This window comes from Streptomyces sp. Z26, assembly GCF_003665095.1.
Taxonomy (GTDB): domain Bacteria; phylum Actinomycetota; class Actinomycetes; order Streptomycetales; family Streptomycetaceae; genus Streptomyces; species Streptomyces phytohabitans.
Genome location: NZ_RCHV01000002.1, coordinates 685,151 through 798,441 on the forward strand (window position 1 = coordinate 685,151; position 113,291 = coordinate 798,441).

The 113,291-nt window shown below is 72.3% G+C and carries 106 protein-coding genes and 4 pseudogenes (1 of these 110 cut by a window edge); 46 read left to right on the top strand and 64 right to left on the bottom strand.

The genetic code is table 11. The annotated features are described in order from the left end of the window. Positions 1-38: 38 nt before the first annotated feature. Positions 39-1,868 carry an MFS transporter gene (locus D7M15_RS02980; protein WP_240649105.1) on the top strand — a complete coding sequence of 610 codons (1,830 nt, stop codon included), beginning with the start codon at positions 39-41 and terminating at the stop codon, positions 1,866-1,868. A gap of 44 nt (positions 1,869-1,912) precedes the next feature. On the opposite strand, the gene D7M15_RS02985 is transcribed toward D7M15_RS02980, so the two are convergent. The 4 genes from D7M15_RS02985 to D7M15_RS03000 form a co-directional block, all read right to left on the bottom strand. Continuing rightward, positions 1,913-3,169 (bottom strand): DUF6596 domain-containing protein, encoded by a 1,257-nt coding sequence (locus D7M15_RS02985; RefSeq protein WP_121516053.1) that lies wholly within the window; start codon positions 3,167-3,169, stop codon positions 1,913-1,915. Between the two features lie 90 nt (positions 3,170-3,259). Beyond that, positions 3,260-3,667, bottom strand: a complete 408-nt coding sequence (locus tag D7M15_RS02990; protein WP_121516054.1) for a YciI family protein — start codon at positions 3,665-3,667, stop codon at positions 3,260-3,262. A 202-nt stretch (positions 3,668-3,869) separates the two neighbouring features. After that, on the bottom strand, positions 3,870-4,217 hold the full coding sequence (locus tag D7M15_RS02995) for a VOC family protein (RefSeq protein ID WP_121516055.1): 348 nt from the start codon (positions 4,215-4,217) through the stop codon (positions 3,870-3,872). Positions 4,218-4,391: 174 nt separating this feature from the next. Next, positions 4,392-5,687 carry a hydrolase gene (locus D7M15_RS03000; protein ID WP_206337312.1) on the bottom strand — a complete coding sequence of 432 codons (1,296 nt, stop codon included), beginning with the start codon at positions 5,685-5,687 and terminating at the stop codon, positions 4,392-4,394. Between the two features lie 406 nt (positions 5,688-6,093). Here D7M15_RS03000 and D7M15_RS03005 point away from each other — a divergent pair, with 406 nt between their 5' ends. From D7M15_RS03005 to D7M15_RS28865, 3 genes and pseudogenes are all read left to right on the top strand, one after another. Then, positions 6,094-6,510 carry a hypothetical protein gene (locus D7M15_RS03005; protein WP_240649106.1) on the top strand — a complete coding sequence of 139 codons (417 nt, stop codon included), beginning with the start codon at positions 6,094-6,096 and terminating at the stop codon, positions 6,508-6,510. A gap of 827 nt (positions 6,511-7,337) precedes the next feature. After that, positions 7,338-9,878: pseudogene (locus tag D7M15_RS28860) on the top strand (DUF6531 domain-containing protein); the annotation flags it as partial. Next, positions 9,824-10,840 (top strand): RHS repeat-associated core domain-containing protein, encoded by a 1,017-nt coding sequence (locus D7M15_RS28865; RefSeq protein ID WP_240649562.1) that lies wholly within the window; start codon positions 9,824-9,826, stop codon positions 10,838-10,840. The pseudogene D7M15_RS28860 and the gene D7M15_RS28865, both read left to right, overlap by 55 nt. 652 nt (positions 10,841-11,492) lie before the next feature. On the opposite strand, the pseudogene D7M15_RS03015 reads toward D7M15_RS28865, so the two are convergent. After that, a pseudogene (locus D7M15_RS03015) lies at positions 11,493-11,756 on the bottom strand (crosslink repair DNA glycosylase YcaQ family protein); the annotation flags it as partial. 386 nt (positions 11,757-12,142) lie between these two features. On the opposite strand from D7M15_RS03015, the gene D7M15_RS28145 reads away from it, so the two are divergent. The 10 genes from D7M15_RS28145 (at position 12,143) to D7M15_RS28150 (ending at position 21,773) form a co-directional block, all read left to right on the top strand. Continuing rightward, positions 12,143-12,895, top strand: coding sequence for a hypothetical protein (locus tag D7M15_RS28145; protein WP_127201706.1), 753 nt, complete (start codon positions 12,143-12,145; stop codon positions 12,893-12,895). A 143-nt stretch (positions 12,896-13,038) separates the two neighbouring features. After that, a complete protein-coding gene (gene yhfZ / locus D7M15_RS03020; protein ID WP_121516059.1) occupies positions 13,039-13,986 on the top strand; it encodes a GntR family transcriptional regulator YhfZ in 948 nt (315 codons plus the stop codon). Positions 13,987-14,103: 117 nt separating this feature from the next. Further along, entirely contained in the window at positions 14,104-14,490 is a 387-nt protein-coding gene (locus D7M15_RS03025) for a transcriptional antiterminator (protein ID WP_121516060.1), read from the top strand. A 101-nt stretch (positions 14,491-14,591) separates the two neighbouring features. After that, positions 14,592-14,948: a DUF2620 domain-containing protein gene (locus D7M15_RS03030; RefSeq protein WP_121516061.1), complete on the top strand. Its 357-nt coding sequence runs from the start codon at positions 14,592-14,594 to the stop codon at positions 14,946-14,948. A gap of 62 nt (positions 14,949-15,010) precedes the next feature. Further along, positions 15,011-16,345 carry a YhfT family protein gene (locus tag D7M15_RS03035; RefSeq protein ID WP_121516062.1) on the top strand — a complete coding sequence of 445 codons (1,335 nt, stop codon included), beginning with the start codon at positions 15,011-15,013 and terminating at the stop codon, positions 16,343-16,345. 55 nt (positions 16,346-16,400) lie between these two features. Then, positions 16,401-17,390 (top strand): phosphotriesterase, encoded by a 990-nt coding sequence (locus D7M15_RS03040; protein ID WP_121516063.1) that lies wholly within the window; start codon positions 16,401-16,403, stop codon positions 17,388-17,390. Between the two features lies 1 nt (position 17,391). Next, positions 17,392-18,531: an aminotransferase class V-fold PLP-dependent enzyme gene (locus D7M15_RS03045; protein ID WP_121516064.1), complete on the top strand. Its 1,140-nt coding sequence runs from the start codon at positions 17,392-17,394 to the stop codon at positions 18,529-18,531. A 2-nt stretch (positions 18,532-18,533) separates the two neighbouring features. Further along, on the top strand, positions 18,534-19,697 hold the full coding sequence (locus D7M15_RS03050; RefSeq protein ID WP_121516065.1) for an alanine racemase: 1,164 nt from the start codon (positions 18,534-18,536) through the stop codon (positions 19,695-19,697). Between the two features lie 10 nt (positions 19,698-19,707). After that, positions 19,708-20,961, top strand: a complete 1,254-nt coding sequence (locus D7M15_RS03055) for a phosphopentomutase (RefSeq protein WP_121516066.1) — start codon at positions 19,708-19,710, stop codon at positions 20,959-20,961. A 290-nt stretch (positions 20,962-21,251) separates the two neighbouring features. Continuing rightward, a complete protein-coding gene (locus tag D7M15_RS28150; protein WP_127201707.1) occupies positions 21,252-21,773 on the top strand; it encodes a hypothetical protein in 522 nt (173 codons plus the stop codon). A gap of 25 nt (positions 21,774-21,798) precedes the next feature. Here the strand turns inward: D7M15_RS28150 and D7M15_RS03060 are convergent, their stop codons facing one another. The 5 genes from D7M15_RS03060 to D7M15_RS03080 all read right to left on the bottom strand — a co-directional run bounded on the left by D7M15_RS03060 (position 21,799) and on the right by D7M15_RS03080 (position 25,049). Next, entirely contained in the window at positions 21,799-22,923 is a 1,125-nt protein-coding gene (locus D7M15_RS03060; protein ID WP_121516067.1) for a winged helix DNA-binding domain-containing protein, read from the bottom strand. A gap of 54 nt (positions 22,924-22,977) precedes the next feature. Further along, entirely contained in the window at positions 22,978-23,400 is a 423-nt protein-coding gene (locus tag D7M15_RS03065) for a VOC family protein (protein WP_121516068.1), read from the bottom strand. 178 nt (positions 23,401-23,578) lie between these two features. Beyond that, positions 23,579-23,914 (bottom strand): DUF397 domain-containing protein, encoded by a 336-nt coding sequence (locus tag D7M15_RS03070; RefSeq protein WP_121520133.1) that lies wholly within the window; start codon positions 23,912-23,914, stop codon positions 23,579-23,581. A gap of 83 nt (positions 23,915-23,997) precedes the next feature. Beyond that, positions 23,998-24,204: a DUF397 domain-containing protein gene (locus D7M15_RS03075; protein WP_121516069.1), complete on the bottom strand. Its 207-nt coding sequence runs from the start codon at positions 24,202-24,204 to the stop codon at positions 23,998-24,000. Then, positions 24,201-25,049: a helix-turn-helix transcriptional regulator gene (locus tag D7M15_RS03080; RefSeq protein ID WP_121520134.1), complete on the bottom strand. Its 849-nt coding sequence runs from the start codon at positions 25,047-25,049 to the stop codon at positions 24,201-24,203. The genes D7M15_RS03075 and D7M15_RS03080 overlap by 4 nt, the downstream gene beginning before the upstream one ends. Positions 25,050-25,258: 209 nt before the next feature. On the opposite strand from D7M15_RS03080, the gene D7M15_RS03085 reads away from it, so the two are divergent. Both D7M15_RS03085 and D7M15_RS03090 read left to right on the top strand, forming a co-directional pair. Then, on the top strand, positions 25,259-25,651 hold the full coding sequence (locus D7M15_RS03085) for an ATP-binding protein (protein WP_121520135.1): 393 nt from the start codon (positions 25,259-25,261) through the stop codon (positions 25,649-25,651). A 167-nt stretch (positions 25,652-25,818) separates the two neighbouring features. Continuing rightward, complete coding sequence (locus tag D7M15_RS03090; protein WP_127201708.1) at positions 25,819-26,175, top strand: hypothetical protein; 357 nt, start codon at positions 25,819-25,821, stop codon at positions 26,173-26,175. Between the two features lie 28 nt (positions 26,176-26,203). Here the strand turns inward: D7M15_RS03090 and D7M15_RS03095 are convergent, their stop codons facing one another. The 6 genes from D7M15_RS03095 to D7M15_RS03120 form a co-directional block, all read right to left on the bottom strand. Then, on the bottom strand, positions 26,204-27,277 hold the full coding sequence (locus D7M15_RS03095; protein WP_121516071.1) for a winged helix-turn-helix domain-containing protein: 1,074 nt from the start codon (positions 27,275-27,277) through the stop codon (positions 26,204-26,206). A gap of 167 nt (positions 27,278-27,444) precedes the next feature. Next, positions 27,445-28,608 (bottom strand): PQQ-dependent sugar dehydrogenase, encoded by a 1,164-nt coding sequence (locus D7M15_RS03100; RefSeq protein WP_121516072.1) that lies wholly within the window; start codon positions 28,606-28,608, stop codon positions 27,445-27,447. Positions 28,609-28,806: 198 nt separating this feature from the next. Then, positions 28,807-29,628 carry a carbohydrate ABC transporter permease gene (locus D7M15_RS03105; RefSeq protein ID WP_121516073.1) on the bottom strand — a complete coding sequence of 274 codons (822 nt, stop codon included), beginning with the start codon at positions 29,626-29,628 and terminating at the stop codon, positions 28,807-28,809. Continuing rightward, on the bottom strand, positions 29,625-30,467 hold the full coding sequence (locus D7M15_RS03110; protein ID WP_240649564.1) for a sugar ABC transporter permease: 843 nt from the start codon (positions 30,465-30,467) through the stop codon (positions 29,625-29,627). The genes D7M15_RS03105 and D7M15_RS03110 overlap by 4 nt, the downstream gene beginning before the upstream one ends. 107 nt (positions 30,468-30,574) lie before the next feature. Then, a complete protein-coding gene (locus D7M15_RS03115; RefSeq protein WP_121516075.1) occupies positions 30,575-32,095 on the bottom strand; it encodes an extracellular solute-binding protein in 1,521 nt (506 codons plus the stop codon). 25 nt (positions 32,096-32,120) lie between these two features. Further along, entirely contained in the window at positions 32,121-33,185 is a 1,065-nt protein-coding gene (locus D7M15_RS03120) for a PfkB family carbohydrate kinase (protein WP_121520136.1), read from the bottom strand. Between the two features lie 449 nt (positions 33,186-33,634). Between D7M15_RS03120 and D7M15_RS03125 the strand changes: the two genes are divergently transcribed. The 4 genes from D7M15_RS03125 (at position 33,635) to D7M15_RS03140 (ending at position 38,175) form a co-directional block, all read left to right on the top strand. Continuing rightward, positions 33,635-34,387 (top strand): DeoR/GlpR family DNA-binding transcription regulator, encoded by a 753-nt coding sequence (locus D7M15_RS03125; RefSeq protein WP_121516076.1) that lies wholly within the window; start codon positions 33,635-33,637, stop codon positions 34,385-34,387. Then, complete coding sequence (locus tag D7M15_RS03130) at positions 34,384-35,775, top strand: 6-phospho-beta-glucosidase (RefSeq protein WP_121516077.1); 1,392 nt, start codon at positions 34,384-34,386, stop codon at positions 35,773-35,775. Before D7M15_RS03125 ends, D7M15_RS03130 begins: the two co-directional genes overlap by 4 nt. A gap of 111 nt (positions 35,776-35,886) precedes the next feature. Further along, positions 35,887-36,249 (top strand): hypothetical protein, encoded by a 363-nt coding sequence (locus tag D7M15_RS03135; protein ID WP_121516078.1) that lies wholly within the window; start codon positions 35,887-35,889, stop codon positions 36,247-36,249. A 114-nt stretch (positions 36,250-36,363) separates the two neighbouring features. After that, positions 36,364-38,175: a thiamine pyrophosphate-requiring protein gene (locus D7M15_RS03140; protein ID WP_121516079.1), complete on the top strand. Its 1,812-nt coding sequence runs from the start codon at positions 36,364-36,366 to the stop codon at positions 38,173-38,175. A gap of 73 nt (positions 38,176-38,248) precedes the next feature. On the opposite strand, the gene D7M15_RS03145 is transcribed toward D7M15_RS03140, so the two are convergent. The 14 genes from D7M15_RS03145 to D7M15_RS03210 all read right to left on the bottom strand — a co-directional run bounded on the left by D7M15_RS03145 (position 38,249) and on the right by D7M15_RS03210 (position 49,011). Beyond that, positions 38,249-38,983, bottom strand: coding sequence for a GAF and ANTAR domain-containing protein (locus D7M15_RS03145; RefSeq protein ID WP_165906189.1), 735 nt, complete (start codon positions 38,981-38,983; stop codon positions 38,249-38,251). A gap of 144 nt (positions 38,984-39,127) precedes the next feature. Further along, positions 39,128-39,334, bottom strand: coding sequence for a hypothetical protein (locus tag D7M15_RS03150; protein ID WP_121516081.1), 207 nt, complete (start codon positions 39,332-39,334; stop codon positions 39,128-39,130). 71 nt (positions 39,335-39,405) lie between these two features. Beyond that, positions 39,406-41,889, bottom strand: a complete 2,484-nt coding sequence (locus D7M15_RS03155) for a phosphoketolase family protein (RefSeq protein WP_121516082.1) — start codon at positions 41,887-41,889, stop codon at positions 39,406-39,408. 193 nt (positions 41,890-42,082) lie between these two features. Next, a complete protein-coding gene (locus D7M15_RS03160) occupies positions 42,083-42,481 on the bottom strand; it encodes a gas vesicle protein K (RefSeq protein ID WP_121520137.1) in 399 nt (132 codons plus the stop codon). A gap of 107 nt (positions 42,482-42,588) precedes the next feature. Beyond that, positions 42,589-42,837, bottom strand: a complete 249-nt coding sequence (locus D7M15_RS03165) for a gas vesicle protein (RefSeq protein ID WP_346428779.1) — start codon at positions 42,835-42,837, stop codon at positions 42,589-42,591. Continuing rightward, entirely contained in the window at positions 42,827-43,768 is a 942-nt protein-coding gene (locus D7M15_RS03170) for a GvpL/GvpF family gas vesicle protein (RefSeq protein ID WP_121516083.1), read from the bottom strand. Before D7M15_RS03170 ends, D7M15_RS03165 begins: the two co-directional genes overlap by 11 nt. Then, positions 43,765-44,157: a gas vesicle protein gene (locus D7M15_RS03175; RefSeq protein WP_121516084.1), complete on the bottom strand. Its 393-nt coding sequence runs from the start codon at positions 44,155-44,157 to the stop codon at positions 43,765-43,767. Before D7M15_RS03175 ends, D7M15_RS03170 begins: the two co-directional genes overlap by 4 nt. A 93-nt stretch (positions 44,158-44,250) precedes the next feature. After that, the gene (locus D7M15_RS03180) at positions 44,251-45,423 is read right to left on the bottom strand and encodes an SRPBCC family protein (RefSeq protein WP_240649107.1); all 1,173 of its coding nucleotides are present in this window, start codon (positions 45,421-45,423) and stop codon (positions 44,251-44,253) included. Then, positions 45,420-46,058 carry a hypothetical protein gene (locus D7M15_RS03185; protein ID WP_121520139.1) on the bottom strand — a complete coding sequence of 213 codons (639 nt, stop codon included), beginning with the start codon at positions 46,056-46,058 and terminating at the stop codon, positions 45,420-45,422. The genes D7M15_RS03180 and D7M15_RS03185 overlap by 4 nt, the downstream gene beginning before the upstream one ends. A 48-nt stretch (positions 46,059-46,106) precedes the next feature. Beyond that, positions 46,107-46,364, bottom strand: a complete 258-nt coding sequence (locus tag D7M15_RS03190; RefSeq protein WP_121516086.1) for a gas vesicle protein GvpG — start codon at positions 46,362-46,364, stop codon at positions 46,107-46,109. A 15-nt stretch (positions 46,365-46,379) separates the two neighbouring features. Further along, positions 46,380-47,093: a GvpL/GvpF family gas vesicle protein gene (locus tag D7M15_RS03195; protein WP_121516087.1), complete on the bottom strand. Its 714-nt coding sequence runs from the start codon at positions 47,091-47,093 to the stop codon at positions 46,380-46,382. A gap of 3 nt (positions 47,094-47,096) precedes the next feature. Beyond that, a complete protein-coding gene (locus tag D7M15_RS03200; protein WP_121516088.1) occupies positions 47,097-47,564 on the bottom strand; it encodes a gas vesicle structural protein GvpA in 468 nt (155 codons plus the stop codon). 181 nt (positions 47,565-47,745) lie between these two features. Beyond that, positions 47,746-48,045 (bottom strand): gas vesicle protein, encoded by a 300-nt coding sequence (locus D7M15_RS03205; protein WP_121516089.1) that lies wholly within the window; start codon positions 48,043-48,045, stop codon positions 47,746-47,748. Between the two features lie 207 nt (positions 48,046-48,252). Further along, complete coding sequence (locus D7M15_RS03210) at positions 48,253-49,011, bottom strand: SDR family oxidoreductase (protein WP_121516090.1); 759 nt, start codon at positions 49,009-49,011, stop codon at positions 48,253-48,255. 150 nt (positions 49,012-49,161) lie between these two features. Between D7M15_RS03210 and D7M15_RS03215 the strand changes: the two genes are divergently transcribed. Continuing rightward, positions 49,162-49,797 (top strand): TetR/AcrR family transcriptional regulator, encoded by a 636-nt coding sequence (locus tag D7M15_RS03215; RefSeq protein ID WP_121516091.1) that lies wholly within the window; start codon positions 49,162-49,164, stop codon positions 49,795-49,797. Between the two features lie 52 nt (positions 49,798-49,849). On the opposite strand, the gene D7M15_RS03220 is transcribed toward D7M15_RS03215, so the two are convergent. The 5 genes from D7M15_RS03220 to D7M15_RS03240 form a co-directional block, all read right to left on the bottom strand. Further along, positions 49,850-50,791 carry an ABC transporter permease gene (locus tag D7M15_RS03220; protein WP_240649565.1) on the bottom strand — a complete coding sequence of 314 codons (942 nt, stop codon included), beginning with the start codon at positions 50,789-50,791 and terminating at the stop codon, positions 49,850-49,852. Positions 50,792-50,931: 140 nt separating this feature from the next. Then, positions 50,932-51,897 (bottom strand): ABC transporter permease, encoded by a 966-nt coding sequence (locus D7M15_RS03225; protein ID WP_121516093.1) that lies wholly within the window; start codon positions 51,895-51,897, stop codon positions 50,932-50,934. Continuing rightward, positions 51,890-53,521, bottom strand: a complete 1,632-nt coding sequence (locus D7M15_RS03230; RefSeq protein ID WP_121520140.1) for a sugar ABC transporter ATP-binding protein — start codon at positions 53,519-53,521, stop codon at positions 51,890-51,892. Before D7M15_RS03230 ends, D7M15_RS03225 begins: the two co-directional genes overlap by 8 nt. A 14-nt stretch (positions 53,522-53,535) precedes the next feature. After that, entirely contained in the window at positions 53,536-54,630 is a 1,095-nt protein-coding gene (locus tag D7M15_RS03235; RefSeq protein ID WP_121516094.1) for an ABC transporter substrate-binding protein, read from the bottom strand. Positions 54,631-54,740: 110 nt separating this feature from the next. Continuing rightward, the gene (locus D7M15_RS03240; RefSeq protein ID WP_121520141.1) at positions 54,741-55,811 is read right to left on the bottom strand and encodes a LacI family DNA-binding transcriptional regulator; all 1,071 of its coding nucleotides are present in this window, start codon (positions 55,809-55,811) and stop codon (positions 54,741-54,743) included. 215 nt (positions 55,812-56,026) lie between these two features. On the opposite strand from D7M15_RS03240, the gene D7M15_RS03245 reads away from it, so the two are divergent. The 3 genes from D7M15_RS03245 to D7M15_RS03255 all read left to right on the top strand — a co-directional run bounded on the left by D7M15_RS03245 (position 56,027) and on the right by D7M15_RS03255 (position 63,129). Further along, positions 56,027-58,573, top strand: coding sequence for a PA14 domain-containing protein (locus tag D7M15_RS03245; protein WP_240649108.1), 2,547 nt, complete (start codon positions 56,027-56,029; stop codon positions 58,571-58,573). A gap of 171 nt (positions 58,574-58,744) precedes the next feature. Continuing rightward, entirely contained in the window at positions 58,745-61,195 is a 2,451-nt protein-coding gene (locus tag D7M15_RS03250; protein ID WP_121516096.1) for an RICIN domain-containing protein, read from the top strand. Positions 61,196-61,329: 134 nt separating this feature from the next. After that, complete coding sequence (locus tag D7M15_RS03255; protein WP_121516097.1) at positions 61,330-63,129, top strand: acyl-CoA dehydrogenase; 1,800 nt, start codon at positions 61,330-61,332, stop codon at positions 63,127-63,129. Positions 63,130-63,219: 90 nt separating this feature from the next. Here the strand turns inward: D7M15_RS03255 and D7M15_RS03260 are convergent, their stop codons facing one another. Then, entirely contained in the window at positions 63,220-64,899 is a 1,680-nt protein-coding gene (locus tag D7M15_RS03260) for an FAD-binding dehydrogenase (RefSeq protein WP_121516098.1), read from the bottom strand. Positions 64,900-65,024: 125 nt separating this feature from the next. Here D7M15_RS03260 and D7M15_RS03265 point away from each other — a divergent pair, with 125 nt between their 5' ends. Beyond that, entirely contained in the window at positions 65,025-65,423 is a 399-nt protein-coding gene (locus tag D7M15_RS03265; protein ID WP_121516099.1) for a DUF202 domain-containing protein, read from the top strand. Further along, positions 65,420-65,752 carry a DUF202 domain-containing protein gene (locus tag D7M15_RS03270; protein ID WP_121516100.1) on the top strand — a complete coding sequence of 111 codons (333 nt, stop codon included), beginning with the start codon at positions 65,420-65,422 and terminating at the stop codon, positions 65,750-65,752. Before D7M15_RS03265 ends, D7M15_RS03270 begins: the two co-directional genes overlap by 4 nt. Positions 65,753-65,818: 66 nt before the next feature. On the opposite strand, the gene D7M15_RS03275 is transcribed toward D7M15_RS03270, so the two are convergent. Then, on the bottom strand, positions 65,819-67,165 hold the full coding sequence (locus tag D7M15_RS03275; RefSeq protein ID WP_121516101.1) for an enolase C-terminal domain-like protein: 1,347 nt from the start codon (positions 67,163-67,165) through the stop codon (positions 65,819-65,821). A 185-nt stretch (positions 67,166-67,350) separates the two neighbouring features. On the opposite strand from D7M15_RS03275, the gene D7M15_RS03280 reads away from it, so the two are divergent. The 3 genes from D7M15_RS03280 (at position 67,351) to D7M15_RS03290 (ending at position 71,328) form a co-directional block, all read left to right on the top strand. Continuing rightward, the gene (locus D7M15_RS03280) at positions 67,351-68,373 is read left to right on the top strand and encodes a phosphotransferase family protein (protein WP_121516102.1); all 1,023 of its coding nucleotides are present in this window, start codon (positions 67,351-67,353) and stop codon (positions 68,371-68,373) included. A 6-nt stretch (positions 68,374-68,379) separates the two neighbouring features. Further along, positions 68,380-69,594 (top strand): acyl-CoA dehydrogenase family protein, encoded by a 1,215-nt coding sequence (locus tag D7M15_RS03285; RefSeq protein ID WP_121516103.1) that lies wholly within the window; start codon positions 68,380-68,382, stop codon positions 69,592-69,594. Between the two features lie 108 nt (positions 69,595-69,702). Next, complete coding sequence (locus tag D7M15_RS03290) at positions 69,703-71,328, top strand: glycoside hydrolase family 43 protein (protein ID WP_121516104.1); 1,626 nt, start codon at positions 69,703-69,705, stop codon at positions 71,326-71,328. Between the two features lie 76 nt (positions 71,329-71,404). Here the strand turns inward: D7M15_RS03290 and D7M15_RS03295 are convergent, their stop codons facing one another. Continuing rightward, positions 71,405-71,569 (bottom strand): hydrophobic protein, encoded by a 165-nt coding sequence (locus D7M15_RS03295; RefSeq protein WP_121516105.1) that lies wholly within the window; start codon positions 71,567-71,569, stop codon positions 71,405-71,407. Positions 71,570-71,859: 290 nt separating this feature from the next. Here D7M15_RS03295 and D7M15_RS03300 point away from each other — a divergent pair, with 290 nt between their 5' ends. From D7M15_RS03300 to D7M15_RS03320, 5 genes are read left to right on the top strand one after another with little or no spacing between them, the layout of a single operon-like run. Continuing rightward, the gene (locus tag D7M15_RS03300; protein WP_121516106.1) at positions 71,860-72,732 is read left to right on the top strand and encodes an STAS domain-containing protein; all 873 of its coding nucleotides are present in this window, start codon (positions 71,860-71,862) and stop codon (positions 72,730-72,732) included. Beyond that, positions 72,729-73,145 (top strand): STAS domain-containing protein, encoded by a 417-nt coding sequence (locus tag D7M15_RS03305; protein ID WP_121516107.1) that lies wholly within the window; start codon positions 72,729-72,731, stop codon positions 73,143-73,145. Before D7M15_RS03300 ends, D7M15_RS03305 begins: the two co-directional genes overlap by 4 nt. A gap of 56 nt (positions 73,146-73,201) precedes the next feature. Next, positions 73,202-73,615, top strand: coding sequence for an ATP-binding protein (locus D7M15_RS03310; RefSeq protein WP_206337450.1), 414 nt, complete (start codon positions 73,202-73,204; stop codon positions 73,613-73,615). Then, the gene (locus D7M15_RS03315; protein ID WP_240649109.1) at positions 73,612-74,763 is read left to right on the top strand and encodes a SpoIIE family protein phosphatase; all 1,152 of its coding nucleotides are present in this window, start codon (positions 73,612-73,614) and stop codon (positions 74,761-74,763) included. Before D7M15_RS03310 ends, D7M15_RS03315 begins: the two co-directional genes overlap by 4 nt. Then, positions 74,760-76,061 (top strand): PP2C family protein-serine/threonine phosphatase, encoded by a 1,302-nt coding sequence (locus D7M15_RS03320; protein WP_121516109.1) that lies wholly within the window; start codon positions 74,760-74,762, stop codon positions 76,059-76,061. The genes D7M15_RS03315 and D7M15_RS03320 overlap by 4 nt, the downstream gene beginning before the upstream one ends. 133 nt (positions 76,062-76,194) lie before the next feature. On the opposite strand, the gene D7M15_RS03325 is transcribed toward D7M15_RS03320, so the two are convergent. The 4 genes from D7M15_RS03325 to D7M15_RS03340 all read right to left on the bottom strand — a co-directional run bounded on the left by D7M15_RS03325 (position 76,195) and on the right by D7M15_RS03340 (position 79,589). Further along, the gene (locus D7M15_RS03325; protein WP_121516110.1) at positions 76,195-76,938 is read right to left on the bottom strand and encodes a hypothetical protein; all 744 of its coding nucleotides are present in this window, start codon (positions 76,936-76,938) and stop codon (positions 76,195-76,197) included. 125 nt (positions 76,939-77,063) lie between these two features. Continuing rightward, complete coding sequence (locus D7M15_RS03330) at positions 77,064-78,062, bottom strand: NADPH:quinone oxidoreductase family protein (protein WP_121516111.1); 999 nt, start codon at positions 78,060-78,062, stop codon at positions 77,064-77,066. An 88-nt stretch (positions 78,063-78,150) separates the two neighbouring features. Continuing rightward, complete coding sequence (locus tag D7M15_RS03335; RefSeq protein ID WP_121520143.1) at positions 78,151-78,696, bottom strand: TetR/AcrR family transcriptional regulator; 546 nt, start codon at positions 78,694-78,696, stop codon at positions 78,151-78,153. Between the two features lie 92 nt (positions 78,697-78,788). Continuing rightward, positions 78,789-79,589 (bottom strand): SDR family oxidoreductase, encoded by an 801-nt coding sequence (locus D7M15_RS03340; protein WP_121520144.1) that lies wholly within the window; start codon positions 79,587-79,589, stop codon positions 78,789-78,791. Between the two features lie 333 nt (positions 79,590-79,922). On the opposite strand from D7M15_RS03340, the pseudogene D7M15_RS03345 reads away from it, so the two are divergent. After that, positions 79,923-80,342 (top strand): annotated as a pseudogene (locus D7M15_RS03345) (hypothetical protein); the annotation flags it as partial. 274 nt (positions 80,343-80,616) lie between these two features. Beyond that, on the top strand, positions 80,617-81,078 hold the full coding sequence (locus D7M15_RS03350; RefSeq protein WP_121516112.1) for a MaoC family dehydratase: 462 nt from the start codon (positions 80,617-80,619) through the stop codon (positions 81,076-81,078). Between the two features lie 33 nt (positions 81,079-81,111). Here D7M15_RS03350 and D7M15_RS03355 read toward each other — a convergent pair whose 3' ends face one another. After that, positions 81,112-81,747: a TetR/AcrR family transcriptional regulator gene (locus D7M15_RS03355; protein ID WP_240649110.1), complete on the bottom strand. Its 636-nt coding sequence runs from the start codon at positions 81,745-81,747 to the stop codon at positions 81,112-81,114. Between the two features lie 364 nt (positions 81,748-82,111). On the opposite strand from D7M15_RS03355, the gene D7M15_RS03360 reads away from it, so the two are divergent. Next, a complete protein-coding gene (locus D7M15_RS03360; RefSeq protein WP_121516113.1) occupies positions 82,112-82,789 on the top strand; it encodes a TetR/AcrR family transcriptional regulator C-terminal domain-containing protein in 678 nt (225 codons plus the stop codon). A 31-nt stretch (positions 82,790-82,820) separates the two neighbouring features. Here the strand turns inward: D7M15_RS03360 and D7M15_RS03365 are convergent, their stop codons facing one another. The 11 genes from D7M15_RS03365 to D7M15_RS03410 all read right to left on the bottom strand — a co-directional run bounded on the left by D7M15_RS03365 (position 82,821) and on the right by D7M15_RS03410 (position 95,110). Next, positions 82,821-83,912 carry a zinc-binding dehydrogenase gene (locus D7M15_RS03365; protein ID WP_121516114.1) on the bottom strand — a complete coding sequence of 364 codons (1,092 nt, stop codon included), beginning with the start codon at positions 83,910-83,912 and terminating at the stop codon, positions 82,821-82,823. Positions 83,913-84,014: 102 nt separating this feature from the next. Then, on the bottom strand, positions 84,015-85,433 hold the full coding sequence (locus tag D7M15_RS03370; RefSeq protein ID WP_121516115.1) for an aldehyde dehydrogenase family protein: 1,419 nt from the start codon (positions 85,431-85,433) through the stop codon (positions 84,015-84,017). Between the two features lie 287 nt (positions 85,434-85,720). Then, positions 85,721-86,503, bottom strand: a complete 783-nt coding sequence (locus D7M15_RS28155; protein WP_127201709.1) for a hypothetical protein — start codon at positions 86,501-86,503, stop codon at positions 85,721-85,723. 139 nt (positions 86,504-86,642) lie between these two features. Next, entirely contained in the window at positions 86,643-87,014 is a 372-nt protein-coding gene (locus tag D7M15_RS03380; protein ID WP_240649111.1) for a hypothetical protein, read from the bottom strand. A 9-nt stretch (positions 87,015-87,023) separates the two neighbouring features. Then, positions 87,024-87,197: a hypothetical protein gene (locus tag D7M15_RS28870; protein ID WP_240649112.1), complete on the bottom strand. Its 174-nt coding sequence runs from the start codon at positions 87,195-87,197 to the stop codon at positions 87,024-87,026. Between the two features lie 23 nt (positions 87,198-87,220). Further along, the gene (locus D7M15_RS03385; RefSeq protein ID WP_121520146.1) at positions 87,221-87,730 is read right to left on the bottom strand and encodes a hypothetical protein; all 510 of its coding nucleotides are present in this window, start codon (positions 87,728-87,730) and stop codon (positions 87,221-87,223) included. A 56-nt stretch (positions 87,731-87,786) separates the two neighbouring features. Next, the gene (locus tag D7M15_RS03390) at positions 87,787-88,296 is read right to left on the bottom strand and encodes a hypothetical protein (RefSeq protein ID WP_121520147.1); all 510 of its coding nucleotides are present in this window, start codon (positions 88,294-88,296) and stop codon (positions 87,787-87,789) included. A 5-nt stretch (positions 88,297-88,301) separates the two neighbouring features. Next, positions 88,302-93,041 (bottom strand): putative T7SS-secreted protein, encoded by a 4,740-nt coding sequence (locus D7M15_RS03395; RefSeq protein WP_121516117.1) that lies wholly within the window; start codon positions 93,039-93,041, stop codon positions 88,302-88,304. After that, on the bottom strand, positions 93,041-93,688 hold the full coding sequence (locus D7M15_RS03400; RefSeq protein WP_121516118.1) for a hypothetical protein: 648 nt from the start codon (positions 93,686-93,688) through the stop codon (positions 93,041-93,043). Before D7M15_RS03400 ends, D7M15_RS03395 begins: the two co-directional genes overlap by 1 nt. Further along, positions 93,685-94,107: an SseB family protein gene (locus D7M15_RS03405; RefSeq protein WP_121520148.1), complete on the bottom strand. Its 423-nt coding sequence runs from the start codon at positions 94,105-94,107 to the stop codon at positions 93,685-93,687. The genes D7M15_RS03400 and D7M15_RS03405 overlap by 4 nt, the downstream gene beginning before the upstream one ends. Before the next feature lie 172 nt (positions 94,108-94,279). Then, a complete protein-coding gene (locus D7M15_RS03410) occupies positions 94,280-95,110 on the bottom strand; it encodes an aminoglycoside phosphotransferase family protein (RefSeq protein ID WP_121516119.1) in 831 nt (276 codons plus the stop codon). Between the two features lie 268 nt (positions 95,111-95,378). Here D7M15_RS03410 and hmgA point away from each other — a divergent pair, with 268 nt between their 5' ends. Together hmgA and D7M15_RS03420 are read left to right on the top strand one after the other, a co-directional pair. Beyond that, positions 95,379-96,731 (top strand): homogentisate 1,2-dioxygenase, encoded by a 1,353-nt coding sequence (hmgA, locus tag D7M15_RS03415; RefSeq protein ID WP_121516120.1) that lies wholly within the window; start codon positions 95,379-95,381, stop codon positions 96,729-96,731. 41 nt (positions 96,732-96,772) lie between these two features. Continuing rightward, on the top strand, positions 96,773-97,531 hold the full coding sequence (locus D7M15_RS03420; protein ID WP_121516121.1) for a GntR family transcriptional regulator: 759 nt from the start codon (positions 96,773-96,775) through the stop codon (positions 97,529-97,531). A 200-nt stretch (positions 97,532-97,731) separates the two neighbouring features. Here the strand turns inward: D7M15_RS03420 and D7M15_RS03425 are convergent, their stop codons facing one another. After that, the gene (locus D7M15_RS03425) at positions 97,732-97,998 is read right to left on the bottom strand and encodes a hypothetical protein (protein ID WP_121520149.1); all 267 of its coding nucleotides are present in this window, start codon (positions 97,996-97,998) and stop codon (positions 97,732-97,734) included. Positions 97,999-98,168: 170 nt separating this feature from the next. On the opposite strand from D7M15_RS03425, the gene D7M15_RS03430 reads away from it, so the two are divergent. Both D7M15_RS03430 and D7M15_RS03435 read left to right on the top strand, forming a co-directional pair. Further along, on the top strand, positions 98,169-99,320 hold the full coding sequence (locus D7M15_RS03430; RefSeq protein WP_206337313.1) for a DUF5925 domain-containing protein: 1,152 nt from the start codon (positions 98,169-98,171) through the stop codon (positions 99,318-99,320). A gap of 178 nt (positions 99,321-99,498) precedes the next feature. Next, entirely contained in the window at positions 99,499-100,128 is a 630-nt protein-coding gene (locus D7M15_RS03435) for a hypothetical protein (RefSeq protein WP_121516123.1), read from the top strand. A gap of 57 nt (positions 100,129-100,185) precedes the next feature. Here the strand turns inward: D7M15_RS03435 and D7M15_RS03440 are convergent, their stop codons facing one another. Together D7M15_RS03440 and D7M15_RS03445 are read right to left on the bottom strand one after the other, a co-directional pair. Continuing rightward, a complete protein-coding gene (locus D7M15_RS03440) occupies positions 100,186-100,563 on the bottom strand; it encodes a GntR family transcriptional regulator (protein ID WP_121516124.1) in 378 nt (125 codons plus the stop codon). 138 nt (positions 100,564-100,701) lie between these two features. Beyond that, complete coding sequence (locus D7M15_RS03445; protein ID WP_121516125.1) at positions 100,702-101,157, bottom strand: MarR family transcriptional regulator; 456 nt, start codon at positions 101,155-101,157, stop codon at positions 100,702-100,704. Positions 101,158-101,260: 103 nt separating this feature from the next. Between D7M15_RS03445 and D7M15_RS03450 the strand changes: the two genes are divergently transcribed. Both D7M15_RS03450 and D7M15_RS03455 read left to right on the top strand, forming a co-directional pair. Then, positions 101,261-101,812 carry a DoxX family protein gene (locus D7M15_RS03450; RefSeq protein WP_121516126.1) on the top strand — a complete coding sequence of 184 codons (552 nt, stop codon included), beginning with the start codon at positions 101,261-101,263 and terminating at the stop codon, positions 101,810-101,812. A gap of 83 nt (positions 101,813-101,895) precedes the next feature. Then, positions 101,896-102,705: a class III extradiol ring-cleavage dioxygenase gene (locus tag D7M15_RS03455; protein ID WP_121516127.1), complete on the top strand. Its 810-nt coding sequence runs from the start codon at positions 101,896-101,898 to the stop codon at positions 102,703-102,705. Between the two features lie 63 nt (positions 102,706-102,768). Here the strand turns inward: D7M15_RS03455 and D7M15_RS03460 are convergent, their stop codons facing one another. The 7 genes and pseudogenes from D7M15_RS03460 to D7M15_RS03490 all read right to left on the bottom strand — a co-directional run bounded on the left by D7M15_RS03460 (position 102,769) and on the right by D7M15_RS03490 (position 110,593). Further along, the gene (locus D7M15_RS03460; RefSeq protein WP_121516128.1) at positions 102,769-104,073 is read right to left on the bottom strand and encodes an FAD-dependent monooxygenase; all 1,305 of its coding nucleotides are present in this window, start codon (positions 104,071-104,073) and stop codon (positions 102,769-102,771) included. Positions 104,074-104,220: 147 nt separating this feature from the next. Continuing rightward, positions 104,221-104,676, bottom strand: a complete 456-nt coding sequence (locus tag D7M15_RS03465) for a TIGR03618 family F420-dependent PPOX class oxidoreductase (protein WP_121516129.1) — start codon at positions 104,674-104,676, stop codon at positions 104,221-104,223. Positions 104,677-104,793: 117 nt separating this feature from the next. After that, entirely contained in the window at positions 104,794-105,564 is a 771-nt protein-coding gene (locus tag D7M15_RS03470; protein WP_121516130.1) for an isocitrate lyase/phosphoenolpyruvate mutase family protein, read from the bottom strand. Between the two features lie 62 nt (positions 105,565-105,626). Further along, complete coding sequence (locus tag D7M15_RS03475; protein ID WP_121516131.1) at positions 105,627-107,198, bottom strand: tripartite tricarboxylate transporter permease; 1,572 nt, start codon at positions 107,196-107,198, stop codon at positions 105,627-105,629. Positions 107,199-107,203: 5 nt separating this feature from the next. Next, positions 107,204-107,686, bottom strand: a pseudogene (locus tag D7M15_RS29485) (tripartite tricarboxylate transporter TctB family protein); the annotation flags it as partial. A 281-nt stretch (positions 107,687-107,967) separates the two neighbouring features. After that, the gene (locus D7M15_RS03485) at positions 107,968-108,951 is read right to left on the bottom strand and encodes a tripartite tricarboxylate transporter substrate binding protein (protein WP_121516132.1); all 984 of its coding nucleotides are present in this window, start codon (positions 108,949-108,951) and stop codon (positions 107,968-107,970) included. A 505-nt stretch (positions 108,952-109,456) separates the two neighbouring features. After that, on the bottom strand, positions 109,457-110,593 hold the full coding sequence (locus D7M15_RS03490) for a phospholipase D-like domain-containing protein (protein ID WP_206337314.1): 1,137 nt from the start codon (positions 110,591-110,593) through the stop codon (positions 109,457-109,459). A 415-nt stretch (positions 110,594-111,008) separates the two neighbouring features. Between D7M15_RS03490 and D7M15_RS03495 the strand changes: the two genes are divergently transcribed. The 3 genes from D7M15_RS03495 to D7M15_RS03505 all read left to right on the top strand — a co-directional run. Continuing rightward, the gene (locus D7M15_RS03495) at positions 111,009-111,248 is read left to right on the top strand and encodes a DUF6411 family protein (RefSeq protein ID WP_121516134.1); all 240 of its coding nucleotides are present in this window, start codon (positions 111,009-111,011) and stop codon (positions 111,246-111,248) included. Between the two features lie 395 nt (positions 111,249-111,643). Beyond that, a complete protein-coding gene (locus D7M15_RS03500; RefSeq protein WP_121516135.1) occupies positions 111,644-112,660 on the top strand; it encodes a lytic polysaccharide monooxygenase in 1,017 nt (338 codons plus the stop codon). A gap of 504 nt (positions 112,661-113,164) precedes the next feature. Further along, positions 113,165-113,291 carry the beginning of a pyridoxamine 5'-phosphate oxidase family protein gene (locus D7M15_RS03505; protein ID WP_240649114.1) on the top strand. The gene runs 500 nt beyond the window's last position, so 127 of the gene's 627 nt are visible here — the first part of the coding sequence; its start codon is at positions 113,165-113,167; the stop codon falls past the right edge of the window.

The window sequence follows — 113,291 nt, forward strand, 5'->3', positions numbered from 1 at the left end:
AGCCGGGGCACGGCCCCGGCCCCCGCCGAGAGGAACCCATGAGCACGAACCCGCCCCCGAGACAGTCGGCCGGGGAGGACACCGCCGCCACGCCGACCGGCTCGGACGAGGCCGCCGCCCCGGACTCCCCACCCGTACCGGACGCGCGTCAGCTCCGTACGATCCTGATCGCCGTCTGCGTCGCGTTGATGGCCGTCATCTCGTCGGTCTCCGGGCTCAACGTCGCACAACCGGACATGGCCGTCGCCTTCGACGCGTCCCAGAGCACCGTGCTCTGGATCATCAACGTCTACGCCCTCGCCCTCGCCGCCCTTCTGCTGCCGCTCGGCGCCCTCGGTGACCGCCTCGGCCGGAAATCCACGCTGGTCGGCGGGCTGGTGGTGTTCGGCGCCGCCAGCGCCTTGGCGGGGCTCGCCCCGTCGGCGGAGGTGATGGTCGTCGCCCGGCTGGTCAGCGGTGTCGGAGCGGCGATGATCATGCCCGTGACACTGGCGGTCATCACCTCCACCTTCCCCGCCGCGGAACGGGGACGGGCGATCGGCGTGTGGACGGGGGTCGCGGGTGGCGGTGGCGTGCTGGGCATGTTCCTGTCGGCCGCTCTGGTCGATGTCGCCACCTGGCGCTGGCTGTTCGTGCTCCCCGTCGCCCTGGTCCTGGTCGCACTCGTCATGGCGCTGCGCTCGGTGCCCGACTCCCGTGATTCTCCCGGGAGTTCCTTCGACACCATCGGCGCGCTGACCTCGTTCGTCGGCGTCGTCGGGCTCATCTTCGCCCTCCAGGAAGGCCCGGAACGCGGCTGGACCGCACCCGCGACCCTGACCGCCCTCGCCGTCGGCGTGCTCGCCGCCGTCTGCTTCGTGGCCTGGGAACTGCGGCGCGGTGACACCGCCCTGCTGGACGTACGCCTCTTCGGCGGACGCGGGCTCGCGGGCGGCTCCGTCACCCTGCTCGTGGTCTTCGGCGTGCAAGCGGGTGTCTTCGTGGTGCTGTTCCCGTTCTTCCAGGCGGTGCTCGGCTGGTCGGGGCTGCTGTCGACGCTCGCCCTGATGCCGACGGCCGTGCTGATGATGGCCGCCTCCGGGCTGGCCCCGAAGCTCTCCGCGCGGGTGGGGGCCCGCGCGACCATGGCGACCGGCGTCCTGTTGGCGGGAACCGGGCTCGCGCTCATGGCGGGCATCGTGTCCGTGGACGGCGGCTACGTCTCCGTCCTCCCCGGCATGCTCGCGATGGGGCTCGGCATGGGGCTGTCGATGACGCCGTCCACGGAAGCGATCACCGGGGCGCTGCCGCGCGAGCGGCAGGGTGTGGCCTCGGCCCTGAACGACGTCACGCGCGAGTTCGGCACCGCCCTCGGCGTCGCCCTGCTGGGCGCGCTCCTGTCGGCCGGTTACCGCGGTGCCGTGGACGACAGGCTCGCCGGGATACCCGTGGACTCCGCCGATGCCGCCCGCGAGGGTGTCGCCAACGCGGTGGAGGCCGCGAACGGCGCGGGCTCCCGCGGCCCCGAACTGGTCGACGCCGCCCGGCAGTCCTTCGTGGACGGCTGGCAGCAGGCCATGTGGGCCGGGGTCGCCGTGATGGGCGCACTGTTCCTGTACGTCCTCCTGCGCGGCCCGGACTCGCCCGCCCCGGAGACCGTTGGTTCGGGGACCGCCGGTGAGCCGGAGACCGCTGTGCGGGAGTCCGTACAGCGGCAGACCGGCGTCCCGGAGGGTCCGGCGACGGACAAGCTCGCACAGACCGCCCGTACGCGGAACGGCGGCGTACCGAGCACACCGGCGGACGGCGAGCAGCACGACGGCGTACGCGAGAGCGACGAGCAACGGGACGACGCCCCGGAGTCCGCCAGGACCACCGCCACGTCGTGAGGTCCGGTCCGGAGCGGCGGCACGGGTCCGTCGGGTGGGTGCCGTCATGCGGTACCTCCCGCGCCGGGGCCGGAGTCGGTCCCGCTGCCCGTGCCAGGTTCGGTTGCCCCGGACACGGCCCCCGCTTCGGCTTCGGCTTCGGCGGAGGCGGCGGAGGCGGTGCCACGTTCGGCGTTCAGGCGTGCCGCCTGGCGCGTCAGGTGGTCACGTTCCGCAAGGTTGGGCGCCTTACGGGCGGCTTCCGCGTACAGCCGTGCGGCCGTCGCCGGGGCTCCGTCCCGCTCGTGGAGGTACGCCGCCACGGCGTCGTAGCGGGGGACGGACGCCTCCACTTCGGCGAGCGCCGCCAGTCCGGCGCGTGGGCCGTCGGCCTCACCGACGGCCACGGCGCGGTTGAGTCGGACGACCGGGCTGTCCGTGAGGAGTGCCAACTCGTCGTACCACTCGACGATCTGCACCCAGTCCGTCTCCTCGGCGGCGGGGGCGTCGGCGTGCAGCGCCGCGATCGCGGCCTGTGCCTGGAACTCGCCCAGCCGGTCGCGGGCGAGCGCCGCCTGGAGGATGTCGATGCCCTCTGCGATGGCCACGGTGTCCCACCGTGTACGGTCCTGCTCCGCGAGCGGTACGAGGCTCCCGTCCGACGCCGTACGGGCAGCGCGCCGGGCGTGGTGGAGCAGCATCAGCGCCAGCAGCCCCGCCACCTCGGGGTGGTCGAAACCGGCGGCCAGTTGCCGGGTCAGTCGGATCGCCTCGGCGGCGAGGTCGACGTCGCCGGAGTAGCCCTCGTTGAAGACGAGGTAGAGGACGCGCAGCACCGTGGCGACGTCTCCCGGCTGCTCGAACCGCGCGCCGGAGACGGTGCGCTTCGCGCGGCTGACGCGCTGCGCCATGGTGGCCTCGGGGACCATGTAGGCGTCGGCGATCTGGCGGGTGGTGAGCCCGCCGACGGCGCGCAGGGTGAGCGCGACCGCCGACGACGGCGTCAACGACGGGTGAGCGCACAGGAAGTAGAGCTGGAGCGTGTCGTCCCCCGCCGGTACGGGGCCCTGCCCCGGCTCGTCCTCGACGCGGTCCTCACGACGGCGCCGAGCGGTGTCGGCCCGCGCCGCGTCGAGGAACCGGCGCCAGGCCACGGTCACCAGCCACCCCTTCGGGTCGCGTGGCATGTCGGACGGCCAGACGCGTACGGCCTCGACCAGCGCGTCCTGTACGGCGTCCTCCGCCGCGGCGAAGTCGGCCCCGCGGCGGACGAGGACACCGAGCACGCTCGGCGTGAGGGTACGGAGCTGGAACTCGTCCACCGTGCCTGTCCCCTTCCCCTCGGTCTGCCCCTTCGCCCCACAGAAGTCCGTCCTCCGGTCCGCCGCGTTCGCCTCTCCCACCTCGGGCCGTCACTCCGTGATGGTGGGCGGCTCGGTGAGGAAGGGGCGCAGCTCCAGCCACTCGTGGATCGGCTTCCCGCCCGCACCGGGAGCGGCCGACAGCTCCCCGGCCAGTTCGACGGCGCGCTCGTAGCTGTCGACATCGATGATCATCCAGCCCGCGATGAGGTCCTTCGTCTCAGCGAACGGGCCGTCGGTGACAGGCGGGCGGCCCTCGCCGTCGTACTTGACGAAGGTGCCCTCGGGGGACAGCGCCTGGGCGTCGACGAACTCGCCGGTCTGCTCCAGCCGGGCCGCGAAGTCGCTCATGTACGTCATGTGGGCCGAGATCTCCTCCGGCGTCCACTTGTCCATGGGCACGTCGTTCACCGGCGCCGGGGCTCCGCGGTAGTGCTTCAGCATCAGGTACTTGGCCATGGTGTTCTCCTCGGTCCGGGGCGGTCCATTCTGGCCGCCTTCACCACGGGGACGGAGCTGGCAGCGGGTTCTCGACATCGCTGCCGAACTTTTCCGCGACTTTCTCGGAGCGGCGCCCGCCCGCCTCTCCCCCGTACTCCCGCAATCGCACGTACCCGCAGGTCAACGACTGCGTACGCGGCCACCACCAAAGCCGCCGTGTTCACGTCACCGGGTCCTCCAGCAGCGTGATGCGGTTGCCGTCGGGGTCGTCCAGCGACGCGAACCGCGTCCGTGTGCCGCCGGGCCGCACCGGGCCCGCGATCAGTCCGCGCGCCGCCAACTCGGTCACCGCCCCGTCCAGCTCGGGCACTTCGAGGTTGAGGTACGTCGATCCGGCACGCTCCGGGTCCTCGAACACCTGCAGCCAGCCGCCCGCCGTGAGATGCCAGTCGGCCAGCGACGGCATGGGGCGGGAGTCCGCGGGGCGGCCGAGCAGCCGCTCGTACCAGGTCACCGCCGTCTCCACGTCCTGTACCGGCGCGACCATCAGTACCCGTGCGATGTCCATGCGTGTCACCTGTCTTCTCCGTGAGGGTGTGCGGTCTTCCGCACCTGCTCCTGGGGTGGACGAGGCGCGTGCACGGAACTCATCGGTTCGCCCGCTGTCCGCGCCGTACCGCCGGACGTCCGGCACCTCCTCTCCACCCGCGCACCCGCGCACCCGCCACGCGCGAGCCGTCGGTCAGGGCACGAATGCCACGTCGGGGTGGCGCGACGACGGGCCGTCCAGCAGACCGTCGTCCCGGCCCAGCAGCCAGCGGTCGAAGAACGAGGTCGTGTAGGCCCGTACGGCGGCCACGGCACGCACCGGATCGACAGTGCCGACGGCGTCCTCCAACACCTCGCGCGGGACCCCGGTCTGTGGCAGGAGCGCCTCCAGGTCCGCGTACGACTGGTGCTTTCCGCGCCGCAGCGTCAGATCGCGGTGCCAGCCGCGCGTGTGCGACCAGAACGCCCGCCACGAAGGCTCCGTGGTGTGGTTGCTCCCGTCCCTGCCCATCAGCAGGAACGGGCGGTCCAGGCCGTGGCGGGCCACGGGCATGAGGTTGGTTCCGTTCGGCTCCTGGTTGTACTCAAGGGTGCCGTCCAGATTGACGCCCGCACGCAGCCGCCGGTCCTCGTACATCCCCTGCGCCGCGGTGGTGCCACCCGCGGACTGCCCGAGTGCTCCCACCCGCGACAGGTCCATGACGGGGGCGAGCCGTGCGAGGGGCGAGTCCGTGCGCGGTGCTCCGCCGCCCTGCCGTACGGCCCGCTCGCACGCGTCGAGCACGAAGCGGAGATCGTCGACACGGACTCGTAGCACCTTCTCCAGCAGCGCGGGGACGGTGCCGTTCCGCTGGGCCTCCTCGAACTCCGCGAGCATCGGCTCGTTGCCCCTGACCGAGCCGTCGGGGAACTGCACCGCCGGGGACTCGTAGGTGTGGTCCAGCGTGACGACCACGTATCCCCTGCTGGCCAGTTCCTCGACCAGGACGGTGCCCCAGGTGCGCGGGTCGCCCGTGCCTGGCGAGTACAGCAGCACCGGCCGGGGTCCACCGCGTGTGTCGGGTGGTGCGCCCGCGTACGCGTGCGTGCGCGTCGCCGCCCAGTCGACCGTCCCCTCCGGGACGCCGAACCCCGGAGCGCGTGCGGTGGCGAAACGCTCGGCCGCGCCCCGCCGCATGTGCGGCGCGAGAGTGTGCCCACCGGCTCCTCGTGCCGGATACCAGACGCTCGCCATCAACTCCCTTGGCCTGCCCGGCTGCCAGGGGTCGCGCCGTGACCGATCGACGAGCGGCACCTCGGTCGTGCCGACCGGATACGGCCCGGTCGGTGGGGGCAGCCGCAGCCGTACGGGCGAGGGCCGGTCCCCGTGCGCTCCGCGACGCATCGGGTCGGCGGGCGCGCCCGGCGCGGCGTACATCAGGGCGGCCGTCGCGGCCGCCAGCCCGGAGGCGAGGAAGGTGCGGCGGGAGAACACGCTCGGTGAGGTCATACGTCCATGCTGGTCGGCCCGACAGCCTGGGTCTATTGCGGCTCTCCGCACAGTTGGGGTGCGGTTTTCCCCCAGAAGCCGGGTCAGGCATCGCCGCGGGGATACTGCGAGACGTCGGCTCCGCATCGTTTCGCCCACGCCACGACATCCACCGACGCCCCTCCCGTCCTCGCGGTCTACTCCCTGAACTCGTCCGGGAGGGACCGCACTCCGGCTCGACGCTGCCGACGGATGGCCAGGCCCACCACCGCGTCACGAGGACCGGACCGTGGTGACGCCAGGCAGGAAAGGCGCAGCGCGCAGCCGGACGTACGAGGCCCGCGCGAGTGCACCCGGGGGTCGTCGCTGTCAGTGCCCGTGTATACGGTTGGTGACCGACCGTGCGTGCGAGTTGAGGGGATGGACCGTGGGGGACGGCAAGGAAGTTCTGGACATCTCCACCAAGGATCTGAAGTCGGCGGCGCCGACCTTCGGAACGCAGAGCGGTGAGCTGCTCAAGGCGGCGGAGGCGCTGGGGACGAAGCTGGACGCCCTCGGTCGGCCGTGGGGCGGTGAGGAGCAGGTCGCGGAGTTCGCCTCGAAGTACACCGCGCAACGTGCCTCCATCGAGAACGCGGTGGGGATTCTCGTGCAGGGGCTGGCGAGCGTGCATGTCGCGATGACCGACATGGCGGACGGGCATGTCGACAACGAGGAAGCGATCCGGGGCATGTTCAACAAGCAGCAGGTGCCCGGTTGGATGCCCGGACAACGCGAATGGCATCCGCCGATGGCGGCGCCGCAAGCTCCGGGCGCCACGCAGTCGCAGGACGGGAAGCCGTAGGACTGATGGGCGCGTTCGAGGAGGCCAAGGAATGGCTCATCGAGTCGTTCGGGATGTGGTGGCCGGACGCGGACGAGGCCAAGTGCCGCCAAGCGGCTGACGCCTGGCGGGAGTTCGCGGACGCGGTCGTGGAGGTGCGACGAGCGACCGACGGCAAGGCGAGTGCCCTCATTCACAACAACGAGGGTGAGGCGATCGATGCCTTCAAGGTGTTCTGGCACCGCTATTACCACAAGGAAGCGGGCTGGCTGCACGACCTGGAGAAGTCGGCCCGCGCCATGGGGAAGGCGCTCGACGAGTTCGCCGAGGCGATCGAGAAGGCCAAGCACGACATCGACGTGCAGATAGCGATCAACGCGACGGTGATCGTCGCGGGGATCGGTGCGGCGTTCTTCACCGCCGGGATCGCCGGCGGCGCCGCCGCGACCGCCGCGACCGCCGTCACCGAGGCCGCGTTGGCCTGCGGGGTCGCGCTCTCGGCGACGGTGGCCCGTATCGCGGCTGGCGCCCTGGTCGGTGTCGCCTTCGGCGGCGTCGAGTCGGTGGCGGTCAACCTCGCGGTGGCGCAGCCCCTGCGCATCCAGGCCGGTCTCCAGGACGGTCCCAGCCTGGACTCGGCGTCGCACGCGGCGAAGGACGGCATGGTCTACGGCGGCGTGTTCGGCAGTGCCGCCGGACCGTTCATGCGGAACGCGCCGTTCAACGGCGTACGCCTGCCGCAGAGTTTTCCGCTGCGCCCCGGCAACGGAGCCGAGCTGGCCGCCGGTTCCCGCCCGCCCAAGAACGTGAAGGCGGACCTCGACCCCATCGACGTGGCGACCGGCACCATGCTGCTGCCGCAGACGGATGTGGCACTGCCCGGCGCCCTGCCGCTGGTGTTCGAGCGCACCCACCTGTCGTCGTACCGGTGCGGAGGCTGGTTCGGCTCCAACTGGGCCTCCAGCCTGGACGAACGCGTCCAGATCGACCACGAGGGCGTGGTGTTCGCCGCCGCCGACGGCATGCGCCTGGTCTACCCGGTGCCCACCCCCGGCGAGCCGACCCTGCCGGTGTCGGGCCCCCGCTGGCCGCTGCTCTGGAACGGCGAGCCCGACGGGGCGCTCACCGTCACCGACCCGGTCGAGGGCACCACGCGTACCTTCGCGGAGCCGGTCCGGGCCGCCGACGGCGTACTCGACCTACCCCTGGCCTGGACGGAGGACCGCAACGGGGCGCGGATCGACATCGACCGCACCGAGGCAGGCGTACCGGTCGCCGTCCGCCACTCCGGTGGCTACCACCTCGCCGTCGAGACCGACGGCCCGCGCGTCACCGCGCTGCGGCTCGTGGACGAGCCGCCCTCCGCGTACGCCCCGAGGCAGCGGTGGCGCGAGCCAGCGGGCACCCTCGTCGCCCGCTACGGCTACGAGGCGCGCGGGCACCTCAGCGAGGTCACCAACTCCAGCGGCCACCCGCTGCGTTTCACCTACGACGCCGACGGCCGCATCACCTCCTGGACCGACCGCAACGACACCTCGTACGCGTACGTCTACGACTCCGACGGACGCGTCACCCGCACCGAGGGCAGCGGCGGCTTCCTGACCGGCACCCTCGCGTACGACGACGCACAGCGCCTCGTCACCGTCACCAACGCGCTCGGCCACCAACGGGTGTACGAGCACGACGACGCGTTCCAGATCACCGCCGAGACCGACGAACTCGGCCACATCACCCGCACGACCTGGGATTCCACCGGCACCCGCCCGGTGACGGTCACCGACCCGCTGGGCCGCACCGTCCGCCACACCTACGACGAGCTCGGCAACGCCACCTCCGTCGCCCTCCCCGACGGCAGCAGCGCGCACGCCACGTATGAGGCGCGCGGCCTGCCGCTGGAGGTCACCGAGCCCGGCGGCGCCCGATGGGCGCACACCTGGGACACTCGCGGAAACCTGCTCTCGACGACGGACCCCTGCGGCGCCCGTACCACCTACGCGTACGACGACGCCGGCCACCTGACGGCAGTGACCGACCCGCTGGGCCACACGCAGCACATACGGAGCAACGCGGCGGGGCTGCCCGTCGCGGTCACCGACCCTCTCGGCCACACCACCAGCGTCACCCGCGACCCCTTCGGCCGCGTCACCGGCATCACCGACCCGCTCGGGCACACCACGACGATGGGATGGACCCCGGAGGGCCGACCGGCCTGGCGCCAACTCCCGGACGGCGCGCGCGAATCGTGGACCTGGGACGCCGAGGGCAACCCCCTCTCCCACACCGACCCGGGCGGACGGGTCACCCGCCACGCCCACGGACCGTTCGACGTGCCCGTGCGGCGCGTCGAGCCGGACGGCACCGAGTTCGCCTTCTCCTACGACGCGGAGCTACGCCTCACGCAGGTCACCAATCCGCAGGGCCTGCACTGGACGTACGGCTACGACCCCGCCGGGCGGCTCACCGCCGAAACGGACTTCAACGGCCGCACCCTCACGTACGCGCACGACGCGGCGGGTCAGCTCACCTCCCGCACGAACGGCGCGGGCGAGACGCTCACGTACACGCGCGACACGCTCGGCCGCGTCCGTACGGTGGCCGATCCCGGGGGCGCGGAGACCACATACGCGTACGACCCCGCCGGACACCTCACTCGCGCCGCCAACCCGGACCACGCACTCACCTGGAAGCACGACGCGCTGGGCCGTGTCCTGACCGAACACGTCGACGGCCGCACGACCCGGTGGGAACGCGACGCCCTCGGCCACGTCACCCGCCGCACCACTCCCGGCGGCGCCGAATCCCGTTGGTCCTGGGACGAGGCGGGGCGCCCCGTGCGGCTGGCCACGGACGCCGGGGCCCTGGACTTCGCGTACGACGCGAGCGGCCGCGAGACCTCCCGACACCTCGGCCCCGGCCTCACGCACGGGCAGACGTGGGACGCCAACGGCCGCCTGACCGCGCAGACCCTGACACGGACGAGCGAGGCACGACAGGCCCTGCTCCAGCACCGCGCCTACACCCACCGCCCCGACAGCCACATCACCGAGATCAGCGAACTCGCCGCAGGCACCCGCCGCTTCGACCTCGACCGCGGCGGCCGGGTGACCACCGTGACCGCGCACGGCTGGACCGAGACGTACACCTACGACGAGGCGGGCAACGTCTCGCGGGCCGCGCACCCGGCCGACGACGACTCCAAAGCCGAGCCACGCGAACACACCGGCACGCTCCTACGACGCTCCGGCCGCACCGGCTACACCTACGACGGGCAGGGGCGGCTCGTCCGCGAGACCCGCCAGCTTCTCAGCGGCGGAACGCGGAGTCGTACCTACACATGGAACGCGCACGATCAGCTGACCGACGTCACCGCGTACGACGGCGAACGGTGGCACTACACGTACGACGCGCTGGGTCGCCGTACGACGAAACGCCTGCTGGCGAGCGACGACGGCGATTCGCCCTCCGCTCCGGACCTGACGTTCACCTGGGACGGTACGCGCCTCGCGGAGCAGGTCACGGCAGACGGGTACACCACCACGTGGGACCACGCGCCGGGGACGCACACACCGGTCGCCCAGACGACGCGCCGCGTCCGATCCGCGCCCACGGGTCCGCCGTCGTCCCCCATCGCCGCGCTCGCCTACACCACCGCGACCGTCGAGGCTCCCACCTTCCACGCGGTGCTCACGGACCACACGGGTACGCCCACGGAACTGGTCACTCCCGACGGCGACATCGCCTGGCAACTCCGCACTACCCTCTGGGGCACCCCACTCCCGGGCCCCGCCCGCACCACCACAGTGGACTGCCCGCTCCGTTTCCCCGGCAGTACGCCGACCCCGAAAGCGGCCTGCACTACAACTACTTCCGCTACTACGACCCCCACACCACCCGCTACCTCACCCCGGACCCCCTCGGCCTCACCCCAGCCCCCAACCCGCACACGTACATCACCAACCCACACGCGGAAACCGACCCGCTGGGCTCGTTCAACTGCAACTGGCGTGATGGAGCGCAAGGGCCACTCAACCCGGTGAATCAAGAGCGGCATCGGCAAGCTCTCACCCAAGAGTCCGCCGAATCAATGTTCACGAAAAACGGAGAGCTTACAGATACCGCAATTAGGAATTCCTGCGAGATAATCCCAGGAACGAGCCTAAAACATCCTCCAGTAAAGGCGCACTTGACGGCCGACGGCAGCTCCATGAGGGACTGGGCAAAGTATTCCACGCCGACACACCAAAGCCCGTATGGCGACTTTCAGGTACATTATTACTATAATTCCAAAACAGGGTCTGTGGCGTATGATTACGACTATAAAGCAGTAATGAACGCGAGAGGCAGGAAATGACATGCTCGTACGGGTCCTGAAATCCGGTCACGCAAATCCGACACCGCTTCGAAGCGACGTCGACCACGTAGTACTTGAAGTAATCTGCCTCCCATACCGGAAGGCGAATTACTACCGGATCGAACCGCGGGATGGCGGTGCACCCGGATTCCACGATTCGCGACTCTTCGAAATCACCAGTAGAACGATCCCCGCCTCCTGGGTAGCCCACGGGGGAGAAGACGGATGCATTTCTTTCACTCCAGAGCCTTGGACCGTTGACGGATTCTGGGAAGCTTTTTTCGACAGGGAGGAGTGGGCGGTTCAGATTTATTTCCGAAATCGAGACGAATTGCTCAAAGAGTTGCCGGATTCGATGAGTTATTGACCATAGCAACCACTACAACAAAAGACTAGCCCCATTTCCACGGAAGCCGCACCCCTTCACATAAAGGGTGGAGCATAGCGGACTTTCAATCATTACGCAGTTCAGGTTTTGACTGCCGTCGAAACTAGCGAACTCGGCGATTCCTCACGGAAGCTCGCGAATCCGAACGCTCCTGTACACCGGCAGGCGCACATCGGAAATCAATGGGTAAGTGAGGCTGTGTTGGGCTCGACGACATGTCGGGTTCGTGTAGGGACCAGGGAGTACACGCGTACGCTCCCCCATTCACGCCGTAGCGATGCGGATGGCCGTGGTCTCATCGTCGAGGAACGTCGACAAGAGTGCCGCCTCCGCGTGGATCTCCTCCCGTTCCGGTGCCGTGAGGGTGCGGAACGGGGTGAGGTGGAGGGTGTGGTCGCGGACCGTCCAGGTGGCGGTGGCGCGGCCGTCGGCCAGGAGGACGCGGTCGCCCGCCACCGAGACGCCGAGGTGGGCGTCGTCGATGATGCGGCTGCGGCCCTGGTAGCCAAGGATCGCGTGATCGAAGGCCGGGAGGAAGAGAGGAGATCATCATTTTTACTGCACCACAGGATGGGGACCATGACTCAAGCAATGGAATTTACCGCAAGAATAAAGAATTAGATTCCATCTCGGCAAGAATCGAGGTAGTCAAACTTCTTCCACTTACGTTGACGCAACAGAAAGACTCGACGCGGAATGGAAAAGAATCACAGAAAGCATTCACCTTCCCGCAGAGGATAACGAATTTCTCCTCCGGGTCTCCGATCCTGAAAGAGGTGAAATAACATGGATGCCCGTACGTGACGACCACGGCGGGAACCTCCCCTCTCGAATCCTAAGGGGCATGGGAAACCAGGAGTTCATCACCATGTCGACGACAGGTGACCACATGTGCGCGGTAACCGAAGAGGAAGATGAATACTGGATCATTTACCACAATTTCACCAGCAACCACACCACAAGCGGGTAGCGGCAACCACGAAAATATCCGCAGATTGCAATCTGGGCAGACGAAACTAGGCTTGAAAGTGGCCTGGCGCAATGCCAATTCCTCTATCGAGAACTTGGAAACGGGCAACTTCTACTGTGCATGGGCGATCGTTTATGCAGCGAAAGACCATAGGCGGGACCGTCGATTCGACCGGTGGAGCGGCTGGCAATCTACTGGCTCGATTCATCGTCTCGGGTGGCCCTCGATGACAGGGCGCAGCGAGGTGGAAATATTGCAGGGGTTCGATGAACCAGACTCCAGGGAGTTCCCGGCACAGTTCTCGCACTCTCGATGCAGGGACGCCTTTTTGCGACTAGCGCAAGCGATTCAAGAGACCTTCGACGTTTCACCCGATATCGACTCGCGAGTTCAGGATGCCAGTCACCACGGGGACATCGTAATACCGGCCGAAAGCACCGCCAGCGGGAAGAGTCTCATCATCCGCGTGAGCAACTTCGGCAGCCTGGTGACCGTGGGCGCAGGGGGACTTGCCCGCGACAGCGCGGATGCCGTCTCATCACTCAGCGCATCTGACGAAGAACGAATCCTTCGCGTAGCTACGAGCCTCGGGTTCAGGGTTATTTCCGGTAGCACACTGCGACAGCGGTACACCGGATTGACCGAAATGGACGACTGGCAGTCAACATGGTGGTATCGATTTTTCGACTACACCTAGGATGCGTCAATCTCCGCTCCAACTTTCCGATGGCACATAGCTGACAGGAGGCGAGCGCGCGGACGCCCTCTCGTACGCCGGGGCGAACGAGACCTGACCGTCGACCCTTGTCAGTATCCAGAATCCTGTTTACTGTTCGGCTCGTGCACGATGTCGACTCCCGCTTCCTCACCCGCAACGGTCTCGCCGCGCGGCAGCTGGCCGTCCTGCTGCTGAACCATGCGCCGGACACCCGCCTGCCCCGGGTGCGGGACTTCGCCGAGGAGTTGGGGTGTGGCAACGGGACCGTTCAGGCCGCGCTCCAGCTGTTGGAGGAGGCCGGTGCGATCGCCACGACGGCACGGGGTCACCTGGGCACGTTCCTCGTGCACTCCGATCGCGCGGTGCTGTGGCGGCTGTCCGGGCTCGGCACGTTGCTCGCGGCGATGCCGCTGCCGTACTCCCGTCGGTACGAGGGGTTGGCCACCGGCCTGCGGGGGGCGTTCGAGCAGGCCGGGGCGCCGTTCGCCGTCACCTTCATGCGCGGCGCCGGGGCCCGGACCGCCGCGCTGCTGGACGGCAAGGTGGATCTGGTGGTGCTGTCGCGGTTCGCCGCGGACCAGTTGGTCGCCGAGCACCCCGTGGAGCTGGTGGCCGATCTCGGGCCCGCCACCTACGTCGGCGAGCACGGCATGCTGGTGCGGCACGGCGTCGACCTGGAGGCCCCGGGGTTGCGCGTGGCGGTCGACCACGCGTCGGAGGATCTGCGCATGCTGGTGGAGCGCGTGTTCGCCGGGCGGCGTGACATCGAGTGGCGCGAGGTGTCCTACATGCAACTGCGCGACCTCTTCGCCCGCCACGAGGTGGACGCCACCGTCTGGAACCTGGACGAGGCGCAGGATCGGCTCGGGATCGGCGTCGACGTCCTCCCGTTGGGCGACGAGGTCACGCAGGAGCTGGCGCTGCGCAACTCCAGCGCGGCCGTGATCGGTCGCAAGGAGGGCAAGGACGGTACGAAGGCGCTCGGCGCGGTACGTGACGCTCTCGACCTGTCGGTGGTGACGCGGATGCAGAGCGAGGTGTTGCGGGGCGAACGTACGCCCTCGTACTGACCCGGGGCCCGGACCGACCGGGTGCGAGCGCGGGACCCACGGGGAAAATTTCCCCGCCGGGGTGTCACGCGGGCTGAAAGTACAGAATCCTGGTGATTGTTTTTTAGGAGGATCGCGGTGGACGAACAGCTCGCTCTCCGACTTCGACTGTTCCGCGAGGGCGGCCAGGTCCCCGCTACGGTCGTCGACTTCGTGGCCGACGAGCTGACCGCGCTGGAGGCCGAGGGGCACACCATCACCGAGGCGACGGCGGGCATGCTCACCAGCCATCTCACGATGGCGTTCGGCCGCCTCCTGCGCGGGGAGCCGATCGACGAGTTCTCCGCCGACGCCCAGGTGGCCGCGGAGCTGGCCGACCACCCCGAGGCCGTCGCGCGGGCGCGGGCGATCTCCGTACGGGCCGAGGCGCGGCTCGGGGCCGCGCTGCCCGAGTCGGAGGTCAACTTCCTCGGTCTGCACCTGGCCGTACTGGCACAGCGGCCACCCCCCACCCCGGCCCCCTGACCGTCGCGGACGGACGGCCCCGCGCACCTCCGTACACGACACGCGACACGCGACACGCGACGCACGACACACCACCGACCAGAACAGAGAGCAGGTCACCAATGACGAAGATCCTCACCGGCGGAGTCGGCAAGGTCGAGGTCACCCGGGTCATCGACGCCCTGGGACTCGACTCACTCGACGTGGCCACCTCCAGCGACCTCGACGCCGCGATGAAGTTCCGTGCGGGGCAGGCCGACTTCTACCTCGGCACCTGCCATACGGGCGCCGGCGCGTCCCTCGGCGTCCTCGTCGGTCTCATGGGCAGCGCCGCCTGCCACACCTTCGGCCGCGGTGTCCCGGACGCCGCGGAGATCGACGCCCTCCTCGCCGACGGCAAGAAGGTCTTCGGCTTCTCGATGGACCAGGTCGACACCATCGCCCCCCTCATGGCCCGCGCCATCGCGGCCCACGGCTGAACCGGCAACGGGTTACGGGCTACGGCGCCCCGCCGCCGTACCGGGCCCTCAAGGAGTGACTCGTGAGCACCGCCCTCGCCGCCGGCAGCGGCTTCGACTTCACGCTCGCCCAGCAGCTGACCGTCATAGCTCTCTGCGCGCTGACCGCTTTCATCGCCCACCTGGCTCTGGCCGTCTTCAACGACGGGGTCCGCCCCTTCCTGTTGGACTTCATCCAGGGGCGTACCACCCGCAGTGCGACGACGGCCGTCTCCTTCGGCCTCTCCGCCGGGTTCATCTTCGGTCTCGGTGCCCCGATGGCGTTGTCCACCGGGGTGCTCAACCCCTGGCTGCTGTTCCTCCCGACCGACGTCCTCGGCATGCTGGCGCCGAAGAAGTGGCTCGCGCCCCTCCTCGGCGGGGTCTGGGGCGCGGTGGTCGTGTTCGGTCTGAACGGCGCCAACGACATCGCGCACGACCTGCCGGTCGACTTCCTGACCGCGATGCAGCAGATGTCGACACCGATCCTGTTCCTGTTCACGCTGTTCCCGGTGCTCGCGATCACCAAGCAGTTCGGCCGCGGGTGGGGAGCGGCGGCGGGAGCGATCGAGGTGGCTCTCGTCGTCCTGACGATGAAGCTCTGGCCGAACATGTTCGCCGGGGCGCTGGCCATGGCCGTCGGCGTGCTGATGCTCATCGGTCTCGCGGTCTCCCAGGACCTCCGGCAGCGCCGGGCGGACCGGTCGGCCGGGAAGGTCGACGAGGTGGCGGCGGACGATCCGATGGCGTCGCTGTTCAGCGCCAGCGCGGCCCGGCTGCGCCGCTACCTGCCGCTGTTCATGGTGCTCGGTGGCGGGGTCTGCGTCCTCGCCCAGATGCACGTGTTCGGTGGCGGGGAGGCGACGAGCTTCCTGATCGCCAAGGGGCAGTACGCGGAGGCGGCGCAGGTCGACTTCTACCGCGTCTTCGGCTTCGTACCGCTGATCGCGACGACCGCGCTGGCCTCGGGCGCGTACGGCATCGCGGGCTTCACGCTCGTGTACCCGTTCGGCTATCTGCTGCCGAACCCGGTGCTCGCGGCGGTCGTCGGCGCGCTCGTCTTCGCCGTCGAGGTGCTCGCCCTGTCGTGGATCGGCAGGGCGCTCGGCAAGCTGCCCAGTGTGCGGGACTCCTCGGAGCACCTGCGCAGCGCGATCGGGGACACGCTCCAGCTGGCGATCCTCTTCGGTTCGCTGATGGCGGCGAACGCGATGGGCGGCGGGCTCGGCATCCTCGTCGTGGGCGGGCTCTACCTGTTCAACGACGTGGCGGGGCGGCCCGTCGTCAGGATGGCGGCGGCCCCGGCGGCGGTCATCGTGGGCGGGGTCCTCCTCAACCTCCTGTACTGGCTCGACCTGTTCACCCCCGTCAAGGGCTGACACCACGACCGGCATCCGACGACCGGCATCCGCCCGTACCGGAGAGGGAACCGCCATGAACCACCCGCGCACCCTGCGTACCGTCACCGGACGGCTCGCCGCCGACGCGGTCCGCGGCCCCGTGCTCCCCCACGAGCATCTCGTCCTGGACCTCGACCGGGACGGGCACGGGGCGGCCGTCCTCGACCCGGAGCGCCACGCGGCGTCCGTGACCGGCGAACTCCGCGGTCTGCGGGAGCACTTCGGGCTCGCCCTGGTCGTCGAGCTGACCTGTCGGGGCATGGGGCGGGACGTACGCGCGCTGGCGCGGATCTCCCGGGAGGCGGGCGTGCCCGTCGTCGCCGCGACCGGCTGGTACTACGAGCCGTTCCACACCCCGGAGGTCGACACCTCCGACGTGGAAAGGCTTGCCGCGCTCCTCGTACGGGAGGTCGAGGACGGTATCGGCGCGACCGGCGTCCGCCCCGGTGTGCTCGGTGAGATCGGCAGCCACGGCGACGTACCGGCGCCCTCCGAGGCGAAGGTGCTACGGGCCGCCGCGCGGGCCGCGTCGGCCACCGGCCTGTCGCTGGCCACCCACGCCCAGCTGGGCCGGGGCGGTCTCGCCCAGCTGGAGCTGCTCACCGGCGAGGGGCTGCCCGCCGAACGGGTCTGCGTCGGCCACCAGGATCTGCTGGACGACCCGGAGGTGCACCGGGAGTTGGCCGCGCGGGGCGCGTACGTCGCCTTCGACACCGTGGGCAAGGAGTCGTACCAGAGCGACCGGACGCGGCTGCGGCTGCTGTCGGCCCTGGTGGAGGCGGGCCACGGCGACCGGGTCCTGCTCAGCTGCGACATCTCGCGCCACGGCTATCTGCGCGGCGAGGGCGGTCAGGGCTACGGGCACCTCTTCGGGGAGTTCCTGCCGAGGTTCCGGGCGGCGGGCGCGGACGACGACCTCGTCGACCTGCTGACCCGCCGCAACCCGCTGCGCTTCCTGACCGGCGGCACGGACGTCGGCACGGACGCACACATGGACATGGACGCGGACGTGGAGGAGAACTGACGTGGAAGCCCCCGTACTGCCCGAGACGTTCCCGCTGGCGACGGTCGGTCTGGAGGCCGCGGTCGCCCGGCAGTTCAGGCTGCTGGAGGCCACCGCCGCGCACTTCGAGGGCGACCAGCTGTTCGCCGCCGACGCCGGCGTCGTCCCCGGGCTCGGCAGACCGCGCACCACGGCCCGGGTCGAGGCCGTGCTCGCGGACTTCTTCGGCGCCGAGGACGCCGCCTTCGTCCAGGGCGCGGGTACGGGCGCGATCCGGGCCGCGCTCACCGCGACCGTACGGCCGGGGGACGAACTGCTCGTCCACCGCGCCCCGGTGTACCGCACCACGGGGGTCACGCTGCGCGGTCTCGGCGTACGGACGGTGGAGGCCGACTTCAACGACCCCGGGGAGCTGCGTACGGCACTCGCCTCCGGCCGCTTCCGGTGGGCGTACGTGCAGCACACCCGGCAGCGGCTGGGCGACTCGTACGACCCGGCGGAGGTGATCGCCGCCTGCCGGGCGGCCGGGGTACGTACGGTCGTCGACGACAACTACGCGGTCCTGCGCACCCCGGCGGCCGGGGTCGAACTCGGCGCAGACGCCTCGTGCTTCTCCCTGTTCAAGCTGCACGGGCCGGAGGGCGTCGGCGTGGTCGTCGGCGCGGGCGACCTGGTCGCGCGGGTCCACGACGACAACTACTCCGGTGGCGGCCAGGTCCAGGGCCACCAGGCGCTGGACGTGCTGCGCGCCCTCACGCACGTCCCCGTCGCGTGGGCCGTGCAGTCCCGGGTGGGCGGCGAGGTCGCCGCGCGGCTGGCGGCCGGGGAGGTGGACGGGGTCGCGGAGGTACGGATCGCCAACGCGCAGGACCGGTGCCTGCTGGTACGCCTCGACCGGCCCGTGGCCGCGCGACTCCCGGCCGTCGCCGCCCGGTTCGGCGCCGCGCCCTACCCGGTCGGCTCCAACTCCCGCTACGAGATCGCCCCGCTGTTCTACCGGCTGTCCGGCTCCTCCCTGGCCGACGCCCCGGAACTGGCCGACTGGACCGTACGCGTCAACCCGATGCGGGCGGGCGCGGATCTCGTGCTCGACATCCTGCGCCGCTCGCTCGCCGCCCTGAACGAACCGCTCGCCGCGCCGAACGAACCGGAGGACCCCTGACCGTGTTCCTCGACACCCTGCTCCACCGCAACCCCGGGCTCGTCGACGCCGCGGCCAACCTGCACGACTCGGGGCGCGTCCCGCCGGACACGTACGTCATGGACCTCGACGCCGTCGAGGAGAACGCGGCGGTGCTGGCCGAGACGGCCCGACAGGTCGGCGTCGCCCTCTGGTTCGTCGTGAAGCAGCTGGGCCGCAACCCCGAACTCGTCCGGTCCGTCGCCCGCCACATCCCCCGCGCCGCCGCCATCGACGTCACCGAGACGCGGACCCTGCACGCGTCGGGTGCCCTGCTGGGGAACGTCGGCCACCTCGGCCAGATCCCCCGGCGGACGCTGCCCGGCGTGCTCGCCCTGCGGCCCGACCGCGTCACCGTCTTCGACCTGGCCAACGCGCGCGCCGTGGCGGACGCCGCCCACGCGGTGGGCCGGACGCAGGACGTGCTGATCCGGGTCGAGGGGGCCGAGGGGACCGTCTACCCCGGGCAGGAGGGCGGCGTTCCGCTGGAGCGGCTGGACGCCTTCGCGGAGCGGGCCGAGGCGCTGCGTTCCCTCCGGATCGCGGGCGTGACCGCCTTCCCGTGCGTCCTGTGCGACCCCGTCACCGGCCTGCCCACGGCCACCCCCAACCTCGAACTGGCGGTCAAGGCCCGCGAGGTGCTCGCCGCCCGCGGCCACCGCGACCTCGAACTGAGCGCCCCCAGCGCCACGTCGGCCGCCTCCCTCCCGCTCCTCGCCGAGTGGGGCGCCACCCACGGCGAACCGGGCCACGCCCTCACCGGCACCACACCCCTGCACGCCCTCGACCCGACGCAGCCGGAGAAGCCCGCGTACGTCTACGTCACCGAGGTCGCCCACACCCTCGACGACGGCCGCCCGGCCCTGTTCGGCGGCGGCTTCTACGCCCGTTCGCACATCCGCTCCGCTCTCCTCCCCCGTACCGGCGCCCGTCTCGGCGTACCGGACGCGCCCGCCCGGAACATCGACTACTACCGGCTGCTCGACGCCCCCACCGACGGCGCGGACCTCCGCCTCGGTGACACCGCGCTGCTCGCCTTCCGCACCCAGATCTTCGTCACCCGCTCGACCGTCGCCGTCGTCTCCGGCCTCTCCTCCGGCACTCCCCGGCTGAACGGCCTCTACGACGCGCAGGGTCGGGCCCTGTAAGGAGCACTCCATGGCCAGGACCGTCATCGTCGTCATCGACGGATTCGGCATCGGCGCCATGCCCGACGCGGGCGCGCTGCGCCCCGGCGACCTCCGCGCCGACACCTGCGGGCACGTCCTCGACCACGCCCGTACCGCGTGGGGGCGGCCGTTGCGCCTGCCGGTGCTGGAGGCGCTGGGCCTGGGCACGGTCCGCCCCCACCGGGATCTGGCCGGGCACGCGAAGCTTCCGGTGGCGGCGGGGCGGGCCGCGCTCGGCTATCCGGGCGCGGACACGTTCGCGGGCCACCAGACCATGATGGGGGCCGACTTCAGCCGGGTCGCCGTCGCCCGACTCGCCGACCACCTCGACGAGGTGGCCGAGGCGCTCACGGCTGCGGGCCACCGTACGGAACGGCTCGACGGCCGCCCGCTGCTCGTCGTCGACGGGACGGTCCTCGTGCACGACAACCTGGAGGCCGACCCCGGCATCAACTGGAACGCCTCCGGCGCCCTCGACGACCTGCCCTTCGACGGGCCCGGCGGAATCCTCGCCGTCGCCCGTACCGTACGCGCGGTGGCACCGGTCGCCCGGGTCATCGCGGTCGGCGGCCACGCGGACGGGCCGCTCCCCCGCTTCGTCCGGCCCGGTGGCGGCGGCACGGTCGGCCTGGACACCCCGGCCACCGGCTTCTACCGGAACGGCGGCCTGCGCGTCCAACACCTGGGCGCCCCGCTCGACCACACCCGCCAGCTCCCCGAACTGGCCGCGCGGGCCGGTGTCCCCGTCACCCTGGTCGGCAAGGCGGCCGACATCCTGGTGTGCGAGGCCGCGACCCACCGCCCGGCCGTGGCCACCTCCGACGTCCTGGCACACACCATGGAGGCCGTACGCGCCGACGGCGACGCCCTGGTCGTCGCGAACGTCCAGGAGACCGATCTGGCGGGCCACCAACAGGACGCGGACCGGTACGGCCGGCTCCTGGAACAGGTCGACGCCGGACTCGCCGGACTGGTGTCACTGCTCGGCGCCTCCGGGGACCGGCTGATCGTCACCGGCGACCACGGCAACGACCCGACGATCGGCCACGCGCACCACACCAGGGAGTACGTACCGGTCCTCATCCACCGCCCCGAGGCGGACGGCGCCGAGGTGCTGCCCGACGCGGACAGCCTCGCCGACGTGGCCGCCACCGCGGCCCGCTCCCTCGGCCTGCGCCCGGAGGACCTCGCGGCCGGAACACCCCTCCACACCGGCAGACGCACACCCGTCCACCGGCCGTAGCGCCCCCGCGGAACAGCCGCGCCGGATGAGCACACGGGAGCGAACGCCGGGAACTTGGATTTCTACGGGCCAGGGTTAGAGAGGGGCCTGGAGCTGTCTCCGGTTGGTCGCCAGACAGCCATCACGGGATTTTCCGGGAGGGATTTCAGACCTGCTCCCGAGCAGGAATGTGTCATGAGCCACGGAAGGCGCGTGCCCGCCCGAGCTGTACGGGAACCCCAGAATGGCTTAGGGTTTCACACCGGAATCAGCAAGGGTCTGTAATCCCGAGGCGAAGGGTGAAGTGATTCATGCGCGCCAATTCCCTCATGTCTTACCTGCTGGGCAGCGTGCCACCTCTTGAGGTGAGCGATACGGACATCCCTCAAGACTATCGAGAAACTTTCATAGAAGGATGGAAGCAGCACGAGGATGGAGCATGGCTGGTCACGTCATTATGGGACAGCTACTTCGGCAAACTGGAGAACAACGATCCAGTTCACACCGAATCGACCGTAAACGGCCGCGCGATGATGGATCATGACCTGCCGAACGATGCGCGAGAACGGCTGGCAACCTTGCTCCGCCGGAGCGTTGCCTATGCTTGTGCCGGTATCCGCAGCAGCCTGGAAGTTGCAGCGGAGCCAACCGTTCGCGCGTACATCTCAGTTTCAGAGAGCGCGGAGGAGCACCCGCAGCTCACGGCTCACATGACCTTCTGCACGCACCGCACAAACTCGATTCCCTACATAGAAGATATCGAGTCCCTCACGCAGGAGGGAATTTTGGAGTTGGGTCACGACGACCTAAGTCAATTTACTCTGAACAAATGAGCTGACCCGGACGTGCCTCCCCCGCTCACGCCGCCGGGATGTGGAGGTCCGTGATGTCCTCGTCGAGGAACGTCGACAAGAGTGCCGCCTCCGCGTGGATCTCCTCCCGTTCCGGTGCCGTGAGGGTGCGGAACGGGGTGAGGTGGAGGGTGTGGTCGCGGACCGTCCAGGTGGCGGTGGCGCGGCCGTCGACCAGGAGGACGCGGTCGCCCGCCACCGAGACGCCGAGGTGGGCGTCGTCGATGATGCGGCTGCGGTCCTGGTAGCCGAGGATCGCGTTGTCGAAGGCCGGGAGGAAGCGGACCGGCGCGGGGGTGTCCGGGTCGGGGCGCGGGGCGTCGGGCAGGTCGAGGAGTTCCCGGCCGCGTTCGTCGCGGAAGGTGACCAGCTCCGGCCGTACGGCCTTCACCGCCGCCGGGAGTCCCGCCAGTCCGCACCAGGCCCGCAGGTCGCCACTGGTCGCGGGCCCGTACGCGGCCAGGTAGCGGCGGACCAGCCGCTGCCCCACCGGGTCCGCCTCGGCCGGGTCCGCATCCGCGTCAGTCACCGGCAGCGGATCGACGTCCCGGCCCAGCCACGCCGCCACGGTCTGGTTCCGCACCCCGGCCCGCGTCCGCCACAACCCCCGTGGCGGCAGCTGCACCATGGGGATCAGCGACGCCACGAGGAGTTCCCCGAGCGCCTGCTTCGGTACGTCGGGCCAGCGTTCCCGTACGGCCGCGACCAGTTCCGCCTTCGTACGCGGCTCCCCGTCCGCCATCGCCGCCCGCCCCGCCTCCGCCACGGCGTCCAGGTCTAGGCCGTCCAGTTCCCGCCGGTACACCCCCACCACCCGCTGCCGCAGCATCGCGTCGTGCCGGGCCCGCCATGCCAGCATGTCGGCGGCCGTGACCAGGTGGACCGTACGCCGCATGAGGTGGACGCGGACGAGCGTACGGCCGGTCAACTCGGCGTCCAGCGCCGTTGGTTCGAACCCTGACAGCCGCGACCACAGTCCGACGAACGGCTCCTGCGGTTCCTGCGCCTGCACCCCGCACAGGTGCCCCACCATGGCGCGCACGGCGTCGCCCGTGGTCCCGTCCGCGCGCGTCAGGAGGTGCTGGCGGGCGAGTGTGGCGCGGTTGAGCGTACGGGCGTCCAGAACGGTCATCGGTCCTCGTCAGGGTGTCGGTCGTCGGGCGGGCGCGTTGCGCGGGGTACGGGATCACCCGTCGTACGGCACCGCCACGTCCAGCACCCACGTCACGCCGAAGCGGTCCGTGAGCATCCCGTACAGCGGCGACCACTGCGCGGCCTCCAACTCCCGTACGACCGTCGATCCTTCGGCCAGTCGCTTCCACAGGTCGCTGATCTCGTCGGCATCGTCGCCCCGTACGGAGACGAAGAACGCCTTCTCCCCCTGGTCGTACGACAGCTGCGCGGGCACGTCGTACGCCATGACGTGGAAGCCGTTGTCCGCCGCCACCTCACCCCACATCACCTGGTCGGCCGCGGCGGGGTCCTGTACGGCGCCCGCGTCGGCGTACGTGACGACGGCCGTACGTCCGCCGAAGACCGAGTGATAGAAGGCCAGCGCCTCGCGGGCGTCGCCCCGGAAGTTCAGGTGGGTGGTGGTCGTGACGGACATGGCCCGCTCCTTGCTCGTTGACAGTGAGCGCCGCCCCTCGGGCGGCTCGGGCCCCACTATGTCGGCGGTACAGGTCAGGGAGTGTCCGCTACTGCCGCTGGTTCGCCAGCCCCACGGAAACGGCCCGTGCCCTGGCGGTTCCGGGGCACGGGCCGTTCCCACGGGCAAGAGGATGCGGTCAGGCGCGGGTCGCGTACCGCACGAAGTGCGACCAGCCGACGCCCGGCGTCGAGAGGTGCGGGCGCGAGACGTCCTTCGAGTCCCGCACGCACACGACGGCCTCCGTCACCGCCACCTCGACGCAATCGCCACCCTCGTTGCTGCTGTAGCTGCTCTTCGACCACAGCGGAGCGGCTACGGCAACCTCCACGCAGGCGCCGCCTTCATTGCTGCTGTAGCTGCTTTTGAACCACACCGGAGCGGCGACGGCCACCTCCACGCACTCTCCGCCTTCGTCTCCGCTGTAACTGCTCTTGAACCAGTCGAGTCGTAGGGACCGTTCCAGGCTCGGCATACGGGTCTCCTCCACGTCGGTCTCCGACCAGGACAGCTTTACCCTCCCCAGCATCGCGGGGAGGGAAGCCCGAGCAGGACAGATCAACCGCCCGCCGCGTATCGCACGAAGTGCGACCAACTCACGCCCGGCGTCGACAGGTGCGAACGCGACACATCCTTCGAGTCACGCACACACACCCCATAGTCCGTGGCCGCCACCTCAACGCACTCGCCGCCCTCACCACCGCTGTAGCTGCTCTTGAACCACACAAGTTCGGCGCTGATCCCTGCGGCTGCCTCGCCTGTCATCGTTCCCCCAACAGTCTGTCGATCAAGGCGGCCGAATCACTCGGCGTGAGTGCCTGACCGCGGATGCTCCCGTAACGTTCGGCCAGCATACGGACCTCCGCCTGCTCTGTGATCAGGCGACTGATCCCCTGCACCTCCAGGTATCCCACCTGCGGCTTACCGTTCGGCGTCAGCAGGGTGAAAGGCCCGTCCACACCCGCGTTTTCCTCACAAGCCAACGGCAGCACCTGAACCGTGATGCAACGAAGTCGGCTCATTTTGAGCAGATGTTTCAACTGACCGCGTTGTGACTCCTGCCCGCCGATCGCCCGTCGTAGTACCGATTCATCGATGACGGCCGTCACAAGCGGCGAAGGCCAGCGAGTGAGGATCTCCTGACGGACCAACCTCGCGGTGACCCGCTGCTCGATGGTCTCCCCGTCCAGCAGCGGCCGCCGTACGGCGAAGGTGACGCGAGCGTATTCCTCGGTCTGAAGGAGCCCAGGCACGGTGACAGTGCTGAAGAAACTGATCGCATCGGCCTCGCGCTCCAGGCCGGCGTAGTCGCGGAACCAGGCCGGGTGCTTCACCCGGGCCTTCGCCTTCGCCCGTTCCACGTCCTCCTTGGCGGCGCTCAACAGGCCGCCCGCGTCCAGGAGTTCGTCCACCGCGTCGAGCAGTTCGGGTTGCGCCACGCGGCGGCCCCGTTCCACCGACGAGATCAGGTTCTCGCCGTACCCCAGCCGGTCGCCCAGTTCGCGCTGGGTGAGTCCGGCCCGTTCCCTGAGCAGTTTGATCTGTCGTCCCAGCGCGCGGAACAAATCCACCGCGCCGTCACCCGCGTCCTCGTCCATCGGGTCAGCCATGCGTGTCACCGCACCGTTCTGATCGCCGCCCGTCCACCTCCGCACGGTCACGGCCGTCCACCGGTACACACGCCCGATGAGAGGCGGACGGTAGCGCTGCGTACCGGAGTCGTCGCTGTTCAGCGTACGTCCCCCCGGTCAGGGTTTGTGACGTGACTCACGAACTGACCACTCCCCCGGGTACGGCGGCCCGCCCGCGCCGCTTCACCATGCTGCTGTCGTCCACCCGCCGCGGCGCGCATCTCGCGCGGCTGCTCGCGGTCGACCAACTGCGCGGCTGGCACGCCCCGTCGGGCATCCGCGAGCCCGCCGAGGTGATCGTGTCCGAACTCGCCGCCAACGCCGCCCTGCACGGCGTGCTGCCGGGGCGCGGCTTCCGGCTCACGCTGCTGCTGTCGCCCGGAGGCGACCGGCTGCGGATCGAGGTCACCGACGGCTGCGGGGAACGCCGCCCGCCCGAGGTCGTGCCGCCTCAACCGCCGGGTGACGACGCCGAGTCCGGTCGTGGGCTGATCCTGGTGGACGCGTTGGCCGAGCGGTGGGGCACGGAGGCGTACGCCCCGTCCGGGAAGACGGTCTGGGCGGAGGTCACCGAACGGTGAGGCGGGCCAACGGCGCCCGGCGCCAGGACGATTCGAGGCTGCTCGAATGCTCGGCCCGCCCGCGTGCCGCGTCGCTAGCTTCGAGGGGTCCGGCGCGGTCCGGCGCGTTCGGACGCGGACATCTCCGTCGAGCACCATTCGTCGAACACACAAGGGGGAACTCCTCGATGAGACCTGCCAGCCGATTCCTGTCCCGCGCGGCCGTGGCCGCCGCGCTCGCCTTCGCCGCCGTCACCGGCAGCGCGACCACGTCGTCAGCGGCCACCGCGGGGGACGTGGGCGCCACCGAGTGGAAGACGTACTGCGGGGACGGGAAGGCGTGCCTGTACATCTCCTCCGAGCGCGTCTGGAACCTGCCGTCGTGCGGCGTCAACCACGTCAACTCCTACTTCGAGTACGCCAAGGCCCACGGCAACGGCTTCCGCATCTACTACACCAACGGGCTCACCGACACCGTCGCCCGGGACAGCGAACGCACGCTGGACGGCCTGAGCCTGGCCTGGAAGGTCGAGGTCTACTGCTGACCCCTCACGGGCCGTCAGGAGCGTGCAACTACCCCGCCGGGCCCCCGGGTTCCGGCGGGGTGGGGCCGAGCAGGGCGGTCGCCCTCGCCGTACGGGAATAGTGCACGAGCCGTCCGTGTCGCTCGCGCCGTACGAGGTCGGCCGCCAGCAGCCGCGACAGGTGGTACGAGACGGAGCCCGGCGTCAGATGGTGGAGCAGCGCCAACTCCGTTGTCGTACGGCGCTGTTCGAGGCTCTTGAGCAGCGCGAGGCGGGTGACGCCGAGGACCGGGGCGACGTGCGGGGCGGCGTACGGGGTGGTGCCGCCCGGCCATGGCGTGGCGACGGGTACGACGACCTGCCCGGCGTCCCGCTGAAGCGGGGCGTGGAGGGCGACGCGGCGCAGGAAGCGGGAGGGTACGAGCGTCAGGGGGCCCGTACCCGCCACCCGTCCCTCCGTCGGGGCCGCCACGTCCAGCGCGTCGTCGCGCCAGGTGAACGACGAGTGGAGCGACCCGAGCGCCGTGCCGAAGCCCTCCCGCGCGGCCGAACGCGCCTGCCGCTCCACGTACTCCGCGCATCCGGCGGCGACGGCGGGCCAGTGGTCCGCGAGGGCCACGACCCACAACTGGTGCAGTTCACGGGCCAGTTGCTCGCGTACGTCCGCCTCGCCCCGTTCCATTCGGGCGCGCAGGGCGTGCCCGGCGCCGCCCGGCGCACTCCCCAACTGACCCTCCGGGAGCCAGGGGCAGCGGCGTCTGCGGGCCTCGCCCCCGGTGAGGAACGCCGTGAGCTGGTCACCGACCTCGGTCGGGTCCGTGGTGGCGACGCGGTGCAGCTGTTCGTCGGCGGTGGGCGCGAACGTCTCGGGGCGGGGGGTCAGCAACTCCGGCAGGTAGACGGTGAGTCCGCGGCACACGGCCGCCAGCAGCGGCGTACGGCCGGACGCCAACAGCGCGCGCGTGGCGGCCACTTCGGGCGTACGGCCCGCACCACGCGCACGGCCCGTACGGTCGCCGGACTGCTCGGCCACGGCGAGGAGGAGCGCCGCCGACTCCCCGACGGGCGAGAGGGCCCAGCGCGTCCGCGCGAGCCGTGCGGCAGGCATGTCGATACGGATCATTCCGTCCCCCCGGACCCGTTCCCCGTCGTGCCCGGTTCCTACCCCGCCCGGGGGCGGGCGTACGCACGCGGCCCGCGCCCCGGACCGCCGCGCGCCCCCGCACACGACGACGCCCCCGCCGTCGGCCCTCGGAGAGGACAACGGCGGGGGCGGGAGCGTGTGGCGCGTTACGCCGCCGGGTCGATGCGGGAGATCGTGCCGCCGATGTCCAGCACGTACAGCTCCTTGTCCGGGCCCTGCGCGAACGAGACGACCTCGCCGCCGTTGACCCCGAGGTCGCTCTCGCCGACCACCTTGCCGTCCTCCATCTGGAGGGCGCGGACGGTGCCGTCGCAGTAGTCGCTGAAGAGGTACTGGCCCTTGAGGTCGGGCAGCTTCTCACCCCGGTAGACGAACCCGCCGGTCACGGAGCAGGCCAGGTCGTCGCGGCCGTACTCGTGCATCGGCGGCACGTGGTTCTCCGGCTCGGTGCCCTCGCGGAAGACGTGGTTGCCCTCCATCTGGTTCCAGCCGTAGTTCTCGCCGCCCTTGCTGTCGGCGGGCTGGCGGTCGATCTCCTCCCAGGCGCTCTGGCCGACGTCACCGATGTAGAGGTCGCCGTTCTCCGCGTCGAAGGAGAAGCGCCACGGGTTGCGGAGGCCGTACGACCAGATCTCGCCGCGCGCGCCCTCCTGGCCGACGAACGGGTTGTCGTCCGGGATCTTGTACGGCTCCTCGCCACCGCCCGCCGGGTCGATCCGCAGGATCTTGCCGAGGAGCGTGTCGAGCTTCTGGCCGTTGCCGTCCGGGTCGCCCCCGGAGCCGCCGTCGCCCAGCGCGATGTAGAGCATGCCGTCGGGGCCGAACGCGATCTGGCCGCCGTTGTGGTTGTCGTACGGCTGCTCCTGCGTGAGGACCGTACGGCGGCTGTCCTCGTTGAGCTTGCCGTCCTCGACGGCGAACTCGTCGAGGGTGCTGGTGCCCTCCAGGTCGGTGAACATGATGTAGAAGTGCGCGAAGTCCTTGTCGAACGCGACGCCCAGCAGGCCGCGTTCGCCGTCGATGGTCGTCTCGTCGGTGATGTCGAGGACCGGCTCACCGAGGCCGTCGGGGCCCAGGACCCGTACGCGGCCGGGGCGTTCGGCGATCCACACGCTGTCGCCGGGGCCGGCGGTGCCGGCGGCCGGGTTCTCCGCCTGCCCGACCTCCTTGAGGGCGACCGCGGCGGCGGCCTTCTGCTGCGAGTTGGCGGGGCCGTCGGCGGGTTCGTTCGCGGACGCGTTGGCGAACGCGAGTCCCGCGACGACGCAGAGCGTGCCGATGATCGCCGAGCTTCTGGTGCGGACCTTCACCGTGAACCTCCTGGAGGCGGCGGTCGAGGAGTTCACCCGGCTGCTGGGGACAGAGTGGTGTGGGCGTCGCCCGTCGCCAGCACGCAACCAGGGTGGGGGGATCGTGCCACTGGCACGGGTGAGCATACTGGCGCGGCCGGTCTTGGTGTAGACCAAAGACGTACCCAATAGCCGTACGCCCGCGGGGCCCTGCCCCGGCTACTCCTTCGTCGCGCCCGTCAACATGCCCTCGATGAAGCGCCGTTGCAGCAGCACGTACACGAGGACCACCGGCAGCGCGATCAGCACCGAGGCCGCCGCGAGCAGCGCGGTGTCCGAGCTGTGCTGGCCCTGGAAGAACGCGAGGCCCAGCGGCACGGTGCGGTGCGCCTCGTCGCTGACCATCACCAGCGCGAGCAGGAACTCGTTCCACGTCCACATGAAGACGATGACGACCATCGTGGAGAGCGCGGGCCGCCCCATCGGCAGCAGCACCCGCCACAGCACCGTCCAGCTCGACGCGCCGTCGATCCGGGCGGCCTCGACGACGGCGCGGGGGCTGTTGCGGAAGTACGTACGCATCCAGAAGACGCCGAACGCGAGGGACTGCGCGGTCTGCGGGAGGATCAACCCCCAGTAGGTGTCGGTGAGTTCCCAGTGCCGCAGGTCGAAGTAGAGGGGGACGAGGACCGCTTCCTGGGGCAGGGTGAGCCCGAGGACGAAGAGGTAGAACAGCAGCTCGGAGCCGGGGAAGCGCATCGCGCCGAGCCCGTACGCGGCGAGCGTCGCGAGCACCGTGGTGACCGTGACGACGGCGGCGGCGACGAGCAGCGAGTTGGTGAGGTAGCTGCCGAAGTGGCCGCGGGTCCACGCCTCGCTGAAATTGCCCCAGTTGAGGCCGGAGGGCAGCGAGAAGCCGGTGTCCAGGGACGAGCGTTCACCGAACGCCGACGACAGGATGCCGACGACGGGCGTCAGGGAGATGACGGTGAACAGGCCGAGGATCGCGTACGTGAGGGTGCGCTCGGTGCGGCTGATCATGACGTACGGCCCTCCACCAGCCGGGCGACCACCACGGTCAGGCCGAAGATCAACGCGGTGAGCGCGACGCCCATCGCGGCGGCGGACCCGACCTCGTTCACCTCGAACGCGCGCCGGTACACCTCGAAGGCGGGCACCGACGTGGCGTTGCCGGGGCCGCCGCTGGTGGTGATGTAGATCAGGTCGAAGTTGCGCAGCCCGGCGACGATGGTGAGGGTCAGCGCCACGGCGATCTCACCGCGCAGACCGGGCAGCGTCACGGTGAGGAACTCCCGTACGGCGCCCGCCCCGTCGATCCGCGCCGCCTCGTACAGCTCGCGCGGGATGCGCTGCGCGCCCGCCAGGAACAGCACCAGGCACAGCCCGGTCTCCACCCAGGTGCCGACGACGCCGACGGCGGGCAGCGCCCAGGTGTAGTCACCGAGCCAGGAGCGGGCGAGGCCGCCCGCTCCGACGGCGCGCAGCACGTCGTTCAGCAGCCCGTCGGGCGCGAGGATCGAGCGCCAGGCGACACCGACGACGACCATCGCGAGGACCTGCGGCAGGAAGAGGACCGTACGGAAGAACGTCATGCCGCGCACCCGGAAGCGCGACAGTGCCGCCGCCAGCAGCAGGCCGAGGGCGACGGGCAGCACGGCGTAGAAGAACAGCAGCACGAGCGCGTGCGCGAACGGGGCGCGCAGCGCCGGATCGGTGGCCAGCTCACGGTAGTTGTCGAACCCGGCCCAGCTGGCGGCCGTCAGGCCGTCCCAGTCGAGGAACGACAGCCAGACGGTCTGGCCCAGCGGGACCAGCAGAAAGAGGGCGTAGAGGACGAGCGCGGGCAGCACGTACAGCAGGCCGACCGCGCGCGGCTCACCGGGGGCGCGGCGGCGGTGGTGGGCGGCGTACGCGCGGAGGGCGGCGCGGGCGGAGGGGCGGGCGCGCTCCTTGGCGGGCGGCGCGGTCACCGGTCCGTGCCCCCGTCCGCGCTCTCCTTCTCCTCACCCTGCTCGGCGCGGAACGCCGCGTACTCGTCCTGCATCTTCGACCGCAGCCTCTCCGGCGAGAGGCTGCCCTCGATGACGCCCTGGAGGTCGGCGGAGAGGGTGTCGAAGAGGGTGGGCGTGGTGTAGTCGAGGTACGGGATCATGCCGTCGTCCTCGTTCAACCGCTCCCAGGCGCGCACCATCTGCCCGTCCGGGCTGTCCTTCGGCACCCGGTCGGCGGCCTTGCCGGGGACGGCGGGGAGCACGCCCTCGCCGGTCATCACGTCGGCGGCGTGGGCGTCGGTGAGGTGCTCCAGGTAGGCGGCGGCGACGTCCGGGTGCCGGGACTTGGAGGTCACGGCCCAGGCCAGGCCCTGGCCGCCGGTGGTGCGCAGCGGGCCGTCGGCCTGGGCGGGCGGGGGCGGCATGAAGCCGAGCTTCCCGCCCATCTGCTTCTTCAGGTCGGCGAGTTGCCAGGTGCCGGTGACGAGGAACGCGCCGTCGCCGCCCGCGAACTTCTTCGCCGCGTCGTCGTACCCGGTGCCGTTCGCGCCGTCCGGCAGGTAACCCTGGTCGGCCCAGTCCGCGAGCGTACGGGCGGCCCGCTCCGTGGCCTCGTTGTCGAAGCCGCCGCCCTTGCCGAGGATGGTGTCGCGGATCTGCGCGGGGCTGTCGGCGGCCTGGTCCTGGAGCACGCCGAAGGTGTGGATGGCCGGGTACTTGTCGAGGTTGCCGAACTGGACGGGGAGTTCGCCCGCCTTCTTCAGTTTCGGCAGGGCGTCGGTGAACTCGGCCCAGGTGCGCGGGAGTTCGACACCGGCGTCGTCGAGGACGTCCTTGTTGTAGTACACGCCGATGTACTCGCCGGTTTGGGACAGGCCGTAGAGGCGGCCCGTGCCGAAGTTCCGGCCGTCCGCGGAGACGCGGTTGAGGTCGAGGAGGGTGTTGGGGTAGCGGCTGTTCCAGCCGTACAGGCCCGCGTAGTCGTCCAGCGGCGTGAGCATCCCGGCCTTCGCGAAGGCCACCATGTCGGCGTAGCCCTGGTTGGCCTGGACGACGTCGGGCGGGGTGTTGCCGGAGAGGGCCAGCTTCAGCGTCGTCTTGAGGTCGGAGAAGCTACGGGCGACGCGCTTGATCCGCACGTTCGGGTACTTCTCCTGGAACTCCTCGTTCAACTGCTCGATCTCGGCGTTCTGGCCGCCGCGCACCTCCTGGTCCCAGACCGTCAGCGTCACCTTCCCCGCCTTCGCCGGGTCGGGCACGGCCGTGGCGCCGCCCCCGCCGGCGGGCCCCGCGCCGGAGCCGTCGGTGCCGGGGACGCAGGCGGCGCCGAGGAGGGCGGTGCCGAGTGCGAGGGCGACGGCGGCGACCGTACGGGAGCGGGCGGTACGGGGTGAACGGGCGTGGACCGTACGGGCCGAACGGGCCCCGGGCGTACGGGAGTCGGGCGTACGGAACGGGCGGCGCCCGGCCGCCCCCTCCTCGCGGCGGAAGCTCATCCTCAGCAACTCCTCTCGGCACCCGTCACGGCGCGCGGAAACCGATCGTCGGGGTGGCCCGGCGCAGGGCCCCCTCGTGGGCGCCCGTGGGCAGCAGGTCCGCCAGGAAGGCGTAGCGGCGCATCACGTCCTCGCTCTGGCCGCCGCACCGCCGCGCGTACTGCCACCACGCCGCCACCTCGCGCCAGCCCGGCGCGGACAGCGAACCGCCGAAGTGCTGCACGGACAGCCCGGCGGTGAGGTTCGCGAACGCGAGCCGGTCCGCGAGCGGCCAGCCCGCCAGCGTGCCCGTCGTGAACCCGGCCATGAACACGTCGCCCGCCCCCGTCGGGTCGAGCGCCTCCACCCGCAGCGACGGCACGTCCGCCGTCTCACCCGTCACCCCGTCCACGGCGATCGCGCCGCCGGACCCCTTGGTGACCACGGCGATCGGCACCAGCTCGGCCAGCGCGCGTACGGCGGCCTCGGGGCTGTCCGTACGGGTGTAGTGCATCGCCTCGGTGGCGTTGGGCAGGAACGCGTGGCAGAACGACAGGTCGGCGAGGGTGTCCGGGTCCCAGGCGCCGGTCTCGTCCCAGCCGACGTCCGCGAGGATCATGCTGCCCTCGGCGTGCGCCTGCCGCACCCAGTCCGCGAACCGGCCCGGCTCCAGCGACGTCACACAGGCCCGCGAACGGGGCCGGGCCGCCGCGCTGACGCACGGCTTGGGGGCGGCGTGACCGTGGGAGACCATGGTGCGCTCCCCCTCGTACGCCATGGACACGGTCACCGGCGAGTGCCAGCCGGACGCGCGGTGGGAGGGGGCGAGGTCGATGCCCTCGTTGTCGGAGAGGCTCTCCCAGCAGTAGTCGCCGTACACGTCGTCGCCGAAGGCCGCCGCCAGCGACGTGCGCAGGCCGAGGCGGCGCAGGGCGGTGGCCATGTTGGCGACGCCGCCGGGGCTGGAGCCCATACCGGTCGACCAGGACTCGGTGCCGCGTACGGGGGCGTGGTCGAGCCCGGTGAAGATGATGTCGAGGAAGACGGTGCCGGTGAGGAAGACGTCCACGTCCGGGGCGTCGTCGCCGCGTACGTCCGCCAGCGGGTCCATCGGCGCGGGCGCCGGGACCGGCGAGGGTCCGCCCTGGCCGCGTGCCGTGTCGCTCAACCCTCTCGCTCCCTTTCGCTCACCGCCGCCCGCCCGGGCGGCGGTTCCGTGCCCGTACGGGACGTGTCGTCGTACGCGTGGCCCTACGTGTGGCCTGACGCGTGGCCGTACGTGTGCGTCGTGCGCGCGCGTCCTCCGCGTGGCCGGATGCCGTGACGGTACGCGCACCGCGCCCGTCCCGGACACCCTCGCGGGGCGCGCACGGACTCGTGCCGCGTACGTCGTACCCACGCGGCCCGGCCCCGGGCCCGTCGGGGGCCCGGACTCGGGGTGGCCGCGCGGGGCGCGGGCCGGTCGCCTCGCCGTGCCCGACACCTTGCAGGTCACCGGCCCAGAATGCAATACCTCGGTCATACTCGCGCAAGGTCGCTCACTCGCGGTACATTCCCGCCATGCTCCGCGAGACCCGGCACGAACACCTGCTGCGCATCCTGCGCGAGGAGGGCGTCCTCCCGGTCACCGAGATCGCCCGGCGGCTCCGCATCAGCGAGGCGACGGCACGCCGGGACGTCGCGGACCTCGGGGACGCGGGGCGGCTGCACCGGGTGTACGGGGGCGCGGTCGCGCGCGACTCCGCCGAACGCCCCTTCGCGGAGGAGGAGGTCGACGACCTCGCCGCGAAGAACGCCGTGGCCGAGCACGCCTCCCGTACCGTCCAGGACGGCGACGTGGTGCTGCTCGACATCGGCACCACCACCCTCCAGCTGGCCCGGCGGCTCCACCACCGCGCGATCACCGTCGTCACCAGCAACCTCGCCGTGTACGAGGAGCTGCGCGGCGACCCCGAGGTGACGCTGATCCTGCTGGGCGGGCAGGTACGGCCCAACTACCGTTCCCTCGTGGGCTTCCTGACCGAGTCGAGCCTGCACCAGCTGCACGTCGACCGGCTGTTCCTCGGCACCAGCGGGGTGCTCCCCGACGGGCGGGTGCTGGACACCACCGACATCGAGGTGCCCGTGAAACGCGCCATGCTGAGATCCGCCCGCCGGGTCGTACTCCTCGCCACCGCCCGGAAGTTCCCCGGCACGGGCAGCGCCCGGGTGTGCGAGGCGCCCGACATCCACACGCTCGTCACCGGCCGGACGTCCGATCCGGCCACCCTCGCCGTCTTCCGCGAGGCCGAAGTGGAGGTAGTCCAGGTATGAGGCTCACTGTGCTGGGCGGCGGCGGCTTCCGGGTGCCGCTGGTCCACCAGGCCCTGCTCGACGACGCCGGGGACCCGGCGGGCCGGTGCACCGAACTCGTCCTGTACGACACCGACCGGCGCCGCCTCGACGCCATCGGCGCCGTACTCGCCCGGCAGGCCGAACGGCACCGCGAACGCCCCGACGCGCCGGGCCCGGCCCCCGCCGTACGCGCCACCACCGACCTCGACGACGCCCTGCGCGGCGCCGACTTCGTGTTCTCCGCGATCCGCGTCGGCGGCCTCGCGGGCCGCGTCGGAGACGAACGCGTGCCGCTCGCGGAGGGCGTCCTCGGGCAGGAGACGGTGGGCGCGGGCGGCGTGCTGTACGGGCTGCGGACGCTGCCGGTGGCCGTACGGATCGCGGAGCGGATCGCGGACGTCGCGCCCGACGCGTGGGTCATCAACTTCACCAACCCGGCGGGCATGGTCACCGAGGCCATGTGCCGCGTCTTCCGCGAACGCGGCCTGGGCGACCGGGTGATCGGCATCTGCGACTCCCCCGTCGGCCTGTGCCGCCGCGCCGCCCGCGCCCTCGGAGCCGACCCGGACCGCGCGGGCTACGACTACGTGGGCATCAACCACCTCGGCTGGCTCCGCCGCGTCGTCGTCGACGGCGACGACCGGCTGCCGGGGCTGCTCGCGGACCCGGTGGCGCTGGGCACGTTCGAGGAGGGGAAGCTGTTCGGCGCGGACTGGCTGCGCGCGCTCGGCGCCCTGCCCAACGAATACCTGCACTACTACTACTTCAACCGCGAGGCCGTCGCCTCCCTCCGCGGCGCCGACGCCACCCGCGGCGAGTTCCTGCACGCGCAGCAGTCCCGCTTCTACGAGGGGCTGACCGACCGGCTCGACGGCGGCGGCAGCGGTACGGAGGACGGCGCGGGGGACGCGTACGACGCCTGGGAGCGCAACCGGCGGGAGCGCGAGGAGACGTACATGGCGGAGAGCCGGGAGTCGACCGGCGGCTGGCAGCGCGACAGCTGCGACCTCGAAGGCGGCGGCTACGACCGGGTGGCGCTCGCCCTGATGCGCGCCGTCGCCCGCAACGAGCGCACGACCCTCATCCTCAACGTGCCCAACCGCGGCGCCGTCCCCGGCGTCGACCACGACGCCGTCGTCGAGGTGCCCTGCCTGGTCGACGCCTCGGGCGCCCGCCCGCTGTCGACCGGCGCGGTCGCACCCGACCAACTCGGCCTGATGCTCACCCTCAAGGGCGTCGAACGCGCCGCCATCGAAGCCGCCGCCACCGGCTCCCGCGACGCCGCGCTCCGCGCGCTGGCGCTGCACCCACTGGTGGACTCCGTACGGGTCGCGGACCGCATCCTGTCCACGGCGGGCGGGTTCTGACGTACGGGGCACGCGTACGGGCCGGGGTCACGCGACCCCGGCCCGCCCCAGCTTCGACCCGGCGGGGGCGTACCGGTGACACGGGCACAACTCCCCACGTACGGTGAGCACATGGACACGGAGACGGCAGTGGCCCTCGTATCCGTCGCGGCGGGCAGCGTCGCGACCGCCGCCGGGCAGAGCGCCTGGACCTCCCTGACGTCACTGGTCCGCCGCGCCCTCGGCCGCACGGCCGAACCGGCGACGCCGGAGGACGCGGAGGCCGTACGGGTCCTGGAGGGCCGCATCCTCCAACACGCCGCGACGGACCCGGAGTTCGCCCGCGAGCTGCACGCGTGGGCGGACACGCACCGCGCCCTGCTCCCGGAGACCGGCACGGTCCACCACACGGTCAACACGATCACGGGCGACGCCCGCATCCAGGGCCCTGTCATCCAGGCCCGAGACGTGCACGGGGGCATCTCGTTCGACTGACACGCGGGCCCCTCCCCCGGGTTTCCGCCCCCGTGGGCGGGTCACCCGGGTCGGGCGGTGGCGGCGCGGGGGTGTCGGGTCGCCGACGCGAGCCGTCGAGAGGAGCGCGCGCCCATGTCCGAGAAGGTCGCCGACCACGTACTGGCCCGGCTGCGGGAGTGGGGTGTCGAGTACGTCCACGGCTACCCCGGTGACGGCATCAACGGGCTGCTGGCCGCCTGGGAGCGGGCCGGGGACCGGCCGCGGTTCGTGCAGGCGCGGCACGAGGAGACGGCCGCGCTGGAGGCCGTCGGGTACGCCAAGTTCAGCGGGCGTCCCGGCGTCTGCGTCGCGACGTCCGGGCCGGGCGCCATCCACCTGCTGAACGGGCTGTACGACGCGAAGCTCGACCACGTGCCGGTGGTGGCGTTGATCGGGCAGACCGCGCGGTCCGCGATGGGCGGCTCGTTCCAGCAGGAGGTGGACCTGCACAGCCTGTTCAAGGACGTCGCCTCCGACTTCCTGGCCACCGTGAACGTGCCGCAGCAGCTCCCCAACGTGCTCGACCGCGCCTTCCGTACCGCCTGCGCCCGCCGCGCGCCCACCGCCGTGATCATCCCGGGGGACGTGCAGGACCTGCCGTACGAGGCGCCGGGGCACGCGCACGGCATGGTCCCCTCCAGCCTGGGCTGGAGCCCGGCGGCGGCCGTGCCGTCGGAGGAGGCGCTGGAGCGGGCGGCCGAGGTGCTCAACTCGGGTACGAAGGTGGCCATGCTCGTCGGGCAGGGCGCCGCGGGCGCGGCCGCGGAGGTGCGGGAGACCGCGGAGCGGCTGCGTGCCGGGGTGGCGAAGGCGCTGCTCGGCAAGGACGTGCTGCCGGACACGCTGCCGTACGTCACCGGGTCGATCGCGCTGCTGGGCACCCGGCCCTCGTACGAGCTGATGCGGGACTGCGACACGCTGCTCACGGTCGGTTCCAGCATGCCGTACAGCGAGTTCCTGCCCGAGCCGGGGAAGGCGCGCGGTGTGCAGCTCGACGCCGACCCGCACATGGCGGGCATGCGCTACCCGTACGAGGTGAACCTCACCGGCGACGCGCGGGCCACCCTGCGGCGTCTGCTGCCGCTGCTGGAGCCGAACGAGGAGGGCGCCGAGTGGCTGGGCGCCGTCGAGTCCTCCGTGGACCGGTGGTGGGAGATGCTGTCGCGGCGGGCGCGGGTGGCGGCGGACCCGGTGAACCCGGAGTACGTGGCGCACTGCCTGGACCCGCTGCTGCCCGACGACGCGATCGTGACGGCGGACTCCGGTTCCGTCGCGAACTGGTACGCGCGCCACCTGCGGACGCGCGGCAGCATGCGCGGTTCGCTGTCGGGCACGCTGGCGACGATGGGTTCGGCGGTGCCGTACGCGATCGGCGCGAAGTTCGCGCACCCGGACCGGCCGGTGATCGCGCTCGTCGGGGACGGCGCGATGCAGATGAACGGGCTGGCGGAGCTGATCACCGCCGCGAAGTACCGGCACGAGTGGGCCGATCCGCGGCTCGTCGTGGCCGCGTGGAACAACCGCGACCTCAACCAGGTCACGTGGGAGATGCGCGCCATGGGCGGCTCGCCGCAGTTCGTACCGTCGCAGGGGCTGCCGGACGTGCCGTACGCCGCCTTCGCGGAGTCCCTCGGGCTGGCGGGCCGACGGGTGACGGACCCGGCCGAGGTGACGGACGCGTGGCGGTGGGCGCTGGACGCCGACGGGCCGGTGGTCCTGGACTTCGTCACCGACCCCTCCGTGCCGCCCATCCCGCCGCACGCCAGCTGGGAGCAGCTGGAAGCGACGGCGAAGTCCCTGCTCAAGGGCGACACGGCGCGGGGTCACGTGATGAAGCAGGGCTTCAAGGCGAAGGTGCAGGAGTTCCTGCCGGGGCGCGGGGAGAAGCCGCACGACGAGGGGTGACGGACGCGCGCCGTACGGTCGCCCCCGGCCGTACGGCCGCCCGCGCGATCCGGCCGGGGCCACGGGGTACGGGCTACGGGGAGGCCGTGGCCGCGGGAAGGTCCTCGGGCGGGATGTCCTCGGGCGCGACGCGCTTCTCGACGACCATCTCCGAGACCTTCCGCAGCTTGACGTTCAGGTGCTGGGACGCCTGGACCAGCATCTGGAACGCCTGCGGCGACGTCACCTCGTAGCGTTCCATCAGCAGCCCGGTCGCCTCGCCGATGACCTGGCGGCTCTCCATCGCCGTGGTCAGCGAGTCCACGACGGCGGCGTGGGACATGGCGAGCGCGGCGTGCGCGCTGTAGATGGCGGCGGACTGGACGGAGAAGTCGTCGAACGCCTCGGCGCTCTCGGCGTAGAGGTTGAGGGCGCCCAGTGTGCCGCGCTCGCTCCGGAGCTGGCAGGTGAGCATGGAGCGGATGCCCATCCGCCGGGCGCGGGCCGAGAAGCGCGGCCAGCGCTGGTCCGTCGCCATGTCGGGGACGACGAGGATCGGCTCCTCGGTCCCGCTGTCCAGGCTCGGGCCCTGGTTCTCCTCGACCTGCGCGCGGTCCAGCTGCTGGACCAGCGGGTCGGTGTACGCGGGGCTCTCCAGCCGCTTCCCGCGCCGCTGCACGGTCACTCCCGCGTGGTCGCCGCCGGGTACGACGACGGCGGCCAGGTCGACCACCTGCTGGAGCGTCTGCTCCTTCGTCGGTTCTCGGCTGAGTCTTCGCGCCAGCGACGCGAAGAGCGCCGCCAGATCGATCGCAGCGTGCTGCGTCACCGCCACCCACCCATTCTTCCGGTTTCTCCCCCGCCCGCTCATCGTACTGGCGGCCGGAGGCGACCCCGCCCCGCCACCGGGAACGGCCCCGGAACGGCCCCGGGCACGGTCGGCGGGTACGGCCCGTGGGCACCGGCGGCGGCGCTACCAGGTGGTCCGGTCCCCGCCGCGCCACTCGACGGTCTCCGGGTCGTCGAGCCGCAGCTCGTCCTCGGGGATGCCGGCCCGGCGCAGGAACTCGTAGACGTCCCCCAGCCCGTACGCCAGGCCGAGGATGTTCCCGTGGGCCGTGACGCGGCGCCCGCCGCTCGGGGAGGGCGGGTGCACCACGATCGGGGGTCGTGCGGCCATGCCTCCAGGCTGCGCCCGGCGGGCGCCGCGCGCACCCCGGGCGCCCGGTGCGGGGCGCCCGCCGGTACGCGTCACGCCGCGCCGTCCGACGCCGTGTCCGCGCCGTCGCCGCCCGGCGGCGTCCAGCGCCAGTCGGTGACCTCCGGCAGGTCGTCGCCGTGGGCGCGGACCCAGTCGTGGTGCCGCAGCCGTACGTCCTCCATGCGCTGCCGTACGGCGCCCGCCCGTACGGCGAGCCCCGGCACCCGGTCGACGACGTCCATGACGAGCCGGTAGCGGTCGAGGTCGTTGCGCACCAGCATGTCGAACGGCGTGGTGGTGGTGCCGTACTCCTTGTAGCCGCGCACGTGCAGCTTCGCGTGGCCGGTACGGCGGTAGGCGAGGCGGTGGATCAGCCACGGGTAGCCGTGGTAGGCGAAGATCACCGGGCGGTCCGCGGTGAACAGCGCGTCGTACTCGGCGTCCGGCATGCCGTCCGGGTGCTCCTCGCGAGGCTGGAGCCGGGAGAGGTCGACGACGTTCACGACCCGTACGGACAGCTCCGGAAGGTGCTCCCGCAGCAGCGTCACCGCCGCCAGCACCTCCCGCGTGGGCACGTCGCCCGCGGCGGCGAGTACCACGTCGGGTTCGCCGGTGCCGTCCTCGGTGCCCGCCCACTCCCAGATGCCCGCGCCGCGCGCGCAGTGCGCGCGGGCCTGTTCCAGGGTGAGCCAGTCGAAGCAGGGCTGCTTGCCGGCGACGACGACGTTGACCCGGTCGCGGCTGCGCAGCACCCGGTCGGCCACGCACAGCAGGGAGTTGGCGTCCGGCGGCAGGTAGACCCGTACGACCTCGGGGGCCTTGTTCAGCACGTGGTCGACGAAACCGGGGTCCTGGTGCGAGAAGCCGTTGTGGTCCTGGCGCCAGACGTGGGACGTGAGCAGGTAGTTGAGGGAGGCGACTGGGCGGCGCCAGGGCAGTTCGCGGGTCACGCGCAACCACTTGACGTGCTGGTTGACCATGGAGTCGACGATGTGGGCGAACGCCTCGTAGCAGGAGAAGAGGCCGTGCCTGCCGGTGAGCAGGTAGCCCTCCAGCCAGCCCTGGCAGGTGTGTTCGGACAGCGTCTCCATGACGCGGCCGTGCCGGTCGAGGTGCTCGTCGGTGTCCAGCAGCCGGTCCTGCCACGCCTTGCCGCTCGCCTCGTAGACGGCGTCGAGCCGGTTGGACTCGGTCTCGTCCGGGCCGACGACGCGGAAGTCGCGGCGTTCGGCGGTGTCGGCCATCAGTCGGGCCAGCAGCGCGCCGAGTGCGCGGGTCGGCTCGTGCGAGGTGGCGCCGGGCCGTACGGGGTCCACCTCGGCGGCGTACGGCTCCAGCGGCGGCAGCGGCAGCTCCCGCAGCAGCAGGCCGCCGTTGGCGTGCGGGTTGGCGCCGAGGCGGCGGGGGCCGCGCGGCACCTGCGCGAGGACCTGGGGGCGGGGCGCGCCGTCCGGGCCGAACAGTTCGTCGGGGCGGTACGAACGCATCCACTCGGCCAACTGCCGCAGGTGGTCCGGGTTCTCGCGGACGCCGGGCAGCGGCACCTGGTGCGCGCGCCAGGTGTTCTCGACGGGCTGGCCGTCGACCTCGCGGGGGCCGGTCCAGCCCTTCGGGGTGCGCAGCACGATCATCGGCCAGCGGGGGCGGTGGGGGCCGTCCGCCGCGCGGTCCCTCGTACGGGCCGCGCGGTGGATCGCCTCGATCCGGTCGAGCGCCACGTCGAGGGCGGCGGCGAGCGCGCGGTGCACCGCCGCCGGGTCGTCGCCCGCGACGGTGAGGGGCTCGTGGCCGCAGCCGCGCAGGTACGCGTCCAGCTCGTCGTCGGGGAGGCGGGCGAGGACGGTGGGGTTGGCGATCTTGTAGCCGTTGAGGTGCAGTACGGGGAGGACGGCGCCGTCGTGGACGGGGTCGAGGAACTTGTTCGCGTGCCACGACCCGGCCAGCGGGCCCGTCTCGGCCTCGCCGTCGCCGATGACGCAGACGGCCAGCAGGTCGGGGTTGTCGAAGGCGGCGCCGTAGGCGTGCGACAGCGAGTAGCCCAGCTCGCCGCCCTCGTGGATCGAGCCCGGCGTCTCGGGCGCGACGTGGCTGGGCACGCCGCCGGGGAACGAGAACTGCCGGAACAGCCGCGCCATGCCCGCCTCGTCGCGGCCCACGTCCGGGTACGTCTCGCCGTAGCTGCCGTCGAGCCAGGAGTTGGCGAGGACGGCGGGGCCGCCGTGGCCGGGGCCCCAGACGCAGACGGTGTCCAGGTCACGCGCCTTGATCACCCTGTTGAGATGGGTGTGCACGACGTTCAGGCCGGGCGAGGTGCCCCAGTGACCGAGCAGGCGCGGCTTGATGTGCTCGGGGCGCAGGGGCTCGGTCAGGAGGGGGTTGGCGAGGAGGTAGATCTGGCCGACGGAGAGGTAGTTGGCCGCCCGCCAGTGCGCGTCGAGCGCGGCCAGCTCGCCGTCGCCGAGCGGGGCGGGGGCGGCGGGCGCGGCGGCCTCGGGGGTGGTGTCGGGCTCGGGAGTGGCGGGCGTGTCACGCATGGGGACCTCTCTCCTCGGTGGGCGCGTTCCCGTGGGGGCGCCCGTGGTGCGTACGGCGTACGCGACCCGTACGGGGGCGCCGCCCCGCCGCCCTTCCCAGCGTCCCCCGGGGCGCGGACGCCCGCCATTCGCGCCCGTACGCGTACGGGCGCCGGGGCTGCGGGCGCGGGGCGGGACGGCGCGGGGCCGCCGGTCAGGGCGGGGGCAGGAGGGTGCCGAGCGGTCCGAGGTCCAGATTCAGGTCCTCCAGGCGGAGGCCGTGCTCGTCGCACAGCTCCGCCATCCGCTCCTGGAGCGTCATCAGCGTCAGCCCGATCCGCTCCTCCTGCTCCTCGCTCAGGTCGCCCTCGTCCACACGGTGCAGGGCGGTGCGTTCCATCAGCTGCCGCAGCAGTTCGACGAGGGTCAGGACGAGCTTCATCAGGTCCCGCTCCACCGTGTCCGGGTCGGTGCGGACGCGCTGCGCGAGCCCGCTGCCGCCGTGCTCGCCCGGGGCCTCCGGCAGCAGGTCGAAGGCGCGCGCGGCGGCCCGCGCCACCTCGTCGATACGGGCGCCGCCGTCCGGCGCGGACGCGGGCGGCGCGGCGGCCACGGGTGTCGCGGCCACGGGTGTCGCGGGTCGCACGGCTGCCGCCTCCTTCCGCCCCCTCCCGGGAGCCGCCGGTTCCGGCCCGCCCGGTCCCGGCTCCCCGCGCGCGGTCACCAGACCACCGGGGTGTCCGCCGTGACCGAGCGGACCACGGCCCGCAGGTCGATGTGCACGAGGTCGACGTCGGCCACCGACAGGACCACGTCCCCGGCCAGCACCGCGCCGCCGTTCAGCAGCCGGTCCAGCAGGTCGATCAGGGCCACCGACCGCCCGGCGAGGGCCGGTTCGTCCTCGAAGCCCCGCAGGAGCACGTCGTCCGCGCGCGGCACGTGGTCCCAGGGCGTTCCGTCACCGGGCACGGCTGTCCTCCTCCCGCCCACCCGCGGCGTCCGCGGGCTCCCGTACGGCGTCCTCCCGTACGGGCGCCGGGTCGCGTACGGGCGTGGCGAAGGAGTACGGCGCCCACGGCCCCGTCACCTCGATCCGCACCCCCGGCAGGCCCCGGTCCGCCTCCTCGACCGCCGCGCGGAACTCCTCGGAGCGGTCGCGTGCGACGAGGAACGCCTCGTTCGCGAGGTTCTGCCCGCTGCCGGTGGCGAGTTCGCCCTGCTGCGGCCGGTGCGTCACCCGGTCCTCGGCGTACTCCGCGGCGGCGGCCAGGGCACGCCGTACGGCCTCCTGCGCCGTACGGTGCGCCTCGTCGCGCGCCGTACGCTGCGCCCGGCGCTGCCGCAGGTACGCGCGTCCCGGGCTCTCGGCGGGCGCCTCCGGAGCGGGCGCGTCCGGAGTGTCCGGGCGCGTGGTGCCGGCGGAGGGGGACGCGGCGGCCGACGGGTCAGCGTACACCTTGACGCCCCACTCCACCCGGCCCTCCAACCGCCCCAGCAGCGCGGCCAGTTCGGGCCCGGCGTCGCGGAGCATGGCGGCCACCCGAACGTCGTCCAGGTACACGGTCGCCAGCCGCAGCGGCAGCACCGTCGCGCCCCGGGCGAGGGACTCCACCACGGAGTGGTGGGCGCGGGCCAGTTCCTCCAGCTCGCCCAGGTCCTCCAGCCGGGCGCGGAGCGCGCGTTCGCCGTACGCCGCCTCCGGCACGTCGCACACCACGGCGGCCAGGCCGTGCGCGGCGACCGTGCGCAGCGGCGCGCCGTCCATGCCGGTCGCGGGGCCCAGCGCGATCTCCAGCTCGGGGGTGGCGCGGCCGACGGCGTACGCGTAGCTCAGCCGACCCGTGTCCGGCGCGGCGTACGCGTCGTCGTGGGCGTCGTACGCGTCGTCGTACGCGTTCACCGCCCGTCACCTCCTTCCGCGTGCGGCTCCGCCGCTTCCCGCTCGATCTCGGGCTGCCGGGCCGCGCGCAGCTCCTCGATCTCCGCGCGCAGCCGCTCGTTCTCCTCCGCGAGCGACGGGCTGTGCCCGCCGTCCCCCGCGCCGACCCCACGTTCCGGTCGGCGCGGGGCACGGGAGGAGAGCGACGGGTCGTGCTCCCACCAGTCGATGCCCATCTCCTTCGCCTTGTCGACGGAGGCCACGAGCAGCCGCAGCTTGATGGTCAGCAGCTCGATGTCGAGCAGGTTGATCTGGATGTCACCGGCGATGACCACGCCCTTGTCGAGCACCCTCTCCAGGATGTCGGCGAGGTTCGCCGAGGACCCGCCGCCCTGGCCGTACGGGGCCATGCCCCTGGCCGGGGACGGGCCACCGGTACGTCGTGGAACAGGTTCGGTCACGTCTGCTCAGCCTCCTCTCGGCGCGCGGTCGCGGACACCGCGTCAGCGGCCGGCCGGCGCCGGTTCGTCCGCGCGCTCGTCGTCGAGCTCGTCCTCGGGCTCGTCGTCCGGCTCGCGCTCCTCGTCCTCGTACGCTTCGCCTTCCGGTTCCCCGTCGTCGTCCGCGTACTCGGCCTCGTCCTCCTCGAGCTCGTCGTCCGCCTCGTCCTCGGCGCGCGCACCGTCGTCGGGCTCGGGCTCCTCCTCGTCGTCGAAGCCGTCGTCCTCGTCCCGTACGTCGTCCTCGTCGCGTACGTCGTCCTCGTCCCGGGCCTCGTCCTCGTCCCGGGCGTCCTCGTCGGACTCGGCGTCGTCCGTACGGGCCTGCTCCTCTTCCTCCTCCGCCACGGCGTCCTCGTGCTCCACGACGACCTCGCCGTCCCGGATCTCACCGCGCCAGCCGTCGGTGGCCTCGCCGCGCGTCATGATGAACTTGCGGTAGAGCTTGAGGTCGAGCCGCGCGCGGCGGCCCTGGGCGCGCCAGATGTTGCCCGTCTTCTCGAACAGGCCCTTGGGGAAGTACTCCAGGACCAGCAGCACCCGGGTCAGCGAGTCGCCCAGCGGGTGGAAGGTCACGACGCCCTTGACGGTGCCCTTGGCGCCCTCGGTGGTCCAGGTGATCCGCTGGTCCGGCACCTGCTCGGTGACGTTCGCCTTCCAGCTCCGGGTGGACTTGGCGACCTTGACCTTCCAGTTGCTCGTGGTGTCGTCGGCCTTCTCGACGCTGACGACGCCCTTGGCGAAGGTGCTGAACTCCTGGAACTGCGTCCACTGGTCGTACGCCTCGCGGACCGGCACGCCGACGTCGATGTCCTCGACGATCGTGACGCTCTTCGACTTGCCGCCGCCGCCCTTGCCCTTGCCGCCGCCCCCGAAGAGGCCCTTGACCTTGTCCTTGAGGGCGTCCTTGGCCTGCGACGCGCCCGCCTTCATGGCCGCCTGCGCCGGGGACTTGCCCTCGCTCAGCGCCTCGCCGCCCTTGGCGAGGCCGCCCGCGAGACCGCCGCCGTCGGCCGACTTTTGGAGCTTGCCGACCTGTTCGCCCAACTTCTCGCCGAGACCGCTCACGGCGTGTTGGGCACGCAGCTGGAGGTAGCGGGTCAGTTCGTCCTTGAGCCGGTCGGTGGCCGGGCTCTGCGCCACGTCGTCCTTCATCTTTCCCAGCGCGCCACTCACTTGCGACCCCCTCGGTTGCCGGAGGAAGCCGTCTTCGCGGCGCCGGACTTGGCGGTACGGGCACCCGAACCGGCCGTACGGGCACCGGACTTGGCGGCCCCGCCGCCGGAGGCGGCCTTCTTGCGCGCGCCGGAGGCGGCCTTGCGCGGCTGCGCGGACGCGGCCTTCGTACGGCGCTCCCCTCCACCGGAACCGGAGCCGGAGCCGCTGCCGGAGTCGGTCTCGCGGGCGGAGCCCTTGCGCTCGCCGCCGGAGTCGCCGTCGCGGTCACGATCCGTGTCGCGCTCGTCGGACGACGCCTCCGCGTCGCCGTCCCGGGCGTCGTCACCGTCGCGGTCGTCGTCCTCCAGACCGGCGGACCGGTTCTGGAGCGAGTCCGCCAACCGGTTCGCGCGGCTGGTCAGCGCCGAGGTGGCCGCCGTACGCGTCGAGTCCAGCAGTTCCTCGCGCACCTGCTTGCTCAGGGCGCTGAACGCAGGCGAGTTGGCCGCCATCCGGACCAGCTGCTGCGGATCGACGCTGAGCTTCTTGCCCGCCAGCGCCATGCCCAGCGCGATGGCCAGTTTCGCCTTCTTCGTGCGGCCGAGGACGTACCCGCCCACGAGCGCCACGCCTATCTTGCCGTTGGTCATCATGTGCTTCTTCTCCTTCACGGCCACCCGTCGCCCGACCCGTCGCGGGTCTCAGTGGGGCGGCAGCGGCCGGGGTCTGTTCTCTTCGAGCCATTCGAGGCGGTCGAGGAGTTCGTCCTCCCTGCGGTCGAACTCCTCCTCGTCGATCTCGCCGTCGACGAGCGCCTGCTCCAGTTCCCGCAGCTCCCGCTGGACGGGCGCGGGGTCGTAGTACTCGTCCTCAGCTGTCGCGACCACCTGGTCGAGCACCCACGCGACGCCCCGTACGGGTGCGGCCGGGAGCGTGAGCAGCTGGGTGAGGAGTCCCATGACCGCCGTCCCCGCTCAGACGAAGCTGTACGGCGGCAGCGGCCCGTGCAGCCGCAGGTCGTACTCCTCGCCGCGGCGCTCGGCCTCGGCGCGTACGGCCTCCGCGAAGTCCTCGGCCCGCGCGCGTTCCACCAGGAAGGACGCGTTGAGGAAGTCCTTCTCCGTCGGCGCGTTCCCGCTGTGCTGGACCGCGAGCGGTACGACCCGCTCGACGACCGCGGCCGCGTCGGTCTCCTTGTGCCGCTCGACCTCCTGGGAGACCAGCTCCCCGAGGGCGACGCGGTCGTCGTGCGCGCCCGGGTCCTGACGGGTGCGCTCGTTGAGCCGCCGCACGTCGTCGGACTCGCGGACGATCTGCCGCAGCAGCCCGTCCTCGTCGCGGGAGACCTTCAGGTTGTACTCGACGCAGCCCGCCACCTGCTGGAGCCGCTCGGTGTAACCCTCGGCGTTCTGCTCCAGGGCCGCCACGACGGACGGCTCGTCCTCGGCGACGAGGCCGAAGCGCATCGGCAGGACGGCGCCGTCCTGCATCAGCCGTTCCAGTACGGCGTGGTGGGCGGCCAGGTCCCGGCGCTTGGCGCGGAGTTCGTCGGGCGCCTCGCTGACCACCGCGGTCAGGGACCCGCCGGACAGCGTGCGCAGCTCCCCGGCGGGATCGCCGACACCCGGCAGTCCGTCGAGACGTGCGGGGTGGTCTGCGGCCGTGACCGCGTACACGTAGACACCCATGGGTCAGCTCTCCTCCTCTTCCTTGCGGCGGGTGGTGCGGCGCGTGCCGCTCGAACGGGACGAGGACGACGACGAGGACTTGGTCCGCCGCTCCTCCTCCGGCTCGGCGTCCCGGTCGGAACCCTTCTGGAACGACTCGCTGAACGCCTCGACCGCGCCGGTCAGCGCGCCCTTCGACTTGCCCTTGGCGCCGCTCTCGGTCGCGTCCCCGACGAGGTCGGTGAGCCCGCTGGGCGCCTTGTCGCCCGCTTCGAGGTCGAGCCGGTTGCAGGCCTCGGCGAAGCGCAGGTACGTGTCGACGCTGGCGACCACGATGCGTACGTCGACCTTGAGGATCTCTATGCCGACCAGGGAGACCCGGGCGAACACGTCGATCACCAGCCCCCGGTCCAGGATGAGTTCGAGAACGTCGTAGAGGCTGCCCGAACCTCCCCTGCCGCCGCCGGAGTTGGACTGCTGCATCACTGTCATGGACGGACTTCCTTTCGGTGGCGCGGTACGCGGCCCGGCTGCGGGCCCGTACGCGCGCAGGGCGGAGCGCCACGCGGCGGGTACGTGTCCCGCCCGCCGCGTGTGCGGCCTGTCTGTCGGTATGGCCGGGCCTGTGCGTCCAAGCCCGAGGGTTCGGGGTGTCGCGGCGGACCGCGTACGGTCAGCGGCGTGACTCCCGGTCGGTCTGGCCCCGGGAGTAGCGGCGTACGCGCTCGTAGCCGAGCAGTTGGCCGGAGGGGTCGAGGTCGACGCGGTAGCTCGCCATCACGCTCGTGGTCTCCGGGATGCGCTCGATCTCCACGACCTCGACGTGCGCGGTCCAGCCGTCGTCGGCCGGTTGCAGTGAGGACACCGAGTCGGGCGCGGAGCCGATGAGTTCGGCGAGCTGCCGGGCGGCGGACCGCATGGCTTCGGGCGCCGACGCCCGTTCCGCCGTGCCGTCACCGTCACTCGTGCCCATACGTGCCTCCGTTCGGCTCGACCACGTACATCTCGTCGTGGTTCACGCCTCCCCCCTGGAAGGCGACGCGCGCCGAGTACCCACGCGCACCGATCGCACACACGGCCACACCGACGGGTTCACACGGAGGGCCACGCGCGGCGGCGCCGGGGCCAAGTGCCATACGGGGACGGCGAGTTCAGGGTCGCGGCGCAGGGGCGCGGCAACCTACAGGAGGGCGCCGCCGGAGACCTCGACGCGCTGGGCGGTGGCCCAACGCAGGCCCTCGGAGGCCAGCGTGGCGATGGCGTCGCCGATCTCCTCGGGTTCGCCGACGCGGCCGAGCGCGGTCTGCCCGGCCAGGGCCCGGCGCGTCGCGGCGTCGTCCCGCATCGCGCCTCCGTTGAAGTCGGTGGCGGTCGGCCCGGGGGCGACGGAGTTGACCCGGATGCCGCGCGGCCCCAGCTCCGCGGCGAGGGTGCGGCCCAGCGCCTCCACGGCGGCCTTCGACGCAGAGTAGACCGAGGTGGCGGGGCTGGTGTGGCGGGTCAGCGACGTCGAGACGTTGATGACGTGGCCGCCTTGGGCCAACAGCGGTACGAGCGCCTGGATGAGGAAGAACGTGCCCCGGACGTTGGTGCCCATCACCGTGTCGAAGTCGTCCGTGGTGACGGTCTCCAGCGGCCCGAAGACGCCCACTCCCGCGTTGTTGACCAGGACGTCGAGCCGTGCGGTGCCCCAGCGTTCCAGCTGCGCGCCCAGTTCGGAGGTGAAGGACGCGAAGGAGGGGACGTCGCCGAGGTCGAGCCGGAGGACGGCGGCGGTCCCGCCCGCCGCCCGTATCCGCGCCGCGGTCTCCGCCGCCCCGGCCGCGTCGCCGCGGTGGGTGACGACGACCCGGGTCCCGCGTGCGGCCAGGGCGCGGGCGGCGCTGCGGCCGAGGCCGCGGTTCGCACCGGTCACCAGGGCGGTCGTGTCGCTCGTCATGGTCTTCCTCCAGCGTGCGGGGGCAGCCGGGACGCGCCCGGCTGCCATCTCTCGGAGTCGAGTCACTCGACTCGCCTTACCGGCGCACCGTAGGCGGACCCTTCGAGGCGAGTCAAGTGACTCGCCTCGGGGCTGCGGCATACTCTCCGCATGGCAGCAGAACTCACCGCGCACCACCGCAGGCTCGCCCGGCAGAAGCGCGAGGCGATCACCTCAGCGGCCACGGAACTGTTCCTGGAGCGCGGCTACGACGGCACCTCCCTCGCGCGGATCGCCGAAGCGGCCGAGGTCTCGAAGTCCACCCTGTTCAAGCAGTTCCCGACCAAGGCGGCCCTCTTCGAGGCCATCGTCACCGAGTCCTGGCAGCGCGACGCCGACGACACCGCCGAGCGGCCGCCGGCGGGAGACCCGCACTCCGGACTGACCACCATCGGTCGGCGCTACGCCGACCTGATCGGCCAGCCGCGCATGGCGGGCCTGTTCCGGATCGTCATCGCCGAACTGCCCCGCTTCCCCGAACTCGGGCGGATGCAGTTCCAGCTCGGGAAGCTGCCCTACTTCGCCTCCGTCCAGCACTACCTGGAGTCCGAGCACGAGGCGGGCCACGCCCACGTACCCGACGCCGAGAGCGCCGCGAACCAGTTCCTCGGCATGATCGCCAACTACGTGCTGTGGCCCCGCATGCTGCTGACCGACTGGGCCCCGGCGCCCTCCGACGTCGACCGCGCCGTCGACGAGGCCGTCCGGACCATGCTCGCCCGGTACGCCCCCGCCCCGCCGCCCTGACCCCCGGGTGCCTCACCGGCCATGACCACCACGCGTACGGCGGCGGTCCGGGTCAGAGCACCTGGCGGCGTTTGCCCAGCCAGGTCTGGGCGACGATCACCACGACCAGGAACGCGCCGCTGACCACCTGCTGGTAGGCCGAGTCGAGCGAGCCGATCTGGTTGATGACGTTCTGGATCACCTTCAGCAGCAGTACGCCCACCAACGAGCCGCTGACGAAGCCGAGTCCGCCGGACAGCAGGGTGCCGCCGATCACGACCGCCGCGATGGCGTCCAGCTCCATCCCGAAGCCGAGGATGGTGACGCCGGACGCGAGCCACGCCGCGTTGAGGGTGCCCGCGAGGCCCGCGAGCAGGCCGTTCACCACGTACACGGTGATCTTCGTACGGGCCACCGGCGCGCCCATCAGCGCGGCCGCGTCCTCGTTGCCGCCGACCGCGTACACGTGCTGCCCGAAGCGGGTGCGCCGCAGCACGACGGCGCCCAGCACGAACAGCGCCACCGTGATCCAGACCGGCGCCCCGATCCCGAGGAGCTTCCCCTGTCCCAGCTCGGCGAAGAAGGCGCCCTTGTCGACGAGGTACGTCTCAGCGCCCTCGTCCGTGACGTTCAGCATGATGCCGCGCGCGCCGAGCATGCTGGCGAGGGTCACGATGAACGGTGCCAGACCGGCCTTCGCGATCAACAGCCCGTTGACGAGGCCGATCAGGCCGCAGACGGTGAGCGGCAGCAGCAGCGCCACGAGCGTCCCGTACTGCGATCCCCACGCGGCGAGCACACCGCCGAGGACGAACACGGAGCCGACCGACAGGTCGATGCCGCCGGTGATGATGACGAAGGTCATGCCGAGCGCGACGATCGCGAGGAACGCGGACGAGACCGCCATGTTCTCGAAGTTGCCGCTGGTGGCGAACGAGTCGAACGACACCGACGCGATCGCCGTCAGCACCACCAGCGCCACGAGCGCGCCGTGCTGCTGGAGGAGCGCGCTCACCCGGTCGTTGCGGTTGCCGTACGGCTGCTCCGGCCCGGGGGTGCCGGACGCGGCGGTCTTCCGTACGGAACCGCCCGCGCCCCCGGCGTCCTTCGTGGGCCCCGGCCCGCCCGTACCGCCCGCGTCCTGCCGTGTGAAGGTCACCGCTTGCCCCTTTCCCGCGCCACGTAGACCGCCAGGACGATCACCACGGCCTGGGCGATCTGGGTCCAGGACGGCGGCAGGTCGTGCTTGATGAGGGTGGCCGTCAGCAGCTGGATCAGTACGGCGCCGGCGACCGTGCCGCCGATGCGGACCCGGCCACCGGTGAGCGGCGTGCCGCCGACGACGACGGCCGTGATGGCCGACAGCTCCATCAGGTCGCCGAGCGCGGTCGGGTCGCTGGCCGACAGCCGCGCGGTGGCGAGGAACCCGGCGATGGCGGCGAGGACGCCGGACAGCACGTAGACGGTGATCAGCACGCGCCGTACGGGCAGGCCCGCCAGCTGCGCCGCCGGGCGGCTGTCGCCGATGGCGAGCAGCTGCCGCCCGAAGGTCGTACGGCGCACGGTGAAGCCGACGGCGAGAGCGAGTCCGGCGGCGATGTAGACCACGTACGGGACGCCCGCGAGGTCGCCGGAGCCCAACGTGGCCATGCCCGGGTCGCGCACGTCCTTCAGCTGCGGCAGCAGGACCAGCGCGAGACCGCGCGCGCCGACCATCAACGCCAGGGTGGCGACGATGGGTTGGACGCCGATGAACGCGATCAGCGAACCGTTGACCAGGCCGACCGCGGCGCCGCCGACGATGACGACGAGCAGCGCGACCCAGATCCCGTAGCCGAGGTAGAGGGACAGCAGCGACGTGGACAGCGCCATGACGGAGCCCACCGACAGGTCGACGCCCTCGGAGCCGATGGCCAGGGCCATGCCGAGGGCGACGATGAGGATGGGGGCGACCTGGATGGCCTGCGTACGGAAGTTCTCGCTGGAGACGAAGTGGTCGGTGAAGGCGATGTTGAAGAGCAGGAGGGCGACGACGCCGCCGTACACCCCGTAGTCCCGCAGCCAGCGCAGGAGTGCGGAGCGGTCGGCGGGGAGCGCCTTGCCCAGCGCGACGTCAGCCACGCGTGGTCACCTCCCCGTCGTCCTCGTGGTCCCGGTCGTCCTCGTCCCGGTCGTCGGGCGCCCGGTCGTCGGCGGTCTGTTCCACGGCACCGTCGGCGGCCACGTCGTCCGCCGCCGCCGCCAGCGCCCGCATCAGCGCGTCCTCGGAGACGTCGTTGCCCGCCAGCTCACCCACGACGGAACCCTCACGGAGCACCACCACCCGGTCGGAGCCCTCGATCAGCTCCTCGATGTCGGAGCAGACGAGGAGCACGCCCAGGCCGTCGTCGGCCAGTTCGTCGATGAGCTTCTGCACCTCGGCCTTGGCGCCGACATCGATGCCGCGCGTCGGCTCGTCCAGCAGCAGCACCTTGGGGTGCATGGCGAGCCAGCGGGCGAGCAGCACCTTCTGCTGGTTGCCGCCGGAGAGTTCCCCGACCTTCTGCTGCGGGCTGGACGCCTTGATGCGCAGCCGCTTCATGTACGTGTCCACGACCTCGTCGATCCGCGACTCCGACACCAGGCCCAGCCGGGACAGCCGCGGCAGGCACGCCAGCGCGATGTTCTCCCGTACGGACAGGCCCGGCACGATGCCCTCGGACTTGCGGTCCTCCGGCAGCAGGCTGATCCCCGCGCGGATCGCGGACGGCGTGGAACCGGACTTCAGCGGCAGCCCCGCCACGGTGACCCGGCCGGAGTCGACGGGCAGCGCGCCCGCGATCGCCTTCGCCGTCTCCGTACGGCCGGAGCCGAGGAGACCGCCGAGGCCGAGCACCTCGCCGGGGTGGATCTCCAGCGAGACGCCGTGCAGTTCGTGCCGCCGGGTCAGGCCCGTGGCGGTCAGCACCGGCTCGCGCCCGGCCTCGTGGTCGCCGCTGAACTGCGTGACGCCCTCCCGGCGGACCTCCCCGAGGGAACGGCCGAGCATCAGCGACACCAGCTCCACCCGGCCCGTCTCCGCCAGCGGCCCCGTATGCACGGAACGGCCGTCGCGCAGGACGGTGACCGTGTCGCACACGGCGTACAGCTCGTCGAGCCGGTGGCTCACGTACACCACCGCGATGCCCTCGTCCCGCAGCCGCCGGATGACGCCGAACAGCGTCTCGACCTCGCGGGGTTCGAGGGACGAGGTGGGCTCGTCCATGATGACGACGCGGGCGTCGACCGAGACCGCGCGGGCGAGCGCGACCATCTGCTGCGCGCCGACGCCCAGGGTGCGCAGGGGCCGCCGTACGTCCACGCGTACGCCGTAGTCCCGCAGCGCGGCCTCGGCCTCGCGGTGCATGCGCGTGAAGTCGATCAGGCCGAGGCGGTTGCGGGGCTCGCGTCCCAGGAAGAGGTTGCGGGCCACGCTCATCAGGGGGATGAGGTTGACCTCCTGGTAGATGGTCGAGATCCCGGCGTGCTGCGCGGCGAGCGGCGTCGCGAAGGACGCCCGCTCGCCGCGGTAGCGCAGCTCGCCCTCGTCGGGCCGGTGCACGCCCGTGAGGACCTTGATGAGCGTCGACTTGCCCGCGCCGTTCTCCCCGACGAGGGCGTGCACCTCCCCGGCGCGCGCCGTGAACGACACGTCGTCCAGGGCGAGTACGCCGGGGAAGCGCCGGGTCAGCCCGCGCACCGCGAGGACTTCGGCAGCCTGGGTCACCGCGGCCACCGTGCTCAGTAGGCCTTGCCGAGGTCGGCCTCGGCGTTGGCCCCGGTGTACGCGCCGTCCTTGATGATCAGCTCCTGGCGCACCTCCTCGCCCTTGGTGAAGGTGTCCAGGGTCTGGAAGGCGAGCGGTCCGAAGCGCGGGTTGGACTCGACGACGCCGTGGATCCACTTGTCGACGACGCCCTGTACGGCGCTCTTGGTGCCGTCCACGGTGACGATCTTGACGTCGCCCGCGCTCTTGCCCGCGCCCTTGAGGGCGGTGACGGCGCCGAGGCCCATCTCGTCGTTCTCCGCGTAGATGCCCTTGATGCCCGGCTCGGACTGGATCAGCTGCTCGGTGACGGACTGGCCCTTGCCGCGCGCGAACTCGCCGGTCTGCTTGAAGACGACCTTCAGCTCCGGCGCCTTCGCCTTGAGCTGGTCGGTGAAGCCCTTGGTGCGCTCGGTGGTGACGTTGTTGCCGGGGGTGCCGAGGAGGATGGCGATCTCGCCCTTGCCTCCGGTCGCCTCGATCATCTGGTCGGCGGCGCGCTTGCCCTGCTCGGTGAAGTCCGACGCGATGAAGCTGACGTAGTCCTTGCAGGGGGTCGCGTTGATCTTGCGGTCGATGGTGACGATCGGGATCTTCTTCGCGGCGGCCGACTTCAGGACCGGCTCCCAGCCGTCCGAGTTCAGCGGTGCGATGACCAGCAGGTCGGCGCCCTTGGCGATGAGGTCCTGCACGTCGCTGATCTGCTTGGAGAACTTCGACTGGGCGTTCGCCGCCAGGAGTTTCACGCCGCGCTTCTTCGCCTCCGCCTTGATGGAGGCCGTCTCCGCGATGCGGAACGGGTTGGCCTCCTTCTCCGACTGGGAGAAGCCGACGGTGGCGCCCTTGAGGTCGAGCTTCTCCGCGCCGTACTTCTCGGCGGTGCACGTCTCGGTGCTGCCGCCCTCGGCGACCTCCTGACCGTTCTGCTCGCTCTTCTGGGCGGAGTCGGAGCCCTTGTCCTCGGAGGCGTCGTCCTCGGACTTGGCGCATCCCGCGGTCAGGGCGAGGCTCGTGGCCAGGCCGACGGCGAGGAGCGTTCTGATGCTGGCGTTACGGGCCTGCGGCTTCATGGGTCCCCCATCAGGACGGGCGGGCACGCCTACGGGCGGAGCGTGTTGGGAGCTGTTTTATATCGTTGGAAGGAACCTGTAAACAGTCTCGACGGCACGGGAGTTCGGCATCACGGGCGGACGGCCCGGTGCCGGGCGGCGTCGGGGAGCGCCGCCGGGCCCAGCGTGCTCTCCCGGGCCACCAGCTCGAAGCCCGGCTGGAGATGGCGCGGTGTGCGCCCGGCGCCGTTCTCCGCCGCGTCGCCCCCACCCAGCCTGGCCACCACGGACTCCACCGCGAGCCGCGCGATGGCCTGCTTGTCGGGCGCGATGGTGCTGAGGCTGACGGCGCCGAACCGGCTCTCCGTGAGGTCGTCGAAGCCGACGACGGCGACGTCCTCCGGGACCCGCAGCCCGCGTTCCGACATGACCCGCATCGCGCCGATCGCGATCAGATCGTTGTACGCGAAGACCGCGTCCGGCCGCTTCCCCTCGTCAAGCAGCCGCGCCATCGCGGCGGCGCCGTCCTCGCGTCCCCACCCCTCCGCGAACACCACGAGGTCCTCGTCCGCCGTCACCCCGTAGTCCGCCAACTCCGCGCGCCAGCCCAGCAGTCGCAGGTGCGCCGGTTCGTGGCTGCGGTCCTGCCGGGAGCCGAGGAACGCGATCCGCCGCCGCCCGAGGTCGAGCAGGTGGCGTACGGCGGTACGGGCCGCGGCGATGTTGTCGATCGCGATGTGGTCGTACGGCAGGTCGTAGCGGCGCTCGCCGAGGAGGACCAGCGGCGGGTCGTCCGTACGGGAGCGCAGGTCCTCGGTCTCCAGCTCCAGCGGGCTGAGGATCAGGCCGTCGATCACGCGGGCCCGGAAGCCCTGGCTGACGAGGACCTCCTGTTCGCGCTTGCCGCGGGTGTGGTCGAGCAGGACGGTGTAGTCGTGCTGCGCGGCGGCGTCGATGACGGCTCCGGCCAGCTCCGCGAAGTACGGGTTGCCCAGCTCGGGGAGGGCCAGCGCGATGATGCCCGTACGGCCTTTGCGCAGGTGGCGGGCGGTCAGGTTGGGGCGGTAGCCCAGCTCGTCGATGGCGGTCTGGACGCGGGCCCGCATGGCGGGCGTGACGTGCGGATAGTCGTTGACGACGTTCGACACGGTCTTTATGGAGACGCCGGCACGTTCGGCCACGTCCTTGAGGCTGACCTTCAACACTTCCTCCGCCGCCGTTTGTCATGTGCCTGGACATAGCGGAGGTGGCGTGCTGTGATGCCAACTGCGCTTGTTTCCAACGTTATACAAGACGACGCGGACAAGCGGCAGGGCAGCAACGACCCGTTCTCTCCGCAAACGGAGGTACCGTGCACCCGCCAACCCCACGCCCCAGACGGCACAGACGCCGCTGGATTCCCAGCCTCCTCGCCGCCATGGCCCTGATCGCCGTCGTCCCCGGGCAGAGCCAGGGCGCGGACCGGGACGAGGCCGCCGCGGCGAACGGCCTCAAGGGTGAGTACTACACCCACTCCGCCCCCGGCGCCTTCGACTTCCACGAACTCAAGGCGACCGCCTTCGACCCCTCGGTCGACTTCCAGAGCCTGGAGTCGCGCCTCCAGGAACGCACCGGCCAGGCCGACCACGCGAGCGTCCGCTGGACCGGCGGGCTGACCCCGGAGACCACCGGGGACCACGTCTTCTCCCTCATCGGTGACAACGGCTTCCGCCTCTGGATCGACGGCGAACTCGCCGTCGACCACTGGGTCGACGACTGGGAGAAGGAGCAGACCTCCCAGCCGGTCGCGCTGGAGGCGGGCAGGACGTACGACTTCAAGCTGGAGTACTTCGAGCACGAGGGCGGCTCCAACCTCCACCTGCACTGGACCCCGCCCGGCGGCGAGAAGGAGCCGGTCCCGCAGTCCGCGTTCACGGTGCCCGCCGACTTCGACTACGACGGCCCGACCGCCGCGTCCGTCGACAAGAGCGGCCGCACCCTCACGATGGACTTCGCGCAGGAACTGGCCGCTCCCCCGGCCTCGTTCGGGGAGCACCTGGACAGCGTCATCGGCGGCTCGCCCTGGCCGCGCGGCGAGGCGAAGCTCGACCCGGCGAACGCGCGGCGGCTGGTCGTGCCGCTGGACGAGCCCGTGGTGGGGCAGGGCGGCACCGCCGACCTGAAGTACGACGGCGAGGGCGGTCTGACGGGTGCCGACGGCTCGGCCGTGGACGCGTTCTGGACGAGCGGCACGAACGACTCCGAGTACCAGCTGACGACCCCCTGGGCCGAGGACGTCGACAAGGCGAACCCGCTGCCCGAGTACCCGCGTCCGCAGCTGACCCGCCCCGACTGGCGGAACCTCAACGGCGAGTGGCAGTTCGCCGGTGCCGAGGAGGGCGAGGAGCCGCCGGTCGGCAGGGACCTGGACGAGCGGATCACCGTCCCGTACCCGGTCGAGTCCCAGCTGTCCGGCGTCGAACGCCACGAGGACCGCATGTGGTACAAGCGGTCGTTCAGCGTCCCCGAGGGCTGGGACGTCGGCTCCGGCAAGCGCCTCCAGCTGAACTTCGACGCCGTCGACTGGCAGTCCGAGGTGTACGTCAACGGGCAGCGGGTCACCACCCACAAGGGCGGCTACGACCGGTTCAGCGTCGACGTGACCGACGCGCTGGAGGGCACCGGAGAGCAGGAGCTGATCGTCGGCGTCTACGACCCGACCGACGCCGAGGGCGCCGAGAACCCGCCCGTCGGCAAGCAGCGCCTCGACCCGAGCGGCATCTGGTACACCCCGTCGTCCGGCATCTGGCAGACGGTGTGGATGGAGCCGGTCGCCGCCGACCGCGCCGAGGACGTGAAGACGACCCCGGACGTGGCGGGCGAGCGCGTCGCCGTGGAGGTACGCGGCGTGAAGGACGGCGTGCCGGTGACGGCCGTCGCGTACGACGGCGACCGCGAGGTCGGCCGGGCCTCCGGGAACACCGGCGACGAGCTGTACGTGCCGGTGCCCGACCCGCACCTGTGGTCGCCCGACGACCCGCACCTCTACGACCTGGACGTGACCGTCGGGGACGACGCGGTGGGCAGCTACTTCGGCATGCGCACCGTGGGCGTGGAGACGATCGACGGCAAGCAGCGCACGGTGCTCAACGGGAAGCCGGTCTTCTCGATGGCCACCCTCGACCAGGGCTTCTGGCCCGAGGGCCTGCACACGCCGCCGACCGACGAGGCGCTGGAGTACGACCTCAAGGCGCACAAGGACTTCGGCTTCAATTCCGTGCGCAAGCACATCAAGGTCGAGTCCGACCGCTGGTTCCACCACGCCGACAAGCTGGGTCTGCTGGTGTGGCAGGACATGCCGTCCATGGACCGGTCGCCGGAGAACGGCGCGCAGAAGGAGCAGTTCGAGCACGAGCTGAAGGAGATGGTCGAGCAGCACGACAGCCACCCCTCGATCGCCATGTGGGTGACGTTCAACGAGGGCTGGGGCCAGTACGACCAGGCGCGCATCGCCGACTACGCCAAGGAGCTGGACGCCACCCGGCTGGTCAACAACATGTCCGGGCTGAACTGCTGCGGCGCCGTCGACGGCGGCAACGGCGACATCGCGGACGCGCACGGCTACCCGAGCGCGCTGCTGCCCGAGCCGGACGGCGAGCGGGCCCTGGTCAGCGGCGAGTACGGCGGGCTGGGCCTCGCCGTCCCGGGGCACTCGTGGCCGGTGCGGCACACGTACGTCGGGGTCGACCGCGACGAGTACACCGACGAGTACCTGGTGAAGCTCAAGGAGGTCGAGCAGCTGGCCGCCTGCGAGGGCAGCAACGGCGCCGTCTACACCCAGATCACCGATCTGGAGGGCGAGTTGAACGGCCTGCTCACCTACGACCGCCGGGTCAACAAGGCCGACACCGACCGGGTGAAGGCCGCGCACGACGCCCTGCTGAAGGGCGTCGCCGAGGGAACGCTCACCTGCGACACCGCCTGACCCGCCGACGGGTCGGCCCGCCGGGTCCGCCGCCTCTTCCGGGGGGCGGCGGGCCCGGCGCCATTTCTCCGGGCTCTCCCGCACCGGACCGGGCACCTTCGGTCGCTCACGCACCACCGATCCCTCCGGCACCTCCCCTGTCCCGCATCCCCACGTCCAGGGAGCGTCACCATGCCCGTCGACCGACGGCGGTTCCTGCACCACGGCGCGCTGGCCTTCGGCGCCGCCGCCCTCCTGCCCCCGCTGGCCCCCGGTACGGCCGCCGCCGCGCCCGCGCGCGCCGCGCGCCCCGGGACCGCCGCACCCGCCGAGGGCCTGGCGCCCGCCGCGTACCGCAAGCTGCCGCTGGGCAGCGTACGGCCGCGCGGCTGGCTCACCGGGCAGCTGCGGCAGCTGCTGGACGGCCTGTTCGGCCGCTACGCGGACGTCTCCCACTTCCTGAAGTTCGAGGACTCCGGCTGGGTGCACCCCGAGAAGGCCGGCTGGGAGGAGGTCACGTACTGGCTGCGCGGCTACGTCAGCCTCGGCGTCCTCACCGGTGACGAGGCCGCGACCGCCGCCGCCCGCCGCTGGGTCGACGCCATCGTGGGGACCGTGCAGCCGGACGGGTTCTTCGGGCCGACCCGGCTGCGTACGGCGCTGAACGACGGCCCCGACTTCTGGCCGTACCTGCCGCTGCTCCAGGCGCTGCGCAGCCACGAGGAGCACTCCGGCGACGAACGCGTCCGGCCGCTGGTGCTGGACTTCCTGCGCTACATGAACGCGCAGGGCCCGAGCGCCTTCGACTCCAGCTGGGTGTCGCGGCGTTGGGGCGACGGGCTGGACATCGCGTTCTGGATGTACGAGCGCACCGGCGAGGAGTTCCTGCTGGAGCTGGCCGACAAGATGCACACCCACGGCCTCGACTGGGCGGACTGGTCGGACGGCCCGCCGGACACGCACAACGTGAACATCGCGCAGGGTTTCCGCGAACCCGCGCAGTACGCCCTGCGGTCCGGCGACGAGGCCCTGACCCGCGCCACGTACGACAACTACGCCGCCGTGCTGCGGGACTACGGCCAGTTCCCCGGCGGCGGCATCGCCGGGGACGAGAACTCGCGGCCGGGCTTCGGCGACCCCCGGCAGGGCTTCGAGACGTGCGGCATCGTGGAGTTCATGGCCAGCCACGAGCTGCTGACGCGGCTGACCGGCGACCCGCTGTGGGCCGACCGCTGCGAGGACCTGGCGTTCAACATGCTGCCCGCCGCGACCGACCCGTGGGGCCACGGCACGCACTACGTCACGAGCGCCAACTCCGTGGACCTCGACGACGTCCGCAAGACACGGGGGCAGTTCCAGAACGCGTTCGCGATGCAGTCCTTCCAGCCCGGCGTCGACCAGTACCGCTGCTGCCCGCACAACTACGGCATGGGCTGGCCGTACTTCACCGAGGAGCTGTGGCTCGGCACCCCCGACGGCGGGCTCGCCGCCGCGATGTACGCGCCCAGCGAGGTCCGTACGGAGGTCGGGGACGGCGTCGCGGTGACCGTCACGGCGGACACCGACTACCCGTTCCGGGAGACCGTCACCCTGACCGTACGCGCCCCCTCCGACGTGGCCTTCCCGCTGCACCTGCGGATTCCCGGCTGGTGCTCCGGGCCCGAACTCACCGTCGCCGGGGAGCGGGTGGCCGCACCCGAGGGGCCCGCGTTCGCGAAGGTCGACCGCACGTGGCGGGACGGCGACACGGTCGTGCTGCGGCTGCCGCAGCGCACCACCGTCCGCACCTGGTCGGGCAACCACGGCGCGCTCAGCGTGGACCACGGGCCGCTCACGTACTCGCTGCGGATCGGTGAGCGCTACGAGAAGTACGCGGGCGGCGGCGACTTCCCCGAGTACGCGGTGCACGCCACCACACCGTGGAACTACGCGCTGACCGGCGACGGCCTCACCTTCCACGCCGACTCCGGGCCGCTGAAGGCGAATCCGTTCACGCACGAGGGGACGCCGGTCACCGTCACCGCCCCGGCGCACCGGCTGCCGGAGTGGGTCGCGGACGACGAGCACGTCGTGGCGCCGCTCCAGGACGGCCCGGCGCGGGTGACGGGCGAGCCCGAGGAGGTGACGCTCGTCCCGATGGGCGCGGCGCGGCTGCGGATCACCGCCTTCCCCAGGGCGTCGGCGGACGGGAGGCCGTGGACGCCGGAGGCACCGTACCGGCGGCTGCTGAACCGGCACAGCGGGAAGGTGCTCGCCGTCGACGGCATGTCGCTGGACGACAGCGCGCGCGTCGTGCAGTTCGACAACACCGGTACGGGCGACCACGCGTGGCAGCTGGCCGAGCGCGGCGACGGCTGGTTCGTGGTGCGCAACGGCTACAGCGGCAAGGTCCTCGGCGTCGACGGCATGTCGACGGAGAACGGCGCGCACGTCGTGCAGTACGCCGACAACGGCACCGCCGACCACCTGTGGGAGCGGGTGGACGACGGCGACGGCTGGTTCCGGCTGCGCAACCGGCACAGCGGGAAGGTGCTGGGCGTGGACGGGATGTCGACGGCGAACAGCGCGCAGGTCGTGCAGTACGACGACTCCGGCACGGCCGACCACCTGTGGCGGCTGACGGACGCCCCGGAGGGCGACTGACCGGGTGACCGGCCGGGCGGACGCCCCGGCGGCGGGCGGCGGACCGGGCCGGTTACATTACCGGGACCGTCCTTCCCGTCACCGGGAGCGTCCGTCCGCAGGCGGCGGCCGGTCCCCCGACCACCGGAGCCCGCATGACGCCCTCCCTGCTGCTGTCCCGTCGTGACCTGGACTTCCTGCTGTACGACTGGCTCGGCACCGAGTCGCTGCTCGACCGGGAGCGGTTCGCGGAGCACTCCCGCGACACGTTCGACGCCGTGCTCGACCTGGCGGCGGAGGTCGCGGCCGAGCAGTTCGCCCCGTACAACAAGGCGGGCGACGCCGACGAGCCGCGCATGGTCGACGGCCGGGTGGAGATGATCCCGGAGGTGCGCCGGGCCCTCGGCCTGTTCGCGAAGACGGGGCTGATCGCGAGCAGCATGGACGCCGAGGTCGGCGGGATGCAGCTGCCGTACGCGGTGAGCACGGCGTGCTTCGCGTGGTTCCAGGCGGCGAACGTCGGCATGTGGTCGTACCCGTCGCTCACCATGGGCAACGCCGCGCTGCTGCTCGCGCACGGCACCCCGGACCAGGTCGAACGGTACGTCCGGCCGATGCTGGAGGGGCGCTTCCACGGCACGATGTGCCTGTCCGAGCCGCAGGCGGGCTCGTCCCTCGCGGACATCACCACCCGCGCGGAGCCCCAACCGGACGGCACGTACCGGCTGTTCGGCAACAAGATGTGGATCTCCGCGGGCGACCACGAGCTGGGCGACAACATCGTGCACCTGGTCCTCGCGAAGGTCCCCGGCGGGCCGCCCGGCGTACGCGGCATCTCGCTGTTCACCGTGCCCAAGTACCTGGTGGGGGACGACGGCGCGGTCGGTGAGCGGAACGACGTGGCGCTCGCCGGGCTCAACCACAAGATGGGCTTCCGGGGGACCACCAACACCCTGCTCAACCTCGGCGAGGGCCGGTGGACCCCGGGCGGCGCGCCCGGCGCGGTCGGCCAGCTCGTCGGCGCCGAGAACCAGGGCCTGGCCTGCATGTTCCACATGATGAACGAGGCCCGGATCGGCGTCGGTTCGGGCGCGGCGGCCCTCGGCTACACCGGCTACCTCAAGTCCCTGGAGTACGCCCGCACCCGTACGCAGGGCCGTGTCCCCGGCTCGAAGGACCCGGCCGCGCCGATGGTCCCGCTGGTGGAGCACGCGGACGTACGGCGGATGCTGCTGGCGCAGAAGTCGTACGCCGAGGGGGCCCTGGCGCTGGTCCTGTACTGCGGGCGGCTCGTCGACGAGGAGCGCACCGCCGCGACGGAGGCCGAACGGCTGCGGGCGCGGCTGCTGTTGGAGGTGCTGACGCCCATCGCCAAGAGCTGGCCCTCGCAGTGGTGCGTGACCGCCAACGACCTGGCCATCCAGGTGCACGGCGGCTACGGCTACACCCGCGAGTACGACGTCGAGCAGCACTACCGCGACAACCGGCTCAACCCCATCCACGAGGGCACGCACGGCATCCAGGGCGTCGACCTGCTGGGCCGCAAGGTCGTCATGGCGGACGGCGCCGGGCTGGACGCGCTGCGCGGCGTCGTCGCGGCGACGGCCGCGCGGGCCGCCGCCGAGGGCGGCGAGGCGGCCGAGCTGGGCGCCCGGCTGGGCGCGACGCTCGACCGGTTGGTCGAGGTGACGGCTCGGGTGCACGAGGTGCCGGAGGCCGACGCGCGGCTGGCGAACGCCTCGCTGTACCTGGAGGCGGCCGGGCACACCGTGCTGGCCTGGATCTGGCTGGAGCAGTTCCTCGCCTGCGGGACCGCCGACGAGCCGTTCCACCGGGGCAAGCGGCAGGCGGCGCGGTACTTCTTCCGCCACGAACTGCCGCGCACCGGACCGCAGTTCGACCTGCTGGCGGCGGCGGACCGGACGACGCTGGACACGGACCCCGGCTGGTTCTGACCGCGACCGGCACGGACGCACGGGCGCCCCACCGCCGTACGGCGGTGGGGCGCCCCGGTCAGCTCAGGGTCCGTTCGGCCCGGGGCCCGGTCAGCCCACGGCCTTCGCCGCGGCGCGGCCCGCCGCACGGCCGGAGAAGAGGCAGCCGCCGAGGAACGTGCCCTCCAGCGAGCGGTAGCCGTGCACCCCGCCGCCGCCGAAGCCGGCCGCCTCGCCCGCCGCGTACAGCCCCGGCACGGGCTCGCCCCGGTCCGCGCCGTCGGGCTCGGTCGCGTCGGACAGCACCCGCGAGGACAGGTCCGTCTCCAGGCCGCCGAGCGTCTTACGGGTGAGGATGTTCAGCCGTACGGCGATCAGCGGGCCCGCCGCCGGGTCCAGCAGGCGGTGCGGCGGAGCGACCCGGACGAGCTTGTCGCCGAGGTACTCGCGCGCCGACCGTACGGCCATGACCTGGAGGTCCTTGGTGTACTTGTTGTCGATCTCCCGGTCCCGGGCGACGATCTCGCGGCGCAGCTCGGCCTCGTCGATCAGGTCGTCCCCGGTCAGCTCGTTCATCCGGCGCACCAGCGCGGGCAGTTCGCGTTCCACGACGAAGTCCGCGCCCTGCTCCATGAACGCCCGCACCGGCCCCGGGGCGCCCGCCCGCGCGCGGCCGAGCACGTCGCGTACGGACTTGCCGGTCAGGTCCGGGTTCTGCTCCGAGCCGGAGAGCGTGAACTCCTTCTCGATGATCTTCTGGCTGAGCACGAACCACGTGTAGCCGTGGCCGGTGTGCATGATGTGGTCCAGCGTGCCGAGGGTGTCGAAGCCGGGGAAGAGCGGCACGGGCAGCCGCTTGCCGGTGGCGTCCAGCCAGAGCGACGAGGGGCCGGGCAGGATGCGGATGCCGTGCCGGGCCCAGATCGGGTTCCAGTTCTCGATGCCCTCGGTGTAGTGCCACATCCGGTCACGGTTGATCATCCGGCCGCCCGCGGCCTCGGTGACGCCGAGCAGCTCCCCGTCCACGTGCGCGGGCACCCCGGACAGCAGCTTCTCCGGCGGAGTGCCCAGCCGCGCGGGCCAGTTGGCGCGTACGAGTTCGTGGTTGCCGCCGATGCCGCCCGACGTGACGATCACGGCCTGGGCGCGCAGTTCGAACGTGCCGGTGGTCTCACGGCCGCTGGCGGTGCCGCGTTCGGCCTCGCTGGGCGCCAGCACGTCGCCGGTGACGGTGTCGAGGCCGCCCGCGCTGCGGCCCAGCCCGGTGACGCGGTGCCGGAAGCGCAGGTCGACGAGGCCGCGCGCGGCGCCCTCGCGCACCCGCCGCGCGAACGGCGCCACCACGCCGGGCCCGGTGCCCCAGGTGATGTGGAAGCGCGGCACGGAGTTGCCGTGGCCCGTCGCGTCGTAGCCGCCGCGCTCGGCCCAGCCGACCACGGGGAACAGCCGCAGGCCCTGCTGCCGCAGCCAGGACCGCTTCTCCCCGGCGGCGAAGTCCACGTACGCCTCCGCCCAGCGGCGCGGCCAGTGGTCCTCGTCGCGGTCGAAGGCGGCGGTGCCGAGCCAGTCCTGCCAGGCCAGTTCGCGGCTGTCGCGGATGCGCAGACGGCGCTGCTCCGGGGAGTCGACGAGGAAGAGACCGCCGAACGACCAGTGCGCCTGGCCGCCGAGGGACTGCTCGGGCTCCTGGTCGAGGAGGATCACCTTCCGCCCGGCGTCGACGAGTTCGGCTGTGGCCGTGAGTCCGGCCAGTCCGGCCCCGATCACGATCACGTCGGCGTCGTACGCCATGCTTCCCACCTGCTTCTGCGCGTGCGGCTGCGTCGGTGACCGGAGAGTAACCTCTCCGTCGCGGCGGCGGCACCCCCGGGGGCGCCCTTCGCGGCACGGGGAGGGGCCCGGCATAGGCTCGGGGCATGATCGAGCGGTTTCTGGCGACGTTCCGGCTGTGGTTCGCCCCGCAGCGCCTCCAACAGGAGGGCAGCACTCCCGACTACCGCTTCTCCCTCGCCAACGAGCGCACCTTCCTCGCCTGGGTCCGTACGGCCCTGGCGCTGGTCGCGGGCGGGATGGCCGTGGACCAGTTCCTCACCGGGATGGTCTGGGGCGTGCGGACGACCATCTCGCTGGCGCTGCTCGCGGGCGGCGCGCTGTGCGCGCTGCGCGCCGTCAACCACTGGGTGCGCTGCGAGCGCGCCATGCGCCGCGGCGAGGACCTGCCCGCGACCCGCTTCCCCGCGCTGCTCGGCACGGCCACGGCGCTGGCGGCGCTGCTCGTGGTGGCGGCGGTGCTGCTGGGGCGTGCGGGGTCGTGAGCACGCCGTACGGCGCCGAGGCGGCCGACGAGCGGGACCGCGGCGCGCAGCCGGAGCGCACCCGGCTGGCGTGGCGGCGTACGACGCTGGCCTTCGCGGTGGCCGGGGCGCTGGGCGTACGGAGCGTGCTGGACGGGGCGCGCGGGCCGTCGGCGTACGCGGTGGCGGCGACGTCGGCGCTGGTCTGGCTCTGCTTCCTCGCGGTGGCGCACCGCCGTATCCACACCCTCTCCGCCGACCCGGCGGGGCCGGGCGCGGGCCGCGCGGTGCGGTGGGCGACGGGGTGCACGCTGGCGCTGGCGCTGCTCGGGATGCTGCTGCTGGCCTGAGGGCCGCGCGATCCGTACGGGCGGGCCCCGAGCCCGTACGCCCCGCACCCGTACGCCCCGGCCCGGTCACCAGCGCGGCACCTCCGGCGCGGTCCAGTCCGGGCGGGCCACGCGCATCGCCGCCACGTCGTCGCGGTCGCGCAGGGTGCCGTCGTCCGCGCGCCACCGCGCGTGCAGCGCCGCGAGGGCCGTACGGTCCAGCTCGACGCCGAGACCGGGCGCGTCGGAGACCGCCACCGCGCCGTCCACGAACGTGTGCCGCCGGGTGAGGACGTCCTCGGTCTGCCAGGGGTAGTGGGTGTCGCAGGCGTACGCGAGGTCGGGCACGGTGGCGGCCACGTGCGTCATCGCGGCGAGGCTGATGCCGAGGTGGGTGTTGGAGTGCATGGACAGGCCGACGCCGAACGCCCGGCAGATCGCGGCGAGTTCGCGGGTGCGGCGCAGCCCGCCCCAGTAGTGGTGGTCGGAGAGCACGATCTGCACGGCGCCCGACGCGAAGGCCGGGGCCAGCTCCGGGACCGTGGTGACGCACATGTTGGTGGCCAGCGGCAGCCGCGCCGTCGCGGCGACCTCGGCCATGGCGGGCGTGCCGAGTGCCGGGTCCTCCAGGTACTCCAGCACCTCCCGCAGCTCCCGTTCCACGCGCCGCGAAGTCTCCACCGACCAGGCGCCGTTGGGGTCGAGGCGCAGCGGGCGCCCGGGGAACTCGCGGGCCAGCGCGCGGATCGCGGCGATCTCCTCGTCGGGCGGCAGGACGCCGCCCTTCAGCTTGAACGAGCGGAAGCCGTACGTGTCCGCGAAGCGCCGCGCCTGCGCCACGATCCCAGCGGGGTCGAGCGCGTCGCCCCAGTCGTCCGGTTCGCCGCGCCCGCCGGGGTGGGCGGCCCAGCGGTAGAAGAGGTACGCGCTGTAGTCGACGCGGTCCCGGACGCGACCGCCGAGCAGGGCGTGCACGGGCAGGCCGAGCGACCTGCCGAGGGCGTCCAGGAAGGCGACCTCGAAGCCGGAGACGACGGACAGCCGCAGCTTGTCGGCGTTCCGCACACCGCGCAGCCCGCCACCGCCGAGGCCCGCCTCCCCGGCGCCGTCGCCCGTACCGTCCCCCGCGCCCGCCGCGGTACCGCAGACCTCCTCGGCCAGCGCGTCCAGCCCGTTCAGGTCGGTGACCGCCAGCCCCGGCAGGGCGTCGGCGAGGGCGCGGGCGGGCCCTAGGTACGCGGTCTCGCCGTACGTCTCGCCCAGCCCGGTCGTGCCGTCGGCCGTGACCACCTCGATCACGAGGCGCGCGGCGTACGGCTGGTGGACGCCGTGCGCGTTGAGCAGCGGCGGGTCGGCGGTGAGGACGGGCGTGAGCCGCACTTCCTCGACGAGCGGCCCCGGTGCCGTACGGGCGACGTGCGCACTGGTATCCATACGTGAACTGTATTCAGGTGTACGACCGTTGGCCAGGGTGCCGCCCCCCCGCCGACGCCGTACCGCCACCCCGCCCGCACCCCCTGTGGCTACCGTCTCCGGCCCCACCCCTGGACGTCATACCGACCAGTCGGCATGATCGGAGCGGGCCGGAGGGACCGGCGACCGGAGGAGGAGCGCGCACGATGAGCAAGGACAACCCGCCAGGGCTCGACCTGGAGCGCCTCGCCGCCCATCTGGGCCGCGAACGGCCGGACCTCGCGCGCGGCCCGCTCACCGCCGAGGTGATCCAGGGCGGCCGCTCCAACCTCACGTACCGCGTGAGCGACGGCCACTCCACGTGGGTCCTGCGCCGCCCGCCCCTGGGCCACGTCCTGGCCACGGCGCACGACATGGGGCGCGAGCACCGCGTGATCAGCGCGCTGCACGGCACACCCGTACCGGTGCCGGAGACGCTGCTGCTCTGCGCCGACGAGGAGGTGCTGGGCGCGCCGTTCTACGTGATGGAGCACGTCGAGGGCACCCCGTACCGCACCGCCGAGGAGCTGTCGGCGCTCGGCCCGGAGCGTACGCGCGAGCTGCTGTTCACCCTCACCGACACGCTCGTCGCCCTGCACTCCCTCGACCCGGCGGCGGTCGGGCTCGCGGACTTCGGGCGGCCCGAGGGCTTCCTGGAGCGGCAACTGCGGCGCTGGGGCAAGCAGTTGGACGCCTCGCGCAGCCGGGACCTGCCGCACGTCGACGAACTGCACGCCGCGCTGGGCGCGTCGCTGCCGGAGTCGCCCCGCCCCACCGTCGTGCACGGCGACTTCCGGCTGGACAACGTGCTGGCGCGCGCCGACGGCCGGATCACGGCGGTGCTCGACTGGGAGATGTCCACGCTGGGCGACCCGTTGACCGACCTCGGTCTGCTGGTGATGTACAGCGACCAGCGCGAGCTGCCGGACTCGCTGATCTCCAGCGCCCGTTCCGCGCCCGGCCACCCGTCGCCGCGCGAGCTGGTGGAGCGGTACGCGGAGGTGTCGGGGCGCGACGTCTCCCGCGTCAACTGGTACACGGCGTTCGCCTACTTCAAGCTCGCCGTCATCGCCGAGGGCATCCACTACCGCTACACCCTCGGCCAGACCGTCGGCCGCGGCTTCGACCGCATCGGCGCACTCGTACCCGCCCTGATCGACCACGGACTCACCACCCTTCAGGAGGGCTAGGCCCACATGGACTTCGCATACGACGCCCGTACGGAGGAGCTGCGCCGCCAGCTGCTCGCCTTCATGGACGAGCACGTCCACCCCGCCGAGCCGGTCGCCGCCGAGCAGCGCGCCGCGCTCGAATCGCCGTGGGACACCCCTCAGGTGGTGGAGGACCTCAAGGCGGAGGCCCGCAAGCACGGTCTGTGGAACCTCTTCCTGCCCGACCGCACGTACGGCGCCGGGCTGACCAACCTCCAGTACGCGCCGTTGGCCGAGATCACCGGCCGCTGCCCGCAGCTGGCGCCCCCGGCGCTCAACTGCGCCGCCCCGGACACCGGGAACATGGAGGTGCTGGCGGAGTTCGGGGACCCCGAGCAGCGGCGGCAGTGGTTGGAGCCGCTGCTCAACGGCGAGATCCGGTCGGCGTTCGCGATGACGGAGCCGGAGGTGGCGTCCTCGGACGCGACGAACGTCGAGACCCGTATCCGCCGGGACGGCGACAGCTACGTCATCAGCGGCCGCAAGTGGTACATCTCCGGCGCGATGAACCCGAACTGCAAGATCTTCATCGTCATGGGCAAGACCGACCCCGACCACCCCGACGCGCGCCGCCAGCAGTCGATGATCCTGGTGCCCCGTGACGCCCCGGGCGTCGAGGTGCGCCGGGCGATGCGGGTGTACGGCTACGAGGACCACTGGCACGGCGGCCACGCCGAGGTGGTCTTCCACGACGTGCGCGTCCCCGCCCGCAACCTCATCGGCGAGGAGGGCGGCGGCTTCGCCATCGCGCAGGCCCGGTTGGGCCCCGGCCGCATCCACCACTGCATGCGGTTGATCGGCATGGCCGAGCGCGGCATCGAGCTGATGTGCCGCCGGGCGGTGTCGCGTACGGCGTTCGGCAAGCAACTCGCGGAGCAGGGCGTCGTACGGGAGTGGATCGCGGACGCGCGCGTGCAGGTGGAGCAGTTGCGGCTGCTCGTGCTCAAGACGGCCTGGCTGATGGACACCGGCGGGAACCGGGCGGCGCACACCGAGATCCAGGCCATCAAGATCGCGACGCCGCGGGCGGTCGTCGGCATCCTGGACCGCGCGGTGCAGCTGCACGGGGCGGGCGGCGTCAGCCAGGACTTCCCGCTCGCGGAGCTGTGGGCGGGCGCGCGGACGCTCCAGTTGGCCGACGGACCCGACGAGGTCCACCAACGCTCCCTGGCGCGGCGGGAGCTGAAGCGGTACGAGTGACGGTGGACGGCTGCCCGTCCGCGCCGCCCGCGCCGTTCCCGGCCGGGCGGCGCGGGCGGGCGCCCCCGCACGGACCGACGCACCCTCCCGCCACGAAGGGCTCCCCCGATGCGAAGACTCCGCGCCTGCTCGGCGGCGCTGGCCGCCGCGCTGCTGCTCGGCCTGCCGGCCGCCGCGACGGCCGACAGCACGGCCCCCGCCGACCCGTCAGCCGCCTCCGACACCCGCGCCGACGCCCGTACCGACAACGTTGCCAGCGCGGCCCCCGTACGGACCGGCACCGCCGCCGACCTGGACTACACGACGGCCGAGGCGGGCAACCCGCTCGTCGACGGCTGGTACGCCGACCCGGACCTGGCCCGCTACGGCGACACGTACTGGATGTACCCCACGACGTCCCGCCCGTACGACGAGCAGACCTACCTGGACGCCTTCTCCTCCACCGACCTGGTGCACTGGACGAAGCACGCGAAGGTCCTCGACATCGCGGACGTCCCGTGGGCGAAGCGCGCCCTGTGGGCACCGGCACCCGTCGAGCGCGACGGCAGGTACTACCTCTACTTCGGCGCCAACGACATCCAGGACGACTCCGAGGTCGGCGGCATCGGCGTGGCCGTCGCGGACCGGCCCGAGGGACCGTACGAGGACGCGCTCGGCGAACCGCTCATCGGCGCCTTCCACAACGGCGCGCAACCCATCGACCAGGACGTCTTCATCGACGACGACGGCCAGGCGTACCTGTACTACGGCGGGCACGGCCACGCGAACGTCGTGAAGCTCAACGACGACATGACCAGCCTCGGCACGTTCGAGGACGGCACCACGTTCAGGGAGATCACCCCGGAGAACTACACCGAGGGCTCCCTGATGTTCCAGCGGGACGGCACGTACTACCTGATGTGGTCCGAGGGCGGCTGGACCGGCCCGGACTACTCGGTCTCCTACGCCACCGCGGACTCCCCCACCGGCCCCTTCCGCAAGGTCGGCCGCGTACTGGAGCAGGACCCGTCCGTCGCGCGCGGCTCCGGCCACAACTCGGTGGTCAACGTGCCCGGTACGGACATCTGGTACCTCTTCTACCACCGCCGCCCGCTCAGCGAGACCGACGGCAACCACCGCGCTCTCGCGTACGAACGCATGGAGTTCACCGACGACGGCGCCATCCGGCCCGTCACCATGAAGGTGCGGGACAACTTCGACGACGGCAACACCGTCGGCTGGAAGCCGCACGGCGACGCCGCGTGGAACGCCGAGGGCGACGTCCTCACCGGCACCTCCGCGTCCGCCGGGCTGACGCTCCAGGACACGGACTTCGCGGACCTCGCGTACGAGGGCGACGTCACCCTCGCGCAGGAGGGCGCCGAAGCGGGCCTGGTGTTCCGTACCGGCGACGGCGGCAGCGGGCCCGACGGCTTCCGGGGCTACTCCGCGACGCTCACCACCGACGCCGTGACCCTCTCCGCGTCCGACGCGGACGGGCGCACCACCCTCGCCACCGCGCCCCTGGACGTGGCCGCCGGGGAACGGCACCGGGTGCGCGTCGAGGCCGTCGGCACGGACCTCCGGGTGTACGTGGACGACCTGGCCGAGCCGGTGGTCAGCGTCACCGACGACGCCCACACCACGGGCGGCGACGGCGTACGGGTCGGCGCCGGGGACGGCACGGACCCGGACCGCCCGCTCGCCGCGTTCGACGACCTGGCCGTCGAACCCCTCGGCGCCGGGCGGCATTGAGCGGACACGCCTCCGGCCCGTGGCGCGTGCCACGGGCCGGACCGTCGTGTCCGTGCGCCCCCTACGACCGGGGCGCCTACCAGCGGTACCAGCGGCCGCCCGTACGCCCCTTCGGCCGGATGAAGAACCCGGCCAGCCAGAGGACGAGGACGAGGACCGCGATCAGCCACAGGGCCTTCAGTGCGAAACCCGCGCCGAAGAGCACCAGGGCGAGCAGCAGAACGAGCAACAGGGGAACCATGTTTACCGACCTCCGCGCCGTCGAGTGCCCCCGCAGCGCGCGACCAGTCCCCCAGCGGCCGGGAAATCGGCAGGAGTTGTCCGGCCCGTAGCGGGCACACGACCGCCTGTACGCGGGCGCCGCCGCGCGCGCGAGCCCGTCCGCCCTTGCCCGCGTACGGCGCTGGGTACGATCGGCTCCGGTGACCGTCGCAGGTGGCGGCCACGGAACAGGGGCGAGACAGGTGCGGCACGAGCAGGCGGCGCGAAAGAGCTGCGTGGGGCCCACGGAGCGACACGGAAGGTGCATCCATGAACCGCAGTGAGGCCAGCGCGCGCTCCATCCTGACGGGGGTGTTGGAGCGGCAGCAGACGGCCATCGCCGAACGCTGGGTGCAGGTGCAGATGGAGCGCGGCGAGGTCGGCGGCGGGCTCGCGGAGGACGAGCTGCGCGAGGAGGCGGACGCGCTGGTGGCCGCGCTCAGCTCCGGCCTGGCCGGCGACCTGCCCGTGGAGCGGGTGGTCGCGCAGCACCGCCAGCTCCACGACGCGGTGACCGACCTGTCGATGCGCAGGGCACGCGCGGGCACCTCGCCCACGGCCACGTCGCTGGCGGTGCTGTCGCTGAAGGAGGCCCTGCTCGCGTGCGTGGCCGAGGAGTCCCTCGACACCCGCGGCTCCCTCGCCGTCGCACGGGTCGTGAACCGGCTGGTGGACGCCGCGGGGGCGCTGTCCTTCGAGACGTACGTCGAGGGCCGCGAGGAGATCATCCGCAGACAGAACCGGCAGCTCATGGAGCTGTCGACGCCCGTCGTCCAACTGTGGCGGGAGATCCTCGCCGTACCCCTCATCGGCAACCTGGACACCGCCCGCAGCCAGGTCGTCATGGAGAACCTGCTGGAGGCGATCCAGGAGCACGAGGCCGCCGTCGCGATCATCGACATCACCGGCGTGCCGACCGTGGACACCTCCGTCGCGCAGCACCTGATGCAGACGGTGAAGGCCGTACGCCTGATGGGCGCCGACTGCGTGATCAGCGGCATCCGGCCCGGGATCGCGCAGACCATCGTCCAGCTGGGCATCGACCTGTCGGGCATCCAGACGCGCGCCACGCTGGCCGACGCGCTGGAGACCGCGATGGGCCTCACCGGCCAGCGCGCGCCGTACGCCCCGGAGCACCCGTGAGCCCGTACCGCGAGGGCGCGCGCGCCCGTGTCTCGACGGTGCCGATCCTGCGGCTCGGGGACGTGCTCGTCACCGGCCTCCTCGGCGAGCTGGACGACTCCTCCGCGCTGGCGCTCGCCGAGGAGCTGACGGCGCGCATCGCGCAGGACGGGGCGCGCGGCGTCCTGCTGGACATCTCGCGGGTGGACATCATCGACTCGTTCGTGGCGCGCGCGCTGATGGAGCTGAGCACCATGGCCCAGCTCCTCGGCGCACGCGTCATCGTCGCGGGCATGCGCCCGCCGGTCGCCATCACCCTGGTGGAACTCGGCATCGAACTCACGGGAGTGGAGACCGCGTTGAACGCCGAAGAGGGCATGGCCTCGCTCGGGTGGCGGCAGTCCGACGCGCTCCCCGCGGAGCCGCGGGCGTGACGCACCCCGGAGAGGAAGCACACCACGGCGGGGAGTCCGCCGACGCCGGGTGGGCCCTGGAGACGTCGGAGGCGGCCCGCAGCTACCCCGTACGCACGGAGGCGGACCTGCTGACCGTACGGCACGCGGTGCGCGACGCCACCGAGGAGCTGGGCTTCAGCCTGGTCGACCAGACGCGCGTGGTGACGGCCGCCAGCGAACTGGTCCGCAACGCCTACGTGCACGGCGGCGGCGGCACGCTCTTCATCGACCCGCTGCGCCAGGCGCGGGGCGTGGGCATCCGGCTGGTCGTCACCGACGAGGGGCCGGGCATCGAGGACGCGCGGCAGGCCATCGTGGACGGCTTCACCACGGGCAGCGGGCTCGGGCACGGGCTGGGCGGCGCGCGGCGCCTGATGCACACCTTCGAGGTCCACAGCGTGCCCGGGAAGGGCACGATGGTGACCGCCGTGCGCTGGACCGACCGTTGAGCGGGGCGTGGGACGGCGCGAGCGGAGGGGCGGACCGGGCGTCGGGTACGGGGCCGGGGTCCGGTACGGGCCCGGGGCCTCGTACGGGGCACGACGCGGGCCCCGGCGCGGACGGCCGCCCCGGGGGCGCGTACGGCGTGCCGCACGCCGCGCACCCGCCGCTGCGCACCCGGCAGGTCCGCATCGACCACCACAGCGCCGTGCACGTCGCGGCCACGTACGCGCGCGAGATGGGCGCGGAGTACGGCCTGACGGGGTCGCTGCCCGACCGGGCGGCGGCCCTCGCGAGCGAGCTGGCCGGCAACATCGAGAAGCACGCCACGAACGGCAGCGTCTTCCTCCAGCCGCTGCCCCCGCCCGCCCTCGGCCTGGAGATCGCCGCCGCGGACCGCGGGCCCGGCATGGCCGACGTACGGCGCTGCCTCACCGACGGGTACACCACCTCCGGCACCCTCGGCAGCGGTCTGGGCGCGGTCAAGCGCATCGCGACCCGCCTGCACATCCGCTCCGACGTGCCGGAGGGCACGGTGATCGCCGCGCGGATGACCGCGGACGGGCGTCCGTCCGACGCCGGTACGGGCGCGGTGTGCCTGCCCGCCCCGGGCGAGGAGGCGTACGGCGACGGCTGCGCGTTCCACCTCGACGCGGAACGCGGACTGCGTACGGCCGTGGTGATCGACGGCCTCGGGCACGGCGAGGCCGCCGCGAAGGCGACGGAGCGGGCGCTGCGCACCTTCCACGACCACGCGGACGAGCCGCCCGCGGCCGTCCTGCAACGGATGCACACGGCGCTGCGGACCACCAGGGGCGCGGCGGTGGGCCTCCTGCGGGTGGGGCCGGGGCGCGCCGAGTTCTGCGGCGTCGGCAACATCCGGCTGTGCGTGCTGTCGGGCGAGGAGCTGCGGCAGTTCGACGGGCGCCCCGGCATCGTCGGCTGGAACCTGCCGACGATGCACACCCGCGACGTCGCCCTCACCCAGGGGGAGTGCGCCGTCCTGTTCTCCGACGGGATCGAGTCCCGCTGGACCCGCACCCGTTCGCCGTACCTGACGCGGCTCCCGGCGGAGCTGCTCCCGGCCGCGCTCGTCCAGCGGCACCGCCGTGAGCGGGACGACGCCACCGTGGTGACCGTGGCGGGGACGGCATGAGCGGGTACGACGCCCGGACGGGCAGCCTGGCCGAACTGCGCGACGCCGTACGGCGGGTGGCCGACGCGCACCAACTGCCGCTGCGGACGCGGGCCCGGCTCACCACGTCCGTCGCGATGCTCGCCCGCGCCCGGATGGCCGACGGCGGCACGGTGGAACTGCGCGCGCGGCGCGAACCGGAGGCCCTGGAGGTGACCCTCGCGGCGCCGTGCGCCGGGGACGCGGACGGGAGCGCCGACGCGGACGCGCCGGACCCGGCGGGGGTACGGGACGTGCCGGACGCGGCCGAACTGCCGCTGCCCGCGCGGGTCGGTGACGACGGCGAGGTGCTCTGGCGCATAACGGTCCCCGCGGCAGCGGCATCCGCGTCACCGGCCCCCGTGTCCGGCGACGACGCCGTCGGAGGCACGGACGCACCGCCCGACGAGCCGCCCGCCGAGGCGGAACTGCGCGCGACACTCGCGGAGTTGGACACGTTGCGGGCCGCCCACCGGCGGCTCAACGACGAGTTGGCGGCGACCAACAGCGGAGTCCTCGCGCTTTACGTGCAGCTGGAGGAGCGCGACGAGCAACTGCGGCGCGCGCACGGCAAGATGCTCCGGGAGCTGGAGGACGCCCTGCGTCCCCCGCCCCTGCACGTACCGGGTCTGGAGCTGGCCGTGCACTACGCGCCCGCCGAGCCCGACGCGCCCACCGGCGGCGACCTCTACGACTGGTTCACGCTGCCCGACGGCACGGTGCACATCACCGTCGTGGACGCCCTCGGCCACGGCGTGAAGAGCACCCGCAGCGCGATGAACGTCACGCACGCCGTACGGACGCTCGCGCTGGAGGGGCACCGGCCGGAGGACATCGTGCGGCGCGCCGACGAGATCCTGAACGGCATCGACCCCGACCTGATGGCGACCGTCCTGCTGGTACGGCTGGACCCGGCCACGGGCGACGTGCGGCTCGCCAACGGCAGCCACCCGCCCGTGCTCGTCGTCCGCCGGGACGGCGACGCCGCGTACCTGGAGGCACCCGGACGCGGCATCGGCTTCCCGTACCCCGGCAGCGAGAAGGTCGTCAGCACCCGGCTCGACCCCGGCGACCTGCTGGTCGCCTACACCGACGGGCTCACCGAGAGCCACCGCGACCCGTTGGAGGGCGAGCGGCGGCTGCACGAGGCGGCCCGGCGGGAGCGCGGCCGTCCGACGGCCGAACTGCCGGGCAGGCTGGCCGAGTTGATGCACACGGAGGTCCTGCACCACGACGACACGCTGGCGCTGGCGGTACGGCTCGACGCGGGCACGCCGTAGCGACCGGGACGACGCCGGGCAGGACCGGGCGGTGCGGTACGCGGCGGGCCGGTGACGGGTGCGGTACGTGACGACGGGTGCGGTACGTGACGGGGTGGGGCGGGGCGGGCCGTCGTGGGCCCGCCCGCGCGGGTCACGCGTCGTCGTCCCGCAGCCGTACCACGGTGCGGCCGGTCTCCGCGTCGTGCTCCAGCAGCACGTACCGGCCGAGGACGGCCAGCGCGACGAGGCAGCCGCTCATCTCCAGCCCCTCCTCCACCAGCGTGCCCAGCATCAGCACGGTGCTGTAGCCGTGTTCGAGCGCCCAGCCGTTGAACGTCTCGACGCCCAGCGCCCCGCCGAGGAACACCGCGAGCGCCCCGAGCAGACCCCGCCGCAGATCGCGCGGGAGGTCGCGGGCCCACAGCACCGCGCACACCGTGCCCGCCACCGCGAGGAGCGCGCCGGGCAGCACCCAGGCGTGGGTCGGCAGCGACACACCGGCCCAGCTCTTCCACGACTTGCCGACCTCGCCGAGGCGTTCGTGGAGTTCGCTGGACTCGTCGATGCTGAGCACGGCGGTGGCGGCGGCCAGGCCGAGCCAGGAGAGGCGGCCGGGGCGCGCGTCGCGCCCGCTGAGGAGCGCGGCGACCAGCGCCATGCCCGCGACGGCGAGCAGCAGCGCGCTGTTCCACCAGGTGGGCAGGTTTCCCTCGACGTCGACGTTGACGAACGTACGGATGGCGGGGATGGCGTGGAAGTGGTTGTACCCGCGCGTGCCGAGGTCGGCGACGAGCAGGGCCGCGGTGAAGCCAGCGGCGTACGGCAGAACCCGTGGAACGGGCGTTCTCGCGGGCTCACCCCCGACGGGCCGTTCGTGGATCTGGGGTTCGGTCATGCGCAGCGAGATTAGCGCCTGGATCATCGGACGAACCGATCGGGGCGCTCCGTATGACGGGTCGTCAGTTCCGGCGGGACCGGCCCGCGCGGACACGGCGCACCGCGCCCGCACGGACCCGTCGGTCACGCCCCGGACGCGAGTCCCGGCTCGACGACCACCCGTCCCGTGGTCACCCCGTCGAACACCCGCTGCACGGCGTCGGCGCCCGCGTCGAGCGGCACCCGCTCGCTGACCAGCGGGCGGATCGCGCCCTCCTGCGCGAGCTTCACCAGCTCGTCGTGGCAGGCGGCGACGGCGGCCGGGTCCCGCTGGTTGTAGAGACCCCAGTGCAGGCCCACGATCGAGTAGTTCTTGATCAGCGCGTGGTTGAGGCCCGGGGTCGGCACGGCGCCGCTGGCGAAGCCGACGACCATGATCCGGCCCTCGAAGGCCACGCACTTCACGGACTTCGCGTACGCGTCGCCGCCCACCGGGTCGTACACCACGTCCGCGCCCCGGCCGCCCGTGGCCTCCTTCACGGCGGCCACCAGGTCGTCCGTACGGCGGTCCACGACCACGTCGCAGCCGAGCGCGCGCGCCGTCTCCGCCTTCGCCTCGCCGCCGACGACACCGATCACGCGGGCGCCCGCCGCCTTGCCGAGCTGCACGGCCGCGCTGCCGACACCGCCCGCCGCCGCGTGCACGAGCAGCGTCTCGCCGGACCGGAGCCCGGCCCGCCGGTGCAGGCCGAACCAGCCGGTCTGGTAGCCGATGTGGAGCGCGGCGGCCTCCGCGTCGTCCAGCGCCTCCGGGGCGGGCCGGGCACCGGCCGCGCCCACCACGGTGCGTTCGGCGAGACCGCCGGACGGCAGCACGGGCTGCGCGATCACCCGCGCGCCCGGCGTCGCCTCGGCGCCCTCGCCCGCGGCCAGCACCTCGGCGCAGACCTCCACGCCGGGGGTGAACGGGAGGGGCGGGCGCACCTGGTACTCGCCGCGGCAGAGGAGGGCGTCGGGGAAGTTCACGTTGGCGGCGCGGACGCGCACGAGCAGTTCGCCGGGGCCGGGCTCCGGCTCCGGGACGTCCTCCAACCGCATCACGTCGCGCGGTTCGCCGTTCGTATGGACACGCCATGCCTTCACTGGTGGTGCCTCCGCCCTCGGTGGGTCGTTCGTTCTCGTACGGTCCCGGTCGGTACGGGCGCCCCTGGGACGCCCGGCCGGCCGGCGGTCAGGGCCGCAGCGCCCGCAGCAGCAGGTCCGCGAGGTGGTCCGCGACCTCCTGCGGCGCCAGCGGTCCGTCGGGGCGGTACCAGCTGACCAGGTGGTGGACGGAACCGAAGTGGTAGTCCACGACCAGGTCGGCCGGGGTCGCGGTGCTGAACACCCCGTCCCGCTGGCCCTCCTCGACGAGCGCGCGGAACCGCTCGTGGTAGCGGCGGCGCTCCGTACGCACCTGCTGCTGCTTCTCCGGCGCCAGCTGGTGCATCGACCGGAAGAAGATCATCGCGTCGTCGAGGTTGTCGATGGTGGTGACCACGACGTCCGCCGCCGCCTCCCGCAGCCGCCGTTCGACGGGCTCGTCGGCGCCCGCGAACGTGTCCAGCCGCTCCTGCTGGAGCCGCAGCAGCCGCCCATAGATCTCGTGCAGCAGGTCGTCCTTGGAACCGAAGTAGTGGTACAGCGCGCCCTTGGTGACGCCCGACGCCTCGACGATCTCCTGCACGGACGTACGGTCGTAGCCCCGTTCGGCGAACAGCCGGGTGGCGGTGGCCATCAGGCGCTGCGGCACGGGCAACCGCCCGCCGTCCGCGGCGCCTTCCGGCGCACCGTCCACCGCCGCGCCCGCGGGCGGCCGTTCGCCCGCCGTCACCGGGCCACCTCCGGGTCCCGTTCCGGCTCGGCGCGCAGCGTCTCCTCCAGCTTCTGCTGGAGCTTGTTCATCCCGCCCAGCCAGCGGTCGGGCTCGGCGGCCCGCACCACGTACTGGTCGGCGGTCTCCGGGTGCGGCAGCACCAGGAACCGGTCCTCCGCCATGGCCGCGAAGACCGCGTCCGCCACGTCGTCCGGCTCGATCGCGTTCGGCAGGAGCACCAGCTCGCCGGTCGCCCCGGTGGCACGCAGCATGTCCGTACGCACGCCCTGCGGACAGACCGCGTGCACGGCTATGCCCCGGTGCCGGTAGGTGACCGACAGCCACTCGGCGAAGGCGTACGCGGCGTGCTTCGTCACGCTGTACGGCGCGGAGCCGACCATGGTGAGCAGCCCGGCGGCGGAGACCGTCGAGACGAAGCGGCCGCCCCGGCCGTCCTCCAGCCAGCCGGGGACCAGCTCGCGCGCGGCCCGTACGTGCGCCTTCACGTTGACGTCCCAGGAGGTGTCCCACACGTCGTCCGGTGCCTCGGGGCCGCCCTCGGAGGCGACGCCCGCGTTGGCGCAGAACACGTCGATCCGGCCGCCGAGCGCCTCCCGTGCCGGGCCCACCACGCCGGAGGCGTCGCCGGGGACGGCGGTGCCGCCGATCTCGGCGGCGACGGCCGCGGCCTTCGCCGCGTCCAGGTCGTTGACGACGACCCGGGCGCCCTCGGCCGCGAACCGGCGGGCCAGCGCCGCCCCGATCCCGCCGCCCGCGCCGGTGACGACCACGCCTGCTTCCCTCAGGGTCTCCACGTCCGTACGCCGTCCCTCCCAGTAGCCCGGGTCGCCCTGCCGGGCACCGACGTGTCGCCGGCGCCGTGCCACCCGGTCCGTTCGGCTCGCAGACTAACCGGTCGGTATGTCACGGCGAAAGGGAGCCGATCCTCGGGAACGGGGCGCGGGCCTGCCTCGTTCACGGAATGCGGGGTAGGCGAACGCCGCGAGGTCGCGACCGAGGACGTGGCGACCCGTGACAGCCCCGTCAGGAAGCAGCGAGAAAAGGACCCCCAGGAGGGAGCCGATCCCGTCCGGCGTACGTCACACCCCCGGACGGGTCCCGGAGCCACTCCGTCGGAGGTGGGATGATTGGCCGGTTTCAGAGCACTCGCCGAGCAGGTGCGTGACCAGGAGAGAACGCCTTCACAGAGGCGGCAGGCGCTGCGCAAGTGCCTGGAGAGATTCGCGCCGTACGGACACCGCGCGACCTGGCACCACCTCTGCACCAGAGCGGGCTTCCCGCCCGACCAGCGGGAGCCGGACCCGCGACTGCTGGTGGTCGCGCTGGAGGAGCTGGAGGAGGCGCGTTCCGTCTGGCTGGCGTACGAGACGGAGGTCGCGGAGCGGCGCAGACGGGAGAAGCACGACGGCATCAGACAGCCGACCGCACTGGACGGCTGGCACCGACTGGTCTGGGGCGGGCGTTCCCTGCTCCCCTGCGACGATCCGACCGCACCGCCGGAGACCCGGCTCGCGGTCGTCCTGCGGCGGTTGATCACCGCCATGGAGACCTCCGCGCGGCCGGACTACCGCACACAACTGCGCTACCGGCGGATGGTGGGCTCACCCGGCTGAGGCGCACGACTCCCGCGCCCCGGTTGGTCCCGGCACTGCGCCGCGCTCCCCGACACCGGCCCGCACACCCGGACCCGCGGTGCACCACACCGTACGTCCCCCCGCGGGCCGGGCGCCCGACCCCGCCGTTGACACCGCGTACGGCTCCCCGCATGCTGAGCAAGCGCTTAGAGGCGCATGTGACCGGAGTGCGTGGGAGGTTGTACGGATGGCGGAGCCGCGGATTTTCACCTCGCCCGACGAGCTGCGAGCCGCAGTCGGCGAACAGCTCGGCAGCAGCGAGTGGATGGAGATCGACCAGAAGCGGATCGACCTGTTCGCCGAGGCGACCGGTGACCACCAGTGGATCCACGTGGACCCGGAACGCGCCGCGGCGGGCCCGTTCGGCACGACCATCGCGCACGGCTATCTCACCCTCGCGCTGCTGCCCGCGCTCGTACCGCAGGTACTGCGCGTCGACGGCATCCGCATGGGCATCAACTACGGCGTGAACAAGGTGCGTTTCCCCGCCACCGTCCCCGTGGGCTCCCGGCTGCGCGGGCACGTCGAGCTGGTGGACATCAGTGACGTCCCGGACGGCGTGCAGGTGACGGCGAAGGTCACGGTGGAGCGCGAGGGCGGCGCGAAGCCGGTGTGCGTCGCCGAGAGCGTCAGCCGCTACTTCTGGTAGATCCCGCAGGGGCACCGCGTACGCCGGTCGGCGTCACGCGCTGACCATGCGCCGGACGAGCCCCGCGTACAGCGCGCCGATCTCGTCCGGCGTACGCGGGCCGCCCGTCCGGTACCAGCGCGCCACGTCGATGCAGAGCGAAAGCACCGCGAGCGCCGTCCCGTTGATGTCCTCGACGGCGAACTCGCCCGCCGCGACGCCCTCGGACAGGACCGTCCGCAGGATCTCCTCCGTACGTCGGCGCATCACGACGATCTCGCCGTAGTGCTCCTCCCCCAGCGCCGCCAGCTCGTACTGCACCACGCGCGCCGTGGTGTGGTACGCGGCGTGCCAGCGGACGAACGTACGCACCGCCGCGTCGAGCCGTTCGGCGGGGGTGCCGCCGGTCGCGGCCGCCTCGGTGAGGATGCGCACGGAGCGCTCGTGCCCCACCCGGCTGATCTGGAAGAGGAGCTCCTCCTTCGTGCGGTAGTGGATGTAGAGCGCGGCCGGGCTCATCCCCGCGCGGCCCGCGATGTCGCGGGTGGTGGTGGCGTGGAAGCCGCGCTCCGCGAACGCCTCGACCGCGCCGAGCAGCAGCCGCCGCGCGGCGTCCGGGGTGACGTCCGCGAACGACTCGTCCGTGAACGACCCTTCCGCGGAGTCGGCCTCGGCGGTCGCCCCTTCCACGGTTGCCGTTCCAGCGGTCGGCCCTTCGACGGGTGGCTCGTCGGAGACACCTGCCGCGCCGCACGCACCGGCCGCGCCCGGGACACCGGCCGTACCGTCCACCGCATCCGCCATGTCGCTCGCCCCGCTTCCGCCGACCTCTTCCCGCAGCACAGCCCCGGGCCGGGCGAACACCATACAACGGCGACTGAGCACGCGCTTAGGTCCGGCCGTCCGCACCGGGGGCGCACCGCGGCCCACGCCGGGGCGCACGGTCGCACGGGCACGCCGTACGGGCGGGACGGGCACACCGCACGAGCCGTACGAGCGGGGCGTACGAGCAGGGGACGGGCGGGTCGGACCGTACGCGCGCCGGAGTGCCACCATGTGGCACATGGCCCGTCCCCGCAAGCCGCTGCTCAGCCGCGCCCGCATCGTCGCGTGCGCGCTCGCACTGGTCGACGACGAGGGGCTCCAGGCGGTCACCACCCGGCGCCTGGCGGCCGAACTGGGCGTGCGCGGCCCGTCGTTGTACAACCACTTCCGCACCAAGGACGACATCCTGGACGCGGTCGCAGACGCGGTCTGCGCCGATGTCGACCTGTCGATGTTCGAGCCGTACACGGAAGGCGCGGAGCGGGCTGGGAGCACGGACGGGCCGGGGGCAGCGGACTGGCAGGACGCCCTCGCCCGCTGGGCGCGCTCGTACCGTGCGGCACTCGCCGCGCACCCCCACATCGTGCCGTACCTCGCCCGTGGCCCCGGCCGCCGACCGAGCCAACTCCGCATGGCCGACGCGGTGTTCGGCGCGCTCACCGCCGCGGGCTGGTCACGGGCGCAGGCGACCCACATCGGGGCCACGATGCGGTACTTCGTGGCGGGCTCGGCGCTCGGCTCGTTCGCGCGCGGCTTCGTGGACGACGCGGAGCTGTACGCGCGGGACTACCCGCACCTGGACGAGGCGCACCTGCTCGCGGAGTACCAACAGCGGGTCGACGACGGCGCGTTCGAGACCGGCCTACGGGCGCTGCTGGCCGGTCTCGCGCAACCGCGCGACGACTGAGGGTGGCGGGGCCGCGCACCCCGCCGCGACCTCAGTCCTCCTCGAAGACCACCAGCGCGCGCCCGCCCCGCCCCTCCGTCATCGCCTCGAACGCCGCCGGGATGCCGTCCAGCCCGATCCGCTCCGTGACCAGCGCGGACAGGTCCAGCCGCCCTTCCCGTACGTGCTCGGCCAGCACCGGCAGATCGCGCGACGGCACGCAGTTCCCGAAGACGCAGCCGGTCAGGGTGCGGGCGAAGTGGAAGACCTCCAGCGCGGAGAAGGAGACGGTGTCGTCCTTGCCGCCGATGCCCACCACGGTCGTACGGCCGCCGCGCCGCGTCGAGTTCCACGCCGTACGGATCGCCGCGCCGCGCCCCACGCACTCGATGGCGACGTCCACGCCGACGCCACCGGTCAGCGCGCGGATCTCCTTGGCCGTGGTGTCGGAGGCCAGGACGAAGTCCGTCGCCCCGGCCTCGACGGCCAGCGGCTGCTTGCCCGCCGCCACGTCCACCGCGACGATCCGTTCCGCCCCGGCGATCCGCGCGGCCTGGAGGGTGGCCAGGCCGACCCCGCCGACGCCGAATACCGCCACCGCCTCCCCCGCCCGTACCCGCGCGCTGTGGTGCACGGCGCCGTAGCCGGTGAGGGCCGCGCAGCCGAGGAGTGCGGCGTCGGTGAGGGGCACGCCGTCGGGCGCGGGCAGTACGGCGTTCACGGGGACGACGGTCTCCTCCGCGAACGCGGCGACGCTCAGCCCGGGGTACAGCTCCTCACCCGACGCCGTACGGGCGTACGGCTCGGTGGTCGCCGCGTTCGCCCGCTGGCACAGCCAGGGCTCCTCCAGCGCGACGCAGAAGTGGCACTCGCCGCAGGACGGCGCCCAGTTGAGGACCACGCGGTCCCCGGGCGCGAACGACGTCACGCCGCCGCCGACGGAGACGACCGTGCCGGAACCCTCGTGCCCGAGCACCGCCGGAACGGGCTGGCGCAGCACACCGGTGGCCAGCGACAGGTCGGAGTGGCAGACGCCGGCGGCGGCCAGGCGCACCCGCACCTGGCCCGGCCCCGGCTCGGGCAGTTCGATGGAGACGGTCTCCAACGGGGCTCCGACGGCGGGCAGTACGGCGGCGCGGACCATGCGGGGCTCCTCGGCAGGTGGGGTTCGTCGGGTCGTGCGTGCTGGTGCGAGTGCGGGTACGGCGGGTGGGGCGGTGGTGCGGGGTACGGCGGGTGCGGGGCGTCAGAACTGGAGCGACTTCGTCTGGAGGTACTCTCCGAGCCCGTACGCCCCCAGTTCGCGTCCCACGCCGGAGCGCTTGTAACCACCGAACGGCGCCTCGGGATTGAAACGCCCCCCGTTGATGTCGACCTGCCCCGTCTCCAGCCGCCGCGCGAAGGCCACCGCCGCGTCCTCGTCGTCCGACCAGACGGCGCCCGCGAGGCCGTACACGGTGCCGTTGGAGATCCGTACCGCGTCGTCCAGGTCCTCGTAGCGCAGCACCGACAGGACGGGGCCGAAGATCTCCTCCTGCGCGATGGCCATCTCCGGGGTGACGTCGGCGAACACGGTGGGGCGCACGTACCAGCCGCGCTCGCACCCCTCCGGCGCCCCGGCGCCGCCCGCGACGATCCGCGCGCCCTCCTCCTCACCGCGCGCGACGTAGCCCGCGACGCGGTCCCGCTGCCGGGCGCTGACCACGGGGCCGGTACGGACCGACTCGTTCAGCGGGTCGCCGGGGACGTACTTCGCGGTGGCGTCGGCGGCGATCCGTACGGCCTCGTCGTACCGCTCGGCGTCCACCAGCATCCGGGTCCAAGCGCTGCACGTCTGGCCGGAGTTGGCCATCACGTTGGCGACACCGACCTTCACGGCGCGGGTCAGGTCGGCGCCCGGCAGGATCACGTTCGCGGACTTGCCGCCCAGCTCCAGCGCGACACGCTTCACCGCCCCGCCCGCGAGCGCGCCGACGCGGCTGCCGACGGCCGTGGACCCGGTGAACGACACGAGGTCCACGCCCGCGTGCCCCGCCAACGCCTCGCCCGCGACCGGGCCCAGGCCGGTCACCAGGTTGAACACCCCGGCGGGCAGGCCCACTTCGTGCACGGCCTCGGCGAACAGCTGGGCCACGATCGGGGTGTTCTCGGCGGGCTTCAGCACCACGGTGCAGCCGGCCGCCAGGGCGGGCGCGACCTTGGCGACGATCTGGTGCAGCGGATAGTTCCAGGGGGTGATGGCGCCGACCACGCCGACGGGCTCGTGCAGGACGCGCGAGTTGCCGACCCGTTCCTCGAAGGGGAACTCGGCCGCGAGCCGCGCGTAACTCCCCGCGACCCGGACGGGCACGGCCGCGTGCACCATGCGCGAGAAGCCGATCGGGGCGCCGAGTTCGGCGGTGACCGTCTGCGCGATCTCCTCCTGCCGGGCCTCCAGCACGTCCCGCAACGCGGCGATACGGGCGGCCCGCTCGGCCGCCGCCGTACCGGCCCAGCCGGGCAGCGCGGCCCGCGCGGCGCCTACGGCGGCGTCCACGTCGGCAGCCTCCCCGGCGGGTACGGCGCCCACCACCGACTCGTCGGCGGGGTTGACCACCTCGATCGTCCCGGTGCCCGCGGCGGGGCGCCACGCGCCGTCGATGTACATACCGTCGTGTGCCTGCATGGACCCAAACTAACGGCGCTAGTTATCCACCGTCCATCACCGGGCCCGCCGACCGCCCGCCCGCTCGGCGCGGTCGTCAGGGGGACGGGCGGTCGTCGTCGAGCAGCGGGTCGTAGTAGTCGGTCGGCCCGACGAGAACGGCTTGGAAGCACAAGGGCTCACCGTCCGCGCCGAGAGGCACCTCATGTCCCGCCTCACGCGTGAGGCCAAGACTCAAATGAGGCACCATCCAACTACTGCGGCTCCCGTGCAACACGGTGAGCCCCATCTGCTCAACGGTGACCTACTCAGGCTCTCTTTGACCCTGGCGAGCTTGAAGGCCACTCCTCGGTGAGATCGTCGATCCGCTCGATCAGAATGTCACGTCGACTGTCCGCCGGTATACGGGCAAGTCTCCCCCTCAACCTCGCAAGTGAGGAATGCACGAGGGGATTCCCCTCTTGCAGCGCTTCGATTCCAGGTTCGACAACAATAGACAGAAATTCCCGCAAACCTACGTTCAACACGGGGTCACAGTCGACCCCCGGAGGACTCTCCCATTCCCGAACGAGAAAACGTGCAGGGCTCTCAAGAATCCACCCGACAAGAACGCCGTCCGCGAAAACAAAATCGAGGAACTCCGCGACGCGAAGCCGCAGAAAGGCAGCGGTAGGCGTCAACTCTCTCCCAGCCGCACAGATCAACCAACGCCCGTCGTCACTCACCCATCTGCTCGCCATGGGACAGGCTGCGAAATCTTCTTCACTTTCTGCCTGCAACCCACCTGAGATGCAAGGGAGATCCAGCCAGGCAGCAGGACCACGTGCATCCACCGGACCTTCCTCAGCTGTCCCGAGTTTCACACCCGTCAGAATTCTGTTCGCCTTTTCGAACCTGAACTCGTCATCGCCGGACCAAAGCCAATCAGCGCTTCCGAACGTACTCGAAAGAAGTTGCTCATGACTGGCCAGGTCCACGTGGGGGCCCAGTGTCACAAAGAGTCCCGAGACGGAGTACCTGGGAGTGTACGGAATTCTTTCCCGCGCGCTTCGCACGAGCACGCCTTCCACGATCTCCAGCCTCTTCGCCATGTTTCTACCTTGACCTCAACGCGGCCCAACTCCGCTGCGGCGGCCTAGACTTCCTCAACAAGCATACTGGCGGGAAGCCGGTGATATCCGAAATATATCGATCCCGGCACACGCTTACCCTGAGAGAACTGTCAGAAACTCAGAGAGTAGGGTACTCGTCGTTGAGCAGCGGATCGTAGTAGTCAGTCGGACCCACCAGGACGGCTTGGAAGTACAAGGGCTCACCATCCGTGCCCAGGGACACCTCGTGTCCCGCCTCACGCGTGAGGCCGAGACTCAAATGAGGAACCATCCAACTACTGCGCTCCGTGTGCAGAAGAGTGAGATCCATACGCTCCAGCTCAGCCACCAACTCCAACGCGGGCGTACGGAAAACGTCGACACCACGAAACCGAACGGTGATCTCTTCAGGCCCAGGACGTGGAATCCACACCTCCGAAGAAGTCAGCGTCTTTCCATCATCCAGCGAGAACACAATCTCGAACTGTGCATGCAGAGCAGTCACCTTCATCGGATGAAATTACGCGTCGGAGCCTTCGTCCTTCACCTTGACTTGGCCCAACTCCGCCGCAGCAGCCTTGACTTCATCAGCCGGCATACCCGTCGGGAAGCCGGTGATGCCGTCCGGGGGATCCAACACGATATCCATCACACTAACCTTGCGCAATACGAGGTTATCAGCTGCTAGCTGCACAGTACGATTGAAAGCCTTGTGGTTCAGCCGGGCAGGGGTTCACGAGGACGAAGGTTGTCGTAATAGTTGACGGGGCCGACGAGAACGGCTTGGAAGTACAAGGGCTCACCATCAACATCAAGAGGCACCTCGTGTCCCGCCTCACGCCACAGGCCGAGACTGAGACCAGGAATGATCCACGAACTCACCTCACGGTGAATCACACCCAAACCCAAACCCCGCAACTGCTCCACAAGCCGCAGAGCAGGCGTACGAAAAACATCAATACCACGGAAGCGAACCGTGATCTCCTCATCCCCCGACCGAGGAATCCAGAACTCCGCAGAGGTAAGGGTATTCCCGTCGTGAAAGGTGAAGACAATCTCGAACTGCTCATGCAGGACTAGCACTTTCATTGGGTGAAAGTGTGCGTCGGAGCCCTCGTCCTGCACCTCGACTCGACCCAACTCCGCTGCGGCGGCCTTGACTTCCGATGCGGGCATGCCGGTGGGGAAGCCGGTGATGCCATGGGGAGGGTCCAACACGATGTCCATAGCCGTCATTCTAGACTGTAGGGCCCAAACTTCCGGACTCACGCACTGCCGGGGTTTCAGATAGACGGATAGTCGTCGTTGAGCAGCGAGTCATAGTAGTCAGTCGGGCCGACCAAAGCGGCCTGAAAGTACAACGGCTCACCATCGTTGTCGAGAGGTACCTCGTGTCCCGCATTACGCCACAGACCGAGACTCAAATGAGGCACCATCCAACTACTGCGCTCCGTATGTAGAATGGTTAGGTCCATACGCTCCAACTGAGCTACCAAATCCAGCGCGGGCGTACGAAAAACGTCGATTCCACGAAACCGGACAGTAATCTCTTCAGGCCCAGGACGCGGAATCCACACCTCCGAAGAAGTCAGCGTCTTCCCGTCGTTCAAGGAAAACACAATCTCGAACTGCGGATGCAACGCGGTGACTTTCATCGACCGGAAGCGGACAGCAGATCCATCGTCCTTCACCTTGACATGACCCAATCCCGCCGCGGCAGCCTTGACTTCTTCTGCAGGCATACCCGTAGGGAAGCCAGTGATGCCGTTCGGGGGGTCCAACATAATGTCCATAGCGATCATTGTAGGCGACAGTAACGGATCTTCCAGCCATTGTCCGAAAGGTACTTCTGAAAGCCCTTGTTGTGCGGCATGTGGTCGATCATCTCCTTGATCGCCCCGTCGTACTTGGTGCCGTGCTCGCGCCTGATCTCGTCGATGTCCATCTTCATCGCCTCGTCGAACTGCCCCTGCCGTATGAGGTCTTCTTGCTGCCGCCGCCAGTGCCGAGATTCCAAGTTGGAGCCTGTGCTGATGAAGTCACGGTGGTCCTGGTACTCCATACGGATCGCCGGCCCCGCCCCGTAGCTCAGGTTGCCTTGGCCGACCCCCAGGTACGCGTCCCGCGCCGGGATGTGGTTGCGCTCGTAGCTGTTGGTGTCCGAGCCGTCCGTCCAGTTGCTCGGGCGGAGGCTGTAGTGGGACCCGCCCCACCCGACGGGCTGGCGGGTGAGGCCCAGCGGGTCGATCCAGAACAGCGGGTTGGGCACGTACGCGCTCGGGTTCGGGCCGGGGGCCAGGCCGAGGGGGTCGGGTGAGGCGTACTGGGCGGTGGCGGGGTCGTAGTAGCGGTGGAGGTTGTAGTGGAGGCCGGTTTCGGGATCGTGGTACTGGCCGGGGAAGCGCAGGGGCGTGTACGCGGTGCTGCCGGAGGCCCAGGTGGTGCTGCCCCACAGGGTCCTGCGGGTGCGCCAGGCGATGTCGCCCTGCTCGTCGACGAGTTCGGTGGGGGTGCCGACGAGGTCGGTGATGACGGCGAAGAACCGTGAGTCGATCTCGGCCTGGGTGCTCTCGTCCGTGATGCGTTCGGTCTGCGCGAGCGCCGTGAAGCCGTGGTGGTCCCAGGTGAGGGTGACCGGGCGGCGCGCACCCGGGCCCGCGGCGGGTCGCGTGGTGGTCTGCTCGACGAGGAGGGGTCCGTCCCATGTGAAGTCCACCTGCTCCACGACGGTCTCCCCGTCGGGGCCGAGGCGTTGCTTCGCGATGCGGCGGCCGAGCGGGTCGTACCGGTAGCGCCACACGGTGCCGTCGGGTGTCGTCACGCTCCTCAGGCGGTCCTCGGCGTCCCAGGTGTAGCGCCAGGTGTCCGGCTTCCTCGACAGGCGGGTCCGCTGCCGCAGGACGACGCGGCCCGCCGCGTCGTGTTCGTAGCGGACCCGGCCCGCCGAGGTGATGCGGGTGCCCGTACGGGTACGGGGGCCGGCGGCGTACGGCTCGGCGTGACGGGTGGGCCAGGTGGCGTGGGTCTGGTTGCCCGCGTCGTCGTAGGCGTACCGCTCGGTCCAGTCGGCGGCGTCGACCGAGGTGACGCGCCCGGCTCCGTCGAGGCCGAAGCTGCGGTCGCCGTCGTCGGGGTCGGAGATGCCGACGAGGCGGCCGTCTGCGCGATAGGTGTACGTGCGCTGCTGGAGGCGCCGGGAGCCGTTGCGGGTGAGGGTCTGGTCGATCAGTTGTCCGGCCGGGTCCCACCTCTGGGAGAGGGTGAGGCCGTCCCCGCCGATGCGTCGGGCGGTCTCCCGACCGGCCGCGTCGTGGCGGAAGTCGAGGGTGTGGCCGTTGGTGGTGACGGTGGTCTCGTTGCCCGCCGCGTCGTAGGCGAAGGTCGACACCGCTCCGGTCGGGGAGACGCGGCGGGTGCGTCGGCCGAGGGCGTCGTACGCGTACGCCAGTACGCGGTCGTCGGTCAGCTCGGCCTTGATCCGGCCCGACCTGTCCCGCTGCCACCGCAGTTCGGCTTCGGGGCCGATGGCGTCGAGGACGCGTCCCGCCGCGTCGTACCGGTACGTCGTGACGTCGGTCCCGGCCGTCTTGCGGACGATGTTGCCGAGTTCGTCCAGTGCGAAGGTGACCGTGTCGCCGAGCGGGCCGGTGCGGGCGACCACTTGGCCCTCCGCGTCGTGGACGTAGGTCTGGGTGCGCCCGTCGAAGTCCGATTCGGAGACGAGGCGCCCGGCGGGGTCGTAGTCGTACTCCCAGGTCAGCCCCTGGGGGTTGGTCACCCGGGTGAGCCGCAGTTCCGCGTCGTGCCGGAACGCGTGCCGGGCGCCGTCCGGCCCGGTGCTCGCGACGAGCACGTCGAACGGCCCGTACTCGTACGTGGTGACGCCGCCGTCGGCGTCCGTGTGGCGGACGCGGTTGCCCTCGCCGTCGTACTCCCACGTCTGCTCGGCGCCGTCCGGGTCGATCTGGCGGGCGAGTGCGCCCTCGACCGTCCAGTCCAGGCGGGTGGTCCCGCCCGTCGGGTCGACGATCCGGACCGGGCGCCCGAACGCGTCGTGGTCGTAGCGGGTCACCGCGCCGAGCGGATCGGTGACCTCGACGGGCAGACCCGCCGCGTCGCACCACACGCGGGTCGTCCCACCGAGCGGGTCGGTGACCGCGCGGAGGTGGCCGCGGGCGTCGTACACGTACCGCGTGGTGTGCCCTGCGGGGTCGGTGGTGGAGGTGCGGTTGCCGCGGTCGTCGTACGTGCTGCGCCGCACCGCGCCGTCCACGGCGCGGACCTCCACGGGCAGGCCGAAGGGGCCGCGGACGACTTCGGTGGATCTGCCGTCGGGTCGGGTGACGCGGCTGAGCCTGCCCGCGTCGTCGTAGGCGAACGACGTGCCGCGGCCCAGTCGGTCCGTGCACACGGTCGGGCGTTGGAGCGCGTCGCGTTCCGTGTACTCGGTGTGCCCCAGGGGGTCGGTCACCGCAACGACGTGGGAACGGTCGTCGATCAGGTGCCGGGTCGTGTGTCCGGCCGCGGTGGTGAGGGTCGTGGTCCGGTGGCCGGTGACCGGGTCGGTGGGACCGTAGTCGATACGGATCTGCAGGTGGCCGTCCGTGCCGCCCTCGGCGACGCACCGGTCGAGGTTGTCGTAGACGTAGTCGTAGCGGTGTCCGTTGGTGTCGGTCCACGCGGCGACGCGGTGTTCGTCGTCGTACGTGAAGCGCAGCGGCGGGCCGGAGGAGCCGGTCACCTCGGTGAGGTCGCCGTCGGTGTAGCCGTAGCGTCTGATCACCTGGTCGGTGCCGTCCGGGGCGGCTCCGACCAGGGACAGGGCGGTGATCCGGCCGTCGGCGGTGGTGAGCAGCAGGGTGTAGCCGCCGGTGTGGACGAGGCGCAGCGGGGTGCCGTCAGGGGTGTACTCGAAGGTGACGCGGGCGCCGTTGCGGTCGGTGATCTCCTCTATCCGGGCGTCTCCGTCGCCGCTGCCGCCTCCGCCCGTCGGTGGGGCGAAGTGCCGTACGCAGCCGGTGTCCGGGTCGGTGAGGGTGTAGCCGCCGTCGCGGGTGCGTTCCAGCGGCATGCGTGCGGCGCCCGCCGCCGGGAGCGTGGGCAGGCCGGGGGCGGGGTGGGGGTAGCTGAGGAGGCGGCCGTCCTCGGCGACGAACACGACGCCTTCGGCGTCGATCTCCAGCCGCTGGTCCGCGGTGGAGATCCAGGTCGGCCCGAACCAGCGGCCGGAGCGGTAGCCGGACTCGGCGTGCCGCTGGAACTCCAGCGGGAGCGACGCCGGGAGCACGACGTCGGTCTGGGGCAGGAACATCTTGCCCGTGGACAGGTCGACCGGGTCCGTGCCGCCCGCGGGCCTCTTGTCCGGCGGGTTCCGGTGCTGCTCCGGGCCGTCCTTGCGGAGTGCCGTACGGCCTTCGGTCCGGGCCGCCGTACGGGCTGCGGTGGCGCCCTTCTTGAGGGTGCCGAGGCCGCGGGTGCCCAGGAGTTCGGGGATGAGGCGACCGGCGCCCTCGGCGGGGTCCTTCATGAACCCGTCGTACATCGTCTTCGCCGTGCCCAGCGGGTCGTTGGTCATCCGGACCAGCCCGGCGGTGGTGCTGTTCAGGCTGGTGAGGTACTCGGCGGGATGGGTGACGTTGTACGGGTCGGTGGGGTTCACACTGCGGACGAAGTTCAGTACACCCGCCGTGCCCTTGACCGCGCCGCCCAGCACGTGCGACGCGGACAGGTTCAGCCCTTCCATCCCGTCCTGGGCCTGCTCGACGTACGAGGGCTTGTCCGGCGCCGCGTCCCGCGCCGCCTGCAACGCCGTACGCGTCGGCGCCGCCGCCTCGTCACGCTGCCTGCGCGCGTCGGCCAGCTTCTCCCGCGCCGCCTTCACGTCGGCCGCCCCCGGGTCCGTACCCGGCGGCTTGTCCGGAAGGGAGTCCGGGTCACGCTCGCCGGCGGGCTTCGCGTTGTACGTGTCGACCGCGTCGTTGTACGCGTCGACCTTCGCGCCGTGCGTCTCGGACGCCTTCTTGCCCTTCGCGTACAGGGCGACGGCCTCCTTGGCCTGCCCCTGCGCCCACGAGACCGTGCCCGCGAAGTCCGTCAGCGCCTTCGCCGCCTTCTCGCACGCGTCCGCCGCCTTGAACCACTTCTTCGGCTCGACCGCGACCTTCTCCCGGAACGCGTCCGCCGCCTCACCCTTCAGATGCGCCGAGTCCAGGCCCTTCAGCCCGTTGCCGACGTTCGTGAACGCCTTCTTGAAGTCCGTGAGATGACTCGCCGTCGACCGCAGCGTGGACGGGCTGCCGTGGATCAGCTTCTTCTCGTCCTCGGTCTGCCCGAGTTGGAGTTCGTCGGAGTCCGCGCCCAGGGTGTTGGCGACCGAATCGCCCTTGTCCCGCACCCAGTCGGCACCCGATTCCCAACCGACGTCGTCCAACCGGTCCGCGCCCCAGTCACTGGCCGCGTCGACGCCCTCGCCGAGCTTCTCCGCCCCCTTCTCCGCCAGATCCTCCAGCGGGTCCGGTACGAAATCCCCGAAGCCCATCAGCCCTCATCCCCCGACTGCCCCTGCCGCTGGGCGCGTTCCTCCGGCGACGGGCCGAACATCTCGTCCCGCGCCGCCTCCCGCTGCTCCTCGGAGACCCCGGCCGCGTCCATGACCAGGTCGGTGCGCATCCCCCCGAGACCGTCCTCGGTCAGCGACCGGCCGGTGTCCTGCCACGTCTGCCCGATGTCCTGCCGGGCCTGCTCGAAGGAGTCCGCGCTGTAGTCCGGGTCCAGGTAGCCGGGCGTCAGCGTCTCGCGCCAGCTCTGCCCGGTGACCTCCTCCTCCGTCGCGTGCGGGTTCCCCACCAGGGAGTTCACGCCGACCTTGAAGGTGCCCTGCCAGTACTGGTCCTCCGCGTGCACCATCCCCGCCGCCAGCCCCAGCTTCCGCGCGAGCGCGTTCGCGTCCCGCACCAACGCCCGTACGCCCCACTCCCAGCGCTCGCAGAAGCCCTCGAAGTCGTCCGCGACGCCCTTGTCCCCCGCCTCCCTCTTGGACAGCGACATCGCGTCGAACCCACTGCCCTGCAACGACCCCGTCGCCCCGCCACCGGCCGACTTCAACTCACCGATCGCGTCGTTGAGGCCCTTGGTGATCAGGTTCAGGGACTCCTTGTCGAACCGCAGATCCCCGTCGTCACTCACCGGGCCGCCCCCGCGTCACCCGCGACGCGGCGCCCGTCCTCGTCCACGTCGACGGCCACCGCGTCCGGCACGATCCCCGCCACCGGCGGGAACAGCATCGACGCGTCCTCGTCCGCCACGTCCACCGCCACACCGGCCGGACCGTCGCACGCGGGCACGACCACGTCCAACAACCGCGCGCCCAGCACCGCGACGAAGTCCCACGCCTCGTCCGGCGCGGCTCCCCGCGCCAACGCGAAACGCGCCAACGCCTCCTCGTCCGTGAACGCGTAGACCCAGCGGACCCCGCCGAACACCGCCGACATGAACCCGTCCTCGACGACCGGCACCAACACCGCCGTACGCCGCAACTCCCCCACCAGCTCCGCCGGTTCACCCGAACCCGCGCGCACAGCGGCTATCCGCTCCGCCAACACCACGACCACTCCCCCGTCACACCACCGGCCACCGGTCACGTCCACCCGGCCACGCCGTCCCCCGCCGGGAACGCCCACCGGAGGCAACCACCCGACCGTACCTCTGTGCTAGCGCACCGTCACCAGGGGAATTGCCCCCTCCGGGCGGCGAACGCGGAGGAGTGGGGCGTTCGCGTCAGGTGCGGGCCGTACGGATGCGGGTCAGCCACTCCTCGCCCAGCCGTCGCCCGTCGGGGAGTTGGTCGCGCCGGTCGTGGCGCCACGTGGTGATGATCGCCAGGACCAGGAGGCGGCACTCGCGCAGCAACGAGGCGTCGGCGCCCGGGTAGTGGGCGGCGACCTCCTCCGGCGCGTGGGCGAGGTCGAACTCGACGGGCCCCCGGCACACCGTCTCCAGGTCGATGAGGAGCGGCCCGTCGACCGTCGCGAGCAGGTTGCCCGGGTGCGGTTCGCCGTGGAGCGGCTGTTCGGGGGCGGCGCGCACGTCGATCGCGCGTGCCGTGCTCTCCAGGGTGTCCGCGAGCAGCTCCCGGTCGCCGTCCGCGAGCGCCGGGGTCTCGATGCGGTTCGCCACCAACTCCCGTGCCACCGCGATCCGTTCGGTGAAGTGCGGCACGGGGATGTGCACGCCCCGCGACCCCGCGTGCAGCCGGTGCAGCGCGTCGGCGTAGTCGGCCGGGGCGAGCGCGCCGTGCGGGGCGACGGGCTCGTGGTACGTCCACAGCGTGACGGTGAAGCCGTCCCGTTCGTACGCGCGCGGCTCCACCCGGGGGTCGGGTACGGCCACCGGGCACCCGGCGGCGGCGAGCGCCCCGGCGACGCGCAGCTCGAACGGCGCGCTCCGGTCGGTGGGCGGCGCGACCCGGGCCAGTACGTCGCAGGGCCGCAGGCGGAGGGTCAGCTTGTTGGAGTCGTTCAGTACGGTCGCGTCCTCGGCCGCCAGGCCGAGCGACGAGGCGACCGCCCGCGCGGCGGCCGTCGCGCGCCGCGCCTCCGTCGTCCGCATCCTCGCGCCCGCCCCTCCACGAAGCACCCGCCGTCACGACCCGCCGTCGCGCGCCTCGGGCGGCGCGCGGCCCGCGCACCGTACCAAGCGCGCCCGCACCCGGCTCCCCCTTTTCCCCGCCGCCCGCACGCAGGCGCCACGCCACCCGCACCCCGTACCCCGTACCCCGTTCCGCCGGGAGCGTTGACGCGGGCGCCCGCCATTCCTATGGTCGAGCACAGGAATCCCTGTACGGCGCAGGAGTCCCAGACGGCGGGAGCAGGTCGCGATGAGCAGCGGTATCGAGCAGGCGCGCAAGGCGGCGGAGAGACTGGAGTACCTCTCCGGCTTCGGGAACGAGCACAGCAGCGAGGCCGTGCCCGGCGCCCTCCCCGTCGGCCGGAACGCCCCGCAGCGCGCGCCGCTGGGCCTGTACGCGGAGCAACTGAGCGGTTCGGCGTTCACCGAGCCCCGGGCGCACAACCGGCGCTCGTGGCTCTACCGCATCCGCCCCTCCGCCGCCCACCCCCGCTTCGTACGGTCGGACAACGGCACGTTCCGCGGCGCCCCCTTCACCGACCAGGCCCCCGACCCCAACCGCCTGCGCTGGGGCCCGCTGCCCGAGCCGCCCGCCGGGACCGACTTCCTCGCCGGGCTCTGGACCCTCGGCGGCAACGGCGACCCGGCGCGGCGCAGCGGCATGGCCATCCACCTGTACGCCGCCAACTCCCCCATGGCGGAACGGGTGTTCAGCGACGCGGACGGCGAGCTGCTGATCGTGCCGGAGCGCGGCGGGCTGCTGCTGCGCACGGAGTTCGGGCTGCTGCGCGCGGACCCGGGCCACGTGGCGCTGATCCCGCGCGGCGTGCGTTTCCGCGTGGAGCCGCTGGACGCGTCCGTACGGGGCTACGTCTGCGAGAACCACGGACGCCCCTTCGTCCTCCCCGACCTCGGCCCGATCGGCGCCAACGGCCTCGCCAACGCGCGGGACTTCCAGGCCCCCGTCGCCGCCTACGAGGACGGCGGCGCGGGCACCGGCACGGACGGGGCGGCGGAGCGCCCGGTCGAGGTGGTCAACAAGTTCTGCGGGAACCTCTGGACCGCCGAGTACGACCACTCCCCGCTCGACGTCGTCGCCTGGCACGGCAACCACGTGCCGTACGTCTACGACCTGCGCCGCTTCAACGTCCTGGGCAGCATCAGCTACGACCACCCCGACCCGTCGATCTTCACCGTGCTCACCTCGCCCTCGGACACCCCGGGTCTGGCGGGCGTGGACTTCGTGGTGTTCGCGCCGCGCTGGCTGGTGGGCGAGGACACGTTCCGGCCGCCGTACTTCCACCGGAACGTGATGAGCGAGTACATGGGCCTGATCGAGGGCGCGTACGACGCCAAGGCGGAGGGCTTCGTACCGGGCGGCGGCTCGCTGCACAACATGATGTCGGCGCACGGCCCGGACCGTACGACCTTCGACCGGGCCAGCAGCGCGGAGCTGGTGCCGCAGAAGGTGGACAATGGACTGGCCTTCATGTTCGAGACCCGCTGGCCGGTGGCGGCCACCGCGCAGGCGATGGCGGCCGACCACCTCCAGGGCCGCTACGACGACGTGTGGCAGGGCCTCGAACGCCACTTCCGCCCGTGACCTGAGCAGCGCGCCCGCGACGCGGGCCCCAGGGAGCCGCCATGACCTTGTTCGCGCCGGACTCGCTCGCACTCAACCGGAAGCTCCCGCTGTGGTACCAGGTCTCGCAGTCGCTGCGCGCCTCCATACTCGGGCGCGCGCCGGACGCCCCGCTCCGGCTGCCGACCGAGGACCGGCTCGCCGAGCACTACGGCGTCAGCGTGCTGACGATGCGCCAGGCGCTCAAGGAGCTGGAGTCGGAGGGGTTGATCAGTCGGCACCGGCGGCGCGGCACGTTCATCGAGGCGGACGCGCGGCGGGTGCGGACCGTACGGCTGCTGGGTTCGGTGGACGCGATCGTGGCGCAGCAGTCGGGCGAGGAGGCGGAGCTGCTGTCGTGCCGTACGGGACCCGTACCGGCCGAACTCGCCGCGTACTTCCCGGGGATCGCGGAGACCGCCACGTACCGGCGGCTGCGCCGGGACCCGGAGAGCGGCGAGCCGACGAACTGGGCGGAGAACCTGCTGCACCCGGACGTCGCGCCGCTCGTGGACCCGGCCGACCTGGAGCGCGGGCAGCCGATGACGAAAGTGCTGCGGGACGGGGCGGGCGTGCGGATCAGCCGCATCACGGACACCGTCGAGGCGCGGCTCGCGGACCCGGAGACGGCGCAGCTGCTGGACGTGCCGCTGCTGAGCCCGATCCTGCACTACACGGGGGTGACGTACGACCACACCGGACGCGTCGTGGACGTGGCCCGCATCCACTACCGGGGGGACCGCTTCTCCCTCACGGTCACCGTGGACGCGCGCGCGGAGTGACGGGCGTGCGCGCGGACCGGCGCCGGGGAGATCCGGACAGGGCGGGGCGAGTGGGGTGGAGGAGAGTGCGGAACAGGGCATGGGGAGGGGACACGAGAACCGTCCCCCTCGGTCCTCGCGTCCCGCACGCGTGCGCTCTGCCGTACACGTGCGCGCTCAACCGGACAGACGTGCCGCCCGGCTGACGGTACGCACGCCGCTCAGCCGCGACCGCCGAAGATCGACCGGCGCAGTCGGCGCAGCGGAGCGAACACCGACACGCGGGCGCTCCTCATCTGCGTACGACTCGACACGGGGTCACGCGTGGTGATCTCCCGCATCAGCGTGGTCGCCTCGTCGGTCTGGACTTGCGGTACGGCAGGACCGGCCAGAACCGACAGATGTCGGTCCAGGCGCGAGCTCGTCGCGCCCGTGCCGCACTTCACGGCCGGTACGCGCGCCCTGCCGCGCACTGTTATCTGTTCCATGTCACTCCCCACCCATACGAGGGCTCTGGGCCCGGGCAGAGTAACCCTATCGCCCATCAGCGACACTCCGGTATCCCGGGCACTTGATTCACCTACCCCGTAAGGGCGTTGACGAACGCTGTGCGAAAAGGCGCGTGCGGGACCAGGGTGCATGCCGGATCATGGGCGCCATGTCCGACGACCCCCGCGCCACCGACGACGGGAGCCCCGTCCTGCCCTCCTCCGAGTCGCCCACGCCCACCGAGAAGACCCTGCCCGTCCGGCTGAACGTCGACGACAACGACTCGCCCTGCGACGTCATCGACGCCCTCTTCCTGGGCCGCTTCACGACCGGCGAGCAGCCCTTCGCCCGCAGCCACTCCGTGGACCGGGTGAAGAAGGACCGCACACTGCTGCCACCCGGCGCCACCGTCCTGCGGGACGCGCGCGACGACGACCGCGGCGCGGTGCTCGCGGAGGGCGACGGCTGGACGGTGCTGGTGTCGCGCTGGAACGAGGGCGCGGACGTCACCGTCACCGGGGTCACCGCGGAGCTGGCCGAGGCGCAGCTGAAGCGCGCGGTGGACGGCGCGGAGGACGAGCCGGAGCCGCAGCCGGAGAACGTGTCGATGGGCTTCTGGTACCACTCGCCGCGCCGGGGGCCGTTCCGCACCAGCCGTACGATCACGGCGGGCGCCTGGGACGAGGTGCGCGGCAACTACACGGCGCCGGTCGCGGACGCCATGGGCGAGCTGATGAAGGTCACGCCCGACGACATCTCCGGGCGGCTGCTCCTGCTGCACGGCCCGCCCGGCACGGGCAAGACGTCCGCGCTGCGCACGCTGGCGCGCTCGTGGCGCGACTGGTGCCAGGTGGACTGCGTACTGGACCCGGAACGGCTGTTCAACGACATCGGCTACCTGATGGACATCGCGATCGGCGCCGACGACTCCGAGCCGGGCAAGGAGCGGTGGCGGCTGCTCCTGTTGGAGGACTGCGACGAGCTGATCCGCGGCGAGGCCAAGTACGCGGCGGGCCAGGCCCTCTCGCGGCTGCTCAACCTCACGGACGGGCTGCTCGGGCAGGGCCGCAACGTGCTCGTCGGCGTCACCACGAACGAGGACCTGGAGCGGCTGCACCCCGCCGTCGTACGCCCCGGCCGCTGCCTCGCCCGGATCGAGGTGGGGCGGCTGACCCGCGGCGAGGCGGTGGGCTGGCTCGGCACGCCGGACGGCGTCGGGCGGGACGGGGCGACGCTCGCGGAGCTGTTCGCGCTGCGGCGGGGCGGCTCCCCGGCGTCGGTGCCGACGCAGCCGCGCGGCGAGTCGGGGCTGTACCTGTAGGACGTACGGGGGTGGGGCGTACGGGCCGGGGCGTACGTACGGCGTGCGAGCTGGGCGTACGGCCCCCGCGGGCGCTGCCGGAAGGTGCGCGCGCGAGTACGGCGGGGCGTACAACCAACGGGGCACCTGGTGGGTCTTTCGTGGCGAGACATTCCATATGGGGGAAAGGTTCAGACACATGCGTACTCGTTCCATCCGCCTCGCCACCGCCACCGCGACCGTGGCCACCCTGGCCGGCGCGGGCCTGTTGACCACCGGGCCCGCCATGGCGGCCACCGCGGGGGCGGCCACCGCCGCGCCCGCGTTCCTCGCGGCGGACGAGCTGCCGCCGCACCCGTCGTCGCCCTGGTACGCGGGCGGCGTCACGCAGGGCCTGCCCGACCCGCTGCCCTTCTGCATGGACGCGTCCGTGCCGGACGGCGACGGCACCTGGCACCGCTCGTACCACACCGAGCTGGACACCGAGGCGAGCCAGGTCAGCGTCGTCACGGACAGCCCGCAGGAGGCGGCCGACCTGGTCGCGACCCTGGAGGAGGGCTACGCGAACTGCACCGACGAGTGGCTCGCGGACAACCCGGAGGGCACCGCCTCCTGGGAGGACTACGGCACGGTCGACACGAAGGACGGCGCGCACGTGTACGGCACGAACACGTCGCTCCCCGAATCCTCGTACGACGCGCACCTGTTCGGCGTCGGCCGGGACGGCGCCACGGTGACGGTCGTGTCGTGGGGCCAGATGGGCACGCTCGACGACGCGCCCGTCGCGGACTTCAAGGGCACGGTCGGCACGGCGCTCGACAAGCTCTGACCCGCCGACGGGCCCCGGCCCGCGGCTGACGCCTCCACGGCGGCGTACGGGACGGACTCACTCCGGCTCGTACGCCGCGCGCAGCGCGTCCTCCACGGCGGCGCGCGCGGTGGCCCGGTCCAGGCCGAGCCGCCGCGCGCGGCGCGCGAACGCCTGGGCCGCGTCGGCCAGTTCGCGGTCCGCGGCGGCACCGGCGGCGGCGACGAACGTGCCGTTGCGGCCGCGCGTCTCGATCACACCGTCCGCCTCCAGCGCGCGGTACGCCTTGGCCACGGTGTTCGCCGCCAGTCCCAGCTCACCCGCGAGACCGCGCACCGTGGGCAGCCGGTGGCCGACGGGCAGGGTGCCGTCGCGGGCCTGCCCGGCGATCTGGGCGCGGAGCTGCTCGTACGGGGCGTCCGCCGCGCCCGTGTCGATACGGATCTGCAAGGTCACGCGTACGTACTCCGCTTCCGGTCGGGTTCGGGCGGTCGTCGGCCGGGGGGCGACCGCGGCCGATTCTCCCCCAGCGCGCGGCGGCTCCGTACGCGCCGGGGCCGTGCGCGCGGGCGCGCGTACGGGAGGTGCCGGGCCTCAGCCCTCCAGGCGGGCGCCGACCCGGTGCAGCGCCTCGGCGACGACGGCCAGTTCGTCGCGTTCCAGCACGTCGATCAGGGACTCCCGGACGGCCGCCACGTGCCCGGGGGCCGCCTCCTCCAGCGTTCGGCGCCCGTCGGCGGTCAGCACGGCCAGCACGCCGCGCACGTCGGTGGGGCAGGAGCGGCGGGCCACCAGGCCGCGCTTCTCCAACTGGCCCACCTGGTACGTGAGTCCGCTCTTGGACGTGATCAGCCGCGCGGCCAGCTCCGTCATCCGGACCTCGCCCTCGGGGGCGGCGGAGAGGAGGACCAGGATCTCGTACTGCGTGTGGGAGAGGCCCGCGTCCTCCCGGAGCTGCTGTTCGAGATGGCGGGCCACGAGGTTGCTCGCCCGCAGGAAGCCCGTCCAGGCCGCCATCTCGCGTTCGTCCAGCCACCTGGTCTCGGTCATGCCGACCAGTCTACTGGTTGTTCAAATTCGAACCACCCGCTACGCTCACCCCCCATAGTTCGAATTTGAACCACGCGTCCCGTACCGCCGCAGGAGGCCCCGCATGACGTCCCCCCACGCCACCACGACCGCGCCGCACTCCCCCGGCGACGGCCCGTTCGCCGGGCCGCCGCTCGGCACCGACGTGGGGCTGCTCGTCCTGCGCCTCGCGCTCGGCCTGACGATGGCGGCGCACGGCGCGCAGAAGCTGTTCGGCTGGTTCGACGGCGGCGGGCTCGACGGCACCGGCCAGTTCTTCACCTCGGTCGGCTACCCCGCCGGTGACGCCATGGCCGTCGTGGCCGCGCTCACCGAGACCTTCGGCGGGCTCGCCCTGGCCGTGGGCCTGCTCACCCCGCTCGCGGGCGCCGCCGTACTCGGCACCATGCTCAACGCGCTCGCCGTGAAGTGGGGCGACGGCTTCTTCGCCCCGACCGGCGTCGAGTACGAACTGCTGCTCGTCGCCGGTGCCGCCGCCCTCACCCTCACCGGCCCCGGCCGCTACGCCGCCGACGCCTTCGTCCCCGTCCTCCGGCACCACCGCCTCACGCACGGCGCCGGGGCCGTGCTGCTCGCCCTCGTCACCGCCGGGGCCGTGCTGCTGCTGCGCGACTGACCGCGCAGGGCGCCCACGGCCCGGCACACCATCCGTGCACGCCCGCACCACCCGTACACCCGCGATCCGGAGGAGAGGCAGCCATGGACGGCGTCAGCGCGAACGGGAACGGCGGCGACGGCCGCATGCCGGTGCTGTATCTGAGCCACGGCGCACCGCCCCTCGCGGACGACGCGCTGTGGACGGGGCAACTCGCCGCGTGGGCCGCCGAGTTGCCCCGGCCGCGGGCGATCCTCATGGTCTCCGCGCACTGGGAGTCGGCGCCGGTGACGCTGTCGGCCACCCGCACGGTGCCGCTTGTGTACGACTTCTGGGGCTTCCCGGAGCACTACTACCGGGTGACGTATCCGGCACCCGGCGCGCCGGAACTGGCCGAGCAGGTGAGGGGTCTGCTCGGCCGTCCGGTGACGCCCGTACGGGACGCGCCCGAACGCGGCCTGGACCACGGCGCGTACGTGCCGCTGGTCGAGATGTACCCGGACGCCGACGTGCCCGTGCTCCAGCTGTCCATGCCCACGCTCGACCCGGAGACCCTGCTGCGGCTCGGGCGCAGGCTCGCCCCGCTGCGGGACTCCGGGGTGCTCGTGGTGTGCAGCGGCTTCTTCACGCACAACCTGCGCGGGCTCAGCTGGGGCACCGGGCCGGACGAAGCGCCGGGCTGGTCACGGGAGTTCGACGCGTGGGGGCGGGAGGCCCTGGACCGCGGCGAGGTCGACGCGCTCCTCGACTTCGAACGGAAGGCGCCCGCCGCGCTCATGGCGCACCCGCGTACGGAGCACTTCGCGCCGCTGTTCGTCGCGCTCGGCGCGGCCGGGTCCGCGCTCGACACGCAGCGCACCGTCATCGACGGCTTCTGGGGCGGACTGGCCAAGCGCTCGGTGCAGTTCGGCTGAACGGCCGCCCCACCCCGGGAGTGGCCCCGGCCCGCCCGGGTCGGCAGCGGTCGGGAGCCGCCGTCAGGGCCGCGGGGCGTCGACCGACCACGACGGCTGCGCGTTGAGCGCCGCCACGTCCTCGTCCGTCACCCGCCGCGTACCGGCCCGCATCCGGTCCAACTCCGTCTGCGTCAGCACGTCCTCGATCCGGCGGAAGCCCTCCGGGGCGCGCTGCGCGACGGTGTCCAGCACCCGGTCCGCGGCCATGTCGCGGCAGGCGGCGAGGATCCGGTTCGCCGGGGCGCGCCGGGCCTCCTCGTACGCCAGCAGCCCCGCCGCCGGATCGCCCGGGTGCCGGGCCAGGGCCCAGGCGAGGACGCGGGCGTCGAGGACCGCCTGCGAACCGCCGTTGGAGCCCACCGGCAGCATCGGGTGCGCGGCGTCGCCGAGCAGCGTGACGCGCCCGTCGGTCCAGGAGTCCAACGGGTCGCGGTCCACCATCGGGAACTCCAGCACGGTCGGCGCCGCGCGCATCAGCGCGACCACGTCGAGGCCGTCCACACGCCAGTCGTCGAAGTGCGGCAGGAGGTCCGCCAACCGGCCCTCGCGCGCCCAGTCGGCGTCCTCCGGCGCGGTGTCCGGCACGGCGTTGGGCGCGGCGACACGCACCTCCGCGACCCAGGCGACCCGCTTGTCGGCCAGCGGGTAGACGACGACGCGCGCGGGCCGGTAGCTGCCCGCGACGAGCATCGTGCGGCCGTCCAGCGGCAGCGGCGCCTCCGTGACGCCGCGCCACATCCGGATGCCGTTCCAGCGCGGCGCGCCCTCACCGGGGTGCAGGCGGCGGCGTACGGCGGAGTGGAGGCCGTCGCAGCCCACCAGCACGTCGGCGTCGACCTCCTCCCGTCCCCCCGGTCCGCCACGGACGGTGGCGGCGGTGCGCCGCAGCACGGCCCGTACGCCGTCGGGGCGCCGCTCGTACGTCTCCAGGGCCAGCCCGGCCCGTACGGCGTCCGGGCCCAGCCGGTCCCGTACGGCGTCACGCAGCACACGCTGCAACTCGGCGCGGTGGACGGAGAGTTGCGGCCAGCGGTAGCCCGCGTACCGGCCGCGCGGGTGGCTCACGACGGTGTTGCCGTGCCGGTCGGCGTAGACCAGCTCGCGCGGTTCGGCCGCCACCTCCGCCAGCTGCTCGCCGAGGTCCAGCTCGGTCAACTCCCGTACGGCGTGCGGCAGGAGGTTGAGCCCCGCGCCCTCGGCCACCGGCGGCGGGCACGGGTCGACCACGACGACACCGCCACGGAACCCGGCGGCGTGCAGGCTGAGCGCGGCGGTCAGCCCGCCGATGCCCGCCCCGGCGATCAGCACTCGCAGGCCCTCGTCCATCAACTCCGCCCCCTGGCCGCGTGCTTGGCGTCCGGCATCCTCGGGCTCCCACGGTACCGGGACACTCCCCCACCTGCGCCGCCCGGTCCGCGACGACGTGGCCCGGGCGGAGACCTCGGCCCGGACCCGGGCGGGCGCCGCCGGGTCTCAGCCGATGTCGAGCGCCGTCCCGTACAGCCGTTCCACCCTGAGCCGGAGGACCAGCCGGCGCTCGGTGACCAGTTCCGCGAGGAAGGCCGCCTCGTCCTCCGGCCGCGCGTCCTCCGGAACCGCCGCGAGCAGCTCCCGGCCGACGGCGTCCCCCGGCACGGCCGTCGTCGCGGAGAGCTCGGCCGACCCCTCGGCGACGGCGAAGGACCAGACGTCCCCGCCCGGCACGTGCAGCGCCGCACGCGGATCGCGCCGCACGTGCCCGACCTTCGCGCGATCGGCCGTGGTGGAGAAGCGGAGCGTGCGCGACCCGGCGTCCCAGTCGTACGCCATGGTGGTCAGGTGCGGGTGGCCGCTGCGTTTGACGGTGGCGAGCGTGCCGAAGCGCTGTGCGCCGAGCAGGTCGGAGAGTTCTGCGTCGGACAGCGCGCTGGGTGCCGGTCTGCGGGTCATGACAGGTCCAACACCCGCGGGCGTCCGGTCATTTCACCGGCGCGGGCGAGCTCCCGCCCGGGACCGCGTACGGGCGGCCGGTCCCGGGCGGAGGGCACTGGCGGAGAACCCTGGCGGTCAGGGGGCCGGGGGCGCCCACGCGCCGAGCATGTCCGTCATCGCGTCCGTCAGCGCGAGTTGGAGCAGCGGCCCGTACGTGACGCGGCCGACGCCGAGGCGGCGGAAGCGCTCCAGGTCGTGCTTCACGGGGTGGGCGGTCGAGTTCACGGGTACGGAGACGGCGCCGGTCACCGCCGTGAGCAGCGCGTCGTCGTCCTGGATGCGCACCGGGTAGACGCTGTCGGCACCGGCCTGCTCCAGGGCCCGGAGCCGTTCGACCGCCTCGTCGAGGACGGCGGCGGGGTCGGCGGCGTGGAGGAAGAGGTCGGTGCGCCCGTTGATCCAGACCGGGACGCCCGCGTCGTCGGCGGCGGCGCGCAGCCCGGCGACGTAGTCGGCGTGCTCGCGCGTGTCGCGTACGCGGCCGCCCTCGGAGTGGACGGTGTCCTCGACGTTGAGGCCGACGCCGCCGACCGCGACGAGTCCGGCGACGAGGTCCGCGGGCGTCTGCCCGTAACCGGCCTCCAGGTCCACGGACACGGGTACGTCGACGGCCGCGACGATCGGCCGGACGGCGGCGAGCACCTCCTCGAAGGTCTGCCCCTCCTGGTCGGCCGCGCCACGGGAGTCCGCCAGGGGGTGGCTGCCTACGGTCAGCGCGGGGAAGCCGGCGGCGGCCGCGGTCCGCGCGGACCAGGCGTCCCAGACGGTCGGCAGTACGAGCGGCTGGTGTTCGGCGTGCAGTTGCCGGAGGCGCTGAGCGCGCGCGACGGTGCTACGGGAGTCCATGCGGAGGACGCTACCCCCGCGCGCACCACCCGCGTGCGGCGCACCGCCGCGCGCCGTACGCGCTACGGCGCGTCGTCCGGCCCCTTCGTGGCCGCCGCCTCCTCCGGCCCGGCGTCCGTCGGGTCCGTGCCGGCCGCCGGGGCCGCCTTCGGGCGCCGCTTCGGGAGCAGCGGACGCAGCCACGGCCAGACCAGGAGCAGCGCCATCACCCCGTACACCGTCACCGAGAACGGGGTGTTGACCAGCCCCGACAGGTTGCCGTCGCTGAGTTGGAGCGCGCGGCGGAGCTGGAGTTCGGCGCCGGGGCCGAGGATGACGCCGATCACGGCGGGCAGCACCGGCAGCCCGAAGCGGCGCATCAGCAGCCCGATCAGGCCGATGACCAGGAGGATCACCAGGTCGACGGGCTGGCCGCCGATCGCGTACGCGCCGACCGCCGCGAAGAAGAGGATGCCGGAGTAGAGGTACGGGCGCGGGATGCGCAGCAGCTTCGCCCACACCGGCGCCAGCGGCAGGTTCAGCACCAGCAGCAGCACCATGCCGACGAACAGCGACGCGATCAGCGCCCACACCAGGTCGGCCTCGCGCTCGAACAGAAGCGGTCCGGGCTGGATGCCGTACTGCTGGAACGCCGCCAGCATCACCGCGGCCGTCGCCGTCGTCGGCAGGCCGAGCGTCAGCATCGAGCCGAGGGTGCCCGCCGCGGAGGCGGACGACGCGGACTCGGGTCCGGCGACGCCCTCGATGGCGCCCTTGCCGAACTCCTCCGGGTGCTTGGAGAGCCGCTTCTCGGTGACGTACGAGAGGAACGTGGGGATCTCCGCGCCGCCCGCCGGGATCGCGCCGAAGGGGAAGCCGATCAACGGGCCGCGCAGCCACGGCTTCCACGTGCGCCGCAGGTCGTCCCGGTCCAGCCAGGGGCGGCCCACGGGGATGGACTGCGCGGAGTTGCGGCGCAGATGGGCCGCGACCCACAGAGCCTCACCGATCGCGAAGAGACCGACGGCGACGATGACGACGTCGATGCCGTCGGACAGTTGGAGGCTGCCGAAGGTGAGCCGTTCCTGGCCGGTCATCTGGTCCAGCCCGACGAGGCCGAGCGTGAGGCCGATGAGCAGCGACGCGAAGCCGCGTACGCGTGAGCTGCCGAGCACCGAGGTGACCGCGACGAAGGCGAGCACCATGATGGCGAAGTAGTCGGGGGCGCCGATGTCGACGGCGAGCTCGGCGACGGCGGGCGCGAGCGCGACGAGCGCGATCGTGCCGAGGACGCCGCCGGTGAAGTGCCCGATGGCGGCGGCGGCGAGGGCCTGCGCGCCTCTGCCGGCGCGCGCCATCGGGTTGCCCTCGATGGCGGCGACGACGGCGGCGCTCTCGCCCGGCGTGTTCAGCAGGATCGACGTGGTGGAGCCGCCGAACATGCCGCCGTAGTAGATCCCGGCGAACATGATGAACGCGCCGGTCGGGTCCAGCCCGTATGTGACGGGCAGCAGCAGCGCGACGGCCATCGCCGGGCCGATGCCCGGCAGTACGCCGATGGCGGTGCCGAGGAGGACGCCGACGGCGGCCCACAGCAGGTTCAGCGGGGAGAGGGCCGTGCCGAAGCCGCCCAGCAGGGAGTTGAGGGAGTCCATGGCGGCTACAGCACCTCCATCAGGGGGCCGCCGGGCAGGGGTACGCCCAGCAGGTTGTTGAAGACCACGAAGGTCACCACCGACAGGACGGCCGCGACGAGCGGGTCGCGTCGCGGGTTGCGGCTGCCCAGCGCGTACGACGAGCCCCAGAACAGCAGCGCGCCGGACGCGGGGAAGCCGAGCGGTTCGATCAGGACGGCGTTGGCGAGGAAGATCCCGGCGAGCAGCGCGACGGTGCGCCAGTCGCCCGGCTCGTCGAGGTCGACGTCCTCGCCGCCCTCGGCCTCGCCCCTGCCGCCGCGGAGGACGTCCACGGCGAGCAGTACGGCGACGAGCAGCAGCCCGGCGCCGACCACGTACGGAACGGTCTTGGGACCGACGGGGCCGCGCTGCGCGAAGCTGGTGTCCATGGTCAGGGCGTCGCCGAGGACGAGGACGCCGACGGCGAACAACAGCGCGCACAGGCCGAGTTCGGACCGGCCGCGCAGTGCGGCCCGCCAGCCGGTGGGGCCGTCCCCGACGGCGCTACGGGGGGTTGCCGCGCCGTCGGGGACGGTGGCGCCCTGGGGGGAGGGGGCGCCGTTGGGGAGTGGTCGGTCGTCGGACGGTACGGAGGCCGTTCCGGTTCCGGGGTCGGACGGTACGGGCGCGGTGGCGGAGGCGGCGGCGGAGTCGGCGGCCGGTACGGGCTCGGCCTCGGGAGCGGCGGGGGTGCCGGTCGCGGGCGCGTCCTCGGGACCCTCTCCGGCGCCCTTTCCGATCGGGTCGTTCACAGTCCCAGCTCCTTCAGCACCGAGTCGGCGCGCTTCTCCTGGGCGGTCAGGAAGCGCCCGTACCGCTCGCCCGTCTGGAAGGCGTCGTCCCAGCCGTTCCGCTCGAGCGAGTCGCGCCACTCCTCCGTGCCGTGCAGCTTGCGGAAGAAGCGGATCAGCCGGTCGCGTTCCTGGTCGTCGAGGCCGGGCGGGGCGACGACACCGCGCCAGTTGGTGAACTCGACGTCCAGGCCCGCCTCCTTGAGGGTCGGCGCGTCGAACTCCGCCGTCCGCTTCGGGCCGGTGACCGCCAGCAGCCGCAGCTCGCCGGACTCGATCTGGTCGCGGTACTCGCCGAGGCCGGAGACGCCGAAGGCGACCTTGCCGCCGAGGACGGAGGCGAGGAGTTCGCCGCCGCCGTCGAAGGGCACGTAGTTGACGTCCTTCGGCTCGATGCCCGCGGCGCGCGCCATCATCATCGGCGCCAGGTGGTCGGGCCCGCCGGGCGACGAGCCGCCGCCGACCGGCACCGAACCGGGCTTCTTCGCCCAGTCGGCGCGCAACTGCTCGAACGTCCGGTACTTCGAGTCCTTCGCGACGACCACGATGTTCGGCTCCTCGACGAGGCGCGCGATCGGCGTGGTGTCGCTGAGCGTGGACGGCGAGTGGTTGGTCTCCGCCGCGCCGACCACGCCGAGGCCCATGAGCATGGCCAACTTGCCGTTGCCGCGCTCGTTGACGAGTCGGCTGAGGCCGACGGTGCCGCCCGCGCCGGGGAGGTTGAAGACCTCGATGTTGTGGTTGAGCCCGGCGTCCTCGGCGTCCTTGCCCGCCGTACGGGCGGTGATGTCGTAGCCGCCGCCCGGCGTGTTGGGGACCATGATCTGGAGGCCGGGGATGTTGGTGCCGGTCTCGGCGCCGTCGCCCGTGGTGAGCAGCGGCGGCCCGACGAACACGAGCAGCGCCGCCCCGAGCAGAGCGAGGAGGGTACGCGGTCGCACGTGTGACACCGCCTTCCGTACGAGGGGGAGGGGGACGGGTGGTACGCGGGGAGGAACGAGGGCGACGACCCGTCGGGAACGGGCGGCCGCACGTGGGGTGTGAGACCGCCCACATGTTTCCTACGGCGGGGGCCGCTGTCTCGCTTCTGGTCTTAAGGAGAGTTGTGGTCGTTGTGTTCGCGGCCGTCCCCGGCCTCGCGCACCGGCACGCGGGGCGCCCGTACGGGCCGTGGGCGCCCCTTCCGTGACGGCCGGGGGCCTCTCCGGAAACGGCGCGGCAGCGGGCCGTCGCCGGAGGGCGAGGAGCCGCGGCGCGGGGAACGCGGCGCGGGAACGCGTACGCCCTCGGTGGACTTCGGCGGCGACGGCACCCGCGACCTGGCACTCGGCGACGACGGGAACCGCGCGGGCGACCCCGGCGGGGAGGAACCGGCCGGGGTGCGGGGCGCGTTCACCGCCCACCCCGGCGGGGGCGACCTCGCCGCCCGGGTTCACCGGGGGCGGCTCACAGGAAGCGGCGGATCGGCACCACGGACGCCTCGCGCATCCGTTGCAGCCGTGAACGCTTGCGCCAGCGGACACCGCAGATCAGCTCGCTGTGCGCCAGGTCCTCCTCGAAGTGCGCGTCGAGGGTCGCGGTCAGCCCCTGGTCGAGGACGGCGAGCATGACCTCCTCGTCGTGGTCCAGGGAGCGGCGGTTGAAGTTCGTCGAGCCGATCAGGGACGCCACCCCGTCCACGGTGATGACCTTCGCGTGCATCATCGTCGGCTGGTACTGGTGGATGCGTACGCCGCACGCGATGAGGTCCTCGTAGTGCCACTGGCCCGCCAGTTGGCACACGCGCTTGTCGGTGTGCGGCCCCGGCAGCAGTATCTCCACCTCGACTCCGCGCCGCGCCGTGGCGCAGAGCAGCTCGACGAAGTACGTGTCCGGGGAGAAGTACGCGGTGGCCAGCCGGAAGCGCTCCTCCGCCGATTCGAGCATGACGCGGATCAGGGTCTGCATGTCCTGCCAGCCGAAGCTCGCGGAGCCGCGCACCACCTGCACCACGGCGTCGCCGTGCCGTCCGTGCTCGGAGAAGCGGTCGCGCTCGTCGAACAGCGCCTCGTGGCACTCGGCCCAGTTCTGCGCGAAGGCGGCCGCGATGCCGTCCACGGCGGGGCCGCGGACCTCGACGTGGGTGTCGCGCCACTCGTTCTCGTTGCGCGCGTCGCCGCACCACTCCTGCGCGATGCCCACCCCGCCGGTGTACGCGGTGTGTTCGTCGACGACGAGAACTTTGCGGTGGCAACGGTGATTCTGCTTCAGCGGGGAGAGGTAGAGCGGCTTGCGGAACCAGGCCACCTGCACCCCGGCCCGCTCCATCTCCGCCAGCTGCTCGGCGTCGATCAGCCGGCTGCCGAAGCCGTCCAGCAGCAGCCGTACGCGCAGCCCGGCGCGGGCCCGTTCGGCCAGCGTCTCCGCGAACTCCCGGGCGATGTCGCCGGTCCAGTACACGAACGTCATCATGTCGACCGTGTGCTGGGCGGAACGGATTCCGGCGAGCATCGCGGCGAAGATCTCGTCGCCGTTGCGCAGCGGGACGATCGCGTTCCCGTCGGTCGCGGCGATGCCGATCAGCCGCTCCAGCCGCCGTCGCATACGGACGGCGCGGTCCTCGGCCGAGACGGCGGCCCGCGGTCCCGGTGCGCCCGTCGCACCGGGAGCACCCGCAGCCCCGGGGGCCTCGGGAGACCCGGGGGCACCGGGTGCCTCCGGGGTGTCGGGCGTGCGGGGTCTCCGCTCCGGGGACTCCGGCGCCTGCGGGGTTTCCTGCGCGGTCATCACGTCACCTCACCGACACGGACGGGGACCCCGGAACCGGGAGCGGCCCGGCGGGGGTTGGCTGGCGGCAGCCGATGGTACCCGCACCCGGGGACGGCCAGGTGACGGGCATATGCGAGCGGTGGCCGATATGTGCCGCGCGGCGAAACGGCCGTGCCGCGGCGGCATGGAACGGGCGCGGCGGGGCACCCGGTGCCCACACACCCTCACAAGGGTCGACTCGGGAGGCCCCATGGTCATCGGCATCGTCGTCGTCTGCGCGGTACTCGCCGTGCTCGCTTTCTTCGTGCCGCGACTCTCGCGGCACCCGGAGCGCGGCACCCAACGCACCCTGGGCCTCGGCTCCAGGGCGGGCAGCAAGGCGCCCGGCCCGCTGGGCCGCCTGCTCAGCAAGCCGTTCCGCAGCAGCTCCAAGGCGGTCTCGCGCAGCGGTGCGGCGGGCCGTCGGGGTCGCGGCCGCATGCCGTTCTGACCCCGGACGCGGCGGAGGCGCGGCAGGCATACGGACCTGGGGCCGTACGGGCGTGAGGCCCGTACGGCCCCAGGCGCGTGGGCCCGTACGGCGCGGGGCGCGTGCGGGAACTCCGCGTACGGGAACTCCCTTCCCTCGCACGCGAGTTGACGTACGGCATGGCGCGCGGCGGCGGCGGACCGGTCAGAGACGGGCCGAGGCGCGTGTCCGGACATGTCAGGGTACGGACTCCTCCGTCGGGCGCCTTCGACGGCCGAAGCCTTAGCTGCCCGTCATCGCTTCCTTAAGCCCTCCGTAAGAGCGGCCTCCGCGCGAATTCCACGGCTAGCGTGCTGATCGATGACGCACCCCCCGCAGCAGCCGAAGGAGTCCCCACGATGAGCGCTCGGACAGCCATGACAGGGCAGGGCGCCGAGACCGCCCGCCGGGTAGCCGTCCGCACGGCGGCGTGCGGCATCGCGCCGCTCGCGCTGATCCTGACGACCGCGGAGACCGCGACCTCGCACGGTTCGATGACCGACCCGGTGAGCCGGGTGTCGGCCTGCTTCGCGGAGGGCCCGGAGAACCCGCAGTCGGCCGCGTGCAAGGCGGCCGTCGCGGCCAGCGGCACGCAGGCGTTCTACGACTGGAACGAGGTGAACATCGCGGACGCCGCCGGCAAGCACCGGGAGATCATCCCGGACGGCGAGCTGTGCAGCGCGGGCCGCGACAAGTACAAGGGCCTGGACCTGCCCCGCGCGGACTGGCCCGCGAGCGACGTGAAGTCGGGCCCGCACAGCTTCTCGTACAAGGCGACGGCCCCCCACAAGGGCACCTTCCAGATGTTCATGACGAAGGAGGGCTACGACCCGACGAAGCCGCTCAAGTGGTCCGACCTGGAGGCCGAGCCGTTCGCGGAGGTCACCAACCCGGCGCTGGAGAGCGGCTCGTACGTCTTCGACGGGACGATCCCCGAGCGCTCCGGGCGCCACCTGATCTACAGCGTGTGGCAGCGTTCGGACAGCCCCGAGGCGTTCTACACCTGCTCCGACGTCGACTTCGGCGGTTCCGGCGCCAAGGCCGACGACGGCGCGGACGCGGCGGAGGCCGGTGCGGCGCCCGCCGCACCCTCCGACGAGCAGATCGCCGCGGAGCGCGACAAGTCGACGGTCGACCACAACGGTCACGGCGGTGACGCGCACGGCTCCCACGACGGGCACTCCGCCGACGACGGCGCCGCGGGCGCCGACGAGTCGGGCGTGCGGCCGAACGGCGGCGGCGCGAAGGAGGTCGAGGGCGCCGAGAAGAAGGCGCCGAACCTGGCCGAGACCGGCGGCGACGACAGCACCACCGGTATCGCCATCGGCGGCGCCGCGGTACTCGCGGTCGGCGCGGGCGTCGTCTTCGCGACGATGCGCCGCCGCCGCGCCTGACGGTCGGGGTCGGCCCACCCCCCCACCGGGTCGGCCCCGACCGCACCACCCGCCCCACGTTCCACCGCCCCACCCCCGCCGTCCCGCCCGGCCCCACGACGGACGCGACGGACCCCCACCGGGGCACGGCAGACTCCGTACGGCACCAGCCCGCCGTACGGCCGTGCGACCGGCGTCGCCGCCCCACTCCGCGTGCTCACAAGGCGGCGGCGCCGGTCCCACATCTCGTACGGGCCGGACGCGTACGGGTCCCCCACCCCGTACGCGTCCGGCCCGTACGTCCCCCGCGCGGCGCGCGTCCCCCACGGCGTGCGTCACCGACGACCACGGCCGCCCGGCCCTTCCCAGGGGGGGTGCCGCCCTCTCCGCACGACCACGCCGTACGGGCCCGGCCCAGGCCCCGAGGGAGCGGCGTGGCACGGCGCGGAGAGGGCGGTCCGGCGGGACGTGTCGGTGCGGGCGCGCGTCTGGGAGCGCCGGGGGCGCGCGCCTAGGATCGGACGCATGACGACACAGATGGTGGAGGTCACGTCCCAGTCCGAACTCCGTGAACTCGTCGGCGAACCCGCCCGGCACACCCTCGACAAGGCCCGCCCCGCGCTGCACGCGCTCGACCGCGAGTGGCTGACCC

Coding starts and splice junctions, on each gene's coding strand:
- D7M15_RS02980 (WP_240649105.1), top strand. CDS start 39: ATGAGCACGAACCCGCCCCCGAGACAGTCGGCCGGGGAGGACACCGCC.
- D7M15_RS02990 (WP_121516054.1), bottom strand. CDS start 3,667: ATGGCCAAGTACCTGATGCTGAAGCACTACCGCGGAGCCCCGGCGCCG.
- D7M15_RS02995 (WP_121516055.1), bottom strand. CDS start 4,217: ATGGACATCGCACGGGTACTGATGGTCGCGCCGGTACAGGACGTGGAG.
- D7M15_RS03000 (WP_206337312.1), bottom strand. CDS start 5,687: ATGACCTCACCGAGCGTGTTCTCCCGCCGCACCTTCCTCGCCTCCGGG.
- D7M15_RS28865 (WP_240649562.1), top strand. CDS start 9,824: ATGGAACGCGCACGATCAGCTGACCGACGTCACCGCGTACGACGGCGA.
- D7M15_RS28145 (WP_127201706.1), top strand. CDS start 12,143: ATGAATACTGGATCATTTACCACAATTTCACCAGCAACCACACCACAA.
- D7M15_RS03030 (WP_121516061.1), top strand. CDS start 14,592: ATGACGAAGATCCTCACCGGCGGAGTCGGCAAGGTCGAGGTCACCCGG.
- D7M15_RS03040 (WP_121516063.1), top strand. CDS start 16,401: ATGAACCACCCGCGCACCCTGCGTACCGTCACCGGACGGCTCGCCGCC.
- D7M15_RS03055 (WP_121516066.1), top strand. CDS start 19,708: ATGGCCAGGACCGTCATCGTCGTCATCGACGGATTCGGCATCGGCGCC.
- D7M15_RS28150 (WP_127201707.1), top strand. CDS start 21,252: ATGCGCGCCAATTCCCTCATGTCTTACCTGCTGGGCAGCGTGCCACCT.
- D7M15_RS03060 (WP_121516067.1), bottom strand. CDS start 22,923: ATGACCGTTCTGGACGCCCGTACGCTCAACCGCGCCACACTCGCCCGC.
- D7M15_RS03065 (WP_121516068.1), bottom strand. CDS start 23,400: ATGTCCGTCACGACCACCACCCACCTGAACTTCCGGGGCGACGCCCGC.
- D7M15_RS03070 (WP_121520133.1), bottom strand. CDS start 23,914: ATGCCGAGCCTGGAACGGTCCCTACGACTCGACTGGTTCAAGAGCAGT.
- D7M15_RS03075 (WP_121516069.1), bottom strand. CDS start 24,204: ATGACAGGCGAGGCAGCCGCAGGGATCAGCGCCGAACTTGTGTGGTTC.
- D7M15_RS03080 (WP_121520134.1), bottom strand. CDS start 25,049: ATGGCTGACCCGATGGACGAGGACGCGGGTGACGGCGCGGTGGATTTG.
- D7M15_RS03085 (WP_121520135.1), top strand. CDS start 25,259: ATGCTGCTGTCGTCCACCCGCCGCGGCGCGCATCTCGCGCGGCTGCTC.
- D7M15_RS03090 (WP_127201708.1), top strand. CDS start 25,819: ATGAGACCTGCCAGCCGATTCCTGTCCCGCGCGGCCGTGGCCGCCGCG.
- D7M15_RS03095 (WP_121516071.1), bottom strand. CDS start 27,277: ATGATCCGTATCGACATGCCTGCCGCACGGCTCGCGCGGACGCGCTGG.
- D7M15_RS03105 (WP_121516073.1), bottom strand. CDS start 29,628: ATGATCAGCCGCACCGAGCGCACCCTCACGTACGCGATCCTCGGCCTG.
- D7M15_RS03115 (WP_121516075.1), bottom strand. CDS start 32,095: ATGAGCTTCCGCCGCGAGGAGGGGGCGGCCGGGCGCCGCCCGTTCCGT.
- D7M15_RS03120 (WP_121520136.1), bottom strand. CDS start 33,185: ATGGACCCGCTGGCGGACGTACGCGGCGACGACGCCCCGGACGTGGAC.
- D7M15_RS03125 (WP_121516076.1), top strand. CDS start 33,635: ATGCTCCGCGAGACCCGGCACGAACACCTGCTGCGCATCCTGCGCGAG.
- D7M15_RS03130 (WP_121516077.1), top strand. CDS start 34,384: ATGAGGCTCACTGTGCTGGGCGGCGGCGGCTTCCGGGTGCCGCTGGTC.
- D7M15_RS03135 (WP_121516078.1), top strand. CDS start 35,887: ATGGACACGGAGACGGCAGTGGCCCTCGTATCCGTCGCGGCGGGCAGC.
- D7M15_RS03140 (WP_121516079.1), top strand. CDS start 36,364: ATGTCCGAGAAGGTCGCCGACCACGTACTGGCCCGGCTGCGGGAGTGG.
- D7M15_RS03150 (WP_121516081.1), bottom strand. CDS start 39,334: ATGGCCGCACGACCCCCGATCGTGGTGCACCCGCCCTCCCCGAGCGGC.
- D7M15_RS03155 (WP_121516082.1), bottom strand. CDS start 41,889: ATGCGTGACACGCCCGCCACTCCCGAGCCCGACACCACCCCCGAGGCC.
- D7M15_RS03175 (WP_121516084.1), bottom strand. CDS start 44,157: ATGGCCCCGTACGGCCAGGGCGGCGGGTCCTCGGCGAACCTCGCCGAC.
- D7M15_RS03185 (WP_121520139.1), bottom strand. CDS start 46,058: ATGATGACCAACGGCAAGATAGGCGTGGCGCTCGTGGGCGGGTACGTC.
- D7M15_RS03190 (WP_121516086.1), bottom strand. CDS start 46,364: ATGGGACTCCTCACCCAGCTGCTCACGCTCCCGGCCGCACCCGTACGG.
- D7M15_RS03195 (WP_121516087.1), bottom strand. CDS start 47,093: ATGGGTGTCTACGTGTACGCGGTCACGGCCGCAGACCACCCCGCACGT.
- D7M15_RS03200 (WP_121516088.1), bottom strand. CDS start 47,564: ATGACAGTGATGCAGCAGTCCAACTCCGGCGGCGGCAGGGGAGGTTCG.
- D7M15_RS03205 (WP_121516089.1), bottom strand. CDS start 48,045: ATGGGCACGAGTGACGGTGACGGCACGGCGGAACGGGCGTCGGCGCCC.
- D7M15_RS03210 (WP_121516090.1), bottom strand. CDS start 49,011: ATGACGAGCGACACGACCGCCCTGGTGACCGGTGCGAACCGCGGCCTC.
- D7M15_RS03215 (WP_121516091.1), top strand. CDS start 49,162: ATGGCAGCAGAACTCACCGCGCACCACCGCAGGCTCGCCCGGCAGAAG.
- D7M15_RS03235 (WP_121516094.1), bottom strand. CDS start 54,630: ATGAAGCCGCAGGCCCGTAACGCCAGCATCAGAACGCTCCTCGCCGTC.
- D7M15_RS03245 (WP_240649108.1), top strand. CDS start 56,027: ATGGCCCTGATCGCCGTCGTCCCCGGGCAGAGCCAGGGCGCGGACCGG.
- D7M15_RS03250 (WP_121516096.1), top strand. CDS start 58,745: ATGCCCGTCGACCGACGGCGGTTCCTGCACCACGGCGCGCTGGCCTTC.
- D7M15_RS03255 (WP_121516097.1), top strand. CDS start 61,330: ATGACGCCCTCCCTGCTGCTGTCCCGTCGTGACCTGGACTTCCTGCTG.
- D7M15_RS03260 (WP_121516098.1), bottom strand. CDS start 64,899: ATGGCGTACGACGCCGACGTGATCGTGATCGGGGCCGGACTGGCCGGA.
- D7M15_RS03265 (WP_121516099.1), top strand. CDS start 65,025: ATGATCGAGCGGTTTCTGGCGACGTTCCGGCTGTGGTTCGCCCCGCAG.
- D7M15_RS03275 (WP_121516101.1), bottom strand. CDS start 67,165: ATGGATACCAGTGCGCACGTCGCCCGTACGGCACCGGGGCCGCTCGTC.
- D7M15_RS03280 (WP_121516102.1), top strand. CDS start 67,351: ATGAGCAAGGACAACCCGCCAGGGCTCGACCTGGAGCGCCTCGCCGCC.
- D7M15_RS03285 (WP_121516103.1), top strand. CDS start 68,380: ATGGACTTCGCATACGACGCCCGTACGGAGGAGCTGCGCCGCCAGCTG.
- D7M15_RS03290 (WP_121516104.1), top strand. CDS start 69,703: ATGCGAAGACTCCGCGCCTGCTCGGCGGCGCTGGCCGCCGCGCTGCTG.
- D7M15_RS03295 (WP_121516105.1), bottom strand. CDS start 71,569: ATGGTTCCCCTGTTGCTCGTTCTGCTGCTCGCCCTGGTGCTCTTCGGC.
- D7M15_RS03300 (WP_121516106.1), top strand. CDS start 71,860: ATGAACCGCAGTGAGGCCAGCGCGCGCTCCATCCTGACGGGGGTGTTG.
- D7M15_RS03320 (WP_121516109.1), top strand. CDS start 74,760: ATGAGCGGGTACGACGCCCGGACGGGCAGCCTGGCCGAACTGCGCGAC.
- D7M15_RS03325 (WP_121516110.1), bottom strand. CDS start 76,938: ATGACCGAACCCCAGATCCACGAACGGCCCGTCGGGGGTGAGCCCGCG.
- D7M15_RS03335 (WP_121520143.1), bottom strand. CDS start 78,696: ATGGCCACCGCCACCCGGCTGTTCGCCGAACGGGGCTACGACCGTACG.
- D7M15_RS03350 (WP_121516112.1), top strand. CDS start 80,617: ATGGCGGAGCCGCGGATTTTCACCTCGCCCGACGAGCTGCGAGCCGCA.
- D7M15_RS03360 (WP_121516113.1), top strand. CDS start 82,112: ATGTGGCACATGGCCCGTCCCCGCAAGCCGCTGCTCAGCCGCGCCCGC.
- D7M15_RS03365 (WP_121516114.1), bottom strand. CDS start 83,912: ATGGTCCGCGCCGCCGTACTGCCCGCCGTCGGAGCCCCGTTGGAGACC.
- D7M15_RS03370 (WP_121516115.1), bottom strand. CDS start 85,433: ATGCAGGCACACGACGGTATGTACATCGACGGCGCGTGGCGCCCCGCC.
- D7M15_RS28155 (WP_127201709.1), bottom strand. CDS start 86,503: ATGGCGAAGAGGCTGGAGATCGTGGAAGGCGTGCTCGTGCGAAGCGCG.
- D7M15_RS03380 (WP_240649111.1), bottom strand. CDS start 87,014: ATGAAGGTGACTGCTCTGCATGCACAGTTCGAGATTGTGTTCTCGCTG.
- D7M15_RS03385 (WP_121520146.1), bottom strand. CDS start 87,730: ATGGACATCGTGTTGGACCCTCCCCATGGCATCACCGGCTTCCCCACC.
- D7M15_RS03390 (WP_121520147.1), bottom strand. CDS start 88,296: ATGGACATTATGTTGGACCCCCCGAACGGCATCACTGGCTTCCCTACG.
- D7M15_RS03395 (WP_121516117.1), bottom strand. CDS start 93,041: ATGGGCTTCGGGGATTTCGTACCGGACCCGCTGGAGGATCTGGCGGAG.
- D7M15_RS03410 (WP_121516119.1), bottom strand. CDS start 95,110: ATGCGGACGACGGAGGCGCGGCGCGCGACGGCCGCCGCGCGGGCGGTC.
- hmgA (WP_121516120.1), top strand. CDS start 95,379: ATGAGCAGCGGTATCGAGCAGGCGCGCAAGGCGGCGGAGAGACTGGAG.
- D7M15_RS03420 (WP_121516121.1), top strand. CDS start 96,773: ATGACCTTGTTCGCGCCGGACTCGCTCGCACTCAACCGGAAGCTCCCG.
- D7M15_RS03425 (WP_121520149.1), bottom strand. CDS start 97,998: ATGGAACAGATAACAGTGCGCGGCAGGGCGCGCGTACCGGCCGTGAAG.
- D7M15_RS03430 (WP_206337313.1), top strand. CDS start 98,169: ATGTCCGACGACCCCCGCGCCACCGACGACGGGAGCCCCGTCCTGCCC.
- D7M15_RS03435 (WP_121516123.1), top strand. CDS start 99,499: ATGCGTACTCGTTCCATCCGCCTCGCCACCGCCACCGCGACCGTGGCC.
- D7M15_RS03445 (WP_121516125.1), bottom strand. CDS start 101,157: ATGACCGAGACCAGGTGGCTGGACGAACGCGAGATGGCGGCCTGGACG.
- D7M15_RS03450 (WP_121516126.1), top strand. CDS start 101,261: ATGACGTCCCCCCACGCCACCACGACCGCGCCGCACTCCCCCGGCGAC.
- D7M15_RS03455 (WP_121516127.1), top strand. CDS start 101,896: ATGGACGGCGTCAGCGCGAACGGGAACGGCGGCGACGGCCGCATGCCG.
- D7M15_RS03460 (WP_121516128.1), bottom strand. CDS start 104,073: ATGGACGAGGGCCTGCGAGTGCTGATCGCCGGGGCGGGCATCGGCGGG.
- D7M15_RS03465 (WP_121516129.1), bottom strand. CDS start 104,676: ATGACCCGCAGACCGGCACCCAGCGCGCTGTCCGACGCAGAACTCTCC.
- D7M15_RS03470 (WP_121516130.1), bottom strand. CDS start 105,564: ATGGACTCCCGTAGCACCGTCGCGCGCGCTCAGCGCCTCCGGCAACTG.
- D7M15_RS03475 (WP_121516131.1), bottom strand. CDS start 107,198: ATGGACTCCCTCAACTCCCTGCTGGGCGGCTTCGGCACGGCCCTCTCC.
- D7M15_RS03490 (WP_206337314.1), bottom strand. CDS start 110,593: ATGCGACGGCGGCTGGAGCGGCTGATCGGCATCGCCGCGACCGACGGG.
- D7M15_RS03495 (WP_121516134.1), top strand. CDS start 111,009: ATGGTCATCGGCATCGTCGTCGTCTGCGCGGTACTCGCCGTGCTCGCT.
- D7M15_RS03500 (WP_121516135.1), top strand. CDS start 111,644: ATGACAGGGCAGGGCGCCGAGACCGCCCGCCGGGTAGCCGTCCGCACG.